We start from the raw sequence: 111,365 nt of genomic DNA on the forward strand, positions 1-111,365 counted from the left end.
ACCGGCTATTCGTCCCTCGGTTATCTGCGCACCTATCCATTTGATGGCATCAAGATCGACAGGCGTTTCATTGCTTCCATGAGCAACAGCAGCAACGACCGCGCCGTGGTGCAGGCGATCATCAACCTGGGCAAGGCCATGGGGCTGACGGTGACTGCCGAGGGCGTGGAAACCTTGGCCCAGCTAGGTTCATTGGGCTCGGACCAATGCCATGAAGTGCAGGGTTATTTACTCAGCCGGCCGATCGACAAGCAAGCCTTTGCGCACTTGTTGGAGAAAGGCCTGCCCTTGCCGAAAACGGCTTCCTGAAGACCTGTTGCAACCTCTACGTCCGGTTGTCGGTCACAACTGTGACTTGGCATTTCGAGTTCTGGCGCTATGAAAAACCTTCGGATCGCGACCTTCAACATCAATGGCATCCGGGCCCGGCTGCCCAACCTGCTGGAATGGCTGGAGCGGGAAAAGCCCGACATTGCCTGTTTGCAGGAGCTCAAGGCCGTGGACAAGGATTTCCCGGCGGCGGAGCTGGAGTCGGTGGGGTACGGGGCGACCTGGCATGGGCAGGCGTCCTGGAACGGCGTCGCGATCCTGGCCCGTGACGCGCAGCCGCTGGAGAGCCGCCGAGGCCTGCCCAGCGGGGATGACGACAGCCACAGTCGCTATCTCGAGGCGGCGGTGCATGGCGTGCTGGTGGGCTGCCTGTACCTGCCCAACGGCAACCCGCAACCGGGTCCCAAGTTCGACTACAAGCTGGCGTGGTTCGAGAGGCTGATCGAATACGCCCAAGGGTTGCAGGCCAGCGATCACCCTGTGGTGCTGGCTGGTGACTACAACGTGGTACCCACCGACATGGACATCTACAACCCGCGCTCCTGGCTCAAGGATGCGCTGTTGCAGCCAGAAAGCCGCGCGTGCTACCAGCGGCTGCTGGACCAGGGCTGGACCGATTCGTTGCGCCACCTGTATCCGGAGGAGCGGATCTACACTTTCTGGGATTATTTTCGCCAGCACTGGCAGAAAAACTCCGGGCTGCGCATCGATCACCTGCTGCTCAACCCTGCGGCCAGCGCCTACCTGAGTGAGGCCGGCGTGGACGCCTGGGTCCGGAACCAACCCCACCCCAGTGACCATGCACCCACCTGGATCCGGCTGGCGTCACGCAAGCGGCGGTGACCAGGGAAGGCACCCCGGTCGATTGTTGTCTCTGTGAGGGGAATGCCTTATACCTGGCGCCCTACAACAGTGCGCTTGTCGTGAGCGCAGCGCCGACCCTGGAAAAGGACACCCCTCATGAGTCACCCCCAACTGATCGACACGGCCCGCTATCTGCGGCGCCTGGGTTTCGACGCCCCCCCAGCGCCGACCCTCGACACGTTGCGTCAACTGCAACGGCGCCATACCGCCGAGTTCCCTTTTGAAACCCTGTCGACGTTGCTGCGTCAACCCGTGCCCATCGACCTTGAATCGGTCGAACGAAAAGTGTTCGAGCAAGGACGCGGCGGCTATTGCTATGAACTCAACCAACTGTTTTTGGCGTTGTTGCTGGAGTTGGGTTTCGACGCCCGCGGCATCACCGGGCGTGTGGTGATGAACGCGCCTGAAGGCTCTTGGGCGGCCCGGACCCACCGGTTGAGCCTGGTGACGTTCGACGGCGTGCGTTACATCACCGACGTCGGCTTTGGTGGCATGGTGCCCACTGCGCCGTTGCTGCTGGACAGCCGTGATGCCCAAACCACCCCCCATGAGTCGTACCGCATCGAAACCCAGGCGGACGGTTACCTGCTGCGCGCCAACGTCGCCGACGAATGGCGGCCAATGTACCTGTTCGATCTGCAACGCCAGGAAGACATCGACTACACCCTCGGTAATTGGTACGTCTGCAGCCACCCGGAATCCCCGTTCATGGGCCGGTTGATGGTTGCACGCACCGGTGACGGGTTGCGCAAGACCCTGAACGGCAACAGCTATGCGGTGCACCGGATAGGGCAGGAGAGCGAACGCCGGGTGATCGCCGATGCCGATGAGTTGATCGACTTGCTCGAACAAGAGTTTGGCCTGCGCGTACCGCCGCGCGAGCTGTTGCGGCCGGCGATCGTGGGGTTGCTCCAGCCATAAAAAGGCTGTTGGCCGGGGGAACCTGTTCCTAGGTATGGTAACAAGTTGTATACAACTCTATGGACATTTGTCCTGAGTTTTGAATACAGTGTGCCCATAACAAAAAACAGGGAATCCCCGAACCATGAAAACGCCCCATGTTTCACTCCCACGGCCCGAGGACGAAAACCTTGGCGTCGGCGCGAATATGGCTTACGGCCTGCAACATGTGTTGACCATGTACGGTGGCATCGTCGCCGTGCCGTTGATCATCGGCCAGGCGGCCGGGCTCTCGCCCGCGGACATCGGTCTGTTGATTGCCGCGTCATTGTTCGCGGGGGGCTTGGCAACGTTGCTGCAAACCCTCGGCCTGCCGTTTTTCGGCTGCCAACTGCCCTTGGTGCAGGGCGTATCGTTCTCGGGCGTGGCGACCATGGTGGCGATTGTCGGCAGCGGCGGGGAAGGCGGCTTTCAAGCCATCCTTGGCGCGGTGATCGCCGCGTCCCTGATTGGTTTGCTGATTACCCCGGTGTTTTCGCGCATTACCCGGTTCTTTCCGCCACTGGTCACTGGCATCGTGATCACCACCATCGGCCTGACCCTGGTGCCGGTAGCGGCGCGCTGGGCCATGGGTGGCAACAGCCACGCCGCTGATTTTGGCAGCATGGCCAATATCGGCCTGGCAGCGGTGACCCTGGTGCTGGTGCTATTGCTGAGCAAAATGGGCAGCGCAACCATCTCGCGGTTGTCGATTCTGCTGGCGATGGTCATTGGTACTGTCATCGCCGTGTTCCTTGGCATGGCGGACTTTTCATCGGTCAGCCAAGGCCCGATGTTCGGCTTCCCGACACCGTTCCATTTCGGCATGCCGACTTTCCACATCGCCGCGATCCTGTCGATGTGCATCGTGATCATGGTGACCCTGGTGGAAACCTCCGCCGACATCCTGGCGGTGGGCGAGATCATCGACACCAAAGTCGACTCCAGGCGCCTAGGCAACGGCTTGCGTGCCGATATGCTGTCGAGCATGATCGCGCCGATCTTTGGCTCCTTCACCCAGAGTGCCTTTGCCCAGAACGTCGGGCTGGTGGCGGTGACCGGGATCAAGAGCCGTTTCGTGGTGGCGACCGGCGGGGTCTTCCTGGTGGTGCTCGGCCTGCTGCCGTTCATGGGCCGGGTGATCGCGGCGGTGCCGACCTCGGTACTGGGCGGTGCCGGTATCGTGTTGTTCGGCACCGTGGCTGCCAGTGGCATCCGCACGCTGTCCAAAGTCGATTACCGTAATAACGTCAACCTGATCATCGTCGCCACCTCCATTGGTTTTGGCATGATTCCCATCGCCGCACCGAATTTCTATGACCATTTCCCGAGCTGGTTCGCGACCATTTTCCATTCGGGCATCAGTTCTTCGGCAATCATGGCGATCGCGCTGAACCTGGCGTTCAACCACTTCACCGCCGGTAACTCCGACCAGCAGTCGGTTTTCGCCGCCGGCACCGAGCGAGTGTTGCACTATCAGGACCTGGCAGCGCTACGTGAGGGTGATTACTTCAGCGATGGCAAGCTGCACGACTGCGATGGCAACGAGATTCCCGTGGTGCCTGAGCCTGTTCACGGGGCGGCGGAGCATGCGCCGATCCGTTTGAAAAGCAGCGAGCACGTCTGACAAATCCCTGTGGCGAGGGAGCTCGCTCCCGCTGGGCTTTGTAGGAGCTGGCGAAGCCTGCGATCTTTTGATCTTTCGCCTGAGATTCAAGTGTCTGGGGAAAGATCGCAGCCTCGTTGCACTCGACAGCTCCTACGCAGTTGGAGCGGTTAACCAGTGGACATAAAAAAAGCCTGTGATCATCGATCACAGGCTTTTTTGTGCTACCCGGGAGGCTGATTACCAGCGACCGTAATGACCACGAGGTGGGCCATAGTAGTAGCCCCGTGGTGGCCCGTAATACACCGGCGCTGGGCGATAGTAGATCGGTTGCTCTACATACACCGGCTGTGGCTGGTAGTAGACCGGCGGTGGTTGCTGCACATAGACCGGCTGCGGTTGGTAGTAGACCGGTTGTTGCTGCACATACACCGGCCGATCACGGTTGATGAAGGCCGAGCCAACGATGGCCGAACCGACGATGGCACCAAAAACGGCGGGCCCCTCCCAACCACCACGACCGTGGGCGGATGCCTGGCCGGTGACCGCGAGTGCCCCCATGAGCAGGGCGATGATGGGAAGTTTACGATTCATGGCTGTTCCTCGTTTCGGCCCCGGCGCCTGTGGTCTGCAACAGACCCGATGAGGGTCGCGGGGATACTTGCTCTGACAACGATTTTCTCAGGATTTGCGACGCCGTTGGGTAAATATTGTGTAAGGTCTGTAGCGCTTTTCCTTACCGCGCTGCGTTATCCAGGGGCCTGGGACCGGGCTGAGCTGGCGGTATCATCATCGAATAAAACCTTTCGCAGCGGTGATTCCGTCTGTCCGAAAGTGAATTGCAAGGAGACACGCATGCAGATCAATCCCAACAAAGACACCCAACTGTGCATGTCGCTATCGGGGCGTCCCGGAAACTTCGGCCTGCGCTTTCATAATCACCTGTACGAACAATTGGGCCTGAATTTCTATTACAAGGCGTTCAGCAGCCAGGATTTGCCTGGAGCTGTGGGCGGTATCCGTGCCCTGGGGATTCGTGGATGCGGCGTGTCGATGCCGTTCAAGGAAGCCTGCATTGCCCTGGTGGATGAGCTGGATCCTTCCGCCGCCGCAATCCAGTCCATCAACACCATCGTCAATACCAACGGCCATCTGACGGCCTACAACACTGACTACATTGCCATCGCCCAGTTGTTGCAAAGCCACGCGGTGCCCAAGGACTCGACCTTTGCCTTGCGCGGCAGCGGCGGCATGGCCAAGGCTGTGGCCAGTGCCTTGCGCGATGGGGGTTACAAGAGCGGGCTGATCGTTGCCCGCAATGAAGCCGCGGGGCGAGCCCTGGCCGAGTCCCTGGGGTATGAATGGCAAGCTGACCTGGGTACCCGGCGGCCACAGATGCTGATCAACGTCACGCCGATCGGCATGACCGGCGGCCCGGAGGCCGACCAGTTGGCGTTTGAGCCCGAGACCATCGCTGCGGCCGAGACTGTGTTCGATGTCGTGGCGATCCCGTCGGAAACGCCCCTGATCGTGCGCGCTCGGGCCGAAGGCAAACGGGTCATCACTGGGCTGGAAGTCATTGCGATTCAGGCCCTGGAGCAGTTTGTGCTGTACACCGGCGTGCGGCCCAACCTGGAGCAATTTGAAAAAGCCGTGGCCTTCGCCCGGTCGGTGTAGGCGCTGCTATTCCAGCCGCGACAGGCGTTCTTCCAGGGCCGCGATCCGCGCTTCGAGTTCTTCGAGGCGCTCCAGCGAGACAGCGCCGCCGGCTCCACGCTCCATCGGGTGCTGGCGGGCGGCGAGAATCGCTTCGATGTCCGCCGGATCGCCCATGGCGTGCACATAACGGTCTTCGCGCTGGCCGGCCTGGCGTGGCACCAGCAGCGCCAGCCCCCGGGCGATTAGGCGTTCAAGCTGGTGCACGACTTGTTCGGCGTCTTCGAAGTCGTGCATCCGCCCGCTACGGGTCAGTAGCTCATTGACTGTTTGCGGGCCACGCAGGAACAGCAGGCCCATCAGGATCACCTGGGCCGGTACCAGCTCCAGGGCTTTGTCGACCCGATGTTCCCAGCGGTCGGCGCGGCTGCCCATCACCAGTTTGGTAAAGCCGCGACCTTCCAGTGCCCGCAGGCTCTGGCCGACCTGGCCCGGGTTGAGGTTCATCACCGGTTCGCGGCTGGTTTTCTGGTTGCAGGCCAGTACCAGGGCATTGAGCGTCAGCGGGTAGGTCTCGGGGTTGGTGGCCTGCTTTTCGACCAGCGCGCCGAGGATGCGGATTTCCGTGCTATTGAGCCGTGGTTCTTCAGCCTGCTGTTGTTCTTCGATGCTCATCGCGCGTTCCCTATGCTGTGGAAGCCGCCTAGCCTAATCCTTGCGCAATAAAAGACAAGCTGTGCAACAAGCCGTGGCTATAATTGCAGCCGTTTGATTCATTCTTTCCTGCCACCTGCATGAGATCGCCATGACTATTTCCCTGTACGCCGCTTCCGTCCCGGTTTTCAAGCAGATGCTCAACGCGTTGAGCGATGTTCTGAACAAGGCCGAAGCCCACGCCACCGCGAAGAACATCGACCCGAACGCCTTCCTGCAAGCTCGCCTGTACCCGGACATGTTCCCGCTGGTGCGCCAGGTGCAGATCGCGGTGGACTTCGCCAAAGGTGTGTCTGCACGCCTGGCCGAGATCGAAGTGCCGAAGTATGAGGACAGCGAGACCTCGTTCGCCGAGCTGCAAGCCTTGATCGCCAAGGTCTTGGCCTTCATCGGTGACATCAAGCCTGAGCAGATCGATGGCAAGGAAGGCATCGAAATCGTTACCCGTCCGGGCACGCCGAAGGAAAAGCGCTTCAGCGGCCAGAACTACCTGCTGACCTACGGCCTGCCGCAGTTCTTCTTCCACGTCACCACCACCTACGCCTTGCTGCGTCACAATGGCGTGGAAGTGGGCAAGCGCGACTACATGGGCGCGTTCTAACCCCGCAGGCATGAAAAAGCCCGGGACGGTGTGGGCCGTTCCCGGGCTTTTTTGTGGCTGACTGGCACATCCTCGGCGGATGTGCCGCCGCTATCGCGAGCAAGCTCGCTCCCACAGGGGGATCTGTTGTGTAGCGGCTATTGTGTGAGCGCCGCTGCCCCCTGTGGGAGCGAGCTTGCTCGCGATAGCGATCGAACAGCCACCGTAATGGTTACGCCGTACGCGCGAGCTTCTCTTCCTCGCCCAGGCACGCCGCCGCCGTGAACAGCACATCCGTAGACGAGTTCAACGCCGTCTCCGCCGAGTCCTGCAGGACACCGATGATGAAACCCACCGCGACCACTTGCATGGCGATTTCGCTGGGAATGCCAAACAGGCTGCACGCCAGGGGAATCAGCAACAGCGAACCACCGGCCACCCCGGATGCGCCGCACGCGCAAATGGCCGCGACAACGCTCAGCAGCACGGCTGTTGGCATATCCACTGCGATACCCAGGGTATGCACGGCCGCCAGGGTCAGTACGGTGATGGTAATGGCGGCACCCGCCATGTTGATGGTCGCGCCCAGTGGGATCGACACCGAATAGGTGTCTTCGTGCAGGCCCAGGCGTTTGCTCAGTTCCAGGTTCACCGGAATATTCGCCGCCGAGCTGCGTGTGAAAAACGCCGTGATACCACTCTCGCGCAGGCAGGTGAATACCAGCGGGTAGGGGTTGCGACGCAGTTTCCAGAACACGATGAGCGGGTTGACCACCAACGCCACGAACAGCATGCAGCCGATCAGTACGGTGAGCAGGTGCAGGTAGCCGAGCAGGGCGCCGAAACCGGAGGTTGCCAGGGTCGAGGCCACCAGGCCGAAGATCCCCAACGGGGCGAAGCGGATCACCAGGCGCACGATCACGGTGACGCCGTTGGACAGGTCTTCGAGCACGGTACGGGTGGTCTGGCCAGCATGACGAATGGCGACGCCCATGCCGATGGCCCAGGCCAGGATGCCGATGAAGTTACCGTCCATCAGCGCCCGGACCGGGTTATCCACCACGCTCAGCAGCAGGCTTTGCAGCACCTCGCTGATGCCACCGGGCGCCGTGACTGCGACGTCTTGGGTCGACAGCACGAGGCTGGAGGGAAACAGCGTACTGGCAATCACCGCGACCACCGCGGCGGCAAAGGTGCCCAGCAGGTAGAGGAACAGAATCGGCCGGATATGGGTTTCCTGACCATGCTTGTGGTTGGCGATCGAGGCCATGACCAGCACGAACACCAGGATCGGCGCCACGGCCTTGAGCGCGGACACGAAGACCTTGCCGATGAATGCGGTGGACTTGGCCACGTCGGGCGCCAGCCATGCCAGGACAATACCGGCGATCAGGCCGATGATGATTTGCGTCACCAGGCTGGTGCGTTTGAGGCGTTGCATCGGGGTAACGGACGAAGCTGTCATAACGGCATCTCTGATTTTATTGTGTGCAACGGTCGACGAGTCAGGGCAACAAGCGGGCAGGCCACATGAGCGGACCGTGAGAAAGTACGGCGTTTGCAGGCCGCGGACTTTATCACAGCCCGATGAAAAATCTGACGGACCTGTGACGATCCGTCACTCGGGTGTTCAAGCGCGTTTTGTCTGGTGGACGCATTCTGTTAGGCTTTGCCTTCATCACCTTTCTATATCCGCCAGCGAGCCCCTCGGGCTGACGCTGGTGTCGTCGTTTCGCTGGAGTTCTGCATGTTGTTACCCATTTTTCTGTTGTCGGCCGCCGGTTTTACCGTGCTGACCACGGAATTCGTCATCGTTGGCCTGTTACCCTCCATCGCCCGCGACTTGCAGGTCAGCATCCCCCAGGCCGGGCTGCTGGTGACGTTGTTCGCGTTTACGGTGGCGGCGTTCGGGCCATTCCTGACGGCCTGGTTCGCCCGCTTTGAGCGGCGCAAGTTGTTTATCAGCGTGCTGGTGATGTTCGGTCTGGCCAACATGCTCGCCGCAATCGCCCCCAACATCTGGGTGATGGCCGTTGCCCGGTTGATCCCGGCCCTGGGCCTGCCGGTGTTCTGGGCGCTGGCCAGTGAAACGGCGGTGGACATTGTCGGGCCACAGTTGGCCGGGCGGGCCATCGCCCGAATCGGCTTTGGCATCGTCTGTGCCACGGTGTTCGGCATTCCCGTGGGCACATTGATTTCCGATGCGTTTGGCTGGCGCAGCGCGTTCGCGATCCTGGCGGTCATCGCCTTCGCCAAGGCCTTGCTGCTGTTTATCTACTTGCCGAAAACCAATCTGCACCAGCATCAGGTGAGCTTTCGTTCGCAATTCAAGATCCTGCGCAGCCCGTTGATGCAAGGGCATGTGCTGTTGTCGATCCTGGTGTTCAGCGGCATGTTCACCGCCTACACCTATCTGGCGGATATCCTCGAACGCCTCGCTGGGTTCGATGGCACCCTGGTGGGCTGGTGCCTGATGGGCTTCGGCGCCGTCGGGCTGCTGGGCAATTCCCTGGGCGGCCGGGCGGTGGACCGGCATCCGTTGATCGCATCAATGGTCTTCTGCCTGTTCCTGATTGGCGGCATGGTGGCGTTGGTACCGAGCATTCATTCGCCCCTCGCGCTGGCGGCGGCGATGGGCATCTGGGGCGTGACCCAGGCGGCCTTGTTCCTGGTCAGCCATGTGCGGCTGATGAAGGCGGCCCCGCAGGCCCCGGCCTTTGCCGCATCGTTGAACATCGCCGGGGCCAACCTGGGGATTGGCTTGGGGGCGATGGTTGGTGGCCGGGTCATCGATACCCTGGGCCTGGGCAGTGTCGGGTTTGCGGCGGCAGGGTTCATCTTCGTATCGATCCTGCTGGCGTTGCTCCTGATGACTTTCAAACCTCGCGTCACCTGCTAAGCGCTGAACAACTCGCGACGCGCGCCTTCGGCAATCGCGACGATGCCGGGGTGGCTGACCTTGCGCTCCACGGAAATGGCGTAGAAGGATTCGCTCACCGCGTCGGTCTGGCCGATCACTTCTACGCCGTACTGGCGCTTGACCTCTTCGGCGATCACGCTCGGGCCGATGAAAATCCCGCTGCCTGATTGGCCGAAGGCCTGCATCAATGCGCTGTCGTCGAACTCGCCGACGATGCGCGGCTGGATCTGTTGCTCGGCGAACCAGCGTTGCAAGCGGCTGCGCACCACGGTTTCCGGCCCGGGAATCAGCAGCGGAGCGTCATGCAGGCCGTGGGGGAAATCCTGCCCGTAGCGTTCGGCCAGCGCGGCGGTGGCGAAAAAGCTGATCCCGCATTCCCCCAGTTTCTGGCTGTAGCCCTTGATGTCCAGGTGGGTTGGCATTGGGCTGTCGGAAATCACCAGGTCCAGACGCTGGATCGCCAGGTCTGCCAGCAGCCGCTCGAGCTTGTCCTCGCGACAGGTAATGCGCAGCGGCTCACTCAACTCCATGGTCGGCGCCAGCAGCCGGTAGACGATGGATTTGGGTACCACATCCGCCACCCCGACCCGAAACAGGGTTTGCTGCTCGTTGGGCTGGGCTCGCAGCATCAATTCCAGCTCACCGCCCAACTGGAACATGTGTTCGGCGTAGGGCAAGGTCTGGCGGCCGGCCTCGGTCAGTTCCAGCTGCCGTCCGACGCGGCGAAACAGCTTGATGTTATAGGTCTGTTCGAACAGGGAAATCTGCCCGCTGATGGTCTGTGGGGTCAGGTTCAACTGCTCGCAGGCGCGCACGATGCTGCCGGTTTTCGCCACCACCCAGAAGTAATGCAATTGTCGGTAATTGAGCATGGGTTCACACGGATTCGTAAAAACCGAAGTATAACCGCTGAAAATACGAATTTTCCTGAAGTGTTCGCGTCTCTAGAATGCCTGGCCATTGGCGGGCCATTTTCGTGCGTCTTCTATTCTCTCAAGAGGCATTTATTTCATGACATACAAATCCCTGGGACTTGCAGCCTTGTTGACGATGTCTGCAATGACATTGGCGGGCTGTGAGCAGGCTGAAAAAAGTGCCCAGCAACTGATGGGACAGGCAGCGCAAACCGCCAAGCAGGCCATTGATGACACCCACAAGGCCGCCGAACAGGCGATCAGCGAAGCCACCGGCGGGTTGATCAGCCCGAAGAAAAAACCGGCGGACGAAGTTGACGAAACACAAACCCCGACCAAAACCATCTAACACGTCACATCAGTCAGGACTGACCCATGGATTATCTTTTACAGCTCGCCGCCAGTCCCACCGCGTGGATCGCCCTGGCAACTCTGGTGGTCATGGAAATCGTGCTCGGCATTGATAACCTGATCTTCATTTCGATTCTGACCAACAAGCTGCCCGCCCAGCACCGTGCCAAGGCACGGCGGATCGGTATCGGCATGGCGCTGATCCTGCGCCTGGGCTTGTTGAGCACCATTGCCTTCATTGTGCAGTTGACCGAACCGGTCATCGAAATCCTGGGTCAGGCGTTCTCCTGGAAAGACATGATCCTGATCGCCGGTGGCCTGTTCCTGTTGTGGAAAGCGACCACTGAAATCCATCACAGCATGGACCCCGCACCGAATGACCCCAAGTCGGCCACGTCCGGCGTGACCCTGGGCTTTGCTGCTGCAATCGGTCAGATCCTGATGCTGGACCTGGTGTTCTCCATCGACAGCATCATCACGGCTGTGGGCATGACCGAGCATTTGCCGATCATGATCATCGCGGTCGTTGTGTCGGTGTTGGTGATGCTGCTGGCGGCCGAACCGCTCGCCAAGTTCATCAATGACAACCCGACGGTGGTGATGCTGGCCCTGGGCTTCCTGATCATGATCGGCATGACGCTGATCGCCGAAGGCTTCGGCGCCCATGTACCGAAGGGCTATATCTATGCGGCCATGGCGTTCTCGGCGGCGATCGAAGTGTTGAACATGTTGTCCCGTCGGGCCAGGGAAAGGGCGTTGGCCGACAACGCCTGATGCCAGGCAGACAGAAGCCACCCGGGTCCAGGCCCGGGTGGTTTTTTTTGGATTTGAGAAGTATGGGTTTGAACGTGAGCAGTCAGTGTGCGGCGGCGTGGTGCCGGGCCGGTTTGGCGGCTTTTCCCGATGGCGCAGGTGGCACGTGATGATGGCGCCGAGCAATTCGAAGCACCCCCCACAGCATGGCCGTGGCTACGCTCAGCCAGCCGAATATCAGCATCAGGATTGTCGTCGTCAGGCTCATTTGTGCCTCCTTCTATCCCCGGTCCGGGATATCGCACCCAGTACAATGGACAGTCTAGTCGCTCAAGTGTTGCAGCTAATCGATCTATGGCGCTGGGGTTCGGATCGGTTCGTTCTATCACCCTCGTAAAACGAAGGTTATGGCTATACCCAGGGCTGTGCGCGCCTTATGATCGTCGACCCAAGCCTGGCCCGGATGCCGGGTGTCTGAACAAGAGAGTCATCATGTCACCGGTTATTTCATCTTTTCGATCACTGGTCCTGACGCTGTCCTGCCTCGTTGCCCTGGTGGGGTGTGCGGGCAGTGTGTCGCCGCAGATCCAGCGCCTGCCCGAGCGGGTGGAACTTAACAGCGTGCCGTTCTACCGTGGTGAAATGCACCAGGGCGCTCCGCAGTCCCTGGCCGCCTTGCTGACGTTGCAAGGCACTGTCATCACGCCGGGGCTGCTGGAAAAACCGTTGCACCTGCCCGGTGGCGAAGCTGGTTTGCAGGAGAATATACCCACCCTGGCGCGGGAGTACGGGTTGCTGGTGTATCCCCTCCGCCCCAGGCTGCCGGTATTGTTGGAGCAGGTCGCGGCGGGTTATCCGGTGCTGGTGCGCTATATCGAGGGTTCGGCGTTCTGGCCCGCGCCTCGGTATGGAATTCTCGTCGGCTACGACCGTCGGAAGCAGACGGTGTTGCTGCGTGCAGGCATGAACCCGCGGCAGTTGATGAGCTTCAGTGCCTTCGAATCGGACTTCCAGGGCGCGGGCGGCTGGGCGGTGCTGGTCCAGCGACCTACGCAGCTTCCGGCCAATGTCGACTCGCAGCGGTGGCTCAAAGCGGCGGCCGAATTGGCCGGGGCAGGGCAGGAGCAAGCGGCGGCGCGGGCCACCAAGACCTTGGAAGCGGCGCATTGATCGCTCCCCCCGTTCGTCACTTGCCGGGCACAACCTGGCAGGCCTGAGGCTCTTATCGTCAGGGTTGGGCATTTTCCGACCGTGATTGGAGGAGGCGCGCATGGCACAGTCGAAAACACCTATGGGGCCACATTCGTCAGAGCATTCCAGTGGGGATGACCTGGGGTTTGATCCGGATTCGCCGGACCTTGAGGATCCCCAGGTTGATCCAGTAGGGCCGGCCAAGGCGCCTCTGGACAAGAAGGAGGAGCGCAAGCCCAAGCCTTATGATCCGCTGGGTGATCTGAAGGTCTAGAGATTGCCGTGGGTTGGTGTGTATATCCGTTTCTGCGGTAACGGCGGCTTATGGTTCCGCTCTTACAGCGGGTCACTTTTGGAAGAGCGCCAAAAGTAACCAAAAGCGCTTTGCCCCACCACTCGGTGCCTCGCTTAGGCTCGGCATGCCCTCACTCCGGCATTGCTCCGTGGGCCGCCGCGAAGGGCCATCCATGGCCCAGCGCGGCTATCCCGGCATCCATGCCGGGATGCCCACTGCGCAATGCCTGCGTTCGGCCAGCGTGGTTTAACGGGGCGTCCAGATCAAGATCCAAAGCAACAGCAACAGCAACAGCAAGAGCAAGAGCAAGAGCGGGGCTCATGCCGGCATCTGTGTGGCTGAGCCACCGCTATCGCGAGCAAGCTCGCTCCCACACTGGATCTTCAGCGAAATACTAACTTCATGTGAACCTAGCCCCCCTGTGGGAGCGAGCTTGCTCGCGATGACGCCGGCACACCCAACATCATTGCAAACTGACACTCCGCCTTCGCGAGCAAGCCCGCTCCCACAGGAAAAACGCGGTCCCACCAAGAACCAGGTCGGCTGTTAGGCCGCCTCGCGGTGGACGTTGATCTCGGGCGCCCCGTTAACCACGCTGGCTGAACGAAGGTATTGCGCAGTGGGCACCTCGGCACGGATGCCGAGGTAGCCGCGCTGGGCCATGGATGGCCCTTCGCGGCGGCCCACGGAGCAATGCCTTCGTTCAGGCATGCCGAGCCTAGGCGAGGCACCGAGTGGTGGGGCAGAGCGTTTTTGGTTACTTTTGGCGCTCTTCCAAAAGTGACCCGCTGTAAGAGCGGAACCCTAAGCCGCCGTTACCGCAGCAACGGATATACACACCAAAACAAGTACCGCAAAAAACAAAAAAAACGGCGCTTCCCATTTCTGAAAGAAGCGCCGCTTTTTCTAAGTGAACAGCATTACGACGAGTCAGGGCTTTTAGGGGTCGCGGATTACTTGGAAGCTTCCACCACACCACTCTGGCGGCTCTTGAGATTCTTGGCAGCCTTGTATTGCAGGGCCACTGACGGCACGTCGGCGCTTTTTCCGGTCTCGACCCAGCTACGAATCCGGCTGGCATCGGCGAAGTGCGTGTACTTGCCGAATGCATCGAGGATCACCAGTGCCATCGGGCGATTGCCCATCTTCGTCACCAGCACCAGGCAGTGGCCGGCCTCGTTGGTGAAGCCGGTCTTGGTCAACTGGATATCCCAGTTGGCCTTGTGGACCAAGTGGTCAGTGTTGCGAAAGCCCAGGCTGTACACAGGCTTGCGGAAGGTAACGGTCTTTTCCTTGGTGGTGCTCAGTTCGCTCAGCAGCGGATACTTGCGCGCGGCGATCAGCAGCTTGGTCAGGTCCCTGGCAGTCGAGACGTTGTGGATCGACAGGCCCGTCGGTTCGACGTAATGGGTGCTGGTCATGCCCAGCGCCTTCGCCTTGGCGTTCATGGCGGCAATGAACGCCGCGTAGCCACCCGGATAGTGGTGGGCGAGGCTGGCGGCGGCGCGGTTTTCCGAAGACATCAGGGCGATCAGCAGCACGTCCCGGCGCGACAGCTCGCTGTTGAGCTTGACCCGGGAAAACACGCCCTTCATCTCAGGGGTGTTGGCGATGGTGATGGAGATGTACTCATCCAGGTTCTGTTTGGCATCCAGCACGATCAGGCCGGTCATCAACTTGGTCACCGACGCGATGGGCACCACCACGTCCGGGTTGCTCGAATAAACGACTTTATCCGTCTGCAGGTCCAGCAATATCGCGCTGCCCGAGGCGACTTGCAGCTTGGCCGTATCCCGTGGGGCTGCGATGGTTTCCTGTGCAGCGACATTCTGCGTGATAAAGCTGCCTGTGAAAGCGATGAACAGGCTGATGATCGAAAGACGGATTTTCACGCGAGTAGGCTCGATAGAGTTGAAGGTGCCGTTGAGCAACGACTTTTAAAAAAAACGTCGCATTTTAGGAGTATGGGCGACAGCAGCGCTATATGCCTGTATCGCCAAGGCTTGTGAATAAATAAAGTTTCATGGAGGGGGGATTTTGGCGAAACGAATCTGAAAAATTTGTAATCTGGCGACTAAAGTCCGATTGCCAGAAACATCTGTGGGAGCGAGCTTGCTCGCGATAGCGGTGTGTCAGTCAACTGGATGTTGGCTGGTCCATCGCTATCGCGAGCACGCTCGCTCCCACAGGTTTTTTGTTGACGCGTATCAGCTGTGCAGCGTTTCAGCCGCGTACAACGTGTTTTCCAGCAGGCAGGCGCGGGTCATCGGGCCTACGCCGCCAGGTACCGGCGTGATCCAGCCGGCGCGGGGCAGGGCGGTCTCGTAGACCACGTCGCCCACCAGCTTGCCATCTTCCTGGCGATTGATGCCCACGTCGATGACGATGGCGCCTTCCTTGATCCACTCGCCCTTTACCAGGCCCGGTTTGCCCGCGGCCACCACCACCAGGTCCGCGCGGCCGACATGGCCAGCCAGATCCTTGGTGAAACGATGGGTCACGGTCACGGTGCAGCCGGCCAGCAGCAGCTCCATGGCCATTGGACGACCAACGATGTTGGACGCACCCACTACTACGGCGTCGAGGCCATACAGGTCCACGCCAGTGCTTTCCAGCAGCGTCATGATGCCTTTAGGGGTGCAGGGACGAAGCAACGGGATGCGCTGGGCCAGGCGACCGACGTTATAAGGATGGAAGCCATCGACGTCTTTGTCCGGGCGGATACGCTCCAACAGCTTGGAGGCGTCGAGGTGTTCAGGCAGCGGCAGCTGGAGCAGAACGCCATCGATGTTCGGGTCATCGTTCAGGCGATCGATCAGATCGGCCAACGCTTGCTGGGTGGTTTCGGAAGGCAGGTCGTAGGCCTGGGAAAGGAAGCCGACCTCTTCACAGTCTTTACGCTTGTGCGAGACATAAACCTGAGAGGCAGGATCGCTGCCGACCAGGATCACCGCAAGGCCGGGCGTGCGCAGGCCTTGCTCGCGGCGCTCGGTGACTCGTTGGGCGATCTGCTGGCGCAGGCTGGCGGCGATCGATTTGCCGTCGATAAGTTGTGCAGTCATTGCGCGTGGTTAACCATCGAGAGGGGGAAAAAAGAGAACGCATTCTCGCATGCCGGGGCGTGAGGGCAAAGGCGCTTGGTCTGCAAATTCCCCTAACCCCTTTAATTAAATGAATTTTTTTTAAAAAAGAGTTGACGACCTATCAGGCCGTCTATAACATTCGTCGCACTTGTCGGGCACAGCCTAGCACTGGTTAAGAAGGTGGAGCGGAGTTGGTTGTTTCAACTCGGTAAAACTGAAAGCACTTAGTTTGTAATCGTCCAAGAATACAGATTAAAAAGGCGCCCGTAGCTCAGCTGGATAGAGCATCCGCCTTCTAAGCGGATGGTCGCAGGTTCGAGTCCTGCCGGGTGCGCCAATTAGGCAGCTTTGGCACAAGTAAGGCAACAAGGCAATATGGTGGGCGTAGCTCAGTTGGTAGAGCACGGGATTGTGACTCCCGTTGTCGTGGGTTCGATCCCCATCGTCCACCCCATATTCTAGAAAGGCGCCAGATCTAACAATCTGGCGCCTTTGCTTTAAAAGCTTGATACGCGGATGTGGTGGAATTGGTAGACACACTGGATTTAGGTTCCAGCGCCGCAAGGTGTGAGAGTTCGAGTCTCTCCGTCCGCACCATACAAGTCGCTATTTAAATAGCAGAAAACGGCGCAGTACCTGAAAAGGGCTGCGCCGTTTTTGTTTTCAGTGGTTCTGTGTTTGGCGTCGGTACGGTTTTTTGGCGCTGCGCGTAGCCGGTCGGTTCTTCGCGAATGTGTTTCGTGATGATGCGTGACATGTCCGTCGGTCCCTTTGTAGGGGCGGGCGTCGCGCGATCGGGCAAGCTGCTTCTATATATAGAAGCGTTGGCGCAGGGCCCTGGGCTGAATCGACTGTATTTGCAATCCGGGTGGGGCATGACCGTTTGCCCCGTCCTAAATCCGGCGCCTGTTTCCAGCGCGTTTTCAGTAGGGTGACTTCTTGAGTTTGACCTACTAGAATGCATGCCCTTGATTCTGGGGTCGGAAACGCCCGGCCAACGTCTGTGCAACGAGGAATATCCATGCAAGTTTCTGTTGAAAATACTTCTGCTCTTGAGCGCCGCATGAGCATCACCGTGCCGGCTGAGCGCATCGAGACTCAGGTCAACAAGCGTCTGCAGCAGACTGCCCAAAAGGCCAAAATCCCAGGTTTCCGCCCAGGCAAAGTGCCAATGAGCGTGATCCGTCAGCGTTACGAAGCTGATGCGCGTCAGGAAGCCGTGGGCGACGTGATCCAGTCTTCGTTCTACGAAGCGGTCGTCGAGCAGAAGCTGAACCCGGCCGGCGCTCCGTCCGTCGAGCCTAAAGTGCTGGAAAAAGGCAAGGACCTGGAGTTCGTCGCCACGTTCGAAGTGTTCCCTGAGTTCACGGTTGCCGGTTTCGAATCCATCGCCGTCGAGCGCCTGAGCGCTGACGTGTCGGATGCCGACCTGGACAAGATGCTGGACATCCTGCGCAAGCAGAACACCCGTTTCGAAGTGACTGAGCGTGCTGCCCAGAACGAAGATCAACTGAACATCGATTTCGTCGGCAAGGTCGACGGTGAAGTGTTCGCGGGCGGTTCCGCCAAGGCTACCCAGCTGGTGCTGGGCTCCGGTCGCATGATCCCTGGCTTCGAAGATGGCCTGGTTGGCGCCAAGGCCGGTGAAGAGCGCGTTCTGAACGTGACCTTCCCTGAGGATTACCAGAACCTGGACCTGGCTGGCAAAGCCGCCGAGTTCACCGTGACCGTCAACACTGTTTCCGAGCCGAAACTGCCTGAGCTGAACGAAGAGTTCTTCGCCCAGTTCGGCATCAAGGAAACCGGTCTGGAAGGTTTCCGCACCGAAGTTCGCAAGAACATGGAGCGTGAGCTGCGCCAGGCCATCAAGTCCAAGGTCAAGAACCAGGTCATGGACGGTCTGCTGGCCTCCAACCCGATCGAAGTGCCAAAGGCTTTGCTGGACAACGAAGTGAACCGTCTGCGCGTGCAGGCTGTTCAGCAGTTCGGTGGCAACATCAAGCCGGACCAGCTGCCTGCCGAATTGTTCGAAGAACAAGCCAAGCGCCGCGTCGTACTGGGCCTGATCGTCGCCGAAGTGGTCAAGCAGTTCGAGCTCAAGCCTGACGAAGCCCGCGTTCGCGAGCTGATCCAGGAAATGGCCTCGGCCTATCAAGAGCCTGAGCAAGTCGTGTCCTGGTACTACAAGAACGACCAGCAACTGAACGAAGTCCGTTCGGTTGTGCTGGAAGAACAAGTTGTGGATACTGTTCTGCAGAAAGCTAGCGTGACCGATAAAGCGGTCTCTTACGAAGAAGCGGTCAAGCCGGTGGAAGCTCCACAAGCCGATTGATGGTTCTGCGGTAAGAACAAACACCCATAAGCCAGCCTTCGCGCTGGCTTATGCGTATTCAAGACATAACTATTTGGGAGTGACTGCGAGACATGTCCCGCAATTCTTTTTATCAGCAGAGCTCTGACATCCAGGCCGCAGGCGGCCTGGTCCCGATGGTTATCGAGCAGTCCGCCCGCGGCGAACGTGCCTATGACATCTACTCGCGTCTGCTCAAGGAACGCGTCATCTTTCTGGTGGGCCCGGTAGAGGACTACATGGCCAACCTGATCTGTGCGCAACTGTTGTTCCTTGAAGCCGAAAACCCGGACAAGGATATCCATCTCTATATCAACTCCCCTGGCGGTTCGGTGACGGCGGGCATGTCGATCTACGACACCATGCAGTTCATCAAGCCTAACGTTTCGACGACCTGTATCGGTCAGGCGTGCAGCATGGGTGCGTTTTTGCTGACTGCTGGTGCCCATGGCAAGCGTTACTGCCTGCCGAACTCGCGCGTGATGATTCACCAGCCACTGGGCGGTTTCCAGGGCCAGGCATCGGATATCGAAATCCATGCCAAGGAAATCCTCTTCATTCGCGAGCGCCTCAATACCTTGATGGCCAAGCACAGCGGGCGCACGCTGGAAGAAATCGAGCGCGATACCAACCGCGACAATTTCATGAGCGCTGAAGCCGCACGTGAATATGGCCTGATCGATGAAGTGATCAACCAGCGCCCCGCTTAAAATAAGCCGCTCAAAATGAGGTTGATCGGCAGGTCCGATCACCTGCGGGCTTGAAAAAGCCCGCAATTGCCTTCATCTTGTGTTGCAAGCCTATCGGATTTGGATCGATCGAATGACTGACACCCGCAACGGCGAGGACAACGGCAAACTGCTTTATTGCTCCTTCTGTGGCAAAAGCCAGCATGAAGTGCGCAAATTGATTGCCGGCCCCTCGGTCTTCATTTGCGACGAGTGCGTCGACCTGTGCAATGACATCATCCGCGAGGAGGTGCAGGAAGCCCAGGCCGAGAGCAGCGCGCATAAATTGCCTTCGCCTAAAGAAATCAGCGGCATCCTTGATCAGTATGTGATTGGTCAGGAACGTGCGAAAAAGGTACTGGCCGTAGCGGTGTACAACCACTACAAGCGCCTGAACCAGCGTGACAAGAAGAATGACGACGTCGAACTCGGCAAGAGCAACATCCTGCTGATCGGCCCGACAGGCTCGGGTAAGACCTTGCTTGCCGAAACCCTGGCCCGCTTGCTGAACGTTCCGTTCACCATCGCCGACGCAACCACCCTCACCGAGGCGGGTTATGTAGGTGAAGACGTCGAGAACATCATTCAGAAGTTGTTGCAGAAGTGCGACTACGATGTGGAAAAGGCCCAGATGGGCATTGTCTACATCGACGAAATCGACAAGATTTCCCGCAAGTCCGACAACCCGTCCATCACCCGGGATGTTTCCGGTGAGGGCGTGCAGCAGGCCTTGCTCAAGTTGATCGAAGGTACGGTCGCTTCCGTTCCACCCCAAGGTGGTCGCAAGCATCCGCAGCAGGAATTCCTGCAAGTCGACACCCGTAACATCCTGTTCATCTGCGGTGGTGCGTTCTCCGGCCTGGAAAAGGTTATTCAAAACCGTTCCACCCGTGGTGGCATTGGTTTCAACGCCGAGGTGCGCAGCAAGGAAGAAGGCAAGAAAGTCGGTGAATCCCTGCGTGAAGTCGAGCCTGACGATTTGGTCAAGTTCGGTCTGATCCCGGAATTCGTCGGTCGCCTGCCGGTCCTGGCGACGCTGGACGAGTTGGATGAAGCAGCGTTGATGCAGATCCTGACCGAGCCGAAAAACGCCCTGACCAAGCAGTATGCCAAGCTGTTCGAAATGGAAGGTGTAGACCTGGAATTCCGTTCCGACGCGCTGAAATCGGTCGCAAAACGTGCCCTGGAACGTAAGACCGGTGCCCGTGGATTGCGCTCGATCCTCGAAGGTGTATTGCTCGACACGATGTACGAGATCCCCTCGCAGTCCGAGGTGAGTAAAGTCGTGATCGATGAAAGCGTCATAGAAGGCAAGTCCAAGCCATTGTATATCTATGAAAACAATGAGCCGGCTGCCAAGGCCGCACCGGACGCTTAAGCGTCCCGCTGCCGGAACAAAGAAGGGGCCTTCGGGCCCCTTTGCTTTTTGCGCGTTTTAGACGTGTCTTAGCGCTTGTTTTTTTTCGAGGCTGCCCCCATCTTGGTTTCAAGCTTACTTCCATCTGTTTCCGGCCCTAGGGCCGCCGTAGAGGCGAAATCATGAAGACAACCATCGAATTGCCTCTCCTGCCATTGCGCGATGTCGTGGTGTATCCGCACATGGTTATCCCGCTGTTCGTGGGGCGCGAAAAGTCCATCGAAGCCCTTGAGGCTGCGATGACGGGTGACAAGCAGATTCTTCTGCTGGCTCAGAGAAACCCAGCCGACGATGATCCCGGCGAAGACGCACTGTATCGCGTAGGTACGATTGCAACGGTTCTGCAATTGCTCAAGCTGCCCGACGGCACCGTCAAGGTCTTGGTCGAAGGCGAGCAGCGTGGTGCTATCGAGCGTTTCAGCGAAGTGGACGGCCATTGCCGGGCCGAGGTGTCGCTGATCGAAGAGGTCGATGCGCCCGAGCGTGAGTCAGAGGTATTTGTCCGCAGCCTGCTGTCGCAGTTCGAACAATACGTGCAACTGGGCAAGAAGGTGCCTGCAGAGGTCCTGTCGTCGCTTAACAGCATCGATGAGCCTGGGCGGCTGGTCGATACGATGGCGGCCCACATGGCCCTCAAGATCGAGCAGAAGCAGGAAATTCTCGAAATCATTGATTTGTCGGCCCGTGTCGAACACGTGCTGGCACTGCTCGACGGCGAAATCGATCTGTTGCAGGTCGAGAAACGCATTCGCGGTCGCGTCAAGAAGCAGATGGAGCGCAGCCAGCGCGAGTACTACCTGAATGAGCAGATGAAGGCCATTCAGAAAGAGCTGGGCGATGGTGACGAAGGTCACAACGAAATCGAAGAGCTGAAAAAACGCATCGATGCCGCCGGCTTGCCCAAGGATGCACTGACCAAGGCCCAGGCTGAGCTGAACAAGCTCAAGCAAATGTCGCCTATGTCTGCCGAGGCCACCGTGGTGCGCTCCTACATCGACTGGTTGGTCCAGGTGCCTTGGAAAGCCCAGAGCAAGGTGCGTCTGGATCTGGCGCGTGCCGAAGACATCCTCGACGCCGATCATTACGGCCTGGAAGAGGTCAAGGAACGCATCCTTGAATACCTCGCCGTGCAGAAGCGCGTGAAGAAGATTCGTGGTCCGGTCCTGTGCCTGGTTGGTCCTCCAGGGGTCGGTAAAACCTCCCTTGCGGAGTCGATTGCCCACGCCACCAACCGCAAATTCGTACGCATGGCCCTTGGCGGCGTGCGCGATGAGGCGGAAATTCGGGGGCATCGCCGTACCTACATCGGTTCGATGCCAGGAAGATTGATTCAAAAGATGACAAAGGTCGGCGTGCGCAATCCGCTGTTTCTTTTGGACGAAATCGACAAGATGGGTAGCGACATGCGCGGCGATCCAGCCTCTGCGTTGCTCGAAGTCCTCGATCCTGAGCAGAATCATAACTTCAACGATCACTACCTGGAGGTCGATTACGACCTGTCGGACGTGATGTTCCTTTGCACCTCCAACTCCATGAATATTCCGCCAGCGTTGCTGGACCGGATGGAGGTGATTCGTCTGCCGGGTTACACCGAGGACGAGAAGATCAACATCGCCGTGAAATACCTTTCGCCCAAGCAGATCCAGGCCAACGGCCTGAAAAAAGGCGAGCTGGAGTTCGACGAGGAAGCGATTCGCGACATCATCCGCTACTACACCCGCGAAGCCGGTGTGCGTGGCCTGGAACGGCAGATTGCCAAGGTCTGCCGCAAGGCGGTCAAGGAACATGCGCTGGAAAAACGCTTCGCGGTCAAGGTCACTGCAGACCTGCTGGAGCACTTCCTGGGCGTACGCAAGTTCCGCTACGGCCTCGCCGAGCAACAGGACCAGATCGGCCAGGTGACTGGCCTGGCCTGGACCCAGGTCGGTGGTGAGTTGCTGACCATCGAAGCGGCCGTGGTGCCGGGCAAGGGTCAACTGATCAAGACCGGTTCCCTGGGCGACGTGATGGTCGAATCGATCACCGCTGCGCTGACGGTGGTTCGCAGTCGCGCCCGGAGCCTGGGCATTCCCCTGGACTTTCATGAGAAGCGCGACACGCATATCCACATGCCTGAAGGGGCTACGCCCAAGGACGGCCCAAGCGCTGGTGTAGGCATGTGCACGGCCCTGGTTTCGGCATTGACCGGTATTCCGGTGCGCGCCGACGTCGCCATGACGGGTGAAATCACGCTGCGTGGCCAGGTCCTGGCGATTGGCGGTCTGAAGGAAAAACTGCTGGCGGCACACCGTGGCGGGATCAAGATCGTGATCATTCCCGAAGAGAATGTCCGCGACCTGAAGGAAATTCCTGACAACATCAAGCAAGATCTTCAGATCAAACCCGTTAAATGGATTGACGAGGTCCTGCAAATTGCGCTGCAATACGCGCCGGAGCCCTTGCCGGATGTGGCTCCGGAGATTGTCGCGAAGGAAGAAAAGCGAGAGTCTGACTCTAAGGAAAGAATTAGCACGCATTAATACGCATTTGCCTGGGGGGCTTCCTTGACAGTTTTTTAGAGCCCTTGTTATAAAGCGGCTCTTAAGTGTCTGCAGGCCATTCAGCACTCGTTTTTGCTTTCACCAAAAAAACTTAGAATCATCTCAAATAGATATAAGGGGACTTAGAGTGAACAAGTCGGAACTGATTGATGCTATCGCTGCATCCGCTGATATCCCGAAAGCTGCTGCTGGCCGTGCGCTGGACGCTGTAATCGAATCCGTCACTGGCGCTCTGAAGGCTGGCGACTCCGTTGTTCTGGTTGGTTTCGGTACCTTCTCCGTGACCGATCGTCCTGCTCGTATCGGTCGCAACCCGCAGACCGGTAAGACGCTGGAAATCGCTGCTGCCAAAAAGCCAGGCTTCAAAGCTGGTAAAGCACTGAAAGAAGCCGTTAACTAAGGTTTCGTTGAGTTTATCCGGGTCGGGGTCATGCCTGGCTTGGCAGCGGAGCGGTAATACGGCCGGTTGCAACCGGTCTGGCACACCAGGGCTTGCAGGTTAGAGCCCGGTCCGCTCCGCCAGTTACGAGAAGGCGCATCCTCGGATGCGCCTTTCTTCTATCCGGATTCTACCCACGCTCCACGGTTGCCTAAATTTGAAGTTCAACCGTTTCTGGGGGACGCATGCTGCAGAATATCAGGGACAATTCACAAGGCTGGATTGCCAAGACCATCATCGGAGTCATCGTCGCATTGATGGCGTTGACCGGTTTCGATGCCATTTTCAAAGCCACTACCAACAGCAACGAAGCGGCCAAGGTCAACGGCGAAAACATCAGCCAGAACGAGCTGAGCCAGGCGGTCGACATGCAACGCCGTCAGCTCATGCAACAGCTGGGCAAGGATTTCGACGCCTCCTTGCTGGACGAAAAAATGCTGCGTGATTCGGCGCTCAAGGGCCTGATCGACCGCAAGTTGTTGCTGCAAGGCGCACACGATGCGAAATTCGCTTTCTCCGAAGCTGCGCTTGATCAAGTGATCCTGCAGACGCCTGAGTTCCAGGTCGATGGCAAATTCAGCCCAGAGCGTTTCGATCAGGTGATCCGTCAGCTGGGTTATGGCCGTATGCAGTTCCGCCAGATGCTGGCTCAGGAAATGCTGATCGGTCAGTTGCGCGCTGGCCTGGCAGGCAGCGGTTTCGTCACCGATGCCCAAGTGTTGGCATTTGCACGCCTGGAAAAACAGACGCGTGATTTCGCCACCTTGAACATCAAGGCTGACCCTGCCTCCGTCAAGCTGACCGATGATGAGGTCAAGGCTTACTACGACCAGCACGCCAAGGAATTCATGACGCCTGACCAGGTGGTCATCGATTACCTCGAACTGAAGAAGGCCTCTTTCTTCGATCAGGTCAGCGTCAAGGACGAAGACTTGCAGGCGGCCTATCAAAAAGAAATCGCCAACCTGTCCGAACAACGTCGGGCTGCGCACATCCTGATCGAAGTGAACGACAAGGTGACCGAAGCCCAGGCCAAGACGAAGATCGAAGAGATCCAGGCTCGCTTGGCCAAAGGCGAGTCGTTTGAAGCGTTGGCGAAGGAGTTTTCCCAGGACCCGGGTTCGGCTAACAACGGCGGCGATCTGGGTTACGCAGGCCCTGGCGTCTACGATCCGGAATTCGAAAAGGCCTTGTATGCCCTGAACAAGGACCAGGTCTCGGCACCGGTACGCACCGATTTCGGTCTGCACCTGATCAAGCTGCTGGGTGTCGAAGCGCCTGAAGTGCCTACATTTGCCAGCCTCAAGGACAAACTGACCCGCGAGCTGAAGACTCAGCAGGTGGAGCAGCGTTTCGTTGAGGCGACCAAGCAACTGGAAGATGCCTCGTTCGAGGCGTCCGACCTGGCGCAACCCGCCCAGGACCTGAAGCTGACCGTCCACACATCGGCCCCTTTCGGTCGTGAAGGCGGCGAAGGGATTGCGGCCAATCGTGCGGTCGTTACTGCTGCGTTCAGTCCGGAAGTGCTGGATGAGGGTGCCAACAGCACCGCCATCGAGCTGGACCCGGAAACCGTCGTGGTGCTGCGTGCCAAGGAGCACCGCAAGCCTGAGCAACTGCCGCTGGAAAGCGTGGCAGGGCCGATTCGTGCTCAATTGACCAAGGAACATGCCAGCGCGGCAGCCAAGACCCGGGCCGACGAGCTGATTGCCGGCCTGCGCGATGGCAAGGCTGCACTGGACAAGCCGGTCGGTGGCCAAGGCTGGAAAGCCACCCAGGCGGCAACCCGCAACCAGGAAGGCATCGATCCGGCGGTGCTGCAAGCACTGTTCCGCATGCCTAAGCCTGAGTCCAAGGACAAGCCGACGTTCACCAGCGTGACCTTGCCTGATGGCAGCCTGATGGTCGTGCGTTTGAATGGCGTGAACGAAGCAGCGGCACCGACTGACGAAGAGAAGGCGGAGTATCGCCGCTACCTCGCGTCCCGTGTTGGTCAGCAGGACTTTGCGGCGTATCGCAAGCAGTTGGAGAGCCAGGCGGAGATCAAGCGTTTCTAATTGCTTGATGCTTTTTCAAACCTGGTTGTGATGCTGTTCAGTTAGAAAAAACGGCGCTTCTTTCAGAAATGGAGAAGCGTCGTTTTTTTTGGCTTGGGTTTTGGGTTTTGGGTGTATATCCGTTTCTTCGGTGATGGCCACTGGCGGTTCCGTTCTTACAGCGGCTCACTTTTGAGAAGCCCGGGAGCCGGCCCAGTCAAAAGTAAGCAAAACGCTCATGCCCCACCACTCGGTGCCTCGCCTAGGCTCGGCATCCATGCCGGGTTGCCCACTGCGCAACACCTTCGTTCAGCCAGCGTGGTTAACGGGGCGCCCGAGATCAACCTCCACCGCGAGGCGGCCTAACAGCCGACCTGGCTCTCCCGGTCGTACACCCATTAGATCTGTGGGAGCAAAGCTTGCTCGCGAATGCGGTGTTCCAGTCAACGATGATGTTGGATTTGCCGACGTCATCGCGAGCAAGCTCGCTCCCACAGGTTTTTGTGTTGTGTGCAGATGTTGTGAACACCGCAAGCTCACTGTGGGGAGCTTGCTCGCGATAGCGGTGGTTTAGTTGCAATGATGTTGGATGTGCCGACGTCATCGCGAGCAGGCTCGCCCCCACAGGGGAAACGCGGTCCCACCAAGAACCAGGTCGGCTGTCAGGCCGCCTCGCTTCGGCTTTTGATCTGGGGCACACCGAGCCTAAGCGAGGTGCCGAGTGGTGGGGCAAAGCGTTTTTGGTTACTTTTGGCTGGTCCGGCTCCCGGCTTTTCCAAAAGTGACCCGCTGTAAGAGCGGAACCATAAGCCGCCGTTACCGCAGCAATGGATATACACACCTAACCACGCCTCCAGAAACGGAATAAAAAAATCTTCATTAACCGCTCAAGAGAACCGCATTAGGCCAAAACACCAGGGTTTTTGTATCTGCTTGTTGCCTGGAAAGCGGGTGTTCGTCGATCTATCCGGTTGGCGTCTTTTTCCTGCAAACAACCCCCAGTAAACTTGTAACCCCCTTGAAACAAGATTAGCCACGCTGCCAGGTCGCGTTCTGTTGCACAATACGCCCCGGACCGTTTTTCTCAGGATGTTCAATGTTCAAATCATTTCCCATGCGCACCGTCGGGCTTGCACTGGTGCTGGCCGCCGCAGCCGGTTGCTCGTCGAAGAAAGCCGCCATTTACGAGCACGAGAACTTCGACGACTCCGGCACGTTTTCGCGCACTTATCCAGTGAGCGACGCGGCGACCTGCGAGGCCGGGCGTCGGGCGTTGCTCAGCCAGGGCTACATCATCACCAGCAGCGATCCGAAGCTGGTCAGCGGTCACAAGAGTTTCCAGCAGACCGGCGACACCCACATGGAGATCAGCTTCAACCTGGTCTGTGCCGAAGACGGCGGTACTGGCCACCGTGCGACGATGTTCGCCAACGCCTTGCAGGACCGTTATGCCCTTAAGAAGACCAACAACTCCGCCAGCCTGGGCGTGGGCGTGTTGGGTTCGGTATCGATGCCGATCGGCTCCTCGGATGACTCGATGGTCAAGGTCGCCAGCGAAACCGTGTCGGCGGCCAAGTTCTATGAGCGCTTCTTTGCCCTGGTGGAGCTGTTCCTGCCTCCCGAGGCGAAGAAAGCGGCCGACAACGCCGAGAAACCGAAAACTGAACTGGGCATTCCGGAATCCAAGGTCGAACCGGCCACCCTGATGCCTGCTCCAGCGCCTGCGCCGGAGCCCGTTGCCCCTGCGCCAGCCACCCCGGTGGAAGAGGCCGCGCCGGCCCCCGTCGAAACCACTCCCACGGTCTCGGAGCCCGTCGCACCGCCGAGCGAACCCGCGCCGATTGCGCCTGAGTCGTTCGAGTCTGCGCCGACGACGGAAACCGTTACACCACCACCGTCCAGCTCGTTACCGGCCCCGACCGAGCCGATCCAGCCGCTTCCGACATCCTGAGGTCCAGTGGCAGGGAGTAACGCCCTGTCACACTTCACACGGTAATTTCCCGGCCCTGTGCTACGTTTAATTCATGAAGCCTTTGCTTCATGTTTTGTTCATAAAGCAGCTTTATGCTGATGCCAGCGCCATAAGGCATTGGTCTCAATGACAGGGGAAGGACACGTAATGGATGATTATCAGGAAGAGCTGCTGGAATACCAGGCGTATGAACTGGACCCGTTGGAACCCGCCGAAGATGCGACGGAGTTGTGAGGATCGCGACACGCTGCAAGTGGTAAGCGCCAAGCCAGGTTCTTGAAGCTCAAACCCCTCGGTGACTACGACGAAACTCTCCGGGCGTCTGGTTGTTCCAGCGCTTGAAGGCTCGTTGAAATGCCTCGGCTGAGGCGAATCCCAATAGATAAGCGATTTCGCCGAACGCCAGTTCGGTATCGCGTATGTAGGTCATGGCCAGGTCGCGGCGGGTGTCGTTGAGGATGGCGCGAAACTGCGTGCCTTCCTCGGCCAGCTTGCGACGCAGGGTCCAGGTCGGCAGCTTCAGGCGAGCCGCCACTTCTTCCAGGTCGGGTTCCCGGCCGCCGTTGAGCAACGGTCCCAGCAATTGGATGATGCGCTCGCGCAGGCTGCGGGTGCGGGTCAGTTGTTCCAGTTCCCATTCACACAACTGAAGCAGATGGTGCCAGGTGCTGGGGCAATGCTGTGGGTTGCGCTGGGCGAGGCTGTCCAGGCCCAGGCGCAGTTGATTCTGTTCGGCGCCAAATTGGATCGGGCAGTCACCGAGCGTGCGGTAGGCCTCCAGGTAGGCCGGCGCCTCGAATTCGATTTCGATGCGTTCTGGCCGCAGCGCGATGCCGCTGACGCTGGACAGTTGCGCAAGCCAGCCGGCAATGATCGAGTCCACGACAAAGCGGTTGTAGGCGTTATACGGGCTGATGGAATAGAACCGTAGCCAAGCGCCTCGGGCATCTTCATGGAAACTCGATTGGCCGCGATAGTTGGAGCCATACAGCGGCTCGAAGCGGATCATGCAGCGGGCGGCCTCGCGCACGGTTGGCGCCTGGGCCGCGGTAACGCCCGCCAACCCGGCCTGGCTCAAGCGGCCGAGTTGGCCCATGCGCAGGCCCAAGGCCGGGTCCTGGGTTTGTTGAATCGCGGCGTGGCCCAGACGCATGTAGCGCGGGATCGACAATCGTGCACCGGGCTCGGCCAGGCGCGCGGCATCGAGACCGTACTGTTCAAGCAGAGGTTGAGGGTCTTGCCCATGGCTGGCGACGGCGTCAGCCAGGCTATGGACGAAGCCCACAGACAGGTCGCCCAGGCGCATCGGCTGCGGTTTCATGTTCACAGCCAGAGGTTCAGCAGGCGGGCGCCACGGGCGTTGCCATCGGGGAAGTGTTGGCCGTTGTGGCTGATGAAACTCTGGCCGGCACTGCCGCTGTCCCAGAACTGGCCCCGCAGGAACACGCTGACGCCGCCCCGGGCCTGGCTGATGGGCAATTGGCCGGTCAGTGTCAGGCGATGCCAGGCTTGGCCCTCGCTCACTTCACCCGGCTTGAGGCTCACCTCGCTCGGCGTGGACAGGCCTTTATAACCGCTCCAGGGTTTGTCCCACGTATCGCGACCGATGATGAAGGCGGGCACCGCAATCAGTTGCGCGCCCTGGTCGTTGAGTTGCCGGTAATGGAGCGGGTACCAACTGTCGCTGCCGATCAGCACGCCCAGGCGTCCGGCGGGGGTGTCGATGACTTGGACGGCGGTCGGGCGGTCGGCCCCAAGCACGTCGCGCTGTTCAAACACCGGATGTCGTTGGCGTTGTGGCTGGCCGATCGGCCGGCCATCGCTGCCGAACACCAGGCTGCTGTTGTACAGCGCACCGCGACCGATTTTCAGTTCACCGTCACTGACACTGGGCTCGGGAAGCACGATGGAGCCGGCCACCAGGGTGATACCGAACTCCTTGGCCAGCCCACCGAACAGCGCTTGATAGTCATGGGCCATGCGCTCGGCTTTCATGCGCAGGTAGGCATCCTCCAGTCGGCTATCGCCTTGAGCGCTGACCAATGCCTGGATAAACGCCAGCGGATTACTGACCGCCAGCCAGTTCATGGCTTCCTTCAGGCTAGTGGCCTGGTACAACTCGTCTTTTTCGCCACCGACCATCAACCAGGTGCCGATGTGCTCGGGCAGGACCACCACGGTCTTGGCATTGAGAAAGCCCTGGTCGCGAGCCGTCTGCAGATAGGCCGCCAGTTTGCGATGCAGGCGCTCGGGGCTCTGGTAGTCGGTGGGGAACAGTTCGGGTTGGATGCCCAGCAAGTTGCCGCGGTCGGCGGGCGTGCCCTGGTCGACCGCCAGGCTGATGCGCAGGTCTGACAGGTAATGACCCGCCGGACGATCCGTCGTCCACAGTGCGTAGGTGATCAGGGCGGCAATCAAGGCCAAGGAAAACAGCAAGTACAAAAATTTGCGCATGGGAGAACAGTCAGCGGCCGTGTGCAGGTTCATGATTTTTCATCAAGAGCTACGGGGCAGGGTACGGTAAAACAAGGGATTAGCGAAGGGCGGGCGCTGATTTGTACGCACGGTAAGCACACACAGAGGGTGTCCAGGAAGCTTGGGAGACCCTCTGTGCTGGCAAGGCGCGCTAGTGACTTTTGGCTTTCCGGATCCGGATCAGAATCAGCAACATGATCAGCAGCACCGGTGGCGTCATGCCCAGCAGCGCTTCGCGGGCCGAGAGGTTTGCGCCCAAGGTGTGCAGCCCGCTATAGACCAGTTTGAACAGGTTGATCAGGTAGTAGGTGATGGCAATGATCGACAGGCCTTCCACCGCGCGCTGGATCTTGATCTGTGCATCGGCACGCGCATTGAGGCTGCGCAGGATCTCGGCGTTCTGGTCCTCCATTTCGACCTGTACGCGGGCTTGCAGCAGGTCACCCAGGTTGGCGACGCTCATGGCCAGTTGCTCGAGGCGCTGTTCGGTGGCTGCGCAATAACGCACCGTGGGTTTGAAACGCCGTTCGATGAACACTCCCAGCCGCTGGCAATCGCCCAGGTGGCTTTCACGTAGCTCCCCCAGCCGCTCGAACACCAGTTGGGCGTAGGCGCGGGTGGCGCTGAAACGGTGGCGATTCTTGACCGTGCTGCTGACGACATGGCGAGACAGCAGGGCGATGTCCTCCAGCAGGGCCTTGGCATGCACGCCGCTGGCATTGGCGTTGCGTTCGGACAGGCTCACCAGGGTGCGATCGAATTCGTTCAGTTGCGGGTCCAGTGCCTTGGCGGTATTGAGCGACAAGGACGCCATCATGCGATAGGTCTCGATTTCCAGCAGGCGTCGGATCATGCGGCCTTGACGATAAGCGTTGAGCCCTCGATTGATGAACAGCAGGCGGTTGGTGCCGTCCTCGGTCAGGCGAAAATCGCTCCAGACCACCGCATCGCCACCACCCACGCAAGAGCCGCATGGGTCCTTGAAACCGTAGCTGGGCAGGTCGAGGCCGGCTTCGGCGCGCACCACCACCTGAACGGCATTGATCAGGTGCTGGGCATGGCCTTCGATACCCTGGGCAAGGCATTCGGGCAGCGTTGTCCAGTGCAGTTCGTTGGTGTTGGCGGGAACGACCAGGGTCAGGGTGAAGAACTCGGCGTGGCGCTCCCACTTGAGCGGGTGTCCTTCGAGGCGGGTGATGCCTTGTGCGGCTTCTGCTGCGACGGTTTCAGGGCACAGGCGCTCGAGCAGCGCGTTGCACTGGGCGTTGTCGCCCAGAAACGCCAGGTGGAAGACGTGGGCCGGTTCGTCAAAATATAACGACGGGCGGGCGTGTAACTCGTTGTGCAGCATTTTTCGTTGGGGATGCATGCGAGTGTCCTGTATCACAAATACTGTTCCTTTTTGACGGCGTCTGTTTTCGTCATGCTGCGTTGCCGCTCCTCGCCATAGCGGGCTATGACTCGTCGCGGCGCCTTGCCTGACGACAACAGCCACTCGTCAAGAAAGGAACAGTATTTGCGAAACAGGACACAAGGACGACCGTGTTATTAGGGTTGTTTTTTGGTTCGAGCACCTGGTCCAGCGTTGATAGGACTGGTTCATCCCGCTGAGAGTCACGCACAGCTGATCGGCGCCCTGCACATTTGGATCATTAAGTTGTCAGTTACGGTCATTGAGCGCCCGCATCCGGACTCTTACGCTGGGGGCCATGACAGATGCAAGCCGCAGAGCTTGTGCTTTTTCCGTGATCGCCCGTTGTGGAGTTACCGATGACCGCCTCTCATTACCCGCATCTGCTGGCCCCGCTGGACCTGGGTTTCACCACCTTGCGCAACCGTACCCTGATGGGCTCGATGCACACCGGCCTGGAAGAGAAACCCGGCGGCTTCGAACGCATGGCGGCGTATTTTGCCGAGCGCGCCCGGGGCGGCGTGGGCCTGATGGTCACCGGTGGGATCGGGCCGAACGACGAGGGCGGTGTTTACTCCGGGGCGGCCAAGCTGACCACCGAAGAAGAAGCGCTCAAGCACCAGATCGTTACCCGCGCCGTACACGAGGCCGGTGGCAAGATCTGCATGCAGATTCTCCATGCCGGGCGCTACGCCTACAGCCCCAAGCAGGTGGCACCGAGCGCGATCCAGGCGCCGATCAACCCGTTCAAGCCCAAGGAGCTGGACGAGGAGGGTATCGAGAAACAGATCAGCGATTTCGTCACCTGTTCGGTACTGGCCCAGAAGGCCGAATACGACGGCGTCGAAATCATGGGGTCGGAAGGTTATTTCATTAACCAGTTCCTGGCGGCCCATACCAACCACCGTACCGACCGTTGGGGCGGCAGCTATGAAAACCGCATGCGCCTGCCGGTGGAAATCGTCCGTCGGGTGCGTGAGGCGGTAGGCCCGAATTTCATCATCATCTTTCGCCTGTCGATGCTCGATCTGGTGGAAGGCGGCAGTGCCTGGGACGAAATCGTCCAGTTGGCCAAGGCCATCGAGCAGGCCGGCGCGACGATTATCAACACCGGTATCGGTTGGCACGAAGCGCGGATTCCTACCATCGCCACCAAGGTTCCGCGCGCCGCGTTCAGCAAGGTCACGGCCAAGCTGCGTGGCTCGGTGAGCATCCCGCTGATCACCACCAACCGCATCAACACCCCGGAAGTGGCCGAGCAGATCCTCGCTGAAGGCGATGCCGACATGGTCTCCATGGCCCGGCCATTCCTGGCCGATCCGGAGTTCGTCAACAAGGCCGCTGCCGGTCGCGGCGATGAAATCAACACCTGCATTGGCTGCAACCAGGCGTGCCTGGACCACACCTTTGGCGGCAAGCTCACCAGTTGCCTGGTCAACCCGCGGGCCTGCCACGAAACCGAGCTGAACTACCTGCCGGTGACCCAGGTGAAGAAGATAGCCGTGGTCGGTGCCGGCCCGGCCGGCTTGTCCGCTGCCACGGTGGCGGCCGAGCGTGGGCACCAGGTGACGCTGTTCGATTCGGCCAGCGAAATCGGTGGCCAGTTCAACGTCGCCAAGCGCGTGCCAGGCAAGGAGGAGTTCTTCGAAACCCTGCGCTACTTCAAGCGCAAATTGCAGACCAGTCATGTCGAGTTGTGCCTCGACACCCGGGTGGGTGTGGCGCAATTGGTGGCCGGCGGTTACGACGAGATCATCCTCGCCACGGGCATCGCGCCGCGCGTGCCGGCGATTCCCGGGGTGGAGCATGTCAAGGTGTTGAGCTACCTGGACGTGATCCTCGAGCGCAAGCCGGTGGGCCGCAGTGTCGCGGTGATTGGTGCCGGCGGTATCGGCTTCGACGTGTCGGAGTTCCTGGTGCATCAGGGCGTTGCCACCAGCCAGGACCGCGAGGCGTTCTGGAAGGAGTGGGGTATCGACACCCACCTCGAGGCTCGCGGCGGTGTGGCCGGGATCAAGGCTGAACCTCATGCACCGGCGCGCCAGGTGTTCCTGCTGCAACGCAAGGCGTCCAAGGTCGGTGACGGCCTGGGCAAGACCACTGGCTGGATTCACCGCACGGGCCTGAAGAACAAGCAGGTGCAGATGCTCAACAGCGTCGAGTACCTGAAGATCGACGACGATGGCCTGCACATTCGCATCGGCGAAACCGGTGAGCCGCAAGTGTTGGCCGTGGACAACATCGTGATCTGCGCCGGCCAGGATCCGCTGCGTGAATTGCAGGAAGGCCTGGAGGCGGCGGGGCAGAAGGTTCATCTGATCGGCGGTGCCGACGTGGCGGCGGAACTGGACGCCAAGCGGGCGATCAACCAGGGTTCGCGGTTGGCGGCGCAGCTTTAAGGCAGCGCCTCAGGAAACCCCTTGTGGGAGCGAGCTTGCTCGCGATAGCGGCAGGTCAGTCAACATTCATGCTGCTGACTAACCGCTATCGCGAGCAAGCTCGCTCCCACAGGGGAAGTGGTGAACCTGAAGTCACCCGCTGCCAAGCTGTTAAGATGCCGGCCTATTTCCCCCTGGCCTGCTGCCATGCTGCTTCCCGCCCTCGACTGGCATCCCCAACCCCGACTCGAACCCCTTCATCTGGACTGGCTCGCCCGAGCCGGTGTTGAAGTGGCGGTGTTGCGCCTGGATCGGATCGATCCACTGATCAGCGGCAACAAGTGGTTCAAGTTGGTCCATCATTTGCGCGCCGCCCATGAGGCCGGTGCCGAGGGGGTCATGAGCCTGGGCGGGGCTTATTCCAACCATTTGCATGCGTTGGCGGCGGCGGGCAAGCGCTTCGGGTTTCCCACGGCGGGGCTGTTGCGTGGTCATCCCCAGGACACGCCGACGGTGCGCGACCTGAAAGCGTTTGGCATGGACCTGCACTGGTTGGGTTATGGCGGATACCGAGAGCGGCACGCGCCGGGTTTCTGGGCGCCGTGGCAGATCCGCTACCCACATTTGCATCCGGTGCCCGAGGGTGGTTCAGGATTGCCCGGCGCACAAGGCTGCCAGGTGTGGGCGGCGAGTGTCCGTGAACAATTGGCGACGTTGGGATGGGCGGATTTTCACGGTTGGTGGCTGGCTTGCGGCACCGGTACGTCGCTGGCCGGGCTGGTGCTGGCCGAAGCGGGACAGCGCCCGGTCTATGGCGTGCTGGCGGTGCCCCAGGACCATGGCGTGGTGCAGCAAGTCGAACGCATCGTGGGGGAGGCGGGCCTGTGCAGTCCGCTTTATGAATTGTTCGACGGCAGCCGTGGCGGTTTCGCCCGGGTCGATGCCGAGCTCACCGAGTTCATCGAAACCACGGCGGCCATCGAACTGGAGCCGTTGTACACCGGCAAAGCCTTGCTGTTGCTTAAAGCGCGGGTCGAGGCCGGACGGTTTGCCCCCGGCACCCGTTTGATTTTCGTCCACACCGGCGGTTTGCAAGGCCGCCGAGGGTTCGAGTAACGGCGATCAGCCGCGTTTGGGCATCATCCGCAGCAGCGTGTTGTCCCGTACCACATAGTGGTGGTACAGCCCCGCCAAGGCATGCAGGCCAATCAACCAGTAGCCGATGGTACCGCCCAGCACGTGCCAGCCTTCCAGTTGCTTGGCAAACTCCTTGTCTTGATTGATGAGCAAGGGCAGATCGAAACCGTAGAACATTACCTGATGCCCTTCGGCGCTGGTGATCAGCCAGCCCAGCAGCGGCATGGCGATCATGAACAGGTACAGCGCCCAATGCATCAGGCGCGCGAGAACGGTTTGCCATGCAGGCGACGCCGGGAAAATCGCCGGAGCCTTACCCATGCTGCGGGCGAACAGGCGTAGCCAGACCAGCAGGAACACCGTCAGGCCGAGCATGAAGTGCGCTTCCTTGATCAGGGTCCGGCCGCCACTGCCCTTGGGGAAAATCCCGCGGAACTCGATGCAGGCATAAACCACGGCCAGCAGGACCAGCATCAGCCAATGCAAGGTTACCGTGACGGTACTGTAGCGGCTTTCTGAGTTTTTCCAGGGCATTGCAGGTATCTCCAACAATCAGGGTAGAGCGCCGTCTAGAGCGGCGTTATCCGCTTACTGTAAGCCCGTTTCGCTGGGTTTGCATGAGCCAGATCAGTTTTGCCGGCAGGAAGCCACAGGGTTGAGTCAGGGCGTCAAGTCCGGCGGATTCAGCAGCCAGTCCAATAGCAGCCCCGCATCATGGTTGCCACGGGGCGATTTCGGGGGCGTGGCGGTATGGCCTGCGCCGGTATCGACAGCCCCTGGGCACAGCACCGGTCGATCAGGGTCGCCGTCGAGAAAACTCACCAGCACTTCGCTGCCGGCCATCAGGCTGGGGCTGCCATCCAGCGTCAGCCGCGACACGGGCAGGGTGATGCCGTCCTGGTCCGGCGCCCATAGGCTGACACTCACCTGGCCACGTTCATCGGGGCTGGCCGGCTGGCCGGTGCGGCCGAGTACATGGGCCAGGTGGTTCCCGGGGATGCAGGGCTTGGGATGCTTGAGGGCTGGCCTGAACGTGGTGGACCAGGGAATGGCGGTGAACCGGTTACGGTAGTCACGGGCCGACGGTGCGGCGGGCAGGTCCGGCTCCAGGATCGAAAACTGCCGTCCACGATGCTGGACCTCGGTGATCAACCATTGATCGTTGAAGGTGGAAACCGGGTGTTCGCAGACCTGCACGATGTCGCCGCCGTGCAGGGCCGGTTGGGTGCTGTGGCCATGGATTTCCCGTTGCCGGCAGCGCAACCGTTCAAGGTGGCGGCGACCGGCCTGGTAACGGTGAGCCAAGGCCGGGTTGCCGCGCATGGCTTCGTGATCGATCTGCTCTAGGGGTTGATTCGCCGCCGAGGCCTCGGCTTCGGGCGGGGCCCGGTCACTGAACCCGACGGGCAGGCCAGGCATCATCGGATGGTGACGCAAATACAAGCGTTTGATGGCCGGCAGCAGGCTGTCGTTCGGGCGCAGGGGTAGCTCGACAGGGCGCGCGGGAAAGCTCTTCGGGTCTTCGGCGAACACCAGCACATGGCCCTGGGGAGCGTGTTCGAAGTGGTAATGAATGCCTTCTTCCTCGCACAGGCGTTGCAGGAGGGTCAGGTCGCTTTCGTCGTACTGGATGCAGAATGGGCGACACGGATACTGCCCATGGGGCAGTTCGAAACGGTAACTGTCGACGGGTAGCGCGTGTTCTTCCAGCAGGCGTTGCAGCACCTGCACCACGCTGAGCCGATGGAAAACCCGGCGCTGCGGGCCTTGCTCCAGTTGCTGGAGGTAGGGAACCAACGTCAAACGATAGCCGATGCGCCGCGGCGCCAGGGCACTCAGGCTAACGCTGTGGACAATTCCATGGACGCCCGATTCGCCGTCCAGGCGCAGGAAGGCCGGATGCCCCAAGAGCAGCTCGGGATCTATCGGCGGGGCGAGGCCGATCAGTTCGAGGTCAAAGCGGTATGGCTGGTTGAGGGCTTCGCGGCCATTGAACCGCAAGACTTGCAGTTGCAAGTCGCTTTGCGTGAGCGTCAGGCTGAAGGGACTTTCCGTGTCGTTGCGCATCGCAGCTCCTACTGGCGGGGAGAGAGGCGCAGAGGGTACGAAACCGCGGGGGGAAACGGTGCTTGTGAGTCGCTATTTCAGAAACGCCCTACAACACGCTGTGAAAATGTCGATCCGGCAGGGTGAATTTTTTGGTCGATCAGCCGGTTTAGGCCGTATAAACTTGCGCCACAGCGCCGGCCGGCAGATGTCTCGGCGCGTCAGACAAGAGAGTGAGTAATGGGCGCACAGTGGAAGGTTAAACACAAAGAAGCGGCTGCCAACGCCAAGGGCAAGATCTTCGGCAAACTGGTGAAGGAAATCACCATTGCCGCGCGCAACGGCGCTGATACCGCTACCAACGCGCACTTGCGACTGGTGGTCGAACAGGCGAAGAAGGCCTCGATGCCCCGCGAGACCCTGGAACGTGCGATCAAGAAAGGTTCTGGCCAGCTCGGTGAAACCGTGCAATACCACCGCGTCACCTACGAAGGGTTCGCGCCGCACCAGGTGCCGCTGATCGTTGAATGCGTGACCGATAACATCAACCGTACCGTTGCCGAAATTCGCGTCGCGTTCCGCAAGGGCCAACTCGGCGCCTCGGGTTCGGTGGCGTGGGACTTCAACCATGTCGGCATGATCGAAGCCGCGCCGGACAGCCCGGACGCCGATCCGGAAATGGCCGCCATCGAGGCCGGTGCCCAGGATTTCGAGCCGGGCGAAGAAGGCGCGACGTTGTTCCTCACCGATCCTGCCGACCTCGATGCCGTACAGAAGGCCTTGCCGGAGCAGGGTTTCACCGTGTTGTCGGCCAAGCTGGGCTATCAGCCGAAAAACCCGGTCAGTGGCCTGACCGACGAGCAGATGGCTGAAGTCGAAGCCTTCCTCGAAGGCCTCGACAACCATGATGACGTGCAGGACATGTTTGTCGGGTTGGCGGGTTAACAATCCCCCCTGTGGCGAGGGAGCTTGCTCCCGCTCGGCGGCGCGTAGAAGCTGTGTAGGAGCTGTCGAGTGCAACGAGGCTGCGATCTTTCCCCTGACACTTGAATCCCAAGTGAAAGATCAAAAGATCGCAGGCTTCGCCAGCTCCTACAGAGCCCAGCGGGAGCAAGCTCCCTCGCCACGGTTGCGCAATAAGCCTTCAATCTCATCAAACCCCGGCCGCGCCAATACATCAGGCTGACAGCAGCGCACTTGCAGATCCTGCAACGCTGCCAGTTCCTCAACACCGAGCGCCGGTTCGATCCGCGCCAGCAATTCCCCCAGCAGAATCCCGAAGGCCCGCACTTCGATGCGTTGCAGGGCGCGGGTTTGCAGGTTGTCCGTGGTGGCGTGGAACGACGCCGCGCCAAAATCCCCCAGCAGGCAATCGCCCTGGTCATCGCACAGAATATTGTGCCCGTAGAGATCCCCGTGGGTGATGCCCTGGCGGTGCAGGTGCGCCGCCACCGAGGCAATGCCATGGGCGATGCGCAGGGCCGCCGGAGCGCTCAGGCGCAGTTCATCGGCATAGACGTCGCGGCTGCACGACGCCAGGCTCGGCAGCCCGGCGAGGTTACGATAGCTGGGCTCGACCAGCGCCATCACCAGCCCAGCCTGTTGCTCGGGGTGCCCGGTAACCTGGCCCAGCACCTCAATCAGGTTCGGGTGGCGACCGGCCGTGATGCAGGCATGCATCTCATGCAGGGGCGAGCCGTCGCTGGTCATCTGGCCTTTGTACAGCTTCACCGCGACCTTTCGTGCCGCCTGGCCGGGTGTCTGCCAGAGCGCCTGATGAATCACCCCCGACGCACCTTCGCCCAGTTGTTGCTGCAGTTCCAGGTGCGGCCAGTCGATAGGCGTCGTGGTATTCAGGGCCGCCGCTTCTGCCTGGGTTTCCAGTGGGTTGCCGGCGTAGGCCAGCCAACTGAGGCTCGGCAACGTGAGCAGCCATTGCGGCAGTTCGCTCAGTTGGTTGGCGGCGATGCGTAGCAGTTCGAGGCGATGACACTGGCCCAGGCTCGCCGGTAATTGCCGCAAGCGGTTGCCGGCCAGCATCAGTTTTTGCAGAGAGGGGCGTTGACCCAGTTCATCCGGCAATTGGCTGACGCAGTTGTCGGTCAGGATCAGCCAGCGCAGCAGTGGCGGCAGTGCGGCGCCCGCGACGTGCGTAATGCGGTTGGCCTTGAAACCGACCATGGTCAAGGCGCTGCAACGGCCCAGGCATTCGGGCAGTTCTGTGAAGCGGTTGTCCGAACAGAACAGCACACTCAGGCGAGTCAGCCGATGCAGGTCGTCGGGCAGCGTGTCCAACTGATTGCCACTGAGGTTGAGAATCTCGAGGGAATCGGCCAGGTCGAAGATTTCCCGGGGAAACTCCGTCAAGCCGCAGGCCAGGTCCAGCCGGGTAATGCCTGAGAGTTGGCCTGCGCGTAGTTGGGCGAGGGTGTGCATGGAGGGGTTCGCTGTTGATCAAGGGGAGGGTCTGGCGTCCGTAGCCAGACAGTTAACCAATAATCAGCTCAGTACAACACCCTGTGGCGAGGGGATTTATCTGTGGGAGCAAGGCCTGCCCGCGATGAAGACGGCGCGGTCTCTGAGAAAACGAGGCGCCTGCATCGCGGGCAAGCCTTGCTCCCACAACAGTGTCGCTCCCCTTGCCACAGTCGATCGCTCTAGCGCTCGATGCTGCGGTTCCAGCGGGCGTTCCAGGCTGGGCGTTGTTCGTTGACCTGGTCCCAATCCACGGCAATCGCCGTTTCCAGGTATTGCTTCATCGCCTCCACCTGGCCGCGGGTCTTGTCGGTGGTCGGGGTGTTGGGGTTGGACGGGATCTGGTCGCCTTCTTCCAGGGCGATGGCCTGGGCTTGCGGGGTCAGCAGGAACGCCGCGAGCTTTTGCGCCAGTTCCGGTTGGGTGTTCTGGGCGATGGCACATTCGGCGACGTTGAGAACCACGGCACCTTCCTTCGGCTGGGCATATTCGACCGGCATGCCCTTGAGTTTCAACGCGGTCACCTGGGTCGGCGTCAGAGGGAACAGCGCGGCTTCGTCGGTCTGCAGCATTTCGGATATCTTCGCCGAGCTCGGGATGTACTCCAGCACGTTGCGCCCCACCGTGTTCGGCCAGGCCTTGAAGCCCGGTTCAACGTCGGTTTCGCTGCCGCCCTGGATCCGGTTGAACATCAAAAAGCCGTGCAGGCCGAACGTGGACGAGGCCATCGACTGGAACACCACTTTGTCCTTGAAGCGTGGATCGGCCAGGTCCATCCATGAGGTGGGCGTATTCCAGCCCTTTTCCTTGAACAGCCGGGTGTTGTAGGCCAACCCGGTCACGCCGAGGCTGACAGCCACGGCCTGATCCTTGATGCGCCCCTTGGCCGGGATCTGCGCCAGGGGCGGGCTATCTTCGAGCTTGTCGCACAAGCCCATGGCGATGGCGCGGTACATGATGCCGTCATCGAGGAACATCACGTGCATCTGCGGGTTGCCTTTGCTGGCCTGGACTTTGGCCAGGATGTCGGCGGAGGTGCCGGGCACGATGACCACTTTGACGTTGTTGGCTTTCTCGAAAGCCGGCAAGACCTTGTCGGCATAGAGCCGCTCCATGGTTCCGCCGTTCATTCCCAGGTAAAGCGTCGGCTCGGCCAACGCCTGGGTGACCGGGAGCAGGGCGCCCAGGCAAGCGGAACCCAGCGAGCAGAAACCGAACAGTGCACTGCGTTTGACGTTATTCATTGGCGCGACCTTCCTCTATCAAGCAACGGAGATGGAGTGAAACCGGGTGATGGAAAACGCATCCAGCGGCGTGGTCGAAGCCCCGCTGCAGATGATCTCGGTGAGCACCTGGCCCACCGCCGGGCCGATCTGGAAGCCCGCGCCGGCAAAGCCGAATGCGTGCAACAGACCGGGCTGGGTGCTGCTGTGGCCGATCACCGGCTGGCGATCGGGCAGATAACCTTCGGTGCCGCTCCAGGTACGAATCGCCTGGGCGCCTTCCAGGAATGGATAGAGCTCGACGGCCTGGCGCAGGATTTCCAGCACGGCGTTCTGGCCGGGGCGGGCGCGTGCAGTGTCCAAGGCAAAACCCTGGCCGCCGCCTAGCACGCAATTGCCGCGTGAGACTTGGCGGGCATAGATACCGCCGCCCTCGACGCCAGTGCTGGCGTCCATGACCAAGGGCAAGGGTTCGGTGACCAGCATCGCCGGGTGCCCGGCGTACATCGGCACCGCTTCGCCGAACTGCGCGGCGAACTGGCTCGCCCAGGCACCGGCGCAGTTCAGCAGCCAGGGCGCGTGGAACGTCAGGCCTGTTGCGGTGTGTACGGCAAAGCGCTGGCCGTCATGTACAACGTTGCTGACGGCGCATTGTTCGTGGACTTGCGCGCCATGTCGGCGAGCGGCCTGGGCAAAGGCTGGCGATACCAGGCGTGGATTGGCGTGGCCGTCGTCCGGGCACAGCGACGCCCCGACCGCAACAGTGCCGACCCACGGAAAACGGGTGCGCAGGGCCTCGCGATCGAGCAGTTGCAGATCCAGGCCAAAGCCCTGGCTGGCGGCAGCGTAGTCGTGCAGCGCTTGCAGATCTTCAGCGCTGCGGGCCAGCTTTAAATGACCGCTGCGCTGGTACTCGCCGTCGATGCCAATCAACTGTGGCAACTGGCTCCAGATTTCATGGGCCCGTTGCGACAAGGGCAATTGCGACAGCGGCCGGCCCTGGCGGCGCACACCGCCGTAGTTCACGCCGCTGGAGTGCGAACCGCAGAAGTCGCGCTCCAGCAACGCCACCCGGCGTCCGGCCTGGCTCAGGAACAACGCGGCGGAGGCGCCGACGATGCCGCCGCCAATGATCACTGCATCCACTTCGATCATGGCTCGACCTCCAGGCCGAACGGCACGGGCTTGATCGGCGCCTGGGCCCGCAAGCGGCCGATGCTGGACACGGTGCGGCCACTTTCGCGGGCAATGATTTCCGCCGCGGCGGCACCGCACATTCGTCCCTGGCAACGGCCCATGCCGACCCGGCAATGCGCCTTGACCCGATTGATCTCCCAATGGCCTTGGCCCACCACCTGGCGGATGTCGCCGGCGCTGACTTCTTCGCAGCGGCAAATCATCAGGTCATCGGCAGCATCGGCGGCCCACGCTTCAGGAAAGGCAAACGCACGTTCCAGGCCCAGTCGGAAATGGCCGATGCGTTCGAGGGATTGTTCCAGCTGAGTGCAACGCTGCGGGTCGATCAGATAACCAATGTCTTCGAGCAAGGCCAGGGCCGCCCGTTCACCGGCCATTTCAGCGGCGTCGGCGCCCATGATGCCGGCACCGTCACCGGCCAGGTAGATCCCCGGCACGCTGCTGCGTCCGGCGCCGTCGCGTCGTGGCAGCCAGGCGCGGTTGAGGGCGCTCCAGGAAAACTCGCAACCCAGCAGGTCGGCCAGTTGGGTTTCACTGCGCAAGCCGTGGGCGAAGGCCACCGCGTCGCAGTCGAGGGTGTGTTCGCCGTTGGCGTTGCGCCATTTCAACGACTGCACCCGCCGTTCGCCATCGAGACCCGACAGGCTCGCGCCTTGATGCACGGCGATGCCGTGGGCGGTCAGCCAGGCGCGATAATAGAGGCCCTTGGCGAGGGTGGCCGGTTGTGCCAGCAGGCGGGGCAGGGCGCGGACCTGGGCGCCAAAGGGCGAACTGTCGAGCACCGCGACCACGTTGGCGCCGGCCCGGGCGTATTGATAGGCCACCAGATACAGCAAGGGGCCGCTGCCGGCGAACACCACCCGCTCACCGATGGCACACCCCTGGAATTTCAGGGCAATCTGCGCCGCGCCCAGGCTGTAGACCCCTGGCAGGGTCCACCCGGGTACAGGCAGGATCCGGTCGGTGGCGCCGGTTGCGACGATCACGCTGGCGTACTCGAGGCGGTCGGCGCGGCCTTCATGCAGGGTATCGAGCAGGCCGGCTTCGGCGTTCCACACCAGGGTGTCGGGGCGGTAGTCGAGCTGTCCGCGCAATGCGTCGAGCGTCTGGTGGATGGCGTTGGCCTTGTGCGCTTCGAAGCCATAGAGCTTGACTGGCGAGCGCTTGAAATTAGCCGGTTGGCGCCGATAGATCTGCCCGCCACCGTGGGCGGCTTCGTCCAGCAGGACCGGGTACAGGCCGTGGGCGACCAATGTCTGCGCGGCACGGATACCGGCGGGGCCGGCGCCGATGATGGCTATTGGTTTCATCGCCACCTCATTGGCTGGACCGGGGGATTTGTGCTGCGCTCGAAACCGTCATCGCGAGCAAGCTCGCTCCCACACTGGATCGGTTGTGGATGCTGGTTTAGCGCTCGCCGCAGTTCCCCTGTGGGAGCGAGCCTGCTCGCGATGACGGCGGCACATGCGACAACAGCGGCAGCAGACAGACCGTTTTCGCGAGCGGGCTCGCTCCCACATTGGATCTGTTGTGGATGTTGGTTGCGCACACGCCGCAACTCCCCTGTGGGAGCGAGCTTGCTCGCGATGAGGCCAGGCCAGTCGACGGTGTTCATACCTGGCGCCCCGGTTCGCGTCTGATGTGCTGGCCGGCTTCGAGCAGGGTCGAGCAGGCGCGGACGCGGCGGCCGTCGCCCAGGCGCACCCAGCAGTCCTGGCAGGCGCCCATCAGGCAGAAACCGGCCCGGGGCTCGGCGCTGAAGTCGCTGCCGCGCAGGTGTTCGCTGCAGGTCAGCACGGCGGTCAGCAGCGTGTCCCCCAGCAGGCCGGTGGCAGGCTGGCCGTCGAGGGTAAAGTCCAGGGCCGGGCGGTCGCCTTCGGCCAGTCGTTTCAGCAGCGCCATGGTGCCCTCATTGTTTGCCTACCAGGACCCGATCCAGGCCATAGACCCGGTCGAGCAGAATCATGGTCAGCGCGGTGAGCGCGATGACCAGCGCCGACACCGCCGCCATCATCGGGTCGATGGATTCGGTGGCGTACACGTACATGCGCACCGGCAAGGTTTGCGTGGCCGGCGAGGTGACGAAGATCGACAGCGTGACTTCATCGAAACTGTTGATGAACGCCAGCAGCCAGCCCCCGGCCACCCCCGGCAGGATCATCGGCAAGGTGATTTGCCGGAACAGCGTGAAGCGCCCGGCCCCCAACGATTGCGCGGCCTGTTCGGCGCTGCGGTCCAGGCCGATGGCCGAGGCCAGCACCAGGCGCAACACGTAGGGCGTGATCACCAGCACGTGGGCGAAGATCAGCCAGGCAAAGCTGCCGTTCACGCCCATCAGCGCAAACAGGCGCAGCAATGCCACCCCCAGCACCAGGTGCGGAATGATGATTGGCGACAGGAACAGGCCGTTGAAGAAGTCCCGGCCGGGGAACTCGAGCCGGGTGATCGCCAGGGCCGCCGGCACCGCGATCAACGTCGCCAGCGAGGCCGCGCAGAACGCCAGGACCAGGCTGTTGTAGAACGCGTCGACAAAATCCGCGCGCTCGAACACCGCACGAAACCAGCGCAGGGAAAACTCGGTGGTCGGCAGGCTCAGGGTGTTTTCCGGGGTGAAGGCGACGAGGCAGACCACCACCAGCGGCGCGAGCATGAAGACCACCACCAGGGCGTGAAACAGCAGCGCGAAAGGACCGTTTCTAGACATGACCCATTACCCCAATGACTTCTTGTAGCGGCCTTCGATCATCCGGTTCCACGACAGCATGATCAGCAGGTTGAGCAGCAGCAGCGCGACGGCAATGGCCGCGCCCATCGGCCAGTTCAGTTCCGACAGGTACTGGTCGTAGATCAGCGTGGCGACCATCTTCAAACGCCGTCCGCCGAGCAGGCCGGGAATCGCGAAGGAGCTGGCGGCGAGGCCGAACACAATCAGCGTGCCGGACAGCACGCCGGGCATGATCTGCGGCAGCACCACTTTGCGGATCACCGTGAATTGGCTGGCCCCCAGGGACAGCGCGGCCTGTTCGGCGGCCGGGTCGAGTTTCTGCAGCGAGGTCCAGACCGGAATGATCATGAACGGCAACATCACGTGGACCAGGGCGATGACCACGGCGAACGGCGTATAAAGCAGCTTCACCGGCGCGCCGCCGAAGGCTTGAAGGGCCTGGTTGACCAAGCCGTCGGCGCCGAGCAGGAGGCTCCAGCCAAAGGCCCGCACCACCACTGAAATCAGCAGCGGGGTGAGAATCAGGATCAGGAAAATCGAACGCCACGGCGCGCCCATGCGGCTGAGGATGTACGCCTCGGGCACGCCGATCAGCACGCACAGCAAAGTGGTCAGGGCGCTGATCCAGAACGTGCGCAAAAAGATCTCGTAGAAGTACGGATCGCCCAGCAGGCTGGTGTAGTGCTCGAAGGTATAGGCGTCGCCGTTGATGCCCGAACTGTAGTCGAAGACGTTGAACGACAGGACCAAGGTCAAGCCCAAGGGAATGACCAGCAGGCCCAGGTACAAGGCCAGGGCCGGCGCGGACATCAGGTAGCCTTGGCGACAGCGGCGCATCGCATCGATCAGCTTCATGCCGGCACCTCGTCCGCGCTCAGTACCCGCAGCAGCGCCGGGTCCCAATCCAGGCCCACCGCCGTGCCTTCTACCAGGGGCGCGGAGCCGTCGTTGCGGCGCACCACGCAGAGTTCACCCAGGCTGGTCGAGACGCCGTACAGCCATTGGCTGCCAAGGAAGAAGCGGCTGATGAGGGTGCCTTGCAGTCGGCCTGAACCGGCCTCGCACAGGTCGATTTTTTCCGGACGCAGGCTCAGGATCAGGTCGCCATTGCCCTGGCTGCAGGCTTGAACGACACCCGCACTGTCCCGCATGCCGGGCAGCAGGTTGGCTTTGCCGACGAAGCCGGAAATGAATTCGGTACGCGGGTGCTCGTAAAGGGTGTACGGCGCATCGATCTGGGTGATGCGCCCGGCCTGCATCACCACGACCCGGTCACTGATCGACAGGGCTTCGGACTGGTCGTGGGTTACCATCAGCGTGGTGATCCCGACTTCGCGCTGGATGCGGCGGATTTCGTATTGCATCTCTTCGCGCAAATTGGCGTCGAGGTTGGACAGTGGCTCGTCGAGCAACAGCACTGGCGGCTCGATCACCAGCGCTCGGGCCAGTGCCACGCGTTGGCGCTGGCCGCCCGAGAGTTCTCGCGGGTAGCGGTCGGCGTGGCGGTCCAGGCGTACCAGTTTCAACACCCGGTCCACCCGTTGTTGCAGCTCGGCAGTGGCCACTTTGCGCATGCGCAGGCCGAAGGCGACGTTGTCCTGGACGGTCATGTGGGGAAATAGCGCGTAGCTCTGGAACACCACACCCAGGCCACGGCTGGCGGGCTTGGCGTGGGTAATGTCGCGACCGTCCAGCAGGATGCGCCCGCTGCTGACTTCGACGAAGCCGGCGATCATCTGCAGGGTTGTGGTCTTGCCGCAGCCGGAAGGTCCCAGTAGCGAGACGAACTCGCCTTTTTCCACCGACAGGTTGGTGGCGACCACGGCGTCGATATCGCCGTAACGTTTGCCAAGTCCTTCAAGTTGCACAAAAGCCATAGCTGCGCTCCACCTGGGATTGTTATGCGTCGCCTGCGGGCGCGCTTTTTTATGGGCAGATACGAAAGGGTGTTGCTGGGGTGCGTTGGTGCTCGACCTTGAGTCGGCTGCCGCTGTTGTTCGAATCGCCCCTGTCTGGACGAAGAGTAGGACGAAGAATAGGATGGGCTCAATGGACTATTTCACTGAAGCGAAGACTATTTTCAGTTTCATTCAGTGAGTAAATTTAATAATGAGAAATGGCATGTCTGATTCCACTGATCGGAATAATGAGAAAGGCGAAGTCGGTGTCGGCGCGGTCTCCCGGCTGTTTGCCGTGTTGCGCAGCCTGGGTGGCACCGCCGAGGGCGGGGAGCGGGTGACGCAATTGGCCCAGCGCATCGGCCTGTCCCAGCCCACCACGCATCGCTTGTTGCGCAGCCTGATGGACGAAGGCATGGTCGAGCAGGACGCACGTAGCAAACGCTACCGCTTGAGCCTGGAGTTCTTCGCCCTGGCCGCCCGCGCCGGCAACACCGGCAACCTGCGCGAACTGGTGCGCCCAGCCATGCTGCGGTTGTCGGCCTCCCTCGGGGACTCGTTGTTTTTGCTGGCGCGCAGTGGTTTCGATGCGGTCTGCCTGGACCGCAGCGAGGGGCCGTTTCCGATCCGCACGTTCACGGGCGACATCGGTGGTCGCGTGGCGTTGGGCGTGGGGCAGGGCAGCTTGGCGATCCTGGCGTTTCTGCCGGAGGAAGAGCGCGACACGGTGATTCAATACAACCTGCCGCGGCTCAAGGATTTCCATTTGTACGACGAAGTCTTCCTGCGTTCGGAAGTGGAGAACGTGCGCACGCTGGGCTACGCCGGGCGCAATACTGGCGTATTGCAAGGCATGGCCGGGGTGGCCGTGCCGATCCTGGACCGTGACGGCCGGGCCGTGGCCGCCTTGAGCGTGGCAACGGTGAGCGACCGCCTGGGGCCCGATCGCCTGCCGACGGTGGTGGACATGCTCAAGCGCGAGGCAGCCCTGATCGGACCGCGGATCAACCCGTTCGACCCATTGCTGCGCAGGCCTTCGCAGGTGTTTGGGCAGGGCTGAACAGACTCTCAAGAGCAGCCTGTATCCCCTGTGGGTAGGGGGTTCAGAACTTCAGGGTCTGCTTGAGCCGCTGCACCGTCGGCGTATCACTGGGGATGACCATCGCATAGTTGTAGCCCGGCCCGGACCAGTACTCGGCTTGCAATTCGCCCTCGCGACGACTGCCCCGCGGCAGGAGGAAATTTTTCGGGCCGGGTGGGCGCACGTAGAAGCTGATTTTCTGACCGCTCGGGTCCTGATAGACCACCATCGCCGCCGCGCCTTGTTCGGTGCTGAGCAAGCGCCCGCTGACCGGCTTGAAGCCCGTACCCGATAGGTCTGGCAGCCGGTCGGCCTGGGTGAAGTAGCGGTCGAGCCAGCCTTGCATGCTCTGCTCGTCGCCGGTCTGGTAATCGGCCGGAAGGATGCCCTGCTGGGCAATCAACCGGTACGCCTGTAGAGCGTCAGCCATGGGGGCTGCGGCGCTGAGCAGGGTCATTTGTCGCGCCTGCCAGCCGCTGACCCCGCCTACGCTGACGGCCAGCAGCAACACCGCGGCGCTGGCCAGGTGGCGGCGGGAGCGATGTTTCAGGTGCTGGCGAATCATGGCCGGGTCGAGATCCGGATTGGGCGGCTGTTGCAAGGCGCCGCTCAGGGCCGTGCGCAGGTGCTGCGCGTCCTGTTGCCAGGCGCGGACCCGGGCGGCGACTTCCGGCTGGTTGGCCAGGTAGGCCTGCACCAGGCGCTGGTCGGCCTCGCTCAGTTGGCGATCGACGTAGGCGTGCAGGTCGCTGTCGCTGGGGGGCATGCTGATCATTTGAGTATCCGCAGGGTAGGGCGGGTGATTTCGCCGTCGCTGAGTTGGCGCAGGGCCTGGCGAGCGCGGGACAGGCGGGACATGACCGTGCCGGTCGGCACGCCGAGGATGTCGGCGACTTGCTGGTAGCTCAAGCCTTCCACCGACACCCACAACAACAGTGCACGTTGTTCCGTCGTGAGTTGATCGAAGGCTTGCAGGGACGATTGCGCGATCACGCTGCGCTCGGCCGAAGGGTGGGCATCGTCGCGGCCGGTGAAAAACTCCAGCATGCGCGCATACCGTCGGGAGCGGCGATGGCCGTCGAGAAACTGCCGGTACAGAATCGAAAACAGCCAGGCCCGCAGATCGCCGTCCGGACGCTTGTCGTTCCACTTGGACAATGCCCGTTCCAGGCACATCTGCACCAGGTCGTCGGCGTTGCTCGGGTTGCGCGTCAGCGACACGGCAAAACGCCGTAGCCTGGGGATGAGCTCGCGCAACTGTTCGTCGAATGCGTTCATAGGGGTGTGGCTTCTGTGGGCAGTCACTGCACCGGGACTGGAAAGACGACCCGCAAACGAGATTATTCCAGTGCAGGAAAAATAAATACGAGGCGTGGGAATAAACCTGCCGGGCTTTCGTCTGACGGGTCCTTTCCAACAAATGGCCCCGAGCCCTGGAGCTTTCTCATGGTTGATCCTTCACCCTCGTCGAGCCGGCCACCCTTGAGTGCCGCCGGCCTGACATTGCGCCTGAGCGGCATCGCCGTGATTGTTGCCGCGCTGGCCGGGGCGTTTGCCTACGTCAATGGCAGCCTCGACCCACAGCGCCTGACACCGCAGGCGTTGGTCACTGTGCTGGAAAAAAACAACGGCGTTCACCCGGGCTTTCGACGCAACCACTCAAAAGGTGTCTGCGTCGCGGGCTATTTCCAAAGCACGGGCGAGGCCAGCGGCTATTCCAGCGCCCAAGTGTTCTCGCAGCCGCAAACGCCAGTGGTTGGGCGTTTCGCCTTGCCCAGCGGCAATCCCTATGCACCGGACGGCAGTGTGCCGATTCGCAGCCTGGCACTGCGCTTTACCCAGGCCAACGGCCAGCAATGGCGCACCGGCATGAACAGCATGCCGGTGTTTCCGGTGGGCACGCCCGAAGCCTTCTACCAACTCCAACAAGCCCAGTCGCCGGACCCTGCCACAGGGAAACCGAACCCTGCGGCCGTACCGGCGTTCTTTGCCGCGCACCCCGAAGCGGTGCCGTTTCTGCAATGGATCAAGACCGCCAAGCCGTCGGCCAGTTATGCCACCGAAACCTACAACGGCATCAACGCGTTTTATCTGGTCAACCCCACCGGGCAGCGCCAGGCGGTGCGCTGGGGCGTGGTGCCGATGACCCAGGATGCTGCGGATGCGATGCCACCTCAGGGGGCCGACTTCCTCGAGCAAGACTTGGCCAAGCGTCTCGCCGCCGGGCCGTTGCGCTGGCAGTTGAACATCACCCTGGCCAACCCCGGGGACCCGGTGAACGATGCCAGCAAGGCCTGGCCCGCCGACCGCAAGGTACTCAATGCCGGCACATTGGTGCTGGAGCGCACCCAGGCGCAGGACAACGGCGAATGCCGCGACATCAACTATGACCCGCTGATCCTGCCCCAAGGGATCGAAGGTTCCGAAGACCCGCTATTGGTCGCGCGCTCCGCCGCCTATGCCAGTTCCTATCTGCGCCGTACCAGCGAAGTGAGCCAGTTGGCCGCCAAACAGGAGTCCCGCCCATGAGCGCCCCTCGTCACTTTGCACCGCTGGCCCGGCTGCTGCACTGGCTGATGGCAGTGATGATCATCGCCATGCTGTTCATCGGCGCGGGCATGGTCGCCTCGGTGTCCGAACGCCATGAATGGCTGCTGCAGTTGCACAAACCATTGGGCATCGCGATTTTGCTGTTGGTGATCGTGCGCCTGGCGGTGCGTTTTACCACCCGCCAACCGCCGCTGCCGGCGGATCTGCCGGCCTGGCAAGTGCTGGCGGCAAACGCCTCGCATGTGCTGTTGTACGCCCTGATGCTGGTCCTGCCGTTGTTGGGCTGGGGCATGATTTCGGCGGCGGGGGATCCGGTGATGCTCGGCGACTCGTTGCAACTGCCGTCGATTCTGCCGGCCGATGCCCAGACGTTCGCACTGCTGCGCAAGGCCCACGGGTACCTGGCTTACCTGTTGTTCGTGACGGTGCTGGTGCATCTGGCGGCGGCGTTGTTTCACGCTTGGGTGCGCCGGGATGAGGTGTTGGACAGTATGTTGCGCGGCAAAGGCTGATGAAGCCTGTGGCGAGGGAGCTTGCTCCCGCTGGGTGGTGTCTGTAGGAGCTGCCGAGCGAAGCGAGGCTGCGATCTTTCCACTGGCGCTTGAATTTCAAGTGAAAGATCAAAAGATCGCAGGCTTCGCCAGCTCCTACAACGCCGAGCGGGAGCAAGCTCCCTCGCCACAGGTGTTCACCTTAGACGAGGGACATGATCAGGTCATCGGATCAGCGTAATTCGTCGACCATGGCCTCGATGGTGCTCAACACATCCTTGCCCAGTTGCATCGAGCGTTTGCCAGACCAGCCGGTGATCGGGTTCGGGTGATCGTTGTGGTCCTTGAACGGCATTTCCAGGGTCAGGGACAGGCAGTCATATTTCTGGCCGACCGCGTTACAGGCCAGGGTCATGTTGGCCTGGCCCGGTTCGTCGCGGGTGTAGCCGTAAGCAGTCTGGAAGTCTTTGGTCTGATGCTTGAGATGGCTGCGAAAGCGCTCTTCAAGTTCGGCAATGCGTGGCGTGTAGCCCGGGTTGCCTTCGCAACCGGCGGTGAAGACGTGGGGGATTTCCTCATCGCCGTGAGCATCGAGGAACAGATCGACGCCGTACTTTTCCATTTGCTGCTGGACGAAAAAGACCTCGGGGCTGATTTCCGGACTGGCGTTCTGCCAGGCACGGTTGAGGTCCTGACCCATGGCGTTGGTCCGCAGATGCCCGTGGAATGCGCCGTCCGGGTTCATGTTCGGCACCAGGTACAGATCGGCTTTGGCGAGTAACTGGTTCAGTTGCGCATCGTCATGCTGCTGGAGGCGTTCGATCACGCCCTCCATGAACCACTCGGCCATGTGCTCGCCGGGATGCTGCTGGGCGATGATCCAGACTTTGCGCCGGCCTTGCGCACCGCTGCCTTTGCGCAGCAGCTGAATGTCACGGCCTTCCACGCTTTTACCGACGGCCAATAGTTCGGTGCCGGCCTTGTGCTGCGCTTGCTCGATCAGCCAATCATGTCGGCCGCGACTGTAGGGTTCGAAGTAGGCGAACCAGGCGTTGGTCTGTTCGGTCTCCAGATAAAAGCGCAGGGCGTCGCCTTCAAATTGGGTCGGAATGCGGAACCAGTTGACGTGATCGTAGGAGGCAACGGCCTGGTAGCCCGTCCAGGCCTTGTTATAAGACGATTGACTGGCGTTGAGCAGCCGAAAGGAATACTCCTGGCCGACGTGTAGGCCGCTGGCCTTGAAGTGGAACCACTGGAAATGGGCGCTGCGGGTGTCGGGCCTGATCTTGAGCAACGACTGCAGCGGGTTGCTGATGTCGACGACCTCGATGTTGCCGCTGTCGAAATTGGCGCTGATATCAAAGGAAGATTTAGCCACGGTCACGATTCCTGGAGAGGATTTTCATGGCCATTACTGTACACGCAAGATGGGGGGAACCGAGACGATTTACGTCACGTAAACGAGGGGGCGTCCTCCCTGGACGCCGAGCCAGCTTAGAGAGTCTGCAATTGATTCTCAAGCGCTGGTTGTCGATAGTTTTCGCCTGTGTGGCGGGGCGTCTCTTGCCAACGGATATTCATTTGCTATCATCGCCGCCATCGAATTGGCAGCACCCAAAAAGACTTCATTAGCCTGAAGCCATAAGCCGAAAAATCGGCAAAAAAAGACCCGGCAAAAAGCCGGGTCAAAAACCGTGATTAGCCTGATGAGGAGATATTCCAGAAGTCCGACCTAAGGTCTTCTGGTCTATCGACTGATCTCGCGATCAGTTGGTGCAATAATAATCATTATCATTTGCAAGTCAAATGGTTTTATCGCATCGATTGGAAAATTTTTTCTCGTCGTCCGCGTTCGCGACGACATTCCCAAGTGTTATCCCTAGCGAGTCGGGTAGCGATCCAGGGATCGGTCAAGCATCACCTTGACCAGATCAATCATGTGCACCACCGAAAATGCCAGGTCACGGCTCGAACCGTTCAACTGGTTGGCGGACTCGTGGGCGGTCGCCGCCGCACAGCGCAGCAGGTCGCAGGCGTGAACAAGGGCTTCTTCTGCGCTGACGCTGTGGTTGACGTCGAAGAAACGATGTTCTGCCTGTGCCTGCGAAACACCTGGTTTCAAGTAGTAGTCGAGGGCGCGTTTGGCCGCCGGGCAATCCTGCAAGGAAGGGAATGTGCTGTCGAAAGGGCTGCCGGGTTGGTCTTTGTTGGGTGTATCCATGGTGATGAAAATCTCCGTATGTGGGGCTGAACTCCTGAATCCAGAGTAGTACTTATCGTAATTGTGACGATAATTTAAATACTACAATTTGTGTTTTGAATGGCCGGAGTCATCCACGTATCGTGCCGCACATGGATAAATGGATAGAGTTGGTCAAGGCCAAGATGAAGGAGCTGCGCATCACGCAAGTGGTGCTCGCAGAACGGTTGGGAATGTCCCAGGGCGGCGTCGGCCATTGGCTGACCAGGCGCCGGCAACCCAGTGTCGAAGACATGAACCGGGTCCTGCGGGAGCTGGGGCTGGAGTTCCTGGAAGTGGCGATGGTGATTCGCGAGCCGGACACCTCCACGGACGAAGGCATGGCTCTGGCGCAGAAGTACAACCCGTACTTCCGCTACCCGGTCAGTGAATGGCACGAGGTTGGCGAGGTTCGCGAAGGCGATCCTGGCGCCTATAGCCAGGCGCGCTACGAGCTGACGGACTACCACGCCCTGGGAGCCGCGTTCTGGCTGGTGGTGGTGGGCGACGCGATGACCGCACCCAGCGGCTTGAGCATTCCCGAGGGCATGTCGATCCTGGTGGATCCGGCCATCGAGGCGGTGCCTGGCAAACTGGTGGTCGCCTGCTTGCCCGGCAGCAGTGACGCGACCTTTCGCAAATTGATCGAAGAGAGCGGGCAGCGTTACCTGGTTCCGCTCAACCCGACTTACCCGAAAAACCTGTACACCGAGCAATGTCGCCTCATCGGTGTGGTGGTGCAGGCCACCATCAGGTTCTGACTGGATCGGCCCTGGGAGCGGGCCGATGCCTATTCTTCGAACGCCACCAGGGCGCTGCCTTCGCTGACCATTTCGCCTTCCTGGCAATACAGCGCCTTGATCACCCCGGCCTTGGGCGCACGAATGCTGTGCTCCATTTTCATGGCCTCCAGGACCACCAGTTGAGCCCCGGCCTCCACCGGCTGGCCGACACTCACCAATACCCGGACGATACTGCCGTTCATGGGCGCGGCCAGGCCACCTTGATGGCTGTGGCTGGCCTCGGCGGCGGCCAACGGGTCGTACAGGTCGATCCGGTGCAGGTCACCCGCCCATTGCAGATACAGGCTGTCGTCCTGGCGAATGGCGCGATGACTGCGGCGCAGGCCGTGGTGCTCTATCACCAGTTGCTCGCCCTCGAGTTCCGCGCAATGGGCGCTAACGTCCAGCGTCAGCGCGCGATCCTGGCCTTCGCAGCTCAGGTGCAAGGTGGTCTCCCTTGGCAGCCCCAGACGCAGCCCGGTGGTGCTGGCCCAGGGCGAGTCGGCATCATCGCCGCGCACGCGCGGTGTCAGGCTCAAGGCGAAGCCCTGGGCGGCTGCGAACCAGAATGCGTCATCCAATTCGCCCGGCTCTGGCAGCAATTGCGCCTGGTAACGTGGGATAAATCCGGTGTCCAGCTCTGCTGCCGCGAAGGCGGGGTGGGCCACGATTCGGCGCAGGAACCCGATGTTGGTTTTCAGCCCGCCAATGGCAAACTCGTCGAGCATGCTCAACAGCCGCAGGCGCGCCTGTTCACGGTCTTCACCCCAGGCAATCAGCTTGCCGAGCATCGGGTCGTAGAACGGCGAGATTTCATCGCCTTCTTCAACCCCGCTGTCGACCCGCCGGCCCGGACCCTCGGCCGATTCGCGATACAACGCCAGGCGTCCGGTGGCCGGCAGGAAATCGTTGACCGGGTCTTCGGCATATAGCCGTACTTCGATGGCGTGACCGAGCAGCGGCACTTGCGCTTGAGTGATCGGCAAGGGTTCGCCCTGGGCGACGCGGATCTGCCAAGCTACCAGGTCCAGTCCGGTGATCGCTTCGGTGACCGGATGCTCGACCTGCAACCGGGTGTTCATTTCCATGAAGAAAAACTCGCCCCGCGCATCCAGCAGGAACTCCACCGTGCCCGCCCCGACGTAACCAATCGCCTGGGCTGCGCGCACGGCGGCTTCACCCATGGCCTGGCGTAGTTGCTGGGTCAGGCCGGGGGCGGGGGCTTCTTCCACGACTTTCTGGTGGCGGCGCTGGATGGAGCAATCGCGTTCGTTGAGGTACAGGCAGTTGCCGTGTTGGTCGGCAAATACCTGGATTTCCACATGGCGTGGCTTGAGCAGGTACTTTTCCACCAGCATCCGTGAGTCGCCGAACGAGGACTGCGCTTCACGCTGGGCCGAGGCCAGGGCTTCGGCCAGTTGGCTGACGTCCTCGACGACTTTCATGCCCTTGCCGCCACCGCCGGCCGTGGCCTTGAGCAATACCGGGTAGCCGATGCGCTCGGCGGCGTCGCGAAAGGTCTCCAGGTCCTGGGCTTCGCCGTGATAACCGGGCACCAGGGGCACCCCGGCGGTTTCCATCAAGGTCTTGGCCGCCGATTTGCTGCCCATGGCATCGATGGCCGAGGCCGGTGGGCCGAGGAAGATCAGCCCGGCGCTTTCAATCGCCCGGGCGAACCCGGCGTTCTCGGACAGAAAGCCATAACCGGGGTGGATGGCCTGGGCGCCGCTGGCTTTCGCTGCGGCGATCAGCTTGTCGATTTGCAGGTAGCTGTCGGCGGCCTTGCTGCCGCCCAGGTCGACGCGGATGTCGGCTTCACGGCTGTGGCGGGCATCGCGGTCGGTGGCGCTGTGGACAGCAACGGTGGTCAGGCCCATGGCCTTGGCGGTGCGCATTACGCGGCAGGCGATTTCGCCACGGTTGGCCACCAGCAACGTGGTGAGGGCAGGGGCGCTCATCGACGCGGCTCCTTGTTATTCGATTCGGCTTGCCAGTTCGGCGCACGCTTTTGCAGGAAAGCCCGCAGGCCTTCCTGGCCCTCCGGGCTGACGCGGATGCGGGCGATGGCATTTTCGGTGTAGCGCCGCAGCGCCGGGGTAAGGGCGCCGTTGCCGACTTCACGCAGCAGTTCCTTGCTGGCGCGCATGGCCGCCGGGCTGTTGAGCAACAGGTTGTCGATCCATTGTTCGACTTGATAATCCAGGGCCTCGGCCGGGTAACTTTCCGACAGCAAACCGATTTCTTTCGCACGTTGCCCGTCGAAGCGTTCCGCCGTCAGGGCATAACGACGCGCGGCACGCTCGCCGATGGCCTGCACCACGAACGGGCTGATCACCGCCGGCGCCAGGCCAATGCGCACTTCCGACAGGCAGAACTGTGCTTCATCGGCGCCAATGGCCATGTCACACGCGCTGATCAGCCCCAGCGCGCCACCGAACGCGGCGCCCTGGACGACGGCCAGCGTAGGAATCTTCAGCTTGGCGAGGTTGTACATCAGCTCCGCCAGTTCCCGGGCGTCATCGAGGTTGGTGTGGTAGTCGAGCTCGGCCGATTGCTGCATCCAGGCGAGGTCGGCGCCGGCGCTGAAATGCTTGCCGCGACCGCGGATCAGCAGGAAGCGCAAGCTTGGATCGCTGCTGACGTGGTCCAGGGCCAGGATCAGCTCGCGGATCATTTCGGCGTTGAACGCGTTGTTTTTCGACTCGCGGCTGAGCCACAGGGTGGCAACGCCCCGTGGGTCGGTGTGCAGTTCGAGGGTGTTGAAGTTATCCATGGACATTCCCCGTTTACATCCGGAACACGCCGAAGCGGCTCGGTTCGATAGGCGCGTTCAGTGACGCAGACAAGGCCAGGCCCAGCACGTCGCGGGTCTGGGCCGGGTCGATGACACCGTCGTCCCACAGCCTGGCACTGGAATAGTAGGGGTGACCCTGTTCTTCGTACTGATCGAGGATCGGTTGCTTGATCTCGGCTTCCTGTTCGGCGCTGAAGGGTTGGCCGCTGCGTTCCGCTTGTTCACGCTTGACCTGCACCAGCACGCCGGCCGCCTGTTCGGCGCCCATCACGCCAATCCGCGCGTTCGGCCACATCCACAGGAACCGCGGGTCGTAGGCGCGGCCGCACATGCCGTAGTTACCCGCGCCGAAACTGCCGCCGATGATCACGGTGAATTTCGGCACTTTCGCGCAGGCCACGGCCGTCACCAGTTTGGCCCCGTGCTTGGCGATGCCGCCGGCTTCGTATTTCTGCCCAACCATGAAGCCGGTGATGTTCTGCAGGAACAGCAGCGGGATCCCGCGCTGGCAGGCCAGTTCGATGAAGTGCGCGCCTTTCTGCGCGGCTTCGGCGAAGAGAATGCCGTTGTTGGCCAGGATCGCGATCGGGTAGCCGTGCAAGTGGGCGAAGCCGCACACCAGCGTCGTTCCGAACAGCGCCTTGAATTCGTCGAACACCGAGCCGTCCACCAGGCGCGCGATCACTTCCCGCACATCGAACGGTTGCTTGGCGTCGGCCGAAACCACGCCGTACAGCTCCTCGCCCGAGTAGAGCGGGGTAATCGGCAGACGATGCTGCAACTCGCCCTGTTTGCGCCAATTGAGGTTGGCCACGCTGCGGCGGGCCAGGGCCAGGGCATGTTCGTCGCTGTCGGCGTAATGGTCGGCCACGCCGGAGATCTTGCAGTGCACATCGGCGCCGCCCAGGTCTTCGGCACTGACCACCTCACCGGTGGCAGCTTTCACCAACGGCGGGCCGGCGAGGAAAATCGTCGCCTGCTGGCGGACCATGATCGCCTCGTCCGCCATGGCCGGCACATAAGCGCCACCGGCGGTGCAGGAACCCATGACCACGGCGATCTGCGGGATGCCCTGGGCACTCATGTTGGCCTGGTTGAAGAAGATCCGCCCGAAGTGCTCGCGGTCCGGGAACACCTCGTCCTGGCGCGGCAGGTTGGCGCCGCCGGAGTCCACCAGGTAAATGCAGGGCAGGCGATTCTGCTGGGCGATGGTCTGGGCGCGCAGGTGTTTTTTCACCGTCAGCGGGTAGTAGGAGCCACCTTTGACCGTCGCATCGTTGGCGACAATCATGCATTCGACGCCTTCCACGCGGCCGATGCCGGCAATCACGCCGGCCGCCGGCACGTCTTCGCCATAGACTTCGTGGGCTGCCAACGGGCTGATTTCCAAAAACGGCGAGCCCGGGTCCAGCAGCCGGTTGATGCGTTCACGGGGCAGCAACTTGCCCCGCGAGGTGTGCCGTTCCTGGGCCTTGGGACCGCCGCCTTGGCGAACTTGCGCGAGCAGGGTGCGCAGGGCCTCGACGTGTCCGAGCATCGCATCGCGGTTGGCGATGAACTCCGGCGAGCGCGGGTTGAGCTGAGTGTGCAGCGTGGCCATGGTCAGCTCCGTTAGCGGGTTTCGTTGAACAGTTCGCGGCCGATCAACATCCGACGAATCTCACTGGTACCAGCACCGATTTCGTACAGCTTGGCGTCACGCAGCAGACGACCGGCCGGGAATTCGTTGATGTAGCCATTGCCGCCGAGGATCTGGATCGCGTCGAGGGCCATTTGCGTGGCGCGTTCGGCGCTGTAGAGGATCACCCCGGCGGCGTCCTTGCGGGTGGTTTCGCCGCGCTCGCAGGCCTGGGCCACGGCATACAGGTAGGCGCGGCTGGCGTTGAGCTGGGTGTACATGTCGGCGACCTTGCCCTGGATCAGCTGGAATTCGCCAATGCTCTGGCCGAACTGCTTGCGGTCGTGGATGTAGGGCACGATCAGGTCCATGCAGGCCTGCATGATCCCGGTCGGGCCGCCAGAGAGCACGACGCGTTCGTAGTCGAGGCCGCTCATCAGCACTTTCACGCCACCGTTGAGTGTGCCGAGGATGTTTTCTTCCGGCACTTCGACGTCATCGAAGAACAGCTCGCAGGTGTTGGAGCCGCGCATGCCGAGCTTGTCGAATTTGTTGCTGCGGCTGAAGCCTTTCCAGTCGCGCTCGACGATGAAAGCGGTGATGCCGTGGGGGCCCTTTTCCAGGTCGGTCTTGGCGTAGATCACGTAGGTGTTGGCATCGGGACCGTTGGTGATCCAGGTCTTGCTGCCATTGAGCACGTACTTGTCGCCACGCTTGTCGGCCCGCAGTTTCATCGAGACCACGTCGGAGCCGGCGTTCGGCTCGCTCATCGCCAGGGCACCGATGTGTTCGCCGCTGATCAGCTTGGGCAGGTATTTGGTTTTCTGTTCGTGATTGCCGTTGCGGTTGATCTGGTTCACGCAGAGGTTGGAGTGGGCACCGTAGGAGAGGGCGACCGAGGCCGAACCACGGCTGATTTCTTCCATCGCCACCACGTGGGCCAGGTAGCCCAGGCCAGCGCCGCCGTATTCTTCCGGTACGGTAATGCCCAGCAGGCCCATGTCGCCGAACTTGCGCCACATGTCGGCGGGAAACAGGTTGTCGATATCGATCTGCGCTGCTCGCGGCGCCAGTTCGGCCTTGACGAAGGCCTGCACCTGGTCGCGCAACATGTCGATGGTTTCGCCGAGGGCAAAGTTCAGGGATGGGTAGCTCATGGGACACCTTTGGCTTTTTTATCGGGTGCGGAGAGTGGCGAAATCGCTCTCACCTTTACGTTAACGTAAGCCTGCGGCGAGAGGCTGTCAATCGCCCTTTACGTTAACGTCAACTTGGGCCAGAGTAAGTGCGCTCGAACAGCTCTTACCCAACGCATCTGAGCATGAGATTCACCGCTACACCCACTAATAAAGACAAGAGGGGGCGTCATGGATCAACCCGGTTCGCATTCGCAGCACAGCTACACCCGTGGCTCCCAGGCCAAGGCTTTGCTGGCCCAGACCATCGGCGAGGTTTTCGACCAGACCGTGACGCGCTATCCGGAGGGCGAGGCGTTGGTGGTTCGCCATCAATCGCTGCGTTACACCTGGCAACAACTGGCCGAGGCCGTCGATCTGCACGCCCGAGCCTTGCTGGCGCTAGGCTTGAAAACCGGCGATCGCCTTGGCGTGTGGGCGCCCAATTGCGCCCAGTGGTGCATCAGCCAGTTCGCCAGTGCGAAGATCGGCGTCATTCTGGTCAACATCAATCCGGCCTATCGCGTCTCTGAGCTCGAATACGTGCTGAAACAATCCGGATGCCAATGGTTGGTGTGTGCCGGGGCGTTCAAGACCTCGGATTATCACGCCATGTTGCAAACGCTGGCACCCGAGCTGGCGGAGCAATCGATGGGCCACCTGCAGAGCGAACGCTTGCCGGATTTGCGCGGTGTGATCAGCCTCGATTCCCAGCCGCCGGCAGGTTTCCTGCCCTGGTCGCAACTGGCCGTCCTGGGTGCGGCGGTGACGCCTGCACAACTGGCCGAACGCCAATCCAGCCTGCGGTCCGATCAACCGGTGAATATCCAGTACACCTCCGGTACCACCGGCTTCCCCAAGGGCGCTACCCTCAGTCATCACAACATTCTCAATAACGGTTACATGGTCGGCGAAAGCCTGGGCCTGACGGCCGACGATCGGCTGGTGATCCCGGTGCCGCTCTACCATTGCTTCGGCATGGTCATGGGTAACCTGGGCTGCATGACCCATGGCTGCACCATGATCTACCCCAACGATGCCTTCGACCCGTTGCTGACGCTAAAGGCCGTGGCCGAGGAAAAAGCCACGGCACTGTATGGCGTGCCCACCATGTTCATCGCCCTGCTGGACCAGCCGCAGCGGGGCGACTTCGACGTGTCCAGCCTGCGCACTGGCATCATGGCCGGGGCCACATGCCCCATCGAAGTGATGCGACGGGTCATCAATGAAATGCATATGGCCGAAGTGCAGATTGCCTACGGCATGACGGAAACCAGCCCGGTGTCATTGCAGACCGGTCCTACCGACGAACTGGAACTGCGCGTAACCACCGTCGGCCGCACCCAGCCGCAGTTGGAAAGCAAAATTATCGATGAGGCCGGCAATATCGTCCCACGTGGTGCTGTCGGTGAGTTGTGTACCCGCGGCTACAGCGTGATGCTCGGTTACTGGAACAACCCCAAGGGCACCACCGATGCCATCGACCCGGATGGCTGGATGCACACCGGCGACCTGGCGACCATGGACGAACAGGGCTACGTGCGCATCGTCGGGCGCAACAAGGACATGATCATCCGCGGCGGGGAGAATATTTACCCGCGTGAGCTGGAGGAGTTTTTCTTCACCCACCCGGCAGTGGCGGACGTGCAGGTGATCGGCATCCCGTGTTCGCGCTATGGCGAGGAAATCGTTGCCTGGATCAAGTTTCATCCCGGCCACAGTGCCTCCGAACAAGAACTGCAAGCCTGGTGCAAGGCGCGCATCGCCCACTTCAAGACGCCGCGTCATTTCAAATTCGTCGAAGAATTTCCCATGACGGTCACCGGCAAGATCCAGAAATTCCGCATGCGCGAAATCAGCATCGAAGAACTGCGCGATAGAGAAGGCTGAGCAAGATCCCCTGTGTGGGGCTTGCTCGCGAAGGCGGTGTGCCAGGCGACATAAATGTTGGCTGTGCCGCCGTTTTCGAGCTCAAGCTGCAAGGGTAATAGCCCGACAGGGCCAACAGCCGTAGGGGGGAATATCCGTTGCTGCGGTAACGGCTGCTTAGGGTTTCGCCCTTACGGCGACTCACTTTCGAAGAGCGCGAAAGTAAGCAAAGCGCTTTTGCCCCACCACTTGGCACCTCGCCTAGGCTCGGTGTGCCCTCACTCCGGCATTGCTCCGTGGGCCCGCCGCGAAGGGCCATCCATGGCCCAGCGCGGCTATCCCGGCATCCATGCCGGGATGCCCACTCCACAATGCCTGCGTTCGGCCAGCGTGGTTAACGGGGCGCCGAGATCAACGTCCACCGCGAGGCGGCCTGATAGCCGACCTGGTTCTGGGTGACCGCATTCATCCTGTGGGAGGCTCGCTCCCACAGGTTTTGCGGTGCACATGGGCTTTGGGTCTGCTGAAGATCCAGTGTGGGAGCGAGCTTGCTCGCGATAGCGGTGGCTCAGTCACATAGATGCGGGCATGTGCACTGCTCTTGCTCTTGCTCTTGCTCTTGCTCTTGCTCTTGCCCTTGCCCTTGCTTTGGATCTTGATCTGAACGCCCCGTTAACCACGCTGGCCGAACGCAGGCATTGCGCAGTGGGCACCTCGGCATGGATGCCGAGGTAGCCGCGCTGGGCCATGGATGGCCCTTCGCGGCGGCCCACGGAGCAATGCCTTCGTTCGGGCATGCCGAGCCTAGGCGAGGCACCAAGTGGTGGGGCAAAGCGTTTTTGGTTACTTTTGGCGCTCTTCCAAAAGTGACCCGCTGTAAGAGCGGAACCGCCAGCCGCCATTACCGCAGCAACGGATATGTACTCAATCAACAAAATCCAGGCCACCTGTCAGGCCACCTTCGCAAGCAAGACCCCACAAGAAAATCCCAAACGCCAGACAGCACAAAGGGGAGCCGAAGCTCCCCTTTAATTTTGTCGTCGCGTGCTCTTTTTTTATTATTGAGGGGCGGCCTGTTGTTGTTTTTGGTAGCCGTTGCCCTTTACCGCTGTTTTTGGCGATCCCCATCCGGGATCAAGAGCAAACGTATTTTTTTGAGCGCTGATCTGCTTTTTCGCCTTGCGATCCAACCGATTCGGGAGCTACCTGAAGGTAGTTTTATTGTTCTCTGCCCGGTTGCGGGTTGCTCCTGAAAGCACCCTGAAAAGCACATCCTCTCCAAAAAAATCTGTTAGCTGCGTCTCTGCCGTGTTGTTTTTGTTATGTCAGAGTCGTTTCGTCTTGTTTTTATTGGGTTTGCTGCGTTTTTTTATTCTTGTTATGCAAGAGATATAGCAGGTGGCGTGCCAACTTTTAAAAGTCTATATAAATCAATGACTTGTATTTTTAGCTAAAAAACCTGGCGCGCCAAACCTGACAAATTGTTTCCGTGTTACTCGTTTCGCCGCTGTTACAAAGCCAGCGGTAACACCTCACTGTGCGCTGCGGGCCTTGGCGACACGCGAACCGCTAGGGCGGCCGAGGACGTCGCAGATCTGCCGACCCGCGGCGATCAGGGCGTCCAGGTCGACACCGGTTTCGATACCCAAGCCGTTGAGCAGGTACAGCACGTCTTCGGTGGCAACGTTACCGCTGGCGCCCTTGGCATAAGGGCAGCCACCCAGGCCGGCGATGGAGCTGTCGAACACCGCGATGCCTTCCAGCAGGCTGGCGTATACGTTGGCCATGGCTTGACCGTAGGTATCGTGGAAGTGACCGGCGAGCTTGTCCCGAGGCACCTCGGCGCCCACCACCTCGAACATCCTGCGGGTGGCACCGGCGGTGCCCGTGCCGATGGTGTCGCCCAGGGAGACTTCGTAGCAGCCCATGGCATACAGCTCCCGAGCGACCCACGCCACCTGTTCAGGCTTGACCGCACCTTCATACGGGCAGCCCAGCACGCAGGACACGTAACCGCGCACACTGACGCCGTGCTGCTTGGCGGCTTCCATGATCGGTGCGAAGCGCTCCAGGCTGTCCTTGATGGAGCAGTTGATATTGCGCTGGGAGAACGCTTCGGACGCGGCGGCGAACACCGCCACTTCTTTTACACCCGCCGCCAGCGCGTCTTCAAAACCCCGCAGGTTCGGCGCCAGGGCGCCATAGGTCACACCGGGCTTGCGCTGGATCTGCGCGAACACCTCGGCGGAACCGGCCATTTGCGGCACCCACTTGGGTGAGACGAAACTGCCGACTTCGATGTAACCCAGGCCGGCGGCGCTCAAGGCATCCACCAGGCGCACCTTGTCGGCGACGCTGATGGGTTGTGCTTCATTCTGCAGCCCGTCACGGGGGCCGACTTCGATCAGGCGTACAAAGGAGGGGAGGGACATGGGGATTGACCTGTAGTGAGTTGCCAAAGTATCGAGAACGATGCTGCCCCCTGTGGGAGCGAGCTTGCTCGCGATAGCGGCGCAACTGACATCATCCATGTTGACTGACATACCGCTATCGCGAGCAAGCTCGCTCCCACAGGGGGGAAGTGTTACTGGACGATTTCCTCGCCCTTGATCGTCTGCTCCAGCGCCTGGATGCAGCGTTCTTCGGCGGTGTCGAGTTCCAGCTTCATCTGTTCGATGTCCAGCAATTGCTGTTCGAGCTGTTCCCGGCGCTCGGCGATTTTCGCCAGCATGCTGTGCAGCTGTTTCTGATTGCCGCTGGAGGGGTCGTAGAGTTCGATCAGCTCGCGGCACTCGGCCAGGGAAAAACCAATGCGCTTGCCGCGCAGGATCAGCTTCAGGCTGACCTTGTCCCGCGGCGAATAAATGCGCTCCTGGCCTCGTCGCTCCGGGCTCAACAGGCCTTGTTCTTCATAGAAACGGATGGCCCGGGTGGTGATATCCAGCTCGCGGGCGAGGTCGGAGATGCTGTAGGTCTGGCTGCTCATGGACGCGCTCGAAACGAAAGGGGCTGGCGCTAAGCTAAAGGCAGGTTTACGTTCGCGTCAAGCAATGAGGTTTTGCACACAAAACCTGTGGGAGCGAGCTTGCTCGCGATGACGGCGGCACATTCAACATGAATGCAAACTGATCCACCGCTATCGCGAGCAAGCTCGCTCCCACAATTTTGATTGCCTAGACCTTGTCGAGCTTCTTCTCATGGGCCGTCACCTGCTGGCACAGCTCGATCATCTGCTCGCGCATCCAGCGGTTGGCCGGGTCCTGGTCGGTGCTTTCATGCCAGTAGAGGTGGGTTTCCACCGGCGGCACATCGTTGACGGGTAACAGGAAGGCGTGCAGATCGTGACGACGGGCAAAGCGCTCGGGGACGGTCATGACCATGTCCGTTTGTTGCAGCACCTGGGAGGCCATCAGGTAATGCTGGGAGCGCAGGGCGATTTTGCGCTGGATACCCATCTTGCCGAGGGCCAGGTCGACATAACCCAGCCCGTTGCGGCGGCTGGAAATATGCACGTGGGTCTGGGCCAGGTAATCATCGAGACTGATCTTTTCCTTGCCCGCTAACGGATGGCCCTTGCGCATGGCGCACACGTAGCGATCTTCCATCAACTTGACGTGGCGTACCTGCGGGTCGGTGTTGAGCGGTGCGTCCACGGCGAAGTCGAGGCGGCCGGCGGCCAGCTCCTTGGTGGTTTCACGGCGCTTGGAGAGGAAGCTCTCGATCGCCACGGTGGGTGCCAGGCGACGCAGGCGCTGGAACAGCAGCGGCAGGATCACGCCTTCGGTGAGGTCGGTCATGCTGATGCGGTAGGTCTTGACGGCCTGCAACGGGTTGAAGATCCGGCTTTCCTGCACCGATACCCGCAGCAGCGACAGGGCGTTGCGCACCGGACCGATGATGTTCTGGGCCATGGGCGTCGGCACCATCCCCTGGGCGGTGCGCACGAAGAGCGGGTCGTTGAAGGTCTCGCGCAGACGCGCCAGGGCATTGGACACGGCCGGCTGAGTAATGCCGACGATCTGCCCGGCGCGGGTCAGGTTGGCTTCGGTGTAGATCGCATCGAAGACAATGAAAAGGTTGAGGTCGACCTTGCTCAGATTCATGGCGCTGCACTCTTGTTCTTGGGCTTGTTGTGAGGTGCCGGGTGGCGATGAGAATCAGTGAAACATATATCGGTGATGAATGTTAATACACGCCGAGAATAGGTTAGGTAAATTTTCGTAGCTGAACTAGCATCGATTTCATGACCTAAAACAACCTCTGCCAAGAAGGTGCTGCTCATGGATTTTGCGTATTCCCCCAAGGTTCAGGAACTGCGTGAACGCGTCACGGCGTTCATGGATGCCTACGTCTACCCGGCCGAAGCAGTGTTCGAACGGCAAGTGGCCGAAGGCGACCGCTGGCAACCCACGGCCATCATGGAAGAGCTCAAGGCCAAGGCCAAGGCAGAAGGCCTGTGGAACCTGTTTCTACCTGAATCCGAACTGGGTGCCGGCCTGACCAACCTGGAATACGCGCCGCTGGCAGAGATCATGGGGCGCTCGTTGCTGGGGCCGGAGCCGTTCAATTGCTCGGCGCCGGACACCGGCAACATGGAAGTGCTGGTGCGTTATGCCAATGAAGAACAAAAGCAACGCTGGCTCGAGCCACTGCTGCGCGGCGAGATCCGCTCGGCCTTTGCCATGACCGAGCCGGACGTTGCCTCCTCGGACGCCACCAACATGGCCGCCCGTGCCGAGCGCGACGGCGATGAGTGGGTCATCAATGGCAAGAAGTGGTGGACCTCAGGGGCCTGCGACCCGCGCTGCAAGATCCTGATCTTCATGGGCCTGAGCAACCCTGATGCGCCGCGCCATGCCCAGCACTCGATGATCCTGGTGCCGGTGGACACCCCGGGGGTCAAGATCGTCCGGCCACTGCCGGTGTTCGGTTACGACGATGCGCCTCATGGGCATGCCGAAGTGCTGTTCGAGAACGTGCGGGTGCCGTACGAAAACGTCCTGTTGGGTGAAGGACGTGGCTTTGAAATTGCCCAGGGTCGCCTTGGCCCGGGCCGGATTCATCACTGCATGCGTTCCATCGGCATGGCCGAGCGCGCGCTGGAATTGATGTGCAAGCGTGCCGTCAGTCGCACGGCCTTCGGCCAGCCGTTGGCGCGCCTGGGCGGTAACATCGACAAGATTGCCGACTCGCGGATGGAAATCGACATGGCGCGCCTGCTGACGTTGAAGGCGGCGTACATGATGGACACGGTCGGCAATAAAGTGGCGAAGAGCGAAATCGCCCAGATCAAGGTCGTCGCGCCGAACGTGGCCTTGAAGGTCATTGATCGGGCAATCCAGATCCACGGTGGCGCCGGGGTCTCCAACGACTTCCCGCTGGCCTATATGTACGCCATGCAACGCACCCTGCGCCTGGCCGACGGCCCGGATGAAGTCCACCGCGCGGCCATCGGCAAGTTCGAGATCGGCAAGTACGTGCCGAAAGAAATGCTGCGTAGCAAGGGCTAGGATCTGGCCCACCACAGGCTAATCCTGTGGGGGCGAGTCCGCTTACTCCTTGACGCTCATGTACTCCTCGGCCCAGCGGATGTAGTCCTCGGGCTGGGTGTAGGTGTGGGTCAGTTCGGTGGCGCTCAGGTCCGAAGCCTGGGTGAAGATCTGCCGTTGTTCGCGAAGGCTGTCGTAGGTCGCCTTGATCGCGGCGAAATAGGCGCCGTGGCCGTCGATGGTCACGCGTACGCCCAATTCGGCCAGGCGCTTGTCGTCGCGCAGCAACGGGTTGCCATAAGTGACAAGCATCAGCGGCACCGTCAGGTTTTCGCTGATCTTCTCCAGGTGATCGAAGTCTTGCACGCCCACCATGCAAATCCCGTCCGCCCCGGCACGCTCATATTGCCGGGTGCGGCTGATGATTTCCTGGACCGGCAGAATCGCAGCGTTGGTCCGGGCGATGATCGCCATTTCCGGATCGACTCGCGCCTCCAGCGCCGCACGAATCTTGCCGACGCCTTCGGCTACGCCGATCAGGTCGGTGGATTTACGCCCGAACTGGGCCGGCAGCAAGGTGTCCTCGATGGTCAGCGCCGCGATGCCGGCCCGTTCCAGTTCGACGATGGTGCGCATCACGTTCAGGGCATTGCCGTAGCCATGGTCGGCGTCGGCAATCACCGGCAGTTGGGCCACGCGGCCGATGCGGGTGGCCTGTTCGGCAAATTCGCTGAGGGTGATCAGGGCGAAGTCCGGCGCGCCCAATACTTGCAAAGACGCCACCGAACCTCCCAGGATACCTACTTCGAAACCCAGGTCGGCGGCAATGCGCGCCGACATCGGGTCAAACACCGAGGCGGTGTGGTAGCAGGTGTTGGAAGCCAGCAATTGGCGAAAGTTACGACGCAAATCTTGATGGGAAAGCCTGGACATATGAGTTCCACCAATGGAATGGAAAGGCTTGAGCAAAAGTGTCAACGCCGAAAGACCCAAAGGCTATCACGTGGCAAGCGCAAAGATGATGACGAATGTGTATGGGTGATGCCGTTATGGCATCAAGCGAAACAACGGGCCCGCAAGGTGGGCCGCCGATGCCCTGGCGGTCAGTCGGGATACGAGGGGCTACGCCGCCACAGCCTGCCGGGCCTGCTTGAGCAATGCGACGGCCCGCACCGTATCACCCGGTTGCACTTGCAGGCGTTTGGCGGTGAGGCGATCGACGAGCAGCTTGTGGCCATGCTGGTGCGCGCGAGCGCTGGTGACGCGGCAGTTTTCCTGGCGCCGATTGTGAATCAGCCAGACCGGTGCCTGTTCGTCCGGGGTGCCAATGACCAGGGTCAGCATCTGGCTGTCGCGGACGGTGCGGATCTTCGACACCGGCGCCTCGATCACCGGGCCGCCGTCAAAGATGTCGATGTAGCCCTTATGGCTGAAACCTTCGGCGCTGAGGATCTTCAGGGCTGGCTCGGTGTTCGGGTGAGCCTTGCCGATCACCGCCCGGGCCTGTTCGGTGAGCAGGCAGGTGTACAGCGGCTGGCGTGGCATCAGTTCGGCGATGAACGACTTGTTGCCCATGCCGGACAACTGATCGGCGTAGCTGAAGTCTTTCTTGAAAAAATGCCGTCCCAGGCTATCCCAAAACGGCGAACAGCCTTGTTCGTCGGCATGGCCCCGCAGTTCGGCGATCAGTTTTTCGCCGAACAGCTGGGGAAACTCGGCCACGAACAGCAGGCGCGCCAGGGACAGCAGGCGGCCGTTGTGGCCATGGCGTTGCTCGGGGTGCAGGAACAACGAGCAGATCTCCGATTGCCCGGACATCTCGTTATTGAGGAACAGGGTCGGGATCTGCCGCTGGATCCCCAGCTCCGGCGCCGAGCTGACCGTCAGCCCGACCCGATAGTTGTACCAAGGCTCGCGCAGCCCGACCGCACCGGTCAGGGCGCTGATGCCCACCACCTGCCGATCATCGTCTTCGAGCACGAACAGGTAATCGGCGTCGGCACGTTCGACTTGTCCGGCAAAGGTCCGTTGGGCCCAGCGAATACGATGGGCCAGGCGCTCTTCGTTGGCCGGCAGGCTGGTGAAACCGGGGCCTGCGCAACGGGCCAGGTCCAGTAATGCGGGCAGATCGGTAATGGCGACCGGACGGACAATCATGCTGCAGCTCCTTCATTGTGTCGGGCCAAGCGCTGATGCGTGCCACGGGATCGAGTGAGGTTCATAGGGCAACCACCCGGATCCGCTCGCCATCCATGACGCCCAGGGCGGCCAGCATGTCGGGCGACAGGGTCACGGGGCCCTCGGCGTTGACGTCCAGCTCGGCGACGATGGCCCGGTAGTTTCCAAGACGGTCGTTGCTCACCAGGTAACGGCCCCTGGCATCGATCTGCAGGCTTTGCCGGGCCATGGCGTTCCGACTTTGCGTGATGGTACGGACGTTGGCGATACGGGCATGCAAGGTCGGCCCACCGTCGAAGATATCGACGTAGCTGTTGGTCTCGAAACCCTCGCGCGCCAGGATGTCGAAGGCTTCCTGGCCGTCGGGATGCACCCGGCCGATGCAGGCCTGGGCCGCTGGCGGCAGCATGGGTACGTAGATCGGGTATTGCGGCATCAGCTCGGCGAGAAAGGTCCGGCTCTGCAAGCCACACAGCCGTTCGGCTTCGACGTAGGGCAGGTCGAAGAAGTGCTGGCCGATGGCATCCCAGAAAGGCGACTGACCGTCCTCGCTGCTGAAACCGACGATTTCGGTGATGACCGATTCGGCAAAGCGCTGGGGATGGGCGGCGATGAACATCAGCCGGGCCCGGGACAGCAGCTCCGATTCCGGCGTGCGCACCCGCTTGGCGTCGATGTGGAAGCCACGCAGCAGCGTCTGTCCGTTGAGGTCCTGGCACAGTGACAGCGCGGGCACGCCATGCTGGATATTCAGCTCCCGGGACTCGCTGGAAAACGGCCGGTTGCGCAGGCTGTAGAACGGTTCGTTGTAACCGGTACTGGAGAGAATTTCCGAACAACCGACCAGGCGCGCGGATTCCAGGTCCTCCAGGACAAAGAAATAATTCTCCGCGCCAGGGCCCTGCACATCGGCCTCGAACGAGGCGCACGAGTCGAGGATCTTTTCCTCCAGGCGCGCGGTATCGTCCGGCAGCGACGTGACACCCACCAGGCTGTCACGGGCCAGTTGTTGCAGTTGCGGCAGATCGGTTAATTGAACTGGACGTAAGGCCAGCATGGATTGCACTCCTGTTCCAGAGAGCCCGGTGACCAGCACCGGGCTTGACGATCACTGTCGATGTCCACGCGTTGTAACCACGGTTGGCCGAATCATTCGACCGCCGGCCCTCACTGACCGGCCGGATCGGGCACGGCGCTAGGGTTGCCGAATTTGTTGAGCACACACAGGTAGATCACGCCCGCGGCGATCCAGATCAGGCCGAGCTTCTGCGCAGCCACGCCCATGTTGTACATGATGGCCGCGACGATCACGAAGCCGACCAGTGGGCAAATCAAGTGGCGAATCAGTTGGCCGGACTGCTGGCGGCGCCAGTAGTGGTTGATGACGGTGATGTGCAGCAACATGAAGCCGCTCAGGGCGCCGAAATTGACCAGGGAGGTGAGGGTGTCCACGGCGTCGATGAACAGGTAGCAGATCAACAGCGACAGCACCGCCACCAGGTAGATGCTCAAGTACGGGGTGTTGTGTTTCGGATGGACCTTGGCGAGCATCTTGGGCAACTGGCCGTCCCGTGCCATGCCGAACAGCAGGCGCGACACCGCCGCCTGCGAAGTGATCGCCACGGCCACGCCCCAGGCCAGGGCCGTGGCAACCGCGGTCAAGGTGGCCAGCCAACCGCCAGCTGCCAATTCGGCGATTTCATAGAATGCGGTGTCGGCGGACTTGAAACCCATGCCGGCGGCCAGGTCCGTGGCGATCCAGGTCTGCACCACGAAGATCGCCCCCATCACCAGCAAGGTCACCAGGGCTGCCTTGCCGACGCTGCGGCCCGGGTCGCCCTTGATCTCTTCGGCCAGGGTGGAAATGGCGTCGAAGCCCAGGAACGACAATACCGCGATGGACACGGCTTGCATCAGCAGGGCGAAGTTGAAGTGTTCCGGGCTGTACAGCGGCGCCAGGGTCAGCTGGCCGTTACCGGCCCCGCCGTGCAGGGCGTTCCAGGCGTAGAACAGGAAAATCCCCAGCACCACCAGCTGCGCCAGCAGGAAAATGATGTTCATCCGCGCGGTGAAGGTGATGCCCCGCAGGTTGACGAAGGTCGCGCTTATCAGGAAGGCCAGGATGAAACCGACCTTGGGGATGTCCGGGTACAAATGGTTCAGCGCCATGGCGGCGTAGACATAGAGCAGCGGCGGGATCAGCAGGTAGTCCAGCAGCATCAGCCAGCCGGCAATGAAGCCGACGTGTGGGTTAAGGCCCCGTTGCGCGTAGGAATAGACCGAACCTGCCACCGGAAAGGCCCGGGCCATGCTGCCGTAGCTCAAGGCAGTAAACAGCATCGCCACCATGCCGATGATGTACGCCAGCGGCACCATCCCCGGTGCCTCGGCGTTGACATAGCCATACACGCCGAACGGGGCGATGGGGATCATGAAAATCATCCCGTATACCACCAGGTCTGTCAGCGACAGGCCGCGTTTCAATTCCTGTTTGTAGCCAAATGCCTCAATGCTCATGAGCCGTTTTCCTTTTCAGCTGTGTGGGTTGCTCTTGCTTGCTGTCTGTCGCTGGAAACTTGCCGCTGCCGCGCTACAGCAGGGGCGCCAGGTAGGCGCTCCAGGTTCGCACCGCTTCGGGGCTGCGCAGTTGGTCGTTGCGCACTTCGATCAACACCGAATCCAGGCCGCGGCCATCGCCGTGCACTGGAACCGTCACGTCGGTCAGGGGGTTGATCTTGTAGGGCTGGTTGCCCGCTGCCCGCAGCGAATGCCGGCCCAGCCCGTCGACGATGTGCTGGGCGTATTCCTTGGCTTCGCCGAACAGCACGCCCGCTTCGAGGGCGCGCGGCTGGCCATAGAACACCGGGGTGAAACTGTGGATGCCCACCACGCGCACCAGTCGGTTGGCGGCCAGGCGCTGGTCGATCAACGCCCGCAACCGATCATGGAAGGGATGGAACAGGCGCTGCTGGCGATATTCGCGAGTAGCTTCGTCCAGGGCATGGTTACCCGGAACCTGGTAGATCTCACTCTGGGCCGGAATGCTGTCGGGCACGTGCAGCGGGCGGTTGAGGTCGATCAACAGCCGTGAGTAATTGGCCGACAGCAACGTTGCGCCGAGGGTTTCGGACAGGCGTTCGGCCAAGGCCAGGGCCCCGATGTCCCAGGCTATGTGCTCCTGGGAGGCCGTTTCATCCAGGCCCAGGTCGTTCAGCGCATCGGGAATGAAGCGGCTGGCGTGTTCGCACACCAGCAGCACCGGGTGTTCGGACTCCTCCCGGGCCAGTCGGTAGGGTGGCCTGGTGTAGAGGCCCGATTCAGCACACTCAATAGATTCGTGCATAGTGCTCACAACGCTCGGCAGGTGACAGCGCCTCGGTCAAGGCCAGCTCCTGGGCCTTCAAGGCGAAGTAGGTTTCGACCAGCGGGCTGGGCAGGGTCTCGAGCAGCGCCCCGCTGTGGCGCAGGCAGTCCAGTGCCTGGGCCAGGGTTGTCGGCAGGGCGATAATGCCACGGGCACGACGTTGTGCTTCATCCAGCTCATCGGGTATTTCATCGGTGACAGCGTTCAATGCCAGCCGTTGCTGGATGCCCAGTCGCCCGGCAATCAGCAGTGCCGCCATCGCCAGGTGCGGCGAGGCGGTGGCGTCCATGGCGCGGAACTCCAGGTTGTACTGGTTCGCCAGCGGTTTGCCGCTCAGGCTCACGGTCGGGCAGATGCGCAGCGCCGCTTCGCGGTTGCGCTGTCCCAGGCACGCATAGGATGCGCTCCAGTGATGAGGTTGCAGGCGCTCGTAAGACACCGGCGTCGGCGCAGTCAGCGCACACAGTGCAGGCAGATAGTGCAGCACACCAGCGGCCCAATGCTGGCCGAGGCTGGACAAGCCATTACTGCTGGCGGCGTCATGCAGCACCGGGTCCGCGCTCAGGTCTTGCAGGCTCAGGTGTAAATGCACGCCGTTGCACACGGCGTTTTCCGCGGTCTTGGGGGCGAAGCTCAGGTCCAGGCCCATTTGCCGGGCGATCTCGCGGGTGATTTCCCGGACGTTCACGGCCCGGTCGGCGGCGGCAACGCCCAAAGTCGGGCGGCAGGTGATTTCGTATTGATGCTGGCCATATTCCGGCAGGAACATTTCCGGCTCGACACCGCCGGCCCGCAGGGCACTGAGCAACCACCCGGCGAATTCGGCCTGCCGGCGCTGGGCCTGGAGGCTGAAGGCCGGGCGATCAGGCTGCGCAGGCGTGGCAAGCAGGTTGAATTCATGCTCGAACGCAGCGAAAACCTGCAAGCCCAGTTCGGCGCGATAACGCTCCACTTCGTCCTGCAGCAGCGTGCGCGGGCAAGCACTCCAGGGCCGGCCGTCGGTCTCCCGAATGTCGCAATGGATGAAGTCGAGGGCGGGCGCCTGGGCGTCAGGGCCGTTGTTGACGGTCACCCGACTGGACAGGTCCGGCACCAGCCGCAGGTCGCCATAGGCGCCCCAAGGGTTGGTCGAAGCGATGATGTCCTGAGGCGTCAGTGCGCTGTTGGCCGGCACCCAGCCACAGCCAGCGGTGACGTAGTGGGGCAATTCATCAGTGGGAAACGAGCGCCCACGGGTCACGCCGATCAGGTCGGTGGTCACCAGGGTCGTCACGGGCAACGGGGCGAGGACGGCGGCAGGATCGAGGCGACTCATGGCTGCATCTCCTGCAAACGCGCGAGCACGGTGTCGGTATCGGTGATCCAGCAATAGCCCTTGATCGCGTTCAGGCACGCCAGGTGCCGTTGTTCGGTGTAGGTGGCGCAGGCATCTTCCACCAGCGTGACCAGGTAGCCGCGATCGGCGGCGTCGCGCACGGCCATGTCGACGCACTGGTCGGTGACGATGCCGGCGACGATCAAGTGGCGGGTCTGCAGGTTGCGCAGCACGTAATCGATGTTGGTGGAGTTGAACACCCCGGAGGAGGTCTTGGGCAGCACGATTTCGTTTTCCAGCGGCGCCAGTTCGGCAATGATCTGCGCCTCGGGGCTGCCCTTGGGCAGGTGCATGTCCGACAGCTTGTGATCCAGGGAACGGTCGCGGCCATCGGCGGTGAGGCTTTCGATGTGGGTGTGCAACACGTTGTGCTGCCCTTCGCGCATCGCGTTGAGCAAGCGCTGCTGGTTGGGAATGACCTGCTGGCGGGCCCGCTGGATGAAATACTCGGCCTCGCGGGTGTGCAGGTGGGCATCGAATTGCGGTTCCAGCCAGGCGCGTTGCATGTCCACCAGCAGCAAGGCGGTGTGCTGGCAGGTGAACGGCAAATCCCGGGGCGAGCGGTGGGGGAGCGAGAACATCCTTATTTTTCCTCCAACAGGTGCGTGTTGAATTCCGTGCGCAAGGCATCGATGCCTTCCAGGCGTTCGGCCAGCTCGGGGCATTGCAGGGTCAGGCAGGCAATCAGCGCCTCGACCTGGGCCAGCGCCGGCACGAGGCTGTCGAAGGCCGAGATCGATTCCACCGGGGCGCTGATGATCAGGTCGGACAGCTCGCGCAATGGCGAAGCGTAGACGTCGCTGAACAGCACGACCCGGGCGTGCCGCTCCTTGGCCGCGCTGGCCACGCGCAGGGCCTGGGCCTGGTAGCGGCGGTAATCGAAGATCAGCACCACATCCTGGCGCTGCACGTCGAACAGCCGGTCAGGCAGTTGGGCGTTGTCTTCCAGGGCAAAACAACCGGCGCGCAACAGTCGCAAATGGTTGAGCAGGTAGTGGGCCAGGAAGCTGCTGAAGCGCCCGCCGAAGCAATGCACCTGATGGCGGCTGTCGAGCAACCACTGCACGAGAATGCGCACGTCTTCGGGTTGGGTCAGGGCCTGGGTGTCGTTGAGGTGGCGTTGACTGGCGGCCAGGTACTGGCTCCAGGTATCGCCTTGCTGCAATTTGGCCCGCGGTTTCAACAGGGTGCGGGGGGAGCGCAGGCGATGGTCCATGTCACTGAGCAGTGCATCCTGGAATTCGGCGTAACCGCCAAACCCGAGTTTTTTCACCAGCCGCACGATAGTCGGGTCGCTGACGCCGGCATGGTCCGCCAGGCGTGACATCGGGCCGAGGCCGTTGCGTGGGTAGTGATCGAGCAGGGCACGTACGACCTTGCGTTCCGACGGCGTCAAAACCAGGCCGGGATCGGTGATCAGGTCTCTGAGAGGTGGCATCCGTGCTCCTTGCCAGGATGGGTGTTGAATTTCTTTCATAACTCCTGAAAACAGTATTTATGTAGCTGGTGCTACATGTCCAGTGGTTTTTACGTTCCGTTTAAAATGCTCCATTATTGTGCGAAACCCTTGTAGGAGTTGGTCCCGGCTGGGTAGACCGGGTATGTCAGTTGATGCTTCTGACGATGTCGGACATAACGCCTTTTTGTCTCACTTATTTGATTTCGTATAAGGTGCTGTACAACTAAGTGCGTGAATATCCCGCCCGTGCGACCCTTCCGATTGCCTGAGAATCCAGTGTGCAAACCACTCGTCTGACCTTGATCTGCCACGCCCGCACCGCCGCCCAGAAGCAGGCGCGCTTTGGCCTGGACGAACCGCTGGACGCCGACTGGCTGGCACGCCGCGCGCAGATCGAGCACCACTACCGAAATGTCCGGCAACTGCTGTGCGGGCCGGAACTGCGCACGCGCCAGACCGCCGCCTTGTTCGGCGACGAGCCCGAGCAGGACCTGGCCCTGGCCGATTGCGATCTGGGACGCTGGCGCGGGTTGTCCATCGATGAGTTGCTCCAGGCTGAACCGCAAGCCCTGCAGAGTTGGCTCGACGATGCCGAGGCGGCTCCCCATGGTGGTGAATCTGTCGCCCAGTTGTGCCGCCGTGTCGGGAGTTGGCTGGCCAGTCTGGAAAACCGGCCCGGACATCTGCTGGCCGTCACCCACCCCTTCGTGATCCGCGCAGCCCTGGTGAATGTATTGGGCTGCCCGGCCGCCACATTCAACCGGATCGACATTGAACCGTTGTCCACCCTCGAGTTGCGTTTCAACGGTGTATGGCGATTACGCACCCAGGGACCTGACCAGGAGTCGCCGCGATGAAGACGTTGTCAGTCATCGGCATTGGGGCCGGCGATCCGGATCAGCTGACGATGCAGGCAGTGAAAGCCTTGAACCGCCTGGACGTGGTCTTTCTCATGGACAAGGGCCCGGCCAAGGACAAACTGTTGGACCTGCGGCGCGAAGTCTGTCGGCGCTACATCGTTGATCGCACCTACCGTTTCGTCGAAGCCTACAGCCCGGAACGCCAACGCGGCGGCCTGGACTACAAGGACAGCGTCGAAACATTGAACCGGGCTAAACAGGCCACCTTCGAACGCTTGATCAATGAAGAACTGTCCGACGGTCAACGGGGTGGTTTTCTGGTATGGGGCGATCCGGCGTTGTACGACAGTACCGTGCGCATCCTGCAGGCGATCCTCGATGCGGGCCGCTGCGCCTTCGAATTCGAGGTGATCCCCGGCATCACCAGCGTCCAGGCCCTGGCCGCCCGGCATAAAGTACCGTTGAACAGCATTGGCGGTTCGCTGGAAATCACCACCGGACGCCGGTTGGCGGCGGGGCAGGTGGGCGACGCGGCGAGTGTGGTGGTGATGCTCGACGCCGAGGACGCCTATCGCCAGGTGAGCGATCCCGAGACGCAGATCTACTGGGGGGCCTATGTGGGGACGCCGGATGAAATCCTTATCGCCGGCCGCCTGGGGGATGTGGCCGATGACATCGAGCGCACCCGCAAGGCCGCGCGCAAGGCCAATGGCTGGATCATGGATACTTATTTGTTGCGCAAGCCTCAATGATGCTTGCGCATCACCTTGCTCCCGCTGGGCTCTGTAGGAGCTGGCGAAGCCTGCGATCTTTTGATCTTTCGCTTGAGATTCAAGTGTTTGGGGAAAGATCGCAGCCTCGTTGCACTCGACAGCTCCTACACAGCTCCTACACAGCGCCTACGGCCCAGCGGGAGCAAGCTCCCTCGCCACGGGGGTTCATAACCCCGGCATCTTTACCCCCGCCCAAACCGCTCCCGATACACCGACGGCGCCAACCCCACGACGCTGCGAAACGCCACGCGAAAGCTTTCCACCGAGCGGTAGCCGCACAGTTGCGCGATGTTGTCGGTGTTGTCCCCGGTGCTTTCCAGCAACTCGCGGGCCCGGGCCAGGCGTTCATGTTGCAGCCAGGCCTTGGGCGACACGCCGCAGGCCTGGGTGAAATGGCGCAGGAAGGTGCGTTCGCTCATGGCCGCCTGGCTGGCCAGTTCGCGCACGCCGAGAGGTTCGTGCAGGCGTTCGCGGGCCCATTGCATGACACTCGACAGGTCGCTGCGTGGCGTGCGGCTGACCGGTGAGGGAATGAACTGCGCCTGGCCGCCCGTGCGTTGCGGCGACATCACCAACCGGCGTGCCACGCAGTTGGCGACCTGGACGCCATAGTCCCGTGCCACCAGGTGCAGGCAGGCATCGATACCGGCGGCGCTGCCCGCCGACGTGATGACCTGTCCTGAGTCGACGTACAGCACATCCGGGTCTACTCGCACGGCCGGAAAGCTTGCGGCCAGTTCGTCGGTGTAGCGCCAATGAGTCGTGGCGCCCAGGCCATCGAGCAGCCCGGCGGCGGCGAGTACGAAGGCGCCGGAGCAGATCGACAGCAGGCGCGCACCACGGGCGTGGGCCCTGCGCAGTGCCTCGAACAACGCCTGGGACGGTGGCTCGCTGCGGTTGCGCCAGCCTGGCACGACAATGGTCCGGGCGGTTTCGAGCAGTTCCATGCCGCCATCGGCCAAAACCTGGAAGCCGCCCATGGCGCGCATCGGGCCGTCATCGACCGCGACGATCCGATGCGTGTACCAGGGGAAATCGAATTCCGGTCGCTCCAATCCGAAGATCTCGACGGCGACACCGAATTCGAAAGTACACAGGCCGTCGTAGGCGAGGATCGCGACCAGACCAGGGTTAGGCTGCATTTGGCGGAAAATTCCCACAGAGTGTCTTGTGCGCCACTTTAGCGGTAAGCATCGGGGGGATAAAGTCTCTTCACGCCTTATCTATCCTGGAGTACACGCCCATGACCAGCCTGGTTCGCGAAGTGCCTGCTGCCCCCTCCGATATCGCCCTGCAGCATTTCAGCCGTCGCCTGACATTCGAAACCGATTGTTCCGACGTTCATGCCAGCCAACAGGCCGGCAACATCGATTTTGTGCTGGTGGATGTACGCGGACCACTGGCCTACGAACGCGGCCACGTTCCCGGGGCGATCAACCTGCCAACCCGCACACTCACCGCCCAGGCACTGGCCGCCTATGCCAAGACCACCCTGTTCGTGGTGTATTGCGCCGGCCCGCATTGCAATGGGGCGAACAAGGCGGCAGTGCGCCTGGCAACGTTGGGATACCCGGTCAAGGAAATGATCGGCGGCGTCATGGGCTGGCTCGATGAAGGCTTTCGCCTGAGCGGCACAGTGGAGCGCATGGCGGACGAGGCGATCAGCTGCGACTGCTGATTTTGCGCCATAAGCAGATTGAAAACAGGCTTTTGTGGCCAGAGATTGCTCCCGCTGGGGCGCGCAGCGGCCCCAATAAGGGTGACGATGCCGTTTGTATCTGACGGACATCAAGGGCTGCTGCGCAGCCCAGCGGGAGCAAGCTCCCTCGCCACAGGAGTGAATCTGCCACAGGTGTTTACCTGTCAGGTTTTTCGCAAATTCAGTGACCACCGGACGCCCCTGGCTGTTTTTATAACTATTTGTCGCCTCAACATAACTCCCCTCCTGAGTGCCCCTCTAGACTCCCGGCCACTTCGGTTTTTGCTGACCGAACGCTGCCTACGAATCTGCCTATAACGATCAATAAAATACCTGCGCACTCAGGAGCGAAAATGAACAAGCTAGCCATGTTCGGTGCCCTGGCACTGTCTGTATTGTCCCTGTCGGCCGTGGCCGAAGACGCCAAGCCGATCCGCCTCGGGATCGAAGCCGGTTATCCGCCTTTTTCGATGAAAACCCCCGAAGGCAAACTGACCGGCTTCGATGTCGATATCGGCGACGCCCTCTGCGAGCAGATGAAGGTCAAGTGCACCTGGGTCGAGCAGGAGTTCGATGGCCTGATCCCCGCGCTGAAAGTGAAGAAGATCGATGCGATCCTGTCGTCCATGACCATCACCGACGATCGCAAGAAAAACGTCGATTTCACCATCAAGTACTATCACACCCCGGCGCGTTTCGTGATGAAGGAAGGCTCCGAGGTCAAGGACCCGCTGACCGAGCTCAAGGGCAAGAAAGTTGGCGTGCTGCGTGCCAGTACCCACGACCGTTTCGCCACCGAAGTGCTGGTGCCTGCCGGGATCAACCTGGTGCGCTACGGCTCCCAGCAGGAAGCCAACCTGGACATGGTCGCCGGTCGCCTCGACGCCATGCTGGCCGACTCGGTCAACCTCGACGACGGTTTCCTGAAGACCGATGCCGGCAAAGGCTTTGCCTTCGTGGGCCCGACCTATGAAGACGCGAAATACTTCGGCGGTGGCGCCGGCATTGCGGTGCGCAAGGGCGATAAGGCCCTGGCCGATAAATTCAACGCCGCCATCAGCGAAATCCGCGCCAATGGCACGTACAAGAAGGTGCAGGACAAATACTTCGCTTTTGATGTCTACGGGCATTAATCGGTAGGCGCTGCTGTAGGAGCTGTCGAGCGAAGCGAGGCTACGATCTTTCCACTGCCAGTTGAGTCCAGAGCAAAAGATCAAAAGATCGCAGCCTCGCTTCGCTCGACAGCTCCTACACAGCTCCTACGCCTAGTCATTTGGAGATTTCATGCAACGCATCGACCATACCCTGCCATGGAGCCACCTGGGCACCGAGCGCCGGCTCAGTGTGTTTCGTTATGGCCATGGCCCGCGCAAGGCCTACATCCAGGCCAGCCTGCACGCCGACGAACTGCCGGGCATGCGTACTGCCTGGGAGCTGAAGCAGCGGCTCAACGACCTCGAGGCGCAAGGCCTGCTCAAAGGGGTGATCGAGCTGGTGCCGGTGGCCAATCCCATCGGCCTGGATCAACATCTGCAAAGCGCCCACATGGGGCGTTTCGAACTGGGCAGTGGCAAGAATTTCAACCGCTCTTTCGTGGAGCTCAGTGCACCGGTGGCGCAACGCATCGGTGATCGCCTGGGTGACGACCCGGCTGCCAATATCACCTTGATCCGCCAGACCATGGCCCAGGTTCTCGACGACCTGCCGGCGCCGCCTTCGCAACTTGAAGCGCTGCATCGCCTGCTGCTGCGCCATGCTTGCGACGCCGACATCACCCTGGACCTGCATTGCGATTTCGAGGCAGCGATCCACTTGTATGCCTTGCCGCAACAGTGGCCGCAATGGCGCTCCCTGGCCGCGCGCCTGAAGGCCGGGGTGGCGTTGCTGAGTGAAGATTCCGGTGGCAGTTCGTTCGACGAGTCCTGCTCCTCGCCCTGGTTGCGCCTGGCCAAAGCCTTTCCCGCGGCGGCGATCCCTGCGGCGAACCTGGCGACGACGCTGGAGCTGGGCAGCATGGGCGACACCCGCGTGGAACAGGCCCAGGCCAATTGTGAAGCCATTCTCGGGTTTTTGGCCGAGCAGGGTTTTATTGGCGGGGACTGGCCATCCGCCCCCGCCGAGTGCTGCGAAGGCTTTCCGTTCGAAGGCACTCAATACCTGTTCGCGCCGCACCATGGCGTGGTGAGCTTTCTGCGTGAGGCTGGCGAATGGGTGGAGCGCGGCGATCCGCTGTTCGAAGTGGTTGATCCGTTGAATGATCGGGTCACCACCGTGCGGGCCGGCACCAGTGGCGTGCTGTTCGCCCTGGACCGCGGGCGCTACACCCAGCCGGGCATCTGGCAGGCAAAAGTCGCCGGGCGTGAGCCGATTCGTACGGGGAAATTGAGCAACGACTGATAAGTGCTGTCTACCTCACCGCACGCTTCTTGTCGTGCGGCTATCGAACGATGGAGGAAGATTGATGTTTAAAGCGCTCGCCCTGTTTCTATTGCTGGTCTCGTCCGGGTTGCAGGCCCAACCCTCGCTGCACACGGACTTGCCGCTCAACTACCTGGCCCAAGCCGATGAGCAAGCCGGCAACCGCCCGCTGGTGATCTTCCTGCACGGCTCCGGCAGCAACGAACAGGACCTGTTCGAACTCAAGGGCGAGTTGCCCCGGGATTACAACTACCTCTCGGTGCGGGCACCGAAGAGCATGGAACAGGACCGTTATCAGTGGTTCGCGAAAAAGGGCGACGGTGCCTACGACGGTGATACTTCGGACTTGAAGGCCAGCGGCCAGATGCTGCTGGACTTCATCGACAAGGCTCGGGCCAAGTACTCGACCGACGCGAGCAAGGTCTACCTGGTAGGGTTCAGCCAGGGCGCGATGATGAGCTACGAAGTGGCCCTGCGACACCCCGAAGCCGTCGGCGGTATTGCAGCGATGGGCGGGCGGGTCCTGTCGGCGCTGCGGGCGGAACTGACCCCCAACGAGTCGCGCCGGACACTGGCGGTGTTCATCGGCCATGGCACGGCAGACCCTATCATTCCCTACCACGATGGCACCGAGGCCAACAGCTTCCTGAAGACCCTGGCGCTGGAACCGGAATTCCATGCCTACCCGGGCGTCGGCCACAGCATCAGCGCCCTGGAAGTGCAGGACCTGCGGGCCTGGCTGGAGCGGCTCAATCCCTGACCACCGTAAGCCCCTGCGGGCGAAACCCTGTGGGGGCTGAGCTTGCTCGCGATAGCGGCGGGTCAGCTTGCATCAATGCCAAGATGTGCCGACGCCATCGTCGGATCGCCGCCCGGAGCAAGCTCGCTCCCACATTCCCACATTCCCACATTCCCACATTCCCACATTCCCACATTCCCACAGGGTCCGGGGTGCTTGTTACTGACCGCTGGCGATCTGTTTCACCAACGCTTCATGACCGGCCTTGTCACTGGCCCGGGAGATGATCTGCACCACGGCCATGCGCGTGCCGGAGGCGCCCAGCAACGTGGTGTCGAGGGTTGGCCCGCCGCCCTGGGTCGCGCTGGTGTCGAGCTGACGCAGGCCCAGGCCGGTGCCTTTTTGGGTCAGGCTTTTTTCGCTGAGGATCTTGGCGTCCGGCAGGGCTTTGATGCGTTGGGCGGCGAAGTCGGCCATGGTGGTGTCGAGGAACGCACCGTCGTCGTCCTTCACATTCGTACCGTTGACGATGGTGTTCTCAGCGGCAATCACCACGGTTCTGCTGGTGGCATTGCTGTACATCGTCCCTGTCGCCCCAGCGGTGCCCTGGGTCACTTCACCGGCGGGTAGCGGCGTCGCCGTGAAGCCCTTGGGCAAGGTGAAAGTGAACTTGCCGCCGAGCATCGACACTTTCTGCGCCGGTGCATCGCCGGCAGGTTTGGCCGGGGCCGCTTGGGCGGATACCACGACCAGGCTGGCGATGGCCCCCAGCAACAGGGCGGCGGCTTGTTTACTCAGCAATGACATTGAAACGCTCCACAGATGGTCGTGCCTGGAGGACGATCATCCCATGGGCGTCGCACCTGACTCCAGCGCCAGTGCAGAAGAGACCGTCATTTTGGCGAAAGGTGTGCGGTGTCGCAGGGCGGTGGCCGCACCAGCAGGCGTCGGGTCACCAGCAACATGGCCATCGACACCGCGACGCCCAAGGCGAAGGCGGGCATGCCCAGCACCGGCAGGGCGAGGGCCAGGGTCAGGCAGAAGGCTGCGAAGCAATACATGCCGGTGGCCGTCGCCCGCAGCAGCGCGGCGGTGAAAGCCGGTCCCCGGGTTTGTTGGGAGAATACCGCCATGACACTGCCCAGCACCGGGAATACCGCCAGCAGCCCGCTCCAGCGTTCGCCCACGGTGCTGGCCAGCAGCGTCACCGCCAGGGTCAACAGCGCGCCTGCGATCATGCGCAGCAGCAGCTTGTCGGATTTGGCCGTCGGCCCGTTCATCACCGGTCGGACCGTCGGGAACAGATACGACGCCGCCAGCAACGCGACCAGGGCGATCAGGCTCGACAACGGCAGCGAAGCCGGTAGCCAGGACAGGATCAACGCCACCAAGGCCCAGACCCCTAGCGCGACGCCCAGCGCCCAGGGCCAGTTGCGATGCTGGGCGACCTGGGCGTACACCACGCAGAAGGCAATCATCGCGAACATCGCCGCGAGTGCCGCGGTCGCCGACTGCGCGGCAAACGGCTCGCCTTGTTCCAGGGCCAGGAACAACAGAATCGGCCCCACTACGACGGGCAACCCCGAGAGCCAGCCGGCCACGCTCGGCCCCCAACGCCTGCCCGCCCGGGAAATCAGCAGCAGGAACGTGGGAATCACCAGCAATTTGAGCAGCAGCACGCGGTCATCCTTGTCAGTCGTCGAGGCGCCACGTTAGCACCGCCCGCATCGCAAACCCACTGTGGGGGCGAGCTTGTTCGTCACGAGGTTGGGGGAGGTTGGGCTTACGTCATCGCGAGCAAGCTCGCTCCCACAGTAGTGTGGGGGGGCTCAAGCCCTCTGTGGGAGCGAGCTTGCTCGCGATGGCGGCCGCACTGGCACGAAAGTCCCTAAGGCTCAACCCTGCGCAGCACTGAAACGCCGCGCCAATCCCTCACGCTCGAAGTGTTCGGTGATGAAGTCGATAAAGGCGCGAGTCTTGGCCGGCATCAGCGTGCGGCTGGGGTAATAGAGGGAAATCACGCCAAGGTCCATGTACCAGTCCGGCAGCAGCCGTACCAGTTCGCCGCGTTCCAGCCAGGGCAGCACGTCCGACACGGTCAGCAGCGAAATGCCCAGGCCCAGCAAGGTGGCTTCGCGCATGGCGACCGGGTCGTTGAGAATGATGGATTCAGGCAGCCGCAACGTCGACTCGAAACCGGCGGCGTTACGCATCGTGGCCTGGCGTACCCGCCCGGTGAGGCTGGAGCGCAGCACGATGTTATCGAAGTGGGCCAGGTCTTCCGGGTGCTCGGGGCAGGAGCGTGCGGCCAGGTAGGCTGGGCTGGCTACCGCGACCAGATGTGCCGGCGCCAAGGTTCGCGAGATCACCCCAGGCGCCAGTTCGAAGCCGCCGCCAATCGCCGCGTCGAAACCTTCGGCGATCAGGTCTACCCGTCGGTTCTCGAAATGCCATTGCGGGCGGATCAATGGGTGGAGGGCCAGGAATTGCGGCATCAACGGCAGCACATGGCCGATGCCGAAGCTTGGCGACAGGCTGACTCGCAGTACCCCGGCCGGCTCGCCACGGTCAGTGGTCACGGCGCCGATGGCGGCCTGCAAGGCTTCGAGATGCGTGCCGATGCTGGCCAGGAAGTGTTCGCCGTTCTCGGTCAAGGACAGCTTGCGGGTCGAGCGCTGGAACAGCCGCACCCCCAGGTTACGCTCCAGCATCGCCACATTGCGACTCACGGCGGCGGGCGTCAGGGCCAGCAACCTGGCGGCCGCCGAGAAACTGCCGGTTTCGGCGCTGCGGGCAAAGCATTCGAGATTGGCGAGGCTTTCCATCAAGGTGACCTGATAGTAATGCTTGAAAATGATTCAACGTATTACTGGCTAATCATCACGTAATAGCAAGGGCAATATGCACCTCAACGGCGGACATCACCGCCCAGGTTTATCCAACTTTGAGGACATACGTCATGAGCAACATCGACACCATCGACACCATCGACACCATCGGCATCATCGGCGCTGGCGCTATTGGTAGTGCATTTGCCCGGGCGCTGGCCCGCCAGAACATCAACGTCGTGATTGCCAACAGCCGCGGCCCCGAAAGCCTCGCCGAGTTGGTCGCCGAGCTCGGCCCCACCGTCCGCGCCGGCACCGTGCAGCAAGCTGCCGCGCAACCAATGGTGCTGGTGGCCGTCAACTGGCCGAAGTTGCCCCAGGCGCTGAATGGCTTGCCGGACTTTGCCGGACGAATCGTGATCGATGCCAACAACGCAATCAAAGTCCCGGAGTTCGAGGCGATTGATCTGCAAGGCCGGGCTTCTACCGAGGTGTTCAGCGAATGGGTGCCGGGGGCACGGGTGGTCAAGGCGTTCAACCACATGTTGGCGCGCCTGCTGGAGGCTGATCCAGCGTCCGAAGGCGGCAAGCGCGTACTATTCCTGACTGGCGACGATGAGCAGGCCCGTGGGGAAGTCGCGCAGTTGATCGATCGGCTGGGATTCTTCGGCGTGGACCTGGGCCCATTGAGCGTTGGCGCACGCTTGACTCAATTCCCGGGCGGACCATTGCCGGTGCTGAACCTGGTCAAGTTCGACTGAGCACTTCGCGACATACGTAAGGAAGCGCTCGATCAGCGTGGGAACCCGGCCTGAAGCACTCAGTCGGGTTCCACGTCCAATTGCAGGCTGTCGTCGGCCAGGCGCTCGGTTCGCCGGACAATACCGCTGATGCGCCGGCCTTCGACGTTGAACACCACGATCTGGGCTTTATCCAGATCCGCCGGCAGGGGTGGTCGCACGTGCAGCGCGAACCAGGGCGGTTCGCCGTCATCAAGGCGTTTGACGTCGAACTCGCAGTCGACACTTTTGGTGTCACGACCAAACAGCGTGTCGAGGCCGTAATCAAGATGAGTGCTGTCGGCAGTAGGGTTGAGGGACATCGGCGGTCTCCTGGATGGGTACGCACGGCTGATGTTCAAGTGATTCTTCCTTGAATGGAAAATTCCATTGGGTGATCCGTAGAGATTAGCCCCAACCTGTGGGAGCAAGGCTTGCCCGCGATGCAGGCGCCTCGGTTCACAAAGGACCGCGTCGACTGCATCGCGGGCAAGCCTTGCTCCCACAGATCGCCTCCTTCTCCCCAAGAGCCGGCGCGGCTGGTGATCAAGCGCCAGGCACGCCGTCTTTCCACGCCGACCAGTTCTTCACAATGTCCTGCACCAGCGGGTTGCCGGTGCGGAACAGGTTCTCCAGCGCCGGGACGAACGCGCCCTGGTCGGCGTATTTGAGCAGGTTGTCCACTTCGTTGCCGCCGGGCTCGGGGCGGTCGAAATCGGACCCGGCCCGCAGCACGGCCAGCCGGTTGATGTCCACCCGACCTTCGCGGCTGGCCCGGAGCAAGGCCTCGTAGGTGGAGTTGTCTTCCTGTTGGGTGGTGCAGTAGACGCCCTTGTTGTCGGTGAGCAGGCGAGTCCAGACTTCGGCGCGCTCGCTCAGGCGCGTACCGGAGAACCAGGTGTTGCCGGCCAGGGTGTCGCAGCGGGTCACCACCGGCGGTTGGTTGGCCGGGGCGTACGGATACTTCAAGCGCCAGGCCGCCGATTCCTTGCTTTGCGACAAGGTCACCTTCTGGCTGAGGGCAAAGGCCTTGGCTTGCAGGGCCGGGTTGAGTTCGAAGACTTCCGTCTTGTAGTCCAGCGGCGGCTTTTCGTTCGGCCCCTTGGTGTTGATGCCCAGGTAGCCGGTGGGCCAGTCCTTGGGCACATCCCGCGAATCCAGCTCCCATTGGGTGCCGAACTCCACCAGGTAATGGGCCCAGGCCGTCGTGCCAAGCGTGCCGTGGTGCGGGTTGATGCCGGCGATCCCGGCCACCAGGAAATAGCTCTTGCGCAGGTCGACGGTGGGGGAGAGCGCCAGGGCCAGTGTCGAGGCGGCGGCGTTGGTCTGGCCCATGCCGGTGATCAGCAGGCAGACCCGCTCGGCGTTGCAGCGGATCGTCGGGTATTCGGCGGACAGTCCCGGCACGCGGATTTCAGTCTTGAGTTCGAGGCGATCGATCCAGTTCTGCGCCTCGGGGGCGAACATCGTGATCAGCATCACTTTGGGTTGAAGCGGCGGTGCGGCCCCGGCGGTCGAGCAGAACAGGGCCGTGCAGGCCAGGCCGATTGAAATAGACAGGCGATTGATCATGTATTCGTGACCTCCATGGATTCGAAGTGGTGCTTCTACGGTGTGCTCAGAATTGATATCCAACCCCGGCGTAGTATCCCCAGCCATCGGAGCGGGCGCGGAAGTTGCCGTCGCCAAAGTTAAGCTCACTGCCGTCCTGCCAGTTACCGCCGTTGTGAAAGTAGCGGCCCACCAGCGTAAAGCGCAGGTGCGTGAACGAATACAGCAGGACGTTGGTGGCAACCGTGGCATTGGCGGTGCGGGCGGGGTTGTCCTTGTGCAGGTCCGAACCGAAATCGAAGTTGGTGAAGCCGATGTACGTCAGCGAGGCGCCGTTGCTGAACTGGCTGATCGGCACGATGTATTTGAGCTGGGCGCGGTAGCCGTCCCAGGAGTATTCATTGCTGGCGCCATAGTTTTCCCACTGATAACGGCCATAGAAGTTGGCCGACAGGTTGACCCTTGAGTGGGTGTCGATGTCAGTGCCCAGGCCGCTGTACAAGGTGTTCGCGCGATTGGCGCTGTTGCTGCCGTGATCGTAGATCCAGTCGAACGCCACATACCATTCCTTGAACGGCCCGATGGCCAGGCTGCGGCCGGCCAGGTAGTCGATGGAAATACGCGGTTCGTGCTCCATGAACACCGGGGAACCGTGGTCCCACACCCCTTTGTCATGACTGTTGCCAATATTGAAGATCTTTGGAATATCGACGTAGCCATAGAGCTCGAAGGGCCCCTTGCGTCCGAAGTATTCATATTCCAGATAGACATCGTCGACCGGTTGCGGACCGAAGCTGATGTCCTTGCTGCCGATGAGCGTCAGGTCCTGGTTGTACCAGTCCGACAGGTAGGCGCCTTTTTTCGAGGGGGTGGCCTCGGGGCGGAGGGCTTCGCCTTGGGCGGACGCCTCGGCGGTTTGGGCTTGGGTCGTGGTGCTGAGTAGTCCGGTAACGGCGGTCAGTAGCAGGGCGGCTGCCAATACGCCAGGTGTAGCGCGACACTGGGAAGTGCAGTGCATGGAAAGTCCTTGTTCGTGCGGGCCGACGCCCGGGGTCCGTGGTTGAAAAAAAGCCATCGATCCGCTGGGTACGATCGATTGCGCAAACGTTTGCACATGTCGTACCAATTTTTCGCAGTGGCTTTAAATGCATGGGGTCCAGGCTTTATTCCTGTCTTGTTGGTCAGGCTCGGTGCACCGAATTCGGCACCATCGCGTGAAGCGGCACCAACGTGTCGCAGGAGCCTGTGCTCGACGCGGCACTGAGTCGCTGGCGTTGCTGATAGAATCGGCCATCTTGACTGACCAGAGGTATGCCCATGAGCGAGCCGATTCGCCTGACCCAGTACAGCCACGGTGCCGGTTGCGGCTGCAAGATTTCGCCCCAGGTACTGGAAGTGATCCTGGCCGGCAGCGGTGCGCAGAACCTTGATCCCAATTTGTGGGTCGGCAATGCGTCCCGGGACGATGCTGCGGTGTACGCCATCGACGAGGAGCGCGGGGTGGTCTCGACCACTGACTTCTTCATGCCGATTGTCGATGATCCTTTCGATTTCGGTCGCATCGCCGCCACCAACGCCATCAGCGATATCTACGCCATGGGCGGTGACCCGCTGATGGCCATTGCAATTCTCGGCTGGCCAGTCAACGTATTGGCCCCGGAAATTGCCCGGGAAGTGATTCGCGGCGGTCGTTCCGTGTGCGACGAGGCCGGTATTCCCCTGGCCGGCGGGCATTCGATCGACGCGCCTGAGCCGATTTTCGGCCTGGCGGTCACAGGCCTGGTGCAAAAGCGCCATATGAAACGCAACGACACGGCCACCGCCGGTTGCCGCCTGTACCTGACCAAACCCTTGGGCATCGGCATCCTCACCACGGCGGAAAAGAAAGGCAAGCTGCGCGCCGCCGACGTCGGCCTGGCCCGTGACTGGATGTGCACCCTCAACAAACCTGGCAGCCGCTTCGGCAAGCTCGACGGGGTGACGGCGATGACCGACGTCACCGGTTTCGGCCTGCTCGGGCATCTGGTGGAAATGGCTGACGGCAGCCAACTGACCGCGCGCATCCGCTATGACGCGGTGCCGCGCCTGCCGGGCGTCGAGTACTACCTCGACCAGGGGTGTGTGCCGGGCGGTACGCTGCGCAACTACGACAGCTACGCCAGCAAGGTCGGTCGAGTCCAGGAACTGCACAAGCGCGTGCTGTGCGACCCGCAGACCAGCGGCGGCCTGCTGATTGCCGTCACCCCTGAAGGCGAGGGCGAGTTCCTGCGGGTTGCCGCTGAACTCGGGCTGGTGCTGGAACCTATCGGCGAACTGGTCGAGCGACAGAGTTACGCGGTCGAGGTGTCTTGATGAGCCATGACATCACCGATTACCGCGACATCTTCCTCAATGACCGGCCGATGATGGACACACGCGCCCCGATCGAATTCATCAAGGGGGCCTTCCCCGGCGTGGTCAATTTGCCGCTGATGACCGACAGCGAGCGGCAACGCGTCGGTACCTGCTACAAGCAGCAGGGGCAGCAGGCCGCCATTGTTCTGGGGCATCAACTGGTGTCCGGTGAAATCAAGGCACAACGCATCCAGGCCTGGGCCGAGTTCGCCAAGACCCATCCCGACGGTGTGCTGTATTGCTTTCGCGGCGGCTTGCGTTCGCAGATCGTCCAGCAATGGCTCAAGGACGAAGCGGGCATTGATTATCCCAGGGTCGGCGGTGGCTACAAGGCCATGCGCACCTTCTTGCTGGACACGATCGAGCAGGCGGTTGCCCAGTGCGACCTGGTGCTGCTGGGCGGCATGACCGGCACCGGCAAGACCGAAGCGCTGGGCCAACTGAGCAACAGCCTGGATCTGGAAGGTTATGCCAACCATCGCGGTTCCAGCTTCGGCAAACGCGCCACCGGCCAGCCTTCCAACATCGATTTTGAAAATCGCCTGGCCGTGGATGTGCTGAAAAAACGCGCCAGCGGCATCGAACAATTCGTGCTTGAAGATGAGAGCCGTGCGGTCGGCAGTTGTGCTTTGCCGCTGCCTTTGTACCAGCGCATGCAGCAGGTTCCGATGGTCTGGCTGGAAGACAGCCTGGAGCATCGGGTCGAGCGGATCCTGCAGGATTACGTCATCGACCTGTGTGCGGAATTTGTCGCCGTACATGGCGACGAAGGTTTCTCGCTGTTTTCCGAGCGATTGCTGGCAAGCCTGGACAACATCCACAAGCGCCTGGGCGGCGACCGTCACCGGCGCTTGATGAACATCCTGGAAACCGCCCTGGCCGAGCAGGCCAACAGCGGCGCCGTCGATTTGCATCGCGGTTGGATCGAAGGCTTGCTGCGCGAGTATTACGACCCTATGTACGTGTTCCAGCGGGAAAAGAAGGGCTTGCGGATCGAGTTTTCGGGGGAGCAGGCGGCGGTGCTGGAATATCTGCGTGAGCGGGCGGCCCGGGGCGGGTTACCACAGGTTTGATATCCACTGTCAATCCCTGTGGGAGCGAGCTTGCTCGCGATAGCGGTGTTTGAGTCACATCAATATCAATGGGTCTGACGCTATCGCGAGCAAGCTCGCTCCCACAAAGGGAAATAGCGACTGATATCAGGTCGGACAGGCTTCCTTGCCATTGTCCAAGCCCTGCTTGTAGCTCCGGCTGGTGAGGCTGGCCTTGCCGTTGTGCCAGGTCAGGGTCAGCACGTACAGCGAATCAAAATCGCCTGACGCCCAGTCATCGGTAATGGTCTGCTTCTTGCCCACGGCCTCGCCGGCGACCTTGTTGATCAGCTCCGGCAGGTAGCCATGGGACCAGGCGGTATAGATGGTGGCGTTGTGGTACTTGTCGTGCAGCAGTTCGTCAGCCAGGTCGCTGGTGTCGTTGGCCGAATAATTGATGTTCACCGGCAACCCGAGCTTGATGGCGCTGGGGCTGATGGTCATCAGCGGGCGAATATAGCTATAGGAATTGTCCAGCTCACCCTCTTCGACATTGCGGGTCGGGTTGGCCGCGAACACGTAGTCGGCCTTGCCGAATTTTTCCGGCAGCAGGGTGGCCAGGTCGATGGCGCGGTTGAGACCCTGGCAGTTGAGCTGGCCCAGGCCACCGGCGGGTTTCTCGGCATGACGCAGGAACACCAGGGTCTGCACGCCGTCGGCTGGTTGGGCGCGGCTGATGCTCGATTCCAGCGCCAACCCCAGGCCACAGACCACAAGCAGCGTCGGCAGCAGCAGCCACGAACGGTGTTTGAAGCGTCTGGCGAAATTCAGTGGGTTCATCATCGAATAGTTTTTCTTCAGCACTCTTGAGTCAGGCTGACACACCTTGGCACCGCGAAGCGGTTGGCCTCGGGTGGTTTCCCTGTCGTTACGCCGCGTTGAATCCTCGGGGGCATTGCTCAGAGTCTTTTCAAGCCCTTTGGTTCGATCCTGGCTGGTCCCGGTGCACTGTAAGGCCTCCTGTGGGGAGGTAGGGCGAATGTTAGCGACAGGATGTTGCGGATTTAAGAAGGGCCGATGTGAATTCCGTGACGGGCAGTGATGCCGTCCCGTACATCTTGGATTATCCTCGGGCTTTCCTTCATTTCCGAGCCGACCCCATGCCCGACTTGACCCCATTCCCCATCACCGAGAAATGGCCCGCCCAATACCCTGAGTGGATCCAGCTCTACTCCCTGCCCACCCCCAACGGCGTGAAGGTCTCGATCATGCTGGAAGAGATCGGCCTGCCGTACGAGCCCCACAAAGTGGACTTTGGCAGCAACGACCAGCTGTCGCCCGAGTTCCTTTCCCTGAACCCCAACAACAAGATCCCGGCGATTCTCGACCCCCATGGGCCGGGTGACCAGCCGTTGGCGTTGTTCGAGTCGGGGGCGATCCTGATTTATCTGGCGGACAAGAGTGGGCAACTGTTGGCCCAAGAGTCGGCGGCGCGCTACGAGACGATCCAGTGGCTGATGTTCCAGATGGGCGGCATCGGGCCGATGTTCGGGCAGTTGGGATTCTTCAACAAGTTCGCCGGCAAGGACTACGAGGACAAGCGGCCGCGCGATCGCTACGTCGAGGAAAGCAAGCGCCTGCTCAAGGTGCTCGATGGTCGTCTGCAAGGGCGGGACTGGATCATGGGCGAGCGCTACACCATCGCTGATATCGCCACATTCCCCTGGGTGCGCAACTTGATCGGCTTTTACGAGGCCGGTGATTTGGTCGGTATCCAGAATTTCCCCAATGTGACCCGGGTACTGGAACGCTTCCTGGCTCGACCGGCTGTGGCGCGCGGGTTGAAGATTCCGGAATGAGTCACCCGACGACTCGCCGATTCGATTACAAGCCACCGGCTGACGTGCATCAATGGCTCGCTGACCTTGTGAGTAGATTATTGCCTGGCCGGTAACGCTCTGTTTTCCAGCCGACGTTTGTGCCCTGGCCGGCCAGGGCATAAGCTTTTGTTCTATGTGATCGAGCACCCATTTCAGCCCAGGAGTCCCATGTCCAGCCAGTTCCCCGAAGCACGTCCACGCCGTCTGCGCCGCAATGCAAGCCTGCGCAGCCTGTTCCAGGAAACCGAGTTCACCTTGAACGACCTGGTGCTGCCGATTTTTGTCGAAGAAGAAATCGATGATTTTGTGCCGATCAAGAGCATGCCCGGCGTGGTACGCATTCCTGAATCGAAGCTGGCCGGCGAGATCGAGCGCTATGCCCGTGCCGGCATCAAGTCGGTGATGACCTTTGGTGTGTCCCATCACCTGGACAACGACGGCAGCGATACCTGGAGCGAGCGCGGCCTGGTGTCGCGCATGGCCGGGATCTGCAAGGACGCGGTGCCGGAGATGATCGTGATGTCCGACACCTGCTTCTGTGAGTACACCGATCATGGTCATTGCGGCGTCCTCCACGGCGATGAAGTGGACAACGATCGGACCCTGGTCAACCTGGGCAAGCAAGCCGTGGCGGCGGCCCGCGCCGGTGCCGATGTAATCGCGCCATCGGCGGCCATGGACGGGCAGGTCCAGGCGATTCGCCGGGCCCTGGATGAAGCCGGCTTCAGCCAGACGGCAATCATGGCCTACTCCACCAAGTTCGCCTCGGCACTCTATGGCCCGTTCCGCGAGGCCGGCGGCAGCGCGTTGAAAGGCGACCGCAAGAGCTACCAGATGAACCCGATGAACCGCCGCGAAGCTCTGCGCGAATCCTTGCTCGACGAGCAGGAAGGTGCCGATGCGCTGATGGTCAAACCGGCCGGCGCCTACCTCGATATCATCCGCGACATTCGCCAGGCTTCGAACCTGCCGCTGTCGGCTTATCAGGTCAGTGGGGAATACGCGATGATCAAGTTCGCCGCCCAGGCTGGTGCCATCGACGAAGCCCGCGTGGTACGCGAGAGTCTTGGCGCAATCAAGCGGGCGGGGGCAGACCTGATCTTTACCTACTTTGCCATGGACCTGGCGCTGAGCGGAATCTGATCCCGCTGGGGTGGCTGGGAAATCCAGGCACGCCACCATTCTCCTGTGGGAGCGAGCTTGCTCGCGATAGCGGTGGATCGGCTTGCATCAGCGTTGCCCCTGCCGCCGTCATCGCGAGCAAGCTCGCTCCCACATTGGTTTTTGGGGTGGCTGGGAAATCCAGGCACGCCACCATTCTCCTGTGGGAGCGAGCTTGCTCGCGATAGCGGTGGATCAGCTTGCATCAGCGTTGCCCGTGCCGCCGCCATCGCGAGCAAGCTCGCTCCCACATTGGGCATAGCCCGCATCCACTTTTGATCGTATGGTTGCTCCGGAATAACGAACTCGATGGAGCACCATGCAATTCAACCGATTGATGATCAGCCTTGCTGCGCTGCTGGCCTTGGCCGGTTGCGGCAGCCGTCAGGCGCAGGAGCCTGAGCGTCAGCCTGCTGAGGTCAAGAAGCAGATCGTGCAGTTGTTGCCGGCCAAGACTGTGGATCGCGAAGGCTGGGCGACTGACATCTACGTGGCCTTTGCGGCCCAGCAGATTGCCTCTACGACGCAGAACATCTGTGCTGTCCTGGCGGTGACCGAACAGGAGTCGACGTTCCAATCCGATCCGCCAGTGCCGGGGCTGGGCAAGATCGCTCGTCAGGAGATCAACCGCCGTGCGGCGAAGGTGCACATTCCGGAGTTGTTGGTCAGTGGTGCCCTCCAGGTGCGTTCGCCCAACGGCAAAAGCTACAGCGATCGGCTCAATGCGGCGCGTAGCGAGAAAGAGCTGAGCGGGATTTTCGATGATTTCATCGGCATGGTGCCGCTGGGCAAGACCCTGTTCGGCGGTTTCAATCCGGTGCACACGGGTGGGCCTATGCAGGTCAGCATCGCGTTTGCCCAGGCCAATGCGCGCAATTATCCCTATACGGTGGAGGGCTCGATTCGTCGCGAAGTGTTCAGCCGTCGTGGCGGGATGTATTTCGGCATCGCGCATTTACTGGGTTATCCGGTGAGCTACACCGAGCCGTTGTATCGTTTTGCCGATTTCAATGCCGGGTGGTACGCCAGCCGCAACGCAGCTTTCCAGCATGCGGTGAGTGTAGCGTCGGGCATTTCCCTGGCGCTGGACGGCGATCTGATTGCCCATGATTCCATCATGCCAGGCAGCACGGAACTGGCGGTGCGCACGCTGGGCAAGTCGTTGGGAATGCGCAACCCGACCATCCGCGATCAACTGGAGCAGGGTGACAGTCTGGCGTTCGAGGACAGCAAGCTCTACAAGCGTGTGTTCGAACTGGCTGACAAGGCCGAGGGCAAGGCGTTGCCACGGGCGGTATTGCCGGGGATCGTGCTCAAGAGCCCGAAGATCACGCGCAAGCTGACCACGGCATGGTTTGCCAAGCGGGTGGATGAGCGTTATCAGCGATGCATGGCGCGGGCGTCGGGGCGTTAGCCAGGCGTTGGCGCGTGAAAAAGCCCGGTGGATGAGGCCGGGCTTTTAGGGGGATGGGTTTGGTGCGGGAGCAGTCTCAAGCGGTGTGTCGGGTGGACGGCGCAGCGGCTTGATGATTGTTGCGGCCGCTGCGCGCCCGAGCGGGAGCAAGCTCCCTCGCCACGAGGTGTGTTGCCGATCATTTGTTGCATTCAAGCAACTCATGCGTGGTTTTCGATCAGGCGATCAGAGCCACCTTCAGCGACACGACGTTCCAGCAGGCGATCGGCACCGCCTTCAGCGACGCGGTTTTCGATCAGGCGGTCGGAGCCACCTTCAGCGACACGACGTTCCAGCAAGCGATCGGCACCGCCTTCAGCGACGCGGTTTTCGATCAGGCGGTCGGAGCCACCCTCAGCGACACGACGTTCCAGCAAGCGATCGGCACCGCCTTCAGCGACGCGGTTTTCGATCAGGCGGTCGGAGCCACCTTCAGCGACACGACGTTCCAGCAGGCGATCGGCACCGCCTTCAGCGACGCGGTTTTCGATCAGGCGATCAGAACCGCCTTCGGCGACGACGGGTTGGGAGGAGGCGGCAAATACGTTGGCGGCCAGTACGGAGAAAGCGAGGCTGAGGATGACTTGGCGTTTCATGATGGTGTGCTCCGGGGGTGCAGTGGTTTGTGTGGGGCCATTGTTGTCCCGGGCGATCATCAAGAGAACTTCATTGACATGATGGTGAACATCGACGGCAGTGATAGCTCGTTGGCCCGCTACCGGTCAGCTTGATGGAACACTGAGGGGCTGGCGGGCTCTACCGGCATAACGCTTATGCAGGAGGTACGTTCATGTATCAGTTATTCGGTTGCAGGCAATCCGGTTCTTCGGCGGTGGAGGTTGCCCTGTGTCTTTGTGAGGTGGCTTATCGGCGGGTCGATGCCTATTCGACGCAAGACAACGATGCGGCAAAAGAGCTCGAGGCACTCAACCCTCTGAAGCAGGTGCCGACCCTGCAGTTGCCGGATGGCTCGGTGCTGACCGAAGCGGCGGCGATCCTGATTCACCTCGGGTTGACCTTCCCCGCATCGAAGCTGCTCCCGCAAGACCCGGCCCAGCGTGCGCAAGCCATACGAGGCCTTGTCTACATCGCGGCAAATTGCTACACGCCCATCGGCATTATCGATTTTCCGGAGCGCTGGCTGGACGACGCGGATGAAGCGACTCGGCAGCGATTGATATCTGGCACGCAGCAACGGCTGTATCGCAACTGGGCGTTGTTTGCCGACCAGTTCCCGGCCCGACCTTTTCTAGGCGGTGAGGAACCGGGGGCGCTGGATATCCTGGCGGCCGTGATCACGAAGTGGAGAAACACGCGGGAGGCAATGCTGAGCGCCCGTCCGGCGTTCTACGAATTGTTGGAACGCATCGACCGCCATCCACGCGTGGCGCCGGTGCTGTCGCTGCATTGGCCATTGTAGGAGCTGTCGAGCGAAGCGAGGCTGCGATCTTTCCCCTGACGCTTGAGTCTCAAGCGAAAGATCAAAAGATCGCAGCTTTCGGCAGCTCCTACAGGGTCAAGGACAGGCTTTGCGTGCAGCCGCCTGCTCAACGAGGTCGACAAATTGCCGGACATTCTCCTGATGCGCCGTCACCAGCTCGTCGATACTGGCGCCTGCCGGTGTCTGCAGGCTGCTGCGGCACGTGAGGGGGCGGGCGTCGTTGCCCAGGTTGCGCAGGCGCCATTGCACATCCATGCGGGCATAGCGGCCAGGGATCGAGTCGAAACGTTGCACGTCTACCCGCAGCAATGATTTCGGTGCGCCAGGGTTGCTCAGTTGTTCGTCCAGGCTACTGTGCAGTTCATCGGCCAGACTGGCGCCCCACCATTCGGTTTCCAGGATCGCCAACCCGCTGTTGCCCTGGCGAATGACCATCTGGGTGCGATCCACCTGGGGTGGGACGCTGACCTGTTCGATCTGGATGTCCACGCTGGAGCGCGATTGGCCTGTCGGTTGAGCCGGGCTCAGGGTGTGGTAGTGGATCGGATCGCTGCGGCAGGCGCCGAGCAGCAATGCCACGGCAACCAGGGTGAGTTTCAGCGTGAGTGGCATGGGGCGCGCTCCTGTGATCATTCTTTCACCGGCAATGTGAGGTTCTGCGCCGGTGCGTCCTTGGGACGGCCGCGAAGCAGCGATTCGGGATGGCGGCTCAGGTAGTCCGACAGTTCGCGCAGCGAGCGCGACATGCGCCCCAGGTCGTCCAGGGTCTGGGTCAGTTGTTCGCGCTGCGGTGAATCTTCGGCCAGGGTCGAGTTGGCCGATTGCAGGGTCTTGCTGACGTCATGCAAGGTACTTTGTACGCCCGGCAGGGTCTTGCTGTTGAACTGGGTCAGGCCTTTGCGCAGCTCCACCAGGTTGCCATCCAGGTTGCCGGCAATGCTCTCCAGTGGCAGTTTGTTGATCCGCTCGATCATCGCCTGCAGTTGTTCCTGCAGTTGCTGGAGGCTGCCCGGGATGGTCGGAATACGCACGGGCCGGGCGCTTGGGTCGAAGGCGACTTTTTCCGCCTTGGGGTAGAAATCCAGCGAGATGTACAACTGCCCGGTCAGCAGGTTGCCGCTGCGGGCCTGGGCGCGCAGGCCCCTCTCGACGAAGCTGCCGATCAGGCGGGCGCCAGCGGCTTCGTCGTCTGGATTGTGATTGAGCGACTTGAGCAGTTTTTCATGGGCCTTGCCCAGGCGTTGCGGGTAGATCACCACGCCGACATTGACCGGAAAGCTGCGCTGTTTCTCATCGAAATCCAGATGGATGGCCACCACCCTGCCGACTTCCACCCCGAGGAACTCCACCGGCGCACCGACGCGCAAGCCGCGCAGTGCCTGATCGAAGCGCAGGGCCAGGTATTGCGCCTTGCCATCGGGCGGGGCGAGGGCGCTCTGCTGGTCGGCAAACAGCTCGTAGGTCTTGTCCTCGCTGGCGGGAACGTCGTTGGGGCTGTACTCCGGCGCCCGAAACGCAATGCCGCCCAGCAGCAGGGCCGAGAGCGATTCGGTCTTGACCGCGAAACCATTGGCGCCGACGTTCACGTCCACGCCGCTGACGTTCCAGAACCGGGTGTTTTCGGTGACGTACACATCGTTGGGCGCGTTGACGAATACGTCGATGTTGACGCCTTTGCCCTCGGCGTCCAGGGCGTAGGACACCACTTGGCCCACCGGGATCTTGCGCAGGTACACCGGCGAGCCGATGTCCAGCGAGCCGAGGTCCTGGGAGTGCAGGGTGAAGCGCTTGCCCGGTTCGCCGTAGGTGATGGGGGGCGGGTTCTCCAGGCCGGTGAAGGACTTGGCACGCACTTTCGACTGGCCGGCGTCGGCGCCGATGAAATCCCCCGACAGCAAGGTGTCGATCCCCGAGATACCGCCGGCCCCGATGCGTGGCCGTACGACCCAGAACACCGAGTCTTCGTGAGTGAAGGTGTCGGCTGTCTTGGCGAGCTTGACCGTGGCGGTGACGTTCTTCTGGTCCTCGCTCAGTTGCACGTCGGTGACCTGGCCGATGACCACGTTGCGATATTTCACCTGGGTCTTGTTGGCGGTAAGGCCCTGGCCGGTCTTGAAGGTGATGGTGATGGTCGGGCCTTCCTGCAGCCAGTTGTGGACCACCAGGGAAATGCCCACCAGCACCGCGATGATCGGCACGATCCACACCAGCGATACCGTCCAGCGGCGGGTGGTGACGTGGGCGCGGCCGGGTGCGGGTTGCTGCCCGTCAGTGGCTTGCGACTTCATCCATGACCTCCTCGGATGGTTGGGTATCCCAGATCAGCCGGGGATCGAAACTCATGGCCGACAGCATGGTGAACAGCACCACGAGGCCGAAGAACAGGATGCCCGGTCGTGGTTCGATGTCGCTCAATGCCTGGAACTTGACCAGGGCCGCCACCAGGGCCACCACCAGCACATCGAGCATCGACCAGTAGCCGATGACTTCCACCAACCGGTACAGCTTCGCCCGCTGGACCTGGGCCCAGGTGCTGCGCCGCTGTGCGGTCACCAGCAACAGGGTCAGCACCACGAACTTGATGCCGGGCACCGCGATGCTGGCGATGAAGATAATCAGGGCGATGTCCCAGGCGCCACTTTGCCAGAACTCGATGACGCCGCTGATGATGGTGCTGTCGGCACCCTCGCCGAGCATCTGGGTATTCATGACCGGCAGCAGGTTGGCCGGGATGTAGAACACCAGCGCGGCCAGCATGTAGGCCCAGGTGCGGGTGATGGCGTCGGGTTTGCGTCGATGCAGGGCGGCGTCGCAGCGGGGGCAGGTCTGGGGCTCGTCGGTCATGTCGCAGGCCAGGCCGCAGCTGTGGCACAGGCACAGGTCCAGGTCGCGGGCCTCTGGCGGGGTGTCCAGCGGCTGGCCGTTCACAGGCTGTCCCACAGGTCGCGGACATCGCGCCCGGCAATGCGGATCATCAGCAGGCTCAAGGCCGCCAGGGCGAACAGGCCGATGCCCGGGAGCACGTCCAGCAGGCCGGCGAGCTTGATCACCGCCACCAGCGCGCCCAGCAGGCACACTTCCAGCATGCTCCAGGGCCGCAGGGTTTCCAGGCTGCGCATGCACAGGTTGAACCCCGGTGCCCGCCGCTGGAGGTAGGCATGGCCCAGTACCCAGAGCAGAAGCGCCAATTGAAAGGCCGGTGCAATGATGATCGCCACCGCTGTCACCAGGGCGATGAAGGTGATCGGCCCCTGGCTCAGCGCCACGATGGAATCCCATAACGTCGCGCTGTTGCTCAGGCCCTGGAGGCGGATGCTCATGATCGGGTAGATGTTGGCGAAGGCCCACAGCACCGCGGCCGTCACGCTCAAGGCCAGGCGCTGCTCGATGGTCAGGCCGTTGTAGCGCTGGATCACCGCGTGGCAGCGCACGCACGAAGATTTCTGATGCGGGAGGAGCACCACCGGCTCGTACACCGCATCGCAATGTTCACAAATGATCAGTCGGTCGGTGTCGGCCATCGGGATGCTCGCAGGAACAACCCCTTCAATATAGAAGTGCCTTGAGAATGAGCAACCCGGCCGAACGGATCATTCCCCGCGAATGTATTGCTCCAGTTGTTTGATCAGATCGGCCTGTTCGGCGATGGCTTCCTTGACCAGGTCGCCGATGGACAGCAGGCCGACCAGTTTGCCGTCCTCTACCACTGGCAAATGCCGCAGGTGTTTTTCGGTCATGATGCTCAGGCAGGTCTCGACGTTCTGGTGAGGGTCGATGGTGATCACGGGGGAGACCATGATGTCACTGACCTTCGTGCCCACCGATGAGCGCCCGCGCAAGACCATTTTGCGGGCATAGTCGCGCTCGCTGATGATCCCCAGCACTTCATCGTTCTTCACCACCAGCAAGGCACCGACGTTCTTCTCGGCCATGCGCATCAGGGCCTGCAATACCATGTCGTCCGGTGAGATGGTGTGCACTTGCTGGTTCTTCTCGTCTTTTATCCGGAGCAACTGCGCGACGGTTTTCATGGGGGGCCTCGGGTGTTGTTTTTGCTGGTTGTTAAAGCATCGTAGACCCAACGGCGCAGAGCAAGCGGTAAAGCGGCGGCCAGTCGTCCAAAAGCGTCATTGCCGGTGAATTTCCCGCGAACTACGGGTGGGCGCTGTTGTGGCGAGGGAGCTTGCTCCCGCTCGATCGCGCAGCGATCGCAAAAAAAGGGGCCGCTACGCAGCCCAGCGGGAGCAAGCTCCCTCGCCACAAAAATGCAGGTGGGTGGTGTGTCAGTTGGGCAGGTGAAGTTCCCTCGCCACAGGTAGAATCGTCGCCTACGTAGAATTCGAGGTTGCAGCGGTGGATTTACAGCAGGGCTTCGTCCTGACCCGGCATTGGCGCGATACCCCGGCCGGCACCGAAGTCGAGTTCTGGCTGGCGACCGACGCCGGTCCCCGGCGCGTGCGCCTGCCCGTGCAAACGTCGGTGGCCTTTGTGCCGCAGATCCAGCGCGGCCAGCTCGAAGCCTTGTTGCAAGGGGAGAAGGAGGTAGAACTACGCCCCCTGGACCTGCTGGATTTCGAGCATCGTCCGGTGCTGGGGCTGTATTGCCAGCAACACGCCCAACTGATGCGCCTGGACAGCACCTTGCGCCGCGCCGGTGTGGAGGTGTTCGAGGCGGACATCCGGCCGCCGGAGCGCTACCTGATGGAGCGCTTCATCACCGCCCCGGTCTGGTTTGGCGGTACGCCGGCCGCCGATGGCCTGCTGGTCGATGCCCAGATGAAACCGGCGCCCGAATACCGTCCACCATTGCGCCTGGTGTCCCTGGACATCGAAACCACCGCCCAGGGCGAATTGTATTCCATCGCCCTGGAGGGTTGCGGCGAGCGCCAGGTCTACATGCTCGGGCCGCCCAATGGCGACGATAGTGGCGTGGATTTCCAGCTGGAATACTGCGAATCACGCACGGTGTTGCTGAAAAAACTCAACGACTGGCTCGCCCGTTTCGACCCTGACGCTATCATCGGCTGGAACCTGGTGCAGTTCGACCTGCGGGTGTTGCATGAACACGCCCGGCGCCTGGCGGTGCCGTTGCGCCTGGGGCGTGGTGGCGAAGAGATGCAATGGCGCGAGCACGGCGCGCGCAAGAATCACTTCTTCGCCTCGGCCGCTGGCCGGTTGATCATCGACGGTATCGAGTCCCTGCGTTCGGCGACCTGGAGTTTCCCCTCGTTCAGCCTGGAAAACGTCGCCCAGACGCTGCTGGGGGAGGGCAAGTCCATCGATAACCCGTACCAGCGCATGGACGAGATCAATCGCATGTTCGCCGAGGACAAGCCGGCCCTGGCCCGCTACAACCTCAAGGACTGTGAACTGGTGACGCGGATCTTCGCCAAGACCGAGCTGCTCAAGTTCCTCTTGGAGCGGGCCAGCGTCACCGGTCTGCCGGCAGACCGCAGCGGGGGCTCGGTGGCGGCCTTCACGCACCTGTACATGCCGCTGATGCATCGCCAAGGGTTTGTTGCACCCAACCTGGGCCAGCGCCCGCCCGAGGCCAGCCCGGGTGGGTTTGTCATGGACTCCCAACCGGGCCTCTACGAGTCGGTGCTGGTGCTGGACTACAAGAGCCTGTACCCATCGATCATCCGCACCTTCCTGATTGACCCGGTGGGCTTGATCGAAGGGCTGCGCCACCCGGATGACCAGGAATCGGTGCCAGGCTTTCGCGGGGCGCGCTTCTCCCGTACTCGACATTGCCTGCCGGCCATCGTGGCGCGGATCTCCGAAGGCCGGGAAACCGCCAAGCGCGAGCACAATGCGCCGCTGTCCCAAGCGTTGAAAATCATCATGAACGCCTTTTATGGCGTGCTCGGTTCCAGTGGCTGCCGTTTCTTCGACACGCGCCTGGCCTCGTCCATCACCCTGCGTGGTCACCAGATCATGCAGCACACCCGCCAGTTGATCGAAGCCCAGGGGCATGTGGTGATCTATGGCGATACCGATTCCACGTTCGTCTGGTTGCGCCGTGCCCATGGCCAGGAGGAAGCGGCCAGGATCGGTCGCGAGTTGGTGGCCCACGTCAACCAATGGTGGCGTGAGCAGGTGCGTGATGAGTTCGGGCTGGAGAGTGCGCTGGAGCTGCAGTTCGAAACGCATTTCAAGCGCTTTCTGATGCCGACTATCCGCGGCGCCGAGGAGGGCAGCAAAAAACGCTACGCCGGATTGGTAACCCGTGCCGATGGCAGCGACGAAATTGTCTACAAGGGCCTGGAAACCGTGCGCACCGACTGGTCGCCGCTGGCCCGGCAATTCCAGCAGGAGCTGTACGGGCGGATCTTCCACCGAAAGCCCTATCAGGATTATGTGCGCGATTATGTGCAGCAGACCCTGTCCGGTGCGTTCGATGAACGGTTGGTCTACCGCAAGCGCCTGCGTCGGCCGCTGGAAGACTATGAGCGCAACGTCCCACCCCATGTGCGGGCCGCGCGGTTGGCTGATGAGTTCAACCAGCGTCAGGGCCGGCCGCGGCAATACCAGAATGGCGGCTGGATCAGCTACGTCATCACCGTTGCCGGCCCCGAGCCGCTGGAAATCCGCAGCGCGTCAATCGATTACGACCACTACGTGACCAAACAGCTACAGCCGGTGGCGGATGCGATCCTGCCGTTTGTGGACGATGATTTCTCGACGTTGGTGGGCGGGCAGATGGGGTTGTTCTGAAATTCCCTGGGTTTATCCCCTGTGGGAGCAAGGCTTGCCCGCGATACGGACGCCTCGTTCCCCCAGGACACCGCGTCGTCTTCATCGCGGGCAAGCCTTGCTCCCACAGATAAACTCCCTTGCCACAAGTCAGTGTGAATCCCTGAGGTTGAGTGGGTCTTTAGACCATCGCCAACCGCTGCTTGCCCTGGGGCTGGGGAAATATCAGGTCGAGGGCTGCCAGGTCCTGCGGTTCCAGCTTGAGGTTGGCCGCTTCGGCATTCAAACGCACATGCTCAGGCTTCACGGCCTTGGGAATGGCAATCACATTGTTCTGGCGCAACAGCCAGGCCAGTGCTATCTGCGCCGGTGTGGCGCGGTGGCGTTCGGCGATCTGTCCCAGGGTGTGATCCTTGAGCAGGTGCCCGCCCTGGCCGACCGGGCAGTAGGCCATGACGGGCATGGACTGGCGCTGGCACCAGGGCAGCAGGTCGAATTCGATGCCGCGTTCCTGCAGGTTATACAGCACCTGGTTGGTCGCGCAGGCCGGCGCGGCCAGCTCTTCGAGGTCAGCCACATCGAAGTTCGAGACGCCCCAACGGCCGATCTTGCCTTCTTCGCGCAGCCGCTCGAAGGCTTCGACGGTTTCGGCCAGCGGGTATTGGCCGCGCCAGTGCAACAGATAAAGGTCGATGTAATCGGTGTCGAGCCGCCGCAGACTGCGTTCACAGGCCAGGGGAATGCCTTTGCGACTGGCGTTGTGAGGGTAGACTTTGCTCACCAGGAAAACCTGGTCCCGCAGACCGGTGATCGCTTCGCCAACGACGGTCTCGGCACCGCCTTCGGCATACATCTCCGCCGTGTCGATCAGGGTCATGCCCAATTCGACTCCCAATCGCAGGGCAGCCACTTCTTTCTTGTGGTGAGACGGTTCCTCACCCATGCGCCAGGTGCCCTGGCCAATGACCGGTACGGACACACCCGCCAATTCCAGCGTCCTCATGCCTTTCTCCTGTTGTGCTGATCGATAATCCAATGGACAGCAGGATAGTCGTAGGAGCTGGCGAAGGCTCGGGCCGCGTTCGGATGATCTTTTGATCTTTCGATCTTTCGCCCCAGACTCAATTGCCTGGGGAAAGATCGCAGCCTCGCTTCGCTCGTCAGCTCCTACGGGTGTTGCGCAGCTTTTCTATTTTGCGGAGAACTTCAACACCATGGTCTGGGTGTAGGTCTGGCCCGGATCAAGCCGCGTCGAGGGGAAGTTCGGCTGGTTGGGCGAGTCAGGGTAATGCTGGGTTTCCAGGGTGAACGCGCCCCAATGCGGATAGACCTTGCCTTGCTTGCCCTTGACGGTGCCGTCGAGGAAGTTGCTGGTGTAGAACTGCACGCCAGGCTCGGTGGTGTAGAGCTGCAGGCGGCGTCCGGAGTCTGTGTCATACACTTCGGCGGCCAGTTTGTTCACGTCGCCCTTGGCGTCCAGTGCCCAGTTGAAATCGAAGCCGCCTTGTTTCGGTTCGGCGAATTTGAGTTGTGGGTGATCGGCCTTGATATGGGTGCCGATGGCGGTGGGTTGAGTGAAGTCCATCGGTGTGCCGGCCACGGGGGCCAGTTCGCCGGTGGGAATGAGCTTGCCGGTGACCGGTGTGTAATGGGCCGCGTGCAGGGTCGCGAGCTGCTCGAGTATGTCGCCGTTGCCCGCCCCGGCCAGGTTGAAATAGCTGTGGTTGGTCAGGTTCAGCACTGTGGGCTTGTCGGTGGTGGCCTTGTACTCGATGCGCAACTCGTTCTGTTCGTTGAGGCTGTAAGTGACGTCGGTCTTCAGTGCACCGGGGAAACCCATCTCGCCATCGGGTGACAAGTAGGTCAGGGTGACGCCCACCGAGTCCTTGGCATTGTGCGGCTGGGCCTTCCAGACGCGCTTGTCGAACCCTTGCGGCCCGCCGTGCAAGGAATTGCCATGGTCGTTCTGCGGCACCTGGTAACGCTTGCCGTCCAGCTCGAAGGCGCCGTCGGCCAGGCGATTGCCGAAGCGGCCGATGGTCGCGCCGAAATACACGCTGCCGTTCTTCTGGTAACCCTGCACGTCGTCGAAGCCGAGCACGATGTCGGCGGCCTTGCCGTTTTTGTCCGGCACGCTCAATGACTGGAGGATGCCGCCGTAGGTGATGACCGTGGCCTCCATGCCGTGACTGTTGCGCAGCACGAATTTTTCCACGGCTGTGCCGTCGTCGGTCTTGCCGAACGCACCGTGTTCGTTAGTCAGGCCAGCAGCGTGGGAAGCCGAGGTGGCGATCATCAGAGACACTCCGAGGGCCGTGAGCAGTTGTCTGGATTCAAGCATGGTATGACCTTCCTTCCTGTTGTTTTGTTGTTGTTTTGAACGCGGGGCGAGTCCGCTACTGGTCGGACAGCGCTGAAGGTTTTTCTGGTTAGTAGTCTTTCTATTTGATGGGTGAGAAGGGATTTATAGCCATAAATAGAGATTTATCAATTAAAAAGTAAGACTAATTGCATGATTTAGTCGTTGCTGAGGGCCGAGGGTTTTCTCCAGGCACTGCACTTTTGTGACTTTTGCCGCTCTATCCATGGCCTGGAAGCGACGACCCCCCATCGCTTCCCCATGCCCAGACCGAGATTCGATGGCCGGTGTTTTTTATTCTGTGACGAGATTGCGCCGCTGCTGCCTGGCATTGTTGGTCGGTGTGTCGATGCTGTTCAGCGGCGGCTGTAGCCATCAGCAGGGGCAGGACATGGTCACGCAGTTCAGCAACGCCAGGCCCCAGGAGTTCTTGCAGACCAGCGTCGATCGCATGGCCACGTTGTCGATGCACGACAACCTGCAAAGCCTCTATCTGCTGATGAACAAGCTGTACCTGCGCAACCCCGAGGAACTGCGCAAGTCCGGTTTTCTCGATGCCCGCACTGCGGAAAAACAGGTGCGCATGGCCATCGAGCAGCAACAGCCCTTGCCGACCCTGGGTGGCAAGAAGGACTTGGCGGCCCTGAGCTACGCCATGAGCCCGGAGTTTCTCGGCGATCGGGTCGGTGCGTTCATCTATGCCATCGGCAGCATGCTGGTCACCGCGCACGGCAATCGCCTCGAGTTCTACATGACCGACACCATCGACCCGCGTTTTGTCAGCAACGCGGCGCGCAATATCGAAAAAGCCACCTGGCTGCTGAGCCAGCGGCAGAACAAGGACGGCAAGCTGTTGCTGTTTTCCAATGAGATTTCGGAGGAGGGCAGCAACCTGAGTTTCGCCGTGGAGTTCGGAAAAATCGTCGCCCGATTGGACCTGCTGACCCAGATGCTCGACGAGCGTTACCGACGGATCGGCTTGAATTACGCCCAGAGCCTGCTGTTCCTCAACTTCCTGCCGGTTCAGTGAAGTGACGGAAAAGGAATAAAGATAGATCACATCGATATAGGGGGTTATAAGAAAAATCGCTATGCTCGCGGCCAGATTTTTCATGCGGTCGTGCTGAGACGGGTTTAATGGATTTCGGTAATGTCGGTTTAGTCGTTGCAGGATTGGTGGTCGGCTTCATTGTTGGGATGACCGGCGTCGGCGGTGGTTCGCTGATGACCCCGATCCTGTTGTGGTTTGGTATCAACCCTGCGACGGCGGTGGGTACGGACCTGCTGTACGCAGCCATTACCAAGTCTGGCGGTGTCCTGGTTCATGCAAAAAATCGCAACATCGATTGGGCGATCACCGGCTGGCTGACGTTGGGCAGCGTGCCGGCGGTCGGCTTGACGCTATGGTTCCTCAGTAGCCTGCACAGCTCCCCCGACGCCATGAACGCGGTGATCAAGCAAGCCTTGGGCTTTGTGTTGTTCGCCACCGCCCTGGCGATCCTGTTCAAGAAGCGCCTGCTGCAATTTGCCCACGACCGCGCTGGCGGCCACTACAACCCCTCCGGTTCGCGCCTCAATGTGTTGACGGTCATCACTGGCCTCGTGCTGGGTACGATGGTCGCCTTGACCTCCATCGGCGCTGGCGCGCTGGGCACTGTCGCGCTGTTCATCCTCTACCCGTTCCTGGTCACCAAGCGCCTGGTGGGCACCGAGATCGCCCACGCCGTGCCGCTGACCCTGGTGGCTGGCCTGGGCCATGCGAGCATGGGCAACATGGACTGGCACATCCTGGGTTTCCTGTTGATCGGTTCGTTGCCGGGGATCTACCTGGGCAGTCACTTGTCGGGACGCATCTCCGACGAACTGCTGCGCCCGTGCCTGGCGGTGATGCTGGCGATGATCGGGTTCAAGCTGGCGTTCTAGAACGGGTCACCTCAAGTCCAATAGTGTGGGAGCGAGCTTGCTCGCGATAACGGTGTGTCAGTCGACTCGATGTTGGCCGTCATGACGCTATCGCGAGCAAGCTCGCTCCCACAATAGTCTCTCCCGACTTCGGCACTCTCCTTGCGGTTGCGCAATGACCCCCCTGGCCTAAGCTTCAAGTCAGGCAGGCGCAGTATTGAGCGACTCTCGCGGAACAATCGCCGCCCTGTGCAATCAGTACAGCGTAAATATCAAAAGGAGAGGCGCATGCTCATTCGGTCGTTGACCTTCGCTACCTTGCTGGCCATCGCCGGCCCCCTGTTCGCTGCCGATGGCGACTCGCCGCTGTTGGCGGACGCAGGCAAGTCACGTCCTCTTGTGGTCATCGCGCCCAGTACGGTCGACCCTTCCTGGGTGAGCCTGAAAAAGGCCTTGGATGAGCCGGCAGGCAAGCAGGGCTTTTCCGAGCGCAACATGGTGCTCTATACCGTGCTCAATACCATTGGGCAGCGCGATGGCAAGGATCTGGATCCGCAAAGCACCATGGCGTTGATTCGCTCGCTGAAGCTGGGAGCCGGAGCGCAGACCAAGATCATCCTGGTGGGCAAGGACGGGGAAAAGAAGCTTGAGCATTCCGGGGCGATCGAACTGAAAGACCTCTTCGATGCCGTCGATAAACTGCCTGCGGCAGAAAAAGAAGCGACACCTCCAGCCCCGCCACCCGCGCCGGAGCCTGCACCGACCAAGGATGCGAAAGGCGCCAAGGCTGGCAAGGCAGTCAAGCCGGCGGGGCCGGCGAAGCCGCTGGATGATTGACTCCCGCTAGCGCCGAGGCCCTTGTGGTGAGGGAGCTTGCTCCCGCTGGGCTGCGCCGTAGGAGCTGTCGAGTGCAACGAGGCTGCGATCTTGTCCCAGACAATTGAGTCGAGAGCGAAAGATCAAGATCAAAAGATCGTCCGAACGCGGCCCGAGCCTTCGGCAGCTCCTACAGGCCCAGCGGGATCAAGCTCCCTCGCCACAGGGAAACTCATCACCCCGAGGCGACATGAGTTATTGGCCGTCCAACGCCATCAGGATCCGATGCGCCGCTTTCACCCGTTCTTCATTCGGGTAGTTTTTGTTGGCTAGCATGACGATCCCCATGTCCTTTCCGGGCACGAACGCCGCGTACGCGCCGAAACCGTTGGTAGATCCTGTCTTGTTGATCCAGGCGCCGTCCGGTGCTGGATGGGGCGGGTTGAGCGGTTCGACTTTTTGTGGGGTCAGGGCCATTTGCGGTGTATTACCAGCGAGCAGCTCATCCAAGGTGAACGGAGCGGGGTAGAACTCCCAGCCCAGCCCCTGATTCATCCCGCCAACCTTGTAGAAACCTGTATGCGTCGTGGCAATCGCTTGCTTCAAATCCGCGTCCAGTTTTTCAGGTCGCAGGTTGGCCTCGAGGAAACGCATCAGGTCCGATGAGCTGGTTTTCACCCCGTAGGCCTCGGAGTCCAAGGCACCCGGCCCGACCCGGACGGGCTTGCCGTCTTTTGCATAGCCTTGGGCGTATCGGCCCGACTGATCCTGCGGCACCCGCACATAGCTGTGCTTGAGGCCCAGCCCTGGCATCAGCGTGCGCTCCATCACCTCGTCAAATGGCCGCGCCAGGCTGCGGGCTGCCAGATAGCCGTACAGGCCGATGCTCGGGTTTGAATAGAGCCGCTGGGTGCCGGCCGGGTAGCGCGGCTTCCAGGTCGTGTAATAACTGAACATCCGGTCCGGATGGTCCGCCTCGGTGGGGAACTGCAACGGCAGGCCACCGGCGGTATAGGTGGCGAGGTTGAGCAGGCTGATGCCGTCGAAGGCGCTGCCACGCAGCTCGGGGGCGAAGCGACTGGCCGGGTCGGCCAGGGACAGCTTGCCCTGGGCTTGGGCATAGGCGCCAAGGGTGGCGGTGAAGGTCTTGCTGATCGAGCCGATTTCGAAGAGGGTCTCGTCGGTGACCGGCTTTTTCGTGTCCTTGGAGGCCACACCGTAGTTGAAGTAATGGCGTTGACCGTTGTAGGTGATCGCCACGGCCATGCCGGCGATGTCCTGTTGCTTCATCAAGGGCTGGATGACGGCATTGACCGTATCTTCAATGCGCTCCTGGGCAAAGCCTACGGGCGTCCCGCAGACCAGGAAAAAAGTCCCGGCGAGTATCGATCTGGCAATTTGCATGGTGCAGCGTTCTCGTTGGCCTTCCTGGAGGGGGTCAATCTAGGGCGTTTCTGGCTGTCCGGCAATCCGAGCTTATCGGGCCGAGACATGTTTCTGAGCAGTCTGACAGGGCTGCGGGAGTCTTCCCACAAAACGGCCCGGTTGCCCGATGCGATCGGACCTCAAGCCAAACCACACAAAGCGGCAGCCGCCGGGTAAACTCGGGACTCTTTCTAAAGGAGTTCACATGAGTTACTACCAGCCCGGCATTCTCGCCACCCCTGTTCCGCCTCAGGCCCGTCATTTGTTTTTTGCCCTGGAATCGGTCGAGGCATTGCCGGCTGCGATAGACAAACTCCTGTTGCTGGTCGATGGGCGGGCCGTGGTCGGCTTTGGTGAATCGCTGGTCCAGGCGCTGGGCGCCCAGGTCGAAGGCCTGCGGGCCTTTCCTGCCTTGGCCGGCGTGGGCGTGGACAACCCCTCGACCCAACACGCGTTGTGGTGCTGGCTGCACGGCGAAGACCGTGGCGAGCTGATGCACCGCAGTCGCGCCATCGAGGCGGCGCTGGCGCCGGCGCTGCGCCTGGTGCAGATGAACGAAACCTTCCGCCATATGAGCGGCCATGACCTGACCGGCTACGAAGACGGCACCGAAAACCCTCACGACGAGGCTGCCATCGCCGCCGCCCTGGCCCAGGGCGCCGATGGGGTGCGCGGTGGCAGTTTCGCCGCGATCCAGCAATGGCAGCACGATCTGGACGGTTTCGCGGCGATGCAACCCCATGAGCGCGACAACATCATGGGCCGTCGCCTGAGCGACAACGAAGAACTCGACGACGCGCCGGAGTCGGCCCACGTCAAGCGCACTGCCCAGGAAAGCTTCGCCCCGGAGGCGTTCGTGGTCCGTCGCTCCATGCCGTGGATTGAAGGCGACCGTGCGGGGCTGATGTTCCTGGCGTTCGGTTTCTCCCTCGATGCCTTCGAGGCACAACTGCGCCGCATGAGTGGCCTGGAGGACGGTATCACCGATGGCCTGTATCGCATGAGCCGGCCAATCACCGGCGGCTATTACTGGTGCCCGCCGCTGTTGGACGGACGCCTGGATCTGCGCGCCCTGGCCCGGTAAGCGCAGCGGTTTGTGCAAAGCGTGACGTGAACGCTATTCTTGGCAGCGCACGTCTATCCGTGGAATGGGGGAAGCAAACGTGGATAAAGTCATCGTCATTACCGGTGGCGGCCGCGGAATCGGGGCGGCCACCGCGCTGTTGGCTGCCGAGCTGGGTTATCGGATCTGCATCAATTACCAGTCCGACGAAAATGCCGCGCAGGATGTGCTCGAACAGGTCCGGGCCAAGGGCGCGCAGGCGATTGCCGTGCGGGCCGACGTGAGCATCGAAGACGAAGTGATCGGCCTGTTCGACCGGGTGGACGCCGAGCTTGGCCGTGTCACCGCCCTGGTGAACAACGCCGGCACGGTCGCGCAGAAATCCCGGCTCGATGAAATGTCCGAATTCCGCATTCTCAAGATCATGAAGACTAACGTGCTAGGGCCGATTCTTTGCGCCAAGCACGCGGTGCTGCGCATGTCGCCCAGGCACGGCGGGCAGGGTGGCAGCATCGTCAACGTCTCGTCGGTGGCCGCGCGCTTGGGCGCACCGGGGGAGTACGTCGATTACGCGGCCTCCAAGGGCGCGCTGGACACCTTCACCATCGGCCTGTCCAAGGAAGTGGCCGGCGAAGGCATTCGCGTCAACGCGGTGCGCCCCGGCTACATCTATACCGATTTCCATGCCCTGAGTGGCGACCCGGACCGGGTCAGCAAGCTGGAATCAGCGATCCCCATGGCTCGGGGCGGGCGTCCGGATGAGGTGGCCGAAGCGATTATCTGGCTGCTGTCGGACAAGGCTTCGTATGCGACCGGGACGTTTGTGGATCTGGGGGGTGGGCGCTGAGTCCTGGGGTGTCTTTTCTGGCGCCATCGCGAGCAAGCTCGCTCCCACAGGAGATCTGCTGAGTAGCTGAGCTATTTATCTCACCGCAAATCCACTGTGGGAGCGAGCTTGCTCGCGATGGCGGTCTGACAGACAACCCAAAT

The 111,365-nt window shown here is 61.4% G+C and carries 107 protein-coding genes and 3 tRNA genes (1 of these 110 cut by a window edge); 51 read left to right on the forward strand and 59 right to left on the reverse strand.

The annotated features are described in order from the left end of the window. The 4 genes from QMK47_RS10655 to QMK47_RS10670 all read left to right on the forward strand — a co-directional run. A protein-coding gene (locus tag QMK47_RS10655) for an EAL domain-containing protein (protein WP_320390158.1) crosses the window boundary here: on the forward strand, window positions 1–309 show its 3' end. 2,268 nt of this gene lie to the left of the window's left edge; 309 of the gene's 2,577 nt are visible here — the last part of the coding sequence; its start codon lies beyond the left edge, outside the window; it ends in the stop codon at window positions 307–309. 69 nt (window positions 310–378) lie between these two features. Next, a complete protein-coding gene (gene xth / locus QMK47_RS10660) occupies window positions 379–1,173 on the forward strand; it encodes an exodeoxyribonuclease III (protein ID WP_320390159.1) in 795 nt (264 codons plus the stop codon). Between the two features lie 117 nt (window positions 1,174–1,290). Next, window positions 1,291–2,115, forward strand: a complete 825-nt coding sequence (locus QMK47_RS10665) for an arylamine N-acetyltransferase family protein (protein WP_320390160.1) — start codon at window positions 1,291–1,293, stop codon at window positions 2,113–2,115. A gap of 124 nt (window positions 2,116–2,239) precedes the next feature. Next, the gene (locus QMK47_RS10670; RefSeq protein WP_320390161.1) at window positions 2,240–3,760 is read left to right on the forward strand and encodes a nucleobase:cation symporter-2 family protein; all 1,521 of its coding nucleotides are present in this window, start codon (window positions 2,240–2,242) and stop codon (window positions 3,758–3,760) included. Between the two features lie 219 nt (window positions 3,761–3,979). On the opposite strand, the gene QMK47_RS10675 is transcribed toward QMK47_RS10670, so the two are convergent. Further along, complete coding sequence (locus QMK47_RS10675; RefSeq protein ID WP_214508969.1) at window positions 3,980–4,333, reverse strand: hypothetical protein; 354 nt, start codon at window positions 4,331–4,333, stop codon at window positions 3,980–3,982. A gap of 261 nt (window positions 4,334–4,594) precedes the next feature. Between QMK47_RS10675 and QMK47_RS10680 the strand changes: the two genes are divergently transcribed. Further along, entirely contained in the window at window positions 4,595–5,416 is an 822-nt protein-coding gene (locus QMK47_RS10680) for a shikimate 5-dehydrogenase (RefSeq protein WP_320390162.1), read from the forward strand. A 6-nt stretch (window positions 5,417–5,422) separates the two neighbouring features. Here QMK47_RS10680 and QMK47_RS10685 read toward each other — a convergent pair whose 3' ends face one another. Next, window positions 5,423–6,070, reverse strand: coding sequence for a YceH family protein (locus QMK47_RS10685; RefSeq protein WP_320390163.1), 648 nt, complete (start codon window positions 6,068–6,070; stop codon window positions 5,423–5,425). 130 nt (window positions 6,071–6,200) lie between these two features. Between QMK47_RS10685 and QMK47_RS10690 the strand changes: the two genes are divergently transcribed. After that, a complete protein-coding gene (locus QMK47_RS10690) occupies window positions 6,201–6,710 on the forward strand; it encodes a DUF1993 family protein (RefSeq protein ID WP_253473050.1) in 510 nt (169 codons plus the stop codon). A 211-nt stretch (window positions 6,711–6,921) separates the two neighbouring features. Here QMK47_RS10690 and sstT read toward each other — a convergent pair whose 3' ends face one another. After that, window positions 6,922–8,154, reverse strand: a complete 1,233-nt coding sequence (sstT, locus tag QMK47_RS10695) for a serine/threonine transporter SstT (RefSeq protein WP_253473052.1) — start codon at window positions 8,152–8,154, stop codon at window positions 6,922–6,924. Window positions 8,155–8,436: 282 nt separating this feature from the next. On the opposite strand from sstT, the gene QMK47_RS10700 reads away from it, so the two are divergent. Further along, a complete protein-coding gene (locus QMK47_RS10700) occupies window positions 8,437–9,588 on the forward strand; it encodes an MFS transporter (RefSeq protein WP_320390164.1) in 1,152 nt (383 codons plus the stop codon). Here the strand turns inward: QMK47_RS10700 and nhaR are convergent. After that, complete coding sequence (gene nhaR, locus QMK47_RS10705) at window positions 9,585–10,481, reverse strand: transcriptional activator NhaR (RefSeq protein WP_063322135.1); 897 nt, start codon at window positions 10,479–10,481, stop codon at window positions 9,585–9,587. The genes QMK47_RS10700 and nhaR overlap by 4 nt on opposite strands. Before the next feature lie 139 nt (window positions 10,482–10,620). Between nhaR and QMK47_RS10710 the strand changes: the two genes are divergently transcribed. Beyond that, window positions 10,621–10,872, forward strand: coding sequence for a hypothetical protein (locus tag QMK47_RS10710; protein ID WP_320390165.1), 252 nt, complete (start codon window positions 10,621–10,623; stop codon window positions 10,870–10,872). Between the two features lie 26 nt (window positions 10,873–10,898). Beyond that, on the forward strand, window positions 10,899–11,648 hold the full coding sequence (locus QMK47_RS10715) for a TerC family protein (protein ID WP_063322133.1): 750 nt from the start codon (window positions 10,899–10,901) through the stop codon (window positions 11,646–11,648). 82 nt (window positions 11,649–11,730) lie between these two features. On the opposite strand, the gene QMK47_RS10720 is transcribed toward QMK47_RS10715, so the two are convergent. Beyond that, a complete protein-coding gene (locus QMK47_RS10720) occupies window positions 11,731–11,895 on the reverse strand; it encodes a hypothetical protein (protein WP_258690761.1) in 165 nt (54 codons plus the stop codon). Between the two features lie 224 nt (window positions 11,896–12,119). Between QMK47_RS10720 and QMK47_RS10725 the strand changes: the two genes are divergently transcribed. The 3 genes from QMK47_RS10725 (at window position 12,120) to QMK47_RS10735 (ending at window position 13,363) form a co-directional block, all read left to right on the forward strand. After that, window positions 12,120–12,797 carry a peptidase C39 family protein gene (locus tag QMK47_RS10725; protein ID WP_320390166.1) on the forward strand — a complete coding sequence of 226 codons (678 nt, stop codon included), beginning with the start codon at window positions 12,120–12,122 and terminating at the stop codon, window positions 12,795–12,797. Window positions 12,798–12,897: 100 nt separating this feature from the next. Further along, entirely contained in the window at window positions 12,898–13,092 is a 195-nt protein-coding gene (locus tag QMK47_RS10730) for a DUF6021 family protein (protein ID WP_320390167.1), read from the forward strand. 145 nt (window positions 13,093–13,237) lie between these two features. Then, window positions 13,238–13,363, forward strand: coding sequence for a hypothetical protein (locus QMK47_RS10735; protein ID WP_256211728.1), 126 nt, complete (start codon window positions 13,238–13,240; stop codon window positions 13,361–13,363). A gap of 296 nt (window positions 13,364–13,659) precedes the next feature. On the opposite strand, the gene QMK47_RS10740 is transcribed toward QMK47_RS10735, so the two are convergent. The 3 genes from QMK47_RS10740 to folD all read right to left on the reverse strand — a co-directional run bounded on the left by QMK47_RS10740 (window position 13,660) and on the right by folD (window position 16,175). Continuing rightward, window positions 13,660–13,824, reverse strand: a complete 165-nt coding sequence (locus tag QMK47_RS10740; protein WP_320390574.1) for a hypothetical protein — start codon at window positions 13,822–13,824, stop codon at window positions 13,660–13,662. A 242-nt stretch (window positions 13,825–14,066) separates the two neighbouring features. Next, a complete protein-coding gene (gene pbpG, locus QMK47_RS10745) occupies window positions 14,067–15,005 on the reverse strand; it encodes a D-alanyl-D-alanine endopeptidase (protein WP_320390168.1) in 939 nt (312 codons plus the stop codon). A 315-nt stretch (window positions 15,006–15,320) separates the two neighbouring features. Continuing rightward, a complete protein-coding gene (folD, locus tag QMK47_RS10750) occupies window positions 15,321–16,175 on the reverse strand; it encodes a bifunctional methylenetetrahydrofolate dehydrogenase/methenyltetrahydrofolate cyclohydrolase FolD (protein WP_214508978.1) in 855 nt (284 codons plus the stop codon). A gap of 281 nt (window positions 16,176–16,456) precedes the next feature. Between folD and QMK47_RS10755 the strand changes: the two genes are divergently transcribed. The 3 genes from QMK47_RS10755 (at window position 16,457) to QMK47_RS10765 (ending at window position 16,793) form a co-directional block, all read left to right on the forward strand. Then, a tRNA-Arg gene (locus QMK47_RS10755) sits at window positions 16,457–16,533 on the forward strand. A gap of 41 nt (window positions 16,534–16,574) precedes the next feature. Then, window positions 16,575–16,650, forward strand: a tRNA-His gene (locus tag QMK47_RS10760). Between the two features lie 58 nt (window positions 16,651–16,708). Further along, a tRNA-Leu gene (locus QMK47_RS10765) sits at window positions 16,709–16,793 on the forward strand. Between the two features lie 13 nt (window positions 16,794–16,806). Here QMK47_RS10765 and QMK47_RS10770 read toward each other — a convergent pair. Then, window positions 16,807–16,953, reverse strand: coding sequence for a hypothetical protein (locus QMK47_RS10770; protein ID WP_320390169.1), 147 nt, complete (start codon window positions 16,951–16,953; stop codon window positions 16,807–16,809). A 264-nt stretch (window positions 16,954–17,217) separates the two neighbouring features. On the opposite strand from QMK47_RS10770, the gene tig reads away from it, so the two are divergent. From tig to QMK47_RS10800, 6 genes are all read left to right on the forward strand, one after another. Next, window positions 17,218–18,528, forward strand: a complete 1,311-nt coding sequence (gene tig / locus QMK47_RS10775; RefSeq protein WP_003199860.1) for a trigger factor — start codon at window positions 17,218–17,220, stop codon at window positions 18,526–18,528. 92 nt (window positions 18,529–18,620) lie between these two features. Next, window positions 18,621–19,256 carry an ATP-dependent Clp endopeptidase proteolytic subunit ClpP gene (gene clpP / locus QMK47_RS10780; protein ID WP_003199862.1) on the forward strand — a complete coding sequence of 212 codons (636 nt, stop codon included), beginning with the start codon at window positions 18,621–18,623 and terminating at the stop codon, window positions 19,254–19,256. Window positions 19,257–19,368: 112 nt separating this feature from the next. Next, window positions 19,369–20,652, forward strand: coding sequence for an ATP-dependent Clp protease ATP-binding subunit ClpX (clpX, locus tag QMK47_RS10785; protein ID WP_013692650.1), 1,284 nt, complete (start codon window positions 19,369–19,371; stop codon window positions 20,650–20,652). A gap of 161 nt (window positions 20,653–20,813) precedes the next feature. Next, the gene (gene lon, locus QMK47_RS10790) at window positions 20,814–23,210 is read left to right on the forward strand and encodes an endopeptidase La (RefSeq protein WP_214508979.1); all 2,397 of its coding nucleotides are present in this window, start codon (window positions 20,814–20,816) and stop codon (window positions 23,208–23,210) included. Between the two features lie 148 nt (window positions 23,211–23,358). Then, window positions 23,359–23,631 carry an HU family DNA-binding protein gene (locus QMK47_RS10795; RefSeq protein WP_002552737.1) on the forward strand — a complete coding sequence of 91 codons (273 nt, stop codon included), beginning with the start codon at window positions 23,359–23,361 and terminating at the stop codon, window positions 23,629–23,631. 224 nt (window positions 23,632–23,855) lie between these two features. Then, a complete protein-coding gene (locus QMK47_RS10800; protein WP_320390170.1) occupies window positions 23,856–25,727 on the forward strand; it encodes a SurA N-terminal domain-containing protein in 1,872 nt (623 codons plus the stop codon). 15 nt (window positions 25,728–25,742) lie between these two features. Here the strand turns inward: QMK47_RS10800 and QMK47_RS10805 are convergent, their stop codons facing one another. Next, a complete protein-coding gene (locus tag QMK47_RS10805) occupies window positions 25,743–25,868 on the reverse strand; it encodes a hypothetical protein (protein WP_284731309.1) in 126 nt (41 codons plus the stop codon). Between the two features lie 934 nt (window positions 25,869–26,802). Here QMK47_RS10805 and QMK47_RS10810 point away from each other — a divergent pair. Next, complete coding sequence (locus QMK47_RS10810; protein WP_320390171.1) at window positions 26,803–27,657, forward strand: DUF2242 domain-containing protein; 855 nt, start codon at window positions 26,803–26,805, stop codon at window positions 27,655–27,657. 304 nt (window positions 27,658–27,961) lie between these two features. Here the strand turns inward: QMK47_RS10810 and QMK47_RS10815 are convergent, their stop codons facing one another. The 3 genes from QMK47_RS10815 to QMK47_RS10825 all read right to left on the reverse strand — a co-directional run bounded on the left by QMK47_RS10815 (window position 27,962) and on the right by QMK47_RS10825 (window position 31,522). Next, a complete protein-coding gene (locus QMK47_RS10815; RefSeq protein ID WP_253473076.1) occupies window positions 27,962–28,999 on the reverse strand; it encodes an AraC family transcriptional regulator in 1,038 nt (345 codons plus the stop codon). A 2-nt stretch (window positions 29,000–29,001) separates the two neighbouring features. After that, complete coding sequence (locus QMK47_RS10820) at window positions 29,002–30,132, reverse strand: carbon-nitrogen hydrolase family protein (RefSeq protein ID WP_320390172.1); 1,131 nt, start codon at window positions 30,130–30,132, stop codon at window positions 29,002–29,004. A gap of 172 nt (window positions 30,133–30,304) precedes the next feature. Further along, window positions 30,305–31,522, reverse strand: a complete 1,218-nt coding sequence (locus tag QMK47_RS10825) for a DUF3422 domain-containing protein (protein WP_320390173.1) — start codon at window positions 31,520–31,522, stop codon at window positions 30,305–30,307. 401 nt (window positions 31,523–31,923) lie between these two features. On the opposite strand from QMK47_RS10825, the gene QMK47_RS10830 reads away from it, so the two are divergent. Both QMK47_RS10830 and QMK47_RS10835 read left to right on the forward strand, forming a co-directional pair. After that, window positions 31,924–33,963, forward strand: coding sequence for an NADPH-dependent 2,4-dienoyl-CoA reductase (locus QMK47_RS10830; protein WP_320390174.1), 2,040 nt, complete (start codon window positions 31,924–31,926; stop codon window positions 33,961–33,963). 186 nt (window positions 33,964–34,149) lie between these two features. Continuing rightward, complete coding sequence (locus tag QMK47_RS10835) at window positions 34,150–35,058, forward strand: 1-aminocyclopropane-1-carboxylate deaminase/D-cysteine desulfhydrase (protein ID WP_253473088.1); 909 nt, start codon at window positions 34,150–34,152, stop codon at window positions 35,056–35,058. Between the two features lie 6 nt (window positions 35,059–35,064). Here QMK47_RS10835 and QMK47_RS10840 read toward each other — a convergent pair whose 3' ends face one another. Then, a complete protein-coding gene (locus QMK47_RS10840; protein WP_214508987.1) occupies window positions 35,065–35,613 on the reverse strand; it encodes a cytochrome b in 549 nt (182 codons plus the stop codon). A 126-nt stretch (window positions 35,614–35,739) separates the two neighbouring features. Further along, complete coding sequence (locus QMK47_RS10845; protein WP_320390175.1) at window positions 35,740–37,146, reverse strand: type VI secretion system Vgr family protein; 1,407 nt, start codon at window positions 37,144–37,146, stop codon at window positions 35,740–35,742. A 219-nt stretch (window positions 37,147–37,365) separates the two neighbouring features. Here QMK47_RS10845 and QMK47_RS10850 point away from each other — a divergent pair, with 219 nt between their 5' ends. Next, on the forward strand, window positions 37,366–38,070 hold the full coding sequence (locus tag QMK47_RS10850; protein WP_003199952.1) for a YebC/PmpR family DNA-binding transcriptional regulator: 705 nt from the start codon (window positions 37,366–37,368) through the stop codon (window positions 38,068–38,070). Between the two features lie 147 nt (window positions 38,071–38,217). On the opposite strand, the gene QMK47_RS10855 is transcribed toward QMK47_RS10850, so the two are convergent. The 8 genes from QMK47_RS10855 to QMK47_RS10890 all read right to left on the reverse strand — a co-directional run bounded on the left by QMK47_RS10855 (window position 38,218) and on the right by QMK47_RS10890 (window position 46,622). Continuing rightward, entirely contained in the window at window positions 38,218–39,561 is a 1,344-nt protein-coding gene (locus QMK47_RS10855) for a protein kinase (RefSeq protein WP_320390176.1), read from the reverse strand. A 221-nt stretch (window positions 39,562–39,782) separates the two neighbouring features. Then, window positions 39,783–40,844 (reverse strand): ABC transporter substrate-binding protein, encoded by a 1,062-nt coding sequence (locus tag QMK47_RS10860; RefSeq protein ID WP_057447748.1) that lies wholly within the window; start codon window positions 40,842–40,844, stop codon window positions 39,783–39,785. Between the two features lie 18 nt (window positions 40,845–40,862). Then, a complete protein-coding gene (locus tag QMK47_RS10865; protein WP_320390177.1) occupies window positions 40,863–41,978 on the reverse strand; it encodes an FAD-dependent oxidoreductase in 1,116 nt (371 codons plus the stop codon). After that, window positions 41,975–43,330 (reverse strand): FAD/NAD(P)-binding oxidoreductase, encoded by a 1,356-nt coding sequence (locus QMK47_RS10870; protein WP_320390178.1) that lies wholly within the window; start codon window positions 43,328–43,330, stop codon window positions 41,975–41,977. Before QMK47_RS10870 ends, QMK47_RS10865 begins: the two co-directional genes overlap by 4 nt. A gap of 301 nt (window positions 43,331–43,631) precedes the next feature. Further along, window positions 43,632–43,922, reverse strand: a complete 291-nt coding sequence (locus tag QMK47_RS10875) for a (2Fe-2S)-binding protein (RefSeq protein WP_320390179.1) — start codon at window positions 43,920–43,922, stop codon at window positions 43,632–43,634. A 7-nt stretch (window positions 43,923–43,929) separates the two neighbouring features. After that, on the reverse strand, window positions 43,930–44,724 hold the full coding sequence (locus QMK47_RS10880; RefSeq protein ID WP_320390180.1) for an ABC transporter permease: 795 nt from the start codon (window positions 44,722–44,724) through the stop codon (window positions 43,930–43,932). A 6-nt stretch (window positions 44,725–44,730) separates the two neighbouring features. After that, the gene (locus QMK47_RS10885; RefSeq protein ID WP_320390181.1) at window positions 44,731–45,600 is read right to left on the reverse strand and encodes an ABC transporter permease; all 870 of its coding nucleotides are present in this window, start codon (window positions 45,598–45,600) and stop codon (window positions 44,731–44,733) included. Continuing rightward, window positions 45,597–46,622: an ABC transporter ATP-binding protein gene (locus tag QMK47_RS10890; protein ID WP_320390182.1), complete on the reverse strand. Its 1,026-nt coding sequence runs from the start codon at window positions 46,620–46,622 to the stop codon at window positions 45,597–45,599. Before QMK47_RS10890 ends, QMK47_RS10885 begins: the two co-directional genes overlap by 4 nt. Before the next feature lie 244 nt (window positions 46,623–46,866). On the opposite strand from QMK47_RS10890, the gene QMK47_RS10895 reads away from it, so the two are divergent. Beyond that, the gene (locus QMK47_RS10895; RefSeq protein ID WP_253473113.1) at window positions 46,867–47,703 is read left to right on the forward strand and encodes an IclR family transcriptional regulator; all 837 of its coding nucleotides are present in this window, start codon (window positions 46,867–46,869) and stop codon (window positions 47,701–47,703) included. A 43-nt stretch (window positions 47,704–47,746) separates the two neighbouring features. Here the strand turns inward: QMK47_RS10895 and QMK47_RS10900 are convergent, their stop codons facing one another. Then, window positions 47,747–48,499 (reverse strand): anti-sigma factor family protein, encoded by a 753-nt coding sequence (locus QMK47_RS10900; RefSeq protein ID WP_214508995.1) that lies wholly within the window; start codon window positions 48,497–48,499, stop codon window positions 47,747–47,749. Next, a complete protein-coding gene (locus tag QMK47_RS10905) occupies window positions 48,496–49,002 on the reverse strand; it encodes a sigma-70 family RNA polymerase sigma factor (protein WP_018602303.1) in 507 nt (168 codons plus the stop codon). Before QMK47_RS10905 ends, QMK47_RS10900 begins: the two co-directional genes overlap by 4 nt. A gap of 168 nt (window positions 49,003–49,170) precedes the next feature. Here QMK47_RS10905 and QMK47_RS10910 point away from each other — a divergent pair, with 168 nt between their 5' ends. Beyond that, a complete protein-coding gene (locus QMK47_RS10910; protein ID WP_253473116.1) occupies window positions 49,171–50,253 on the forward strand; it encodes a catalase family peroxidase in 1,083 nt (360 codons plus the stop codon). Continuing rightward, complete coding sequence (locus QMK47_RS10915; RefSeq protein WP_320390183.1) at window positions 50,250–50,786, forward strand: cytochrome b; 537 nt, start codon at window positions 50,250–50,252, stop codon at window positions 50,784–50,786. The genes QMK47_RS10910 and QMK47_RS10915 overlap by 4 nt, the downstream gene beginning before the upstream one ends. Window positions 50,787–50,997: 211 nt before the next feature. Here the strand turns inward: QMK47_RS10915 and QMK47_RS10920 are convergent, their stop codons facing one another. Then, on the reverse strand, window positions 50,998–52,149 hold the full coding sequence (locus QMK47_RS10920; RefSeq protein ID WP_253473122.1) for a M14-type cytosolic carboxypeptidase: 1,152 nt from the start codon (window positions 52,147–52,149) through the stop codon (window positions 50,998–51,000). 495 nt (window positions 52,150–52,644) lie between these two features. Continuing rightward, window positions 52,645–52,986, reverse strand: coding sequence for a DUF6124 family protein (locus tag QMK47_RS10925; protein WP_253473125.1), 342 nt, complete (start codon window positions 52,984–52,986; stop codon window positions 52,645–52,647). 131 nt (window positions 52,987–53,117) lie between these two features. Here QMK47_RS10925 and QMK47_RS10930 point away from each other — a divergent pair, with 131 nt between their 5' ends. Beyond that, window positions 53,118–53,765 carry a LexA family protein gene (locus tag QMK47_RS10930; RefSeq protein ID WP_046064773.1) on the forward strand — a complete coding sequence of 216 codons (648 nt, stop codon included), beginning with the start codon at window positions 53,118–53,120 and terminating at the stop codon, window positions 53,763–53,765. A 29-nt stretch (window positions 53,766–53,794) separates the two neighbouring features. Here QMK47_RS10930 and QMK47_RS10935 read toward each other — a convergent pair whose 3' ends face one another. The 4 genes from QMK47_RS10935 to QMK47_RS10950 are packed head-to-tail and all read right to left on the reverse strand — an operon-like array spanning window position 53,795 to window position 59,355. Further along, window positions 53,795–55,744: an acetyl/propionyl/methylcrotonyl-CoA carboxylase subunit alpha gene (locus QMK47_RS10935; RefSeq protein WP_320390184.1), complete on the reverse strand. Its 1,950-nt coding sequence runs from the start codon at window positions 55,742–55,744 to the stop codon at window positions 53,795–53,797. Then, on the reverse strand, window positions 55,741–56,559 hold the full coding sequence (locus QMK47_RS10940; RefSeq protein ID WP_018602285.1) for a gamma-carboxygeranoyl-CoA hydratase: 819 nt from the start codon (window positions 56,557–56,559) through the stop codon (window positions 55,741–55,743). Before QMK47_RS10940 ends, QMK47_RS10935 begins: the two co-directional genes overlap by 4 nt. A gap of 13 nt (window positions 56,560–56,572) precedes the next feature. Then, entirely contained in the window at window positions 56,573–58,180 is a 1,608-nt protein-coding gene (locus tag QMK47_RS10945; RefSeq protein ID WP_253473131.1) for a carboxyl transferase domain-containing protein, read from the reverse strand. A gap of 11 nt (window positions 58,181–58,191) precedes the next feature. Next, window positions 58,192–59,355 (reverse strand): isovaleryl-CoA dehydrogenase, encoded by a 1,164-nt coding sequence (locus QMK47_RS10950; protein WP_014339274.1) that lies wholly within the window; start codon window positions 59,353–59,355, stop codon window positions 58,192–58,194. Between the two features lie 210 nt (window positions 59,356–59,565). On the opposite strand from QMK47_RS10950, the gene QMK47_RS10955 reads away from it, so the two are divergent. Both QMK47_RS10955 and QMK47_RS10960 read left to right on the forward strand, forming a co-directional pair. After that, on the forward strand, window positions 59,566–61,263 hold the full coding sequence (locus QMK47_RS10955) for an AMP-binding protein (protein ID WP_320390185.1): 1,698 nt from the start codon (window positions 59,566–59,568) through the stop codon (window positions 61,261–61,263). Window positions 61,264–61,961: 698 nt separating this feature from the next. Continuing rightward, on the forward strand, window positions 61,962–62,495 hold the full coding sequence (locus tag QMK47_RS10960) for a hypothetical protein (RefSeq protein WP_320390575.1): 534 nt from the start codon (window positions 61,962–61,964) through the stop codon (window positions 62,493–62,495). Between the two features lie 279 nt (window positions 62,496–62,774). Here the strand turns inward: QMK47_RS10960 and QMK47_RS10965 are convergent, their stop codons facing one another. The 3 genes from QMK47_RS10965 to QMK47_RS10975 all read right to left on the reverse strand — a co-directional run bounded on the left by QMK47_RS10965 (window position 62,775) and on the right by QMK47_RS10975 (window position 65,345). Beyond that, on the reverse strand, window positions 62,775–63,674 hold the full coding sequence (locus tag QMK47_RS10965) for a hydroxymethylglutaryl-CoA lyase (RefSeq protein WP_003199998.1): 900 nt from the start codon (window positions 63,672–63,674) through the stop codon (window positions 62,775–62,777). 152 nt (window positions 63,675–63,826) lie between these two features. Continuing rightward, a complete protein-coding gene (locus QMK47_RS10970) occupies window positions 63,827–64,228 on the reverse strand; it encodes a MerR family transcriptional regulator (RefSeq protein ID WP_057447765.1) in 402 nt (133 codons plus the stop codon). A gap of 187 nt (window positions 64,229–64,415) precedes the next feature. Beyond that, the gene (locus QMK47_RS10975; protein ID WP_003200002.1) at window positions 64,416–65,345 is read right to left on the reverse strand and encodes a LysR family transcriptional regulator; all 930 of its coding nucleotides are present in this window, start codon (window positions 65,343–65,345) and stop codon (window positions 64,416–64,418) included. A gap of 177 nt (window positions 65,346–65,522) precedes the next feature. On the opposite strand from QMK47_RS10975, the gene QMK47_RS10980 reads away from it, so the two are divergent. Further along, window positions 65,523–66,752 carry an acyl-CoA dehydrogenase gene (locus QMK47_RS10980; RefSeq protein ID WP_018611522.1) on the forward strand — a complete coding sequence of 410 codons (1,230 nt, stop codon included), beginning with the start codon at window positions 65,523–65,525 and terminating at the stop codon, window positions 66,750–66,752. 42 nt (window positions 66,753–66,794) lie between these two features. On the opposite strand, the gene QMK47_RS10985 is transcribed toward QMK47_RS10980, so the two are convergent. The 8 genes from QMK47_RS10985 to QMK47_RS11020 all read right to left on the reverse strand — a co-directional run bounded on the left by QMK47_RS10985 (window position 66,795) and on the right by QMK47_RS11020 (window position 75,086). Then, window positions 66,795–67,664 carry an isocitrate lyase/PEP mutase family protein gene (locus QMK47_RS10985; RefSeq protein ID WP_018611520.1) on the reverse strand — a complete coding sequence of 290 codons (870 nt, stop codon included), beginning with the start codon at window positions 67,662–67,664 and terminating at the stop codon, window positions 66,795–66,797. Between the two features lie 189 nt (window positions 67,665–67,853). Next, on the reverse strand, window positions 67,854–68,888 hold the full coding sequence (astA, locus tag QMK47_RS10990) for an arginine N-succinyltransferase (RefSeq protein ID WP_253473145.1): 1,035 nt from the start codon (window positions 68,886–68,888) through the stop codon (window positions 67,854–67,856). A 61-nt stretch (window positions 68,889–68,949) separates the two neighbouring features. After that, the gene (locus tag QMK47_RS10995) at window positions 68,950–69,966 is read right to left on the reverse strand and encodes an arginine N-succinyltransferase (protein ID WP_253473148.1); all 1,017 of its coding nucleotides are present in this window, start codon (window positions 69,964–69,966) and stop codon (window positions 68,950–68,952) included. Window positions 69,967–70,076: 110 nt separating this feature from the next. Beyond that, on the reverse strand, window positions 70,077–71,426 hold the full coding sequence (locus QMK47_RS11000; protein WP_320390186.1) for an APC family permease: 1,350 nt from the start codon (window positions 71,424–71,426) through the stop codon (window positions 70,077–70,079). Window positions 71,427–71,499: 73 nt separating this feature from the next. After that, on the reverse strand, window positions 71,500–72,252 hold the full coding sequence (locus tag QMK47_RS11005) for an N-formylglutamate amidohydrolase (protein WP_253473154.1): 753 nt from the start codon (window positions 72,250–72,252) through the stop codon (window positions 71,500–71,502). Then, window positions 72,236–73,588, reverse strand: a complete 1,353-nt coding sequence (locus tag QMK47_RS11010) for a glutamine synthetase family protein (protein ID WP_253473157.1) — start codon at window positions 73,586–73,588, stop codon at window positions 72,236–72,238. The genes QMK47_RS11005 and QMK47_RS11010 overlap by 17 nt, the downstream gene beginning before the upstream one ends. After that, on the reverse strand, window positions 73,585–74,229 hold the full coding sequence (locus QMK47_RS11015) for an isochorismatase family cysteine hydrolase (protein WP_253473159.1): 645 nt from the start codon (window positions 74,227–74,229) through the stop codon (window positions 73,585–73,587). The genes QMK47_RS11010 and QMK47_RS11015 overlap by 4 nt, the downstream gene beginning before the upstream one ends. Before the next feature lie 2 nt (window positions 74,230–74,231). Then, entirely contained in the window at window positions 74,232–75,086 is an 855-nt protein-coding gene (locus QMK47_RS11020) for a MurR/RpiR family transcriptional regulator (protein WP_253473162.1), read from the reverse strand. 299 nt (window positions 75,087–75,385) lie between these two features. Between QMK47_RS11020 and QMK47_RS11025 the strand changes: the two genes are divergently transcribed. Then, the gene (locus QMK47_RS11025) at window positions 75,386–75,964 is read left to right on the forward strand and encodes a histidine phosphatase family protein (RefSeq protein WP_320390187.1); all 579 of its coding nucleotides are present in this window, start codon (window positions 75,386–75,388) and stop codon (window positions 75,962–75,964) included. Next, complete coding sequence (gene cobF, locus QMK47_RS11030) at window positions 75,961–76,719, forward strand: precorrin-6A synthase (deacetylating) (protein WP_253473168.1); 759 nt, start codon at window positions 75,961–75,963, stop codon at window positions 76,717–76,719. Before QMK47_RS11025 ends, cobF begins: the two co-directional genes overlap by 4 nt. Before the next feature lie 203 nt (window positions 76,720–76,922). Here the strand turns inward: cobF and ftrA are convergent, their stop codons facing one another. Further along, window positions 76,923–77,882 (reverse strand): transcriptional regulator FtrA, encoded by a 960-nt coding sequence (ftrA, locus tag QMK47_RS11035; RefSeq protein ID WP_320390188.1) that lies wholly within the window; start codon window positions 77,880–77,882, stop codon window positions 76,923–76,925. A 101-nt stretch (window positions 77,883–77,983) separates the two neighbouring features. Between ftrA and QMK47_RS11040 the strand changes: the two genes are divergently transcribed. From QMK47_RS11040 to QMK47_RS11055, 4 genes are all read left to right on the forward strand, one after another. Further along, window positions 77,984–78,418 carry a rhodanese-like domain-containing protein gene (locus QMK47_RS11040; protein ID WP_018611488.1) on the forward strand — a complete coding sequence of 145 codons (435 nt, stop codon included), beginning with the start codon at window positions 77,984–77,986 and terminating at the stop codon, window positions 78,416–78,418. A 374-nt stretch (window positions 78,419–78,792) separates the two neighbouring features. Beyond that, window positions 78,793–79,572 (forward strand): ABC transporter substrate-binding protein, encoded by a 780-nt coding sequence (locus QMK47_RS11045; RefSeq protein ID WP_253473174.1) that lies wholly within the window; start codon window positions 78,793–78,795, stop codon window positions 79,570–79,572. Between the two features lie 151 nt (window positions 79,573–79,723). Next, complete coding sequence (locus QMK47_RS11050; RefSeq protein WP_320390189.1) at window positions 79,724–80,836, forward strand: M14 family metallopeptidase; 1,113 nt, start codon at window positions 79,724–79,726, stop codon at window positions 80,834–80,836. Between the two features lie 64 nt (window positions 80,837–80,900). Beyond that, window positions 80,901–81,617, forward strand: a complete 717-nt coding sequence (locus QMK47_RS11055) for an alpha/beta hydrolase (RefSeq protein ID WP_253473180.1) — start codon at window positions 80,901–80,903, stop codon at window positions 81,615–81,617. 198 nt (window positions 81,618–81,815) lie between these two features. Here the strand turns inward: QMK47_RS11055 and QMK47_RS11060 are convergent, their stop codons facing one another. From QMK47_RS11060 to QMK47_RS11070, 3 genes are all read right to left on the reverse strand, one after another. Next, window positions 81,816–82,403, reverse strand: a complete 588-nt coding sequence (locus QMK47_RS11060) for a hypothetical protein (protein ID WP_258690786.1) — start codon at window positions 82,401–82,403, stop codon at window positions 81,816–81,818. An 86-nt stretch (window positions 82,404–82,489) separates the two neighbouring features. Beyond that, window positions 82,490–83,275 carry a hypothetical protein gene (locus QMK47_RS11065; protein ID WP_320390190.1) on the reverse strand — a complete coding sequence of 262 codons (786 nt, stop codon included), beginning with the start codon at window positions 83,273–83,275 and terminating at the stop codon, window positions 82,490–82,492. A 216-nt stretch (window positions 83,276–83,491) separates the two neighbouring features. Next, window positions 83,492–84,421, reverse strand: coding sequence for a LysR family transcriptional regulator (locus QMK47_RS11070; RefSeq protein WP_258690788.1), 930 nt, complete (start codon window positions 84,419–84,421; stop codon window positions 83,492–83,494). A 161-nt stretch (window positions 84,422–84,582) separates the two neighbouring features. Here QMK47_RS11070 and QMK47_RS11075 point away from each other — a divergent pair, with 161 nt between their 5' ends. Continuing rightward, entirely contained in the window at window positions 84,583–85,185 is a 603-nt protein-coding gene (locus QMK47_RS11075) for an NADPH-dependent F420 reductase (protein ID WP_033062826.1), read from the forward strand. A gap of 59 nt (window positions 85,186–85,244) precedes the next feature. Here QMK47_RS11075 and QMK47_RS11080 read toward each other — a convergent pair whose 3' ends face one another. From QMK47_RS11080 to QMK47_RS11090, 3 genes are all read right to left on the reverse strand, one after another. Further along, entirely contained in the window at window positions 85,245–85,526 is a 282-nt protein-coding gene (locus QMK47_RS11080) for a hypothetical protein (RefSeq protein WP_320390191.1), read from the reverse strand. Window positions 85,527–85,749: 223 nt separating this feature from the next. After that, window positions 85,750–86,775: a purine-nucleoside phosphorylase gene (locus QMK47_RS11085; RefSeq protein WP_253473192.1), complete on the reverse strand. Its 1,026-nt coding sequence runs from the start codon at window positions 86,773–86,775 to the stop codon at window positions 85,750–85,752. Window positions 86,776–86,821: 46 nt separating this feature from the next. After that, complete coding sequence (locus QMK47_RS11090) at window positions 86,822–87,772, reverse strand: nucleoside-specific channel-forming protein Tsx (RefSeq protein WP_320390192.1); 951 nt, start codon at window positions 87,770–87,772, stop codon at window positions 86,822–86,824. Window positions 87,773–88,071: 299 nt separating this feature from the next. On the opposite strand from QMK47_RS11090, the gene selD reads away from it, so the two are divergent. Together selD and mnmH are read left to right on the forward strand one after the other, a co-directional pair. Continuing rightward, window positions 88,072–89,106 carry a selenide, water dikinase SelD gene (gene selD, locus QMK47_RS11095; RefSeq protein ID WP_214509024.1) on the forward strand — a complete coding sequence of 345 codons (1,035 nt, stop codon included), beginning with the start codon at window positions 88,072–88,074 and terminating at the stop codon, window positions 89,104–89,106. Beyond that, complete coding sequence (gene mnmH / locus QMK47_RS11100) at window positions 89,106–90,221, forward strand: tRNA 2-selenouridine(34) synthase MnmH (protein ID WP_258690789.1); 1,116 nt, start codon at window positions 89,106–89,108, stop codon at window positions 90,219–90,221. Before selD ends, mnmH begins: the two co-directional genes overlap by 1 nt. A 126-nt stretch (window positions 90,222–90,347) precedes the next feature. Here mnmH and QMK47_RS11105 read toward each other — a convergent pair whose 3' ends face one another. Then, complete coding sequence (locus tag QMK47_RS11105) at window positions 90,348–91,019, reverse strand: histidine phosphatase family protein (RefSeq protein WP_408980861.1); 672 nt, start codon at window positions 91,017–91,019, stop codon at window positions 90,348–90,350. 320 nt (window positions 91,020–91,339) lie between these two features. On the opposite strand from QMK47_RS11105, the gene QMK47_RS11110 reads away from it, so the two are divergent. The 3 genes from QMK47_RS11110 (at window position 91,340) to QMK47_RS11120 (ending at window position 94,634) form a co-directional block, all read left to right on the forward strand. Beyond that, window positions 91,340–92,038, forward strand: coding sequence for a glutathione binding-like protein (locus QMK47_RS11110; RefSeq protein ID WP_014339247.1), 699 nt, complete (start codon window positions 91,340–91,342; stop codon window positions 92,036–92,038). Window positions 92,039–92,227: 189 nt separating this feature from the next. After that, the gene (gene hemB / locus QMK47_RS11115) at window positions 92,228–93,202 is read left to right on the forward strand and encodes a porphobilinogen synthase (protein ID WP_003200059.1); all 975 of its coding nucleotides are present in this window, start codon (window positions 92,228–92,230) and stop codon (window positions 93,200–93,202) included. Window positions 93,203–93,539: 337 nt separating this feature from the next. Further along, the gene (locus tag QMK47_RS11120; protein ID WP_253473205.1) at window positions 93,540–94,634 is read left to right on the forward strand and encodes a DUF1615 domain-containing protein; all 1,095 of its coding nucleotides are present in this window, start codon (window positions 93,540–93,542) and stop codon (window positions 94,632–94,634) included. 200 nt (window positions 94,635–94,834) lie between these two features. On the opposite strand, the gene QMK47_RS11125 is transcribed toward QMK47_RS11120, so the two are convergent. Beyond that, window positions 94,835–95,269, reverse strand: a complete 435-nt coding sequence (locus QMK47_RS11125) for a phage infection protein (protein ID WP_214509029.1) — start codon at window positions 95,267–95,269, stop codon at window positions 94,835–94,837. A 194-nt stretch (window positions 95,270–95,463) separates the two neighbouring features. Between QMK47_RS11125 and QMK47_RS11130 the strand changes: the two genes are divergently transcribed. Continuing rightward, window positions 95,464–96,093 carry a glutathione S-transferase family protein gene (locus tag QMK47_RS11130; protein ID WP_320390193.1) on the forward strand — a complete coding sequence of 210 codons (630 nt, stop codon included), beginning with the start codon at window positions 95,464–95,466 and terminating at the stop codon, window positions 96,091–96,093. Between the two features lie 96 nt (window positions 96,094–96,189). Here QMK47_RS11130 and QMK47_RS11135 read toward each other — a convergent pair whose 3' ends face one another. The 5 genes from QMK47_RS11135 to QMK47_RS11155 all read right to left on the reverse strand — a co-directional run bounded on the left by QMK47_RS11135 (window position 96,190) and on the right by QMK47_RS11155 (window position 100,145). Beyond that, complete coding sequence (locus QMK47_RS11135; RefSeq protein ID WP_320390194.1) at window positions 96,190–96,726, reverse strand: PqiC family protein; 537 nt, start codon at window positions 96,724–96,726, stop codon at window positions 96,190–96,192. A 17-nt stretch (window positions 96,727–96,743) separates the two neighbouring features. Further along, window positions 96,744–98,402, reverse strand: a complete 1,659-nt coding sequence (locus tag QMK47_RS11140; RefSeq protein WP_214509032.1) for an intermembrane transport protein PqiB — start codon at window positions 98,400–98,402, stop codon at window positions 96,744–96,746. Beyond that, on the reverse strand, window positions 98,383–99,027 hold the full coding sequence (locus tag QMK47_RS11145) for a paraquat-inducible protein A (RefSeq protein ID WP_027912575.1): 645 nt from the start codon (window positions 99,025–99,027) through the stop codon (window positions 98,383–98,385). Before QMK47_RS11145 ends, QMK47_RS11140 begins: the two co-directional genes overlap by 20 nt. An 11-nt stretch (window positions 99,028–99,038) precedes the next feature. Beyond that, complete coding sequence (locus QMK47_RS11150) at window positions 99,039–99,635, reverse strand: paraquat-inducible protein A (protein ID WP_214509033.1); 597 nt, start codon at window positions 99,633–99,635, stop codon at window positions 99,039–99,041. A gap of 69 nt (window positions 99,636–99,704) precedes the next feature. Then, complete coding sequence (locus tag QMK47_RS11155) at window positions 99,705–100,145, reverse strand: CBS domain-containing protein (RefSeq protein WP_003200075.1); 441 nt, start codon at window positions 100,143–100,145, stop codon at window positions 99,705–99,707. 322 nt (window positions 100,146–100,467) lie between these two features. Between QMK47_RS11155 and QMK47_RS11160 the strand changes: the two genes are divergently transcribed. Next, window positions 100,468–102,831: a DNA polymerase II gene (locus tag QMK47_RS11160; protein WP_253473219.1), complete on the forward strand. Its 2,364-nt coding sequence runs from the start codon at window positions 100,468–100,470 to the stop codon at window positions 102,829–102,831. A 160-nt stretch (window positions 102,832–102,991) separates the two neighbouring features. On the opposite strand, the gene QMK47_RS11165 is transcribed toward QMK47_RS11160, so the two are convergent. Together QMK47_RS11165 and QMK47_RS11170 are read right to left on the reverse strand one after the other, a co-directional pair. Continuing rightward, on the reverse strand, window positions 102,992–103,813 hold the full coding sequence (locus QMK47_RS11165) for an aldo/keto reductase (RefSeq protein ID WP_258690792.1): 822 nt from the start codon (window positions 103,811–103,813) through the stop codon (window positions 102,992–102,994). A 186-nt stretch (window positions 103,814–103,999) separates the two neighbouring features. Further along, window positions 104,000–105,151, reverse strand: coding sequence for an aldose epimerase family protein (locus QMK47_RS11170; protein WP_258690793.1), 1,152 nt, complete (start codon window positions 105,149–105,151; stop codon window positions 104,000–104,002). A gap of 298 nt (window positions 105,152–105,449) precedes the next feature. On the opposite strand from QMK47_RS11170, the gene QMK47_RS11175 reads away from it, so the two are divergent. The 3 genes from QMK47_RS11175 (at window position 105,450) to QMK47_RS11185 (ending at window position 107,908) form a co-directional block, all read left to right on the forward strand. Further along, window positions 105,450–106,199 (forward strand): hypothetical protein, encoded by a 750-nt coding sequence (locus QMK47_RS11175; RefSeq protein ID WP_003200082.1) that lies wholly within the window; start codon window positions 105,450–105,452, stop codon window positions 106,197–106,199. 107 nt (window positions 106,200–106,306) lie between these two features. Next, a complete protein-coding gene (locus QMK47_RS11180) occupies window positions 106,307–107,092 on the forward strand; it encodes a sulfite exporter TauE/SafE family protein (RefSeq protein ID WP_057447799.1) in 786 nt (261 codons plus the stop codon). Between the two features lie 267 nt (window positions 107,093–107,359). Continuing rightward, the gene (locus QMK47_RS11185; protein WP_214509349.1) at window positions 107,360–107,908 is read left to right on the forward strand and encodes a DUF4174 domain-containing protein; all 549 of its coding nucleotides are present in this window, start codon (window positions 107,360–107,362) and stop codon (window positions 107,906–107,908) included. Window positions 107,909–108,142: 234 nt separating this feature from the next. On the opposite strand, the gene ampC is transcribed toward QMK47_RS11185, so the two are convergent. Further along, a complete protein-coding gene (gene ampC / locus QMK47_RS11190) occupies window positions 108,143–109,291 on the reverse strand; it encodes a class C beta-lactamase (RefSeq protein WP_320390195.1) in 1,149 nt (382 codons plus the stop codon). A 226-nt stretch (window positions 109,292–109,517) separates the two neighbouring features. Here ampC and QMK47_RS11195 point away from each other — a divergent pair, with 226 nt between their 5' ends. Beyond that, a complete protein-coding gene (locus QMK47_RS11195) occupies window positions 109,518–110,396 on the forward strand; it encodes a Dyp-type peroxidase (RefSeq protein ID WP_253473231.1) in 879 nt (292 codons plus the stop codon). A 79-nt stretch (window positions 110,397–110,475) separates the two neighbouring features. After that, complete coding sequence (locus QMK47_RS11200) at window positions 110,476–111,222, forward strand: SDR family oxidoreductase (RefSeq protein WP_253473233.1); 747 nt, start codon at window positions 110,476–110,478, stop codon at window positions 111,220–111,222. Window positions 111,223–111,365: the final 143 nt, after the last annotated feature.

This window comes from Pseudomonas sp. P9_35, assembly GCF_034008205.1.
Classification (GTDB): domain Bacteria; phylum Pseudomonadota; class Gammaproteobacteria; order Pseudomonadales; family Pseudomonadaceae; genus Aquipseudomonas; species Aquipseudomonas kilonensis.

What these genes read in the sequence shown, in the direction of transcription:
- QMK47_RS10875 (WP_320390179.1), bottom strand. Translation starts at nt 43,922, where the DNA reads ATGGCGCTGCTGAAACGACTGGCCGAAGGCGACCGCCCGGCCCTGGAC.
- QMK47_RS11085 (WP_253473192.1), bottom strand. Translation starts at nt 86,775, where the DNA reads ATGATCAATCGCCTGTCTATTTCAATCGGCCTGGCCTGCACGGCCCTG.
- ftrA (WP_320390188.1), bottom strand. Translation starts at nt 77,882, where the DNA reads ATGCAGCCTAACCCTGGTCTGGTCGCGATCCTCGCCTACGACGGCCTG.
- QMK47_RS10890 (WP_320390182.1), bottom strand. Translation starts at nt 46,622, where the DNA reads ATGGCTTTTGTGCAACTTGAAGGACTTGGCAAACGTTACGGCGATATC.
- cobF (WP_253473168.1), top strand. Translation starts at nt 75,961, where the DNA reads ATGAAGACGTTGTCAGTCATCGGCATTGGGGCCGGCGATCCGGATCAG.
- xth (WP_320390159.1), top strand. Translation starts at nt 379, where the DNA reads ATGAAAAACCTTCGGATCGCGACCTTCAACATCAATGGCATCCGGGCC.
- sstT (WP_253473052.1), bottom strand. Translation starts at nt 8,154, where the DNA reads ATGACAGCTTCGTCCGTTACCCCGATGCAACGCCTCAAACGCACCAGC.
- QMK47_RS10860 (WP_057447748.1), bottom strand. Translation starts at nt 40,844, where the DNA reads ATGAATAACGTCAAACGCAGTGCACTGTTCGGTTTCTGCTCGCTGGGT.
- QMK47_RS11165 (WP_258690792.1), bottom strand. Translation starts at nt 103,813, where the DNA reads ATGAGGACGCTGGAATTGGCGGGTGTGTCCGTACCGGTCATTGGCCAG.
- QMK47_RS11055 (WP_253473180.1), top strand. Translation starts at nt 80,901, where the DNA reads ATGTTTAAAGCGCTCGCCCTGTTTCTATTGCTGGTCTCGTCCGGGTTG.
- QMK47_RS10930 (WP_046064773.1), top strand. Translation starts at nt 53,118, where the DNA reads ATGGATAAATGGATAGAGTTGGTCAAGGCCAAGATGAAGGAGCTGCGC.
- QMK47_RS10865 (WP_320390177.1), bottom strand. Translation starts at nt 41,978, where the DNA reads ATGATCGAAGTGGATGCAGTGATCATTGGCGGCGGCATCGTCGGCGCC.
- QMK47_RS10770 (WP_320390169.1), bottom strand. Translation starts at nt 16,953, where the DNA reads ATGTCACGCATCATCACGAAACACATTCGCGAAGAACCGACCGGCTAC.
- QMK47_RS11070 (WP_258690788.1), bottom strand. Translation starts at nt 84,421, where the DNA reads ATGGAAAGCCTCGCCAATCTCGAATGCTTTGCCCGCAGCGCCGAAACC.
- QMK47_RS10995 (WP_253473148.1), bottom strand. Translation starts at nt 69,966, where the DNA reads ATGCTGGCCTTACGTCCAGTTCAATTAACCGATCTGCCGCAACTGCAA.
- tig (WP_003199860.1), top strand. Translation starts at nt 17,218, where the DNA reads ATGCAAGTTTCTGTTGAAAATACTTCTGCTCTTGAGCGCCGCATGAGC.
- QMK47_RS11015 (WP_253473159.1), bottom strand. Translation starts at nt 74,229, where the DNA reads ATGTTCTCGCTCCCCCACCGCTCGCCCCGGGATTTGCCGTTCACCTGC.
- QMK47_RS11135 (WP_320390194.1), bottom strand. Translation starts at nt 96,726, where the DNA reads ATGCCACTCACGCTGAAACTCACCCTGGTTGCCGTGGCATTGCTGCTC.
- QMK47_RS10940 (WP_018602285.1), bottom strand. Translation starts at nt 56,559, where the DNA reads ATGGATAACTTCAACACCCTCGAACTGCACACCGACCCACGGGGCGTT.
- hemB (WP_003200059.1), top strand. Translation starts at nt 92,228, where the DNA reads ATGTCCAGCCAGTTCCCCGAAGCACGTCCACGCCGTCTGCGCCGCAAT.
- QMK47_RS11155 (WP_003200075.1), bottom strand. Translation starts at nt 100,145, where the DNA reads ATGAAAACCGTCGCGCAGTTGCTCCGGATAAAAGACGAGAAGAACCAG.
- QMK47_RS11170 (WP_258690793.1), bottom strand. Translation starts at nt 105,151, where the DNA reads ATGCTTGAATCCAGACAACTGCTCACGGCCCTCGGAGTGTCTCTGATG.
- QMK47_RS10665 (WP_320390160.1), top strand. Translation starts at nt 1,291, where the DNA reads ATGAGTCACCCCCAACTGATCGACACGGCCCGCTATCTGCGGCGCCTG.
- QMK47_RS11040 (WP_018611488.1), top strand. Translation starts at nt 77,984, where the DNA reads ATGACCAGCCTGGTTCGCGAAGTGCCTGCTGCCCCCTCCGATATCGCC.
- QMK47_RS10700 (WP_320390164.1), top strand. Translation starts at nt 8,437, where the DNA reads ATGTTGTTACCCATTTTTCTGTTGTCGGCCGCCGGTTTTACCGTGCTG.
- QMK47_RS11130 (WP_320390193.1), top strand. Translation starts at nt 95,464, where the DNA reads ATGTATCAGTTATTCGGTTGCAGGCAATCCGGTTCTTCGGCGGTGGAG.
- QMK47_RS11185 (WP_214509349.1), top strand. Translation starts at nt 107,360, where the DNA reads ATGCTCATTCGGTCGTTGACCTTCGCTACCTTGCTGGCCATCGCCGGC.
- QMK47_RS10835 (WP_253473088.1), top strand. Translation starts at nt 34,150, where the DNA reads ATGCTGCTTCCCGCCCTCGACTGGCATCCCCAACCCCGACTCGAACCC.
- mnmH (WP_258690789.1), top strand. Translation starts at nt 89,106, where the DNA reads ATGAGCCATGACATCACCGATTACCGCGACATCTTCCTCAATGACCGG.
- QMK47_RS10935 (WP_320390184.1), bottom strand. Translation starts at nt 55,744, where the DNA reads ATGAGCGCCCCTGCCCTCACCACGTTGCTGGTGGCCAACCGTGGCGAA.
- QMK47_RS10810 (WP_320390171.1), top strand. Translation starts at nt 26,803, where the DNA reads ATGTTCAAATCATTTCCCATGCGCACCGTCGGGCTTGCACTGGTGCTG.
- QMK47_RS10985 (WP_018611520.1), bottom strand. Translation starts at nt 67,664, where the DNA reads ATGTCCAGGCTTTCCCATCAAGATTTGCGTCGTAACTTTCGCCAATTG.
- QMK47_RS10900 (WP_214508995.1), bottom strand. Translation starts at nt 48,499, where the DNA reads ATGATCAGCATGCCCCCCAGCGACAGCGACCTGCACGCCTACGTCGAT.
- QMK47_RS10840 (WP_214508987.1), bottom strand. Translation starts at nt 35,613, where the DNA reads ATGCCCTGGAAAAACTCAGAAAGCCGCTACAGTACCGTCACGGTAACC.
- QMK47_RS10725 (WP_320390166.1), top strand. Translation starts at nt 12,120, where the DNA reads ATGTCACCGGTTATTTCATCTTTTCGATCACTGGTCCTGACGCTGTCC.
- clpP (WP_003199862.1), top strand. Translation starts at nt 18,621, where the DNA reads ATGTCCCGCAATTCTTTTTATCAGCAGAGCTCTGACATCCAGGCCGCA.
- QMK47_RS11125 (WP_214509029.1), bottom strand. Translation starts at nt 95,269, where the DNA reads ATGAAACGCCAAGTCATCCTCAGCCTCGCTTTCTCCGTACTGGCCGCC.
- QMK47_RS11000 (WP_320390186.1), bottom strand. Translation starts at nt 71,426, where the DNA reads ATGAGCATTGAGGCATTTGGCTACAAACAGGAATTGAAACGCGGCCTG.
- QMK47_RS11110 (WP_014339247.1), top strand. Translation starts at nt 91,340, where the DNA reads ATGCCCGACTTGACCCCATTCCCCATCACCGAGAAATGGCCCGCCCAA.
- QMK47_RS11180 (WP_057447799.1), top strand. Translation starts at nt 106,307, where the DNA reads ATGGATTTCGGTAATGTCGGTTTAGTCGTTGCAGGATTGGTGGTCGGC.
- QMK47_RS11080 (WP_320390191.1), bottom strand. Translation starts at nt 85,526, where the DNA reads ATGTCCCTCAACCCTACTGCCGACAGCACTCATCTTGATTACGGCCTC.
- QMK47_RS10945 (WP_253473131.1), bottom strand. Translation starts at nt 58,180, where the DNA reads ATGGCCACGCTGCACACTCAGCTCAACCCGCGCTCGCCGGAGTTCATC.
- QMK47_RS10720 (WP_258690761.1), bottom strand. Translation starts at nt 11,895, where the DNA reads ATGAGCCTGACGACGACAATCCTGATGCTGATATTCGGCTGGCTGAGC.
- QMK47_RS10670 (WP_320390161.1), top strand. Translation starts at nt 2,240, where the DNA reads ATGAAAACGCCCCATGTTTCACTCCCACGGCCCGAGGACGAAAACCTT.
- QMK47_RS10850 (WP_003199952.1), top strand. Translation starts at nt 37,366, where the DNA reads ATGGGCGCACAGTGGAAGGTTAAACACAAAGAAGCGGCTGCCAACGCC.
- QMK47_RS11060 (WP_258690786.1), bottom strand. Translation starts at nt 82,403, where the DNA reads ATGTCATTGCTGAGTAAACAAGCCGCCGCCCTGTTGCTGGGGGCCATC.
- QMK47_RS11090 (WP_320390192.1), bottom strand. Translation starts at nt 87,772, where the DNA reads ATGCACTGCACTTCCCAGTGTCGCGCTACACCTGGCGTATTGGCAGCC.
- QMK47_RS11175 (WP_003200082.1), top strand. Translation starts at nt 105,450, where the DNA reads ATGGCCGGTGTTTTTTATTCTGTGACGAGATTGCGCCGCTGCTGCCTG.
- QMK47_RS10965 (WP_003199998.1), bottom strand. Translation starts at nt 63,674, where the DNA reads ATGTCCCTCCCCTCCTTTGTACGCCTGATCGAAGTCGGCCCCCGTGAC.
- QMK47_RS11120 (WP_253473205.1), top strand. Translation starts at nt 93,540, where the DNA reads ATGCAATTCAACCGATTGATGATCAGCCTTGCTGCGCTGCTGGCCTTG.
- QMK47_RS11010 (WP_253473157.1), bottom strand. Translation starts at nt 73,588, where the DNA reads ATGAGTCGCCTCGATCCTGCCGCCGTCCTCGCCCCGTTGCCCGTGACG.
- QMK47_RS10740 (WP_320390574.1), bottom strand. Translation starts at nt 13,824, where the DNA reads ATGCCTGAACGAAGGCATTGCTCCGTGGGCCGCCGCGAAGGGCCATCC.
- QMK47_RS10970 (WP_057447765.1), bottom strand. Translation starts at nt 64,228, where the DNA reads ATGAGCAGCCAGACCTACAGCATCTCCGACCTCGCCCGCGAGCTGGAT.
- QMK47_RS10815 (WP_253473076.1), bottom strand. Translation starts at nt 28,999, where the DNA reads ATGAAACCGCAGCCGATGCGCCTGGGCGACCTGTCTGTGGGCTTCGTC.
- QMK47_RS10715 (WP_063322133.1), top strand. Translation starts at nt 10,899, where the DNA reads ATGGATTATCTTTTACAGCTCGCCGCCAGTCCCACCGCGTGGATCGCC.
- QMK47_RS10905 (WP_018602303.1), bottom strand. Translation starts at nt 49,002, where the DNA reads ATGAACGCATTCGACGAACAGTTGCGCGAGCTCATCCCCAGGCTACGG.
- QMK47_RS10960 (WP_320390575.1), top strand. Translation starts at nt 61,962, where the DNA reads ATGGATGCCGAGGTAGCCGCGCTGGGCCATGGATGGCCCTTCGCGGCG.
- QMK47_RS10830 (WP_320390174.1), top strand. Translation starts at nt 31,924, where the DNA reads ATGACCGCCTCTCATTACCCGCATCTGCTGGCCCCGCTGGACCTGGGT.
- QMK47_RS10685 (WP_320390163.1), bottom strand. Translation starts at nt 6,070, where the DNA reads ATGAGCATCGAAGAACAACAGCAGGCTGAAGAACCACGGCTCAATAGC.
- QMK47_RS10855 (WP_320390176.1), bottom strand. Translation starts at nt 39,561, where the DNA reads ATGCACACCCTCGCCCAACTACGCGCAGGCCAACTCTCAGGCATTACC.
- QMK47_RS10980 (WP_018611522.1), top strand. Translation starts at nt 65,523, where the DNA reads ATGGATTTTGCGTATTCCCCCAAGGTTCAGGAACTGCGTGAACGCGTC.
- clpX (WP_013692650.1), top strand. Translation starts at nt 19,369, where the DNA reads ATGACTGACACCCGCAACGGCGAGGACAACGGCAAACTGCTTTATTGC.
- QMK47_RS11105 (WP_408980861.1), bottom strand. Translation starts at nt 91,019, where the DNA reads ATGAACCCACTGAATTTCGCCAGACGCTTCAAACACCGTTCGTGGCTG.
- QMK47_RS11020 (WP_253473162.1), bottom strand. Translation starts at nt 75,086, where the DNA reads ATGCCACCTCTCAGAGACCTGATCACCGATCCCGGCCTGGTTTTGACG.
- QMK47_RS10955 (WP_320390185.1), top strand. Translation starts at nt 59,566, where the DNA reads ATGGATCAACCCGGTTCGCATTCGCAGCACAGCTACACCCGTGGCTCC.
- ampC (WP_320390195.1), bottom strand. Translation starts at nt 109,291, where the DNA reads ATGCAAATTGCCAGATCGATACTCGCCGGGACTTTTTTCCTGGTCTGC.
- QMK47_RS10895 (WP_253473113.1), top strand. Translation starts at nt 46,867, where the DNA reads ATGTCTGATTCCACTGATCGGAATAATGAGAAAGGCGAAGTCGGTGTC.
- QMK47_RS10820 (WP_320390172.1), bottom strand. Translation starts at nt 30,132, where the DNA reads ATGCGCAAATTTTTGTACTTGCTGTTTTCCTTGGCCTTGATTGCCGCC.
- QMK47_RS11005 (WP_253473154.1), bottom strand. Translation starts at nt 72,252, where the DNA reads ATGCACGAATCTATTGAGTGTGCTGAATCGGGCCTCTACACCAGGCCA.
- QMK47_RS10950 (WP_014339274.1), bottom strand. Translation starts at nt 59,355, where the DNA reads ATGAGCTACCCATCCCTGAACTTTGCCCTCGGCGAAACCATCGACATG.
- QMK47_RS10675 (WP_214508969.1), bottom strand. Translation starts at nt 4,333, where the DNA reads ATGAATCGTAAACTTCCCATCATCGCCCTGCTCATGGGGGCACTCGCG.
- QMK47_RS11195 (WP_253473231.1), top strand. Translation starts at nt 109,518, where the DNA reads ATGAGTTACTACCAGCCCGGCATTCTCGCCACCCCTGTTCCGCCTCAG.
- QMK47_RS10730 (WP_320390167.1), top strand. Translation starts at nt 12,898, where the DNA reads ATGGCACAGTCGAAAACACCTATGGGGCCACATTCGTCAGAGCATTCC.
- QMK47_RS10735 (WP_256211728.1), top strand. Translation starts at nt 13,238, where the DNA reads ATGCCCTCACTCCGGCATTGCTCCGTGGGCCGCCGCGAAGGGCCATCC.
- astA (WP_253473145.1), bottom strand. Translation starts at nt 68,888, where the DNA reads ATGATTGTCCGTCCGGTCGCCATTACCGATCTGCCCGCATTACTGGAC.
- QMK47_RS10800 (WP_320390170.1), top strand. Translation starts at nt 23,856, where the DNA reads ATGCTGCAGAATATCAGGGACAATTCACAAGGCTGGATTGCCAAGACC.
- QMK47_RS10690 (WP_253473050.1), top strand. Translation starts at nt 6,201, where the DNA reads ATGACTATTTCCCTGTACGCCGCTTCCGTCCCGGTTTTCAAGCAGATG.
- QMK47_RS10680 (WP_320390162.1), top strand. Translation starts at nt 4,595, where the DNA reads ATGCAGATCAATCCCAACAAAGACACCCAACTGTGCATGTCGCTATCG.
- QMK47_RS10870 (WP_320390178.1), bottom strand. Translation starts at nt 43,330, where the DNA reads ATGAAACCAATAGCCATCATCGGCGCCGGCCCCGCCGGTATCCGTGCC.
- QMK47_RS10910 (WP_253473116.1), top strand. Translation starts at nt 49,171, where the DNA reads ATGGTTGATCCTTCACCCTCGTCGAGCCGGCCACCCTTGAGTGCCGCC.
- QMK47_RS10915 (WP_320390183.1), top strand. Translation starts at nt 50,250, where the DNA reads ATGAGCGCCCCTCGTCACTTTGCACCGCTGGCCCGGCTGCTGCACTGG.
- selD (WP_214509024.1), top strand. Translation starts at nt 88,072, where the DNA reads ATGAGCGAGCCGATTCGCCTGACCCAGTACAGCCACGGTGCCGGTTGC.
- QMK47_RS11150 (WP_214509033.1), bottom strand. Translation starts at nt 99,635, where the DNA reads ATGGCCGACACCGACCGACTGATCATTTGTGAACATTGCGATGCGGTG.
- QMK47_RS11045 (WP_253473174.1), top strand. Translation starts at nt 78,793, where the DNA reads ATGAACAAGCTAGCCATGTTCGGTGCCCTGGCACTGTCTGTATTGTCC.
- QMK47_RS11050 (WP_320390189.1), top strand. Translation starts at nt 79,724, where the DNA reads ATGCAACGCATCGACCATACCCTGCCATGGAGCCACCTGGGCACCGAG.
- nhaR (WP_063322135.1), bottom strand. Translation starts at nt 10,481, where the DNA reads ATGCTCAATTACCGACAATTGCATTACTTCTGGGTGGTGGCGAAAACC.
- QMK47_RS10885 (WP_320390181.1), bottom strand. Translation starts at nt 45,600, where the DNA reads ATGAAGCTGATCGATGCGATGCGCCGCTGTCGCCAAGGCTACCTGATG.
- QMK47_RS10880 (WP_320390180.1), bottom strand. Translation starts at nt 44,724, where the DNA reads ATGTCTAGAAACGGTCCTTTCGCGCTGCTGTTTCACGCCCTGGTGGTG.
- lon (WP_214508979.1), top strand. Translation starts at nt 20,814, where the DNA reads ATGAAGACAACCATCGAATTGCCTCTCCTGCCATTGCGCGATGTCGTG.
- QMK47_RS10845 (WP_320390175.1), bottom strand. Translation starts at nt 37,146, where the DNA reads ATGCGCAACGACACGGAAAGTCCCTTCAGCCTGACGCTCACGCAAAGC.
- QMK47_RS11140 (WP_214509032.1), bottom strand. Translation starts at nt 98,402, where the DNA reads ATGAAGTCGCAAGCCACTGACGGGCAGCAACCCGCACCCGGCCGCGCC.
- QMK47_RS10975 (WP_003200002.1), bottom strand. Translation starts at nt 65,345, where the DNA reads ATGAATCTGAGCAAGGTCGACCTCAACCTTTTCATTGTCTTCGATGCG.
- QMK47_RS10825 (WP_320390173.1), bottom strand. Translation starts at nt 31,522, where the DNA reads ATGCATCCCCAACGAAAAATGCTGCACAACGAGTTACACGCCCGCCCG.
- folD (WP_214508978.1), bottom strand. Translation starts at nt 16,175, where the DNA reads ATGACTGCACAACTTATCGACGGCAAATCGATCGCCGCCAGCCTGCGC.
- QMK47_RS10925 (WP_253473125.1), bottom strand. Translation starts at nt 52,986, where the DNA reads ATGGATACACCCAACAAAGACCAACCCGGCAGCCCTTTCGACAGCACA.
- QMK47_RS10710 (WP_320390165.1), top strand. Translation starts at nt 10,621, where the DNA reads ATGACATACAAATCCCTGGGACTTGCAGCCTTGTTGACGATGTCTGCA.